Origin of the sequence: Pseudomonas sp., assembly GCF_033723075.1 — a bacterium.
Taxonomy (GTDB): Bacteria; Pseudomonadota; Gammaproteobacteria; order Pseudomonadales; family Pseudomonadaceae; genus Aquipseudomonas.
Genome location: NZ_JAWVXU010000010.1, coordinates 1 through 114,155, shown reverse-complemented (window position 1 = coordinate 114,155; position 114,155 = coordinate 1). Strand labels below are relative to the sequence as shown.

Below are 114,155 nucleotides of genomic sequence, written 5' to 3'. Positions count from 1 at the left end.
CAGACCAACCTTCTTACGCTCGACTTCACGTGCATCGCGAGTCACGAAGCCAGCCTTGCGCAGAGCAGGACGCAGCGATTCGTCGTAATCCATCAGCGCACGAGTGATGCCGTGGCGGATTGCGCCAGCCTGGCCACTCACGCCGCCACCGAGAACGGTGACGTAGATGTCGAACTTCTCGGTCATTTCAACCAGCTCCAGCGGCTGACGAACTACCATGCGGGCAGTTTCGCGACCGAAGAAACCGTCGAGAGTACGGTTATTGATGGAGATCTTGCCAGTACCGGCACGCATGAAAACGCGAGCGGTTGCAGTCTTGCGACGGCCAGTGCCGTAATTTTGAGTCGCCGACATAATGAACTATTCCGTTAAATCTTCAGTTCTTGGGGCTGCTGAGCAGTGTGAGGGTGAGCAGCGCCCGCGTACACTTTCAGCTTACGGTACATGTCGCGACCCAGCGGGTTCTTCGGCAGCATGCCTTTGACCGCGGTCTCGATCACACGTTCTGGCGCCTTGGCGATCAGCTTTTCGAAGCTGATCGACTTGATGCCGCCCGGAAAACCGGAGTGAGAGTAGTACATCTTGTCGGTGGTTTTGGCACCAGTCACACGCACCTGCTCGGCGTTGATCACGACGATGTAGTCACCGGTATCAACGTGCGGAGTGTACTCAGGCTTGTGCTTGCCACGCAGACGGCTGGCAATTTCGGTAGCCAGACGACCCAGTGTCTGACCCGCAGCGTCGACGACGAACCAGTCGCGCTTTACTGTTTCCGGTTTAGCAGTAAAAGTTTTCATTCTTTATAGCCTCAGGGGCCGCCCTGATAAATAAGACGGCGGATCTTACTGAATAGTGCTTACTTTGACAAGTCAAAGGCAGCCGAAAACAGGCGCTATCGGGGGCTCGGGTCAGCGCGTCCGTAATACGGCAAGATTCTTCGGCAGGCGGCGCATCACTTCCACTGCAGAAAGAGGTGCGCAATTATGCCGATTGCGAAAATAAATTCAACCTGCTTGTATGGTTGATTTGCGAATCAAGGAGCAGCACATGGATTATCGCCAACTAGGCCGCACGGATCTGCGCGTCAGCGCCCTCTGCCTGGGCAGCATGACCTGGGGCGAACAGAACAGTGCCAGCGAGGCATTCGCCCAGATCGAACGCAGCAAAGCATATGGCGTCAATTTCATCGACACCGCCGAAATGTACCCGGTGCCGCCGCGCGCCGAGACCTACAGCAAAACCGAGCAGTTCATTGGCGAGTATTTCAAGCAGCACGGCGATCGCGCCGACTGGGTGCTGGCGAGCAAGATCGCCGGCCCCGGCAACGGCATCGACTACATCCGCGGTGGCAACCTGAAATTCAACCGGGAGCACCTGGTCGCGGCACTGGATGCCAGCCTGAAACGCCTGCAGACCGACTGGATCGATCTTTATCAGCTGCACTGGCCGGAGCGCCCGACCAACTTCTTCGGCCAGCTCGGCTATCGCCATCAGGACAGTGAATTCACCGCCCTGGAAGAAACCCTGGCGGTGCTCGACGAGCAGATCAAGGCCGGCAAGATCCGCCACATCGGCCTGTCCAACGAAACGCCCTGGGGCACCATGAAATTCCTCCAGCTGGCCGAGAGCCGCGGCTGGCCGCGCGTGGCGTCGATCCAGAACCCCTACAACCTGCTCAACCGCAGTTTCGAAGTCGGCCTGGCGGAAGTCGCCATGCGCGAACAGTGCGGCCTGCTGGCATACTCGCCCCTGGCTTTCGGCATGCTCTCCGGGAAATACGAAGGCGGCGCCCGCCCGGCCAACGCACGGATCAGTCTGTTCAGCCGCTTTACCCGCTACACTAACCCGCAATCCGAGGCGGCCTGCTCGCGCTACGTCGCCCTGGCCCGCGAACATGGCCTGGATCCGGCGCAGATGGCCCTGGCCTTCGTCACCGCCCAACCCTTCGTGACCAGCAACATCATCGGCGCCACCAGCCTGGAGCAACTGGACAGCAACCTGGCCAGCAGCAAGCTGATACTCAGTGATGAGGTCCTGGCCGGGATTGAGGCCATCCACAAGACGCAGCCCAACCCGGCACCCTGAACGAAAGCCCCGGCATCAATAAATGCCGGGGCTTCGTAGGAGCGGGCCATGCCCGCGATGCTTTTTTGCAGGCATGGTCTATCGCGGCCATGGGCTAGGCGCCCCCGCCGCTCCTACGCCCTGCGCGGCTTGCGCATAAACACAGGATCTACCAGCTCACAGCGAACGCGCGATGATTTCCTTCATGATCTCGTTGGTGCCAGCGTAGATGCGCTGCACCCGGGCATCGGCCCAGGCGCGGGCCACCGGGTACTCCCACATGTAGCCGTAGCCGCCATGTAACTGCACGCACTCGTCGAGCACCTTGCACTGCAGGTCGGTGCCCCAGTACTTGAGCATCGCGGCGGTCGGCACATCCAGCTTGCCCTGCAGGTGCAACTCGAGACAGCGGTCGAGAAAGACCCGGCCGATCTGAATTTCCGTGGCCATTTCCGCCAGCTTGAAGCGGGTATTCTGGAAATCCGCAATGGCCTTGCCGAACGCCTTGCGCTCGCGGGTGTAGTCCAGGGTCCACTGCAACGCCGCCTCGGCTGAGGCCAGGGCGCCGATCCCGACGGTCAGGCGCTCCTGGGGCAGTTCCTGCATCAGGTAGGCGAAACCCATACCGGCCTGACCCAGCAGGTTCTCCTTGGGCACACGCACGTCCTGGAAGAACAACTCGGAGGTATCCTGGGCCTTCATGCCGACCTTTTCCAGGCGCTTGCCCCTGGCGAAGCCCGGGCTACTGGCCTCGACCAGAAACAGGCTGGTGCCCTTGGCCCCGGCTTGCGGATCGGTCTTGGCCACCACGATGACCAGATCGGCCAGGTAACCGTTGGTGATAAAGGTCTTGGAACCGTTTATCACATAGTCGTCACCATCCAGCACCGCAGTGGTTTTCACCCCCTGCAGGTCGGAGCCGGCGCCTGGCTCGGTCATGGCGATAGCCGTGACCATTTCGCCGGACACCAGCTTGGGCAGGTATTTGTGCTTCAGCGCCTCTGAGCCGTAATGCAGGATGTAAGGCGCCACGATGTCGGAATGCAGGGAGAAACCGATGCCGGTCAGCCCCAGACGGCCGACCTCCTCGATCACCACCGCACTGTAGAGAAAGTCGGCAGCCATGCCGCCGTACTCTTCCGGGATATGCGAGCAGAGCATGCCCGCCTCGCCCGCCTTGTTCCACAGCTGGCGATCGACATGCCCATCCTTTTCCCACTGCGCATGGAAGGGCACGGCCTGCTGCTCGAGAAACTTGCGCACGCTGTCGCGGAAGAGCTCATGGTCGGAGCTGAACAGGGTTCTGGGGATCATGATGGCACCTTGCGGCGAAGCAGATTAGAGAGACCTCGACTTTAACCAAGCAAACGCTTGGTCGCACTGGACACAACCGCCAAAAAATAAGACGATCCAGCCAGCCAATGACCACTTAGCCTTGATAAGAACACCAACTATGCTTACCCAGCAGTCATCGCCCTTGCGACGCGTCAGTATTCTCGCCACCGAAGGAGTATTTGCCTCGACCCTGATGCAGGCCAAGGACTTCTTCCACATGGCCAGCCTGCGTTACGGCAAACAGCAGGGACTCGGCCTGACCGAGACCTTCGAGATTCGCCTGGTCAGCCCGGACGGCCAACCGGTGCGCAGCTTCAGCAACGTCATGATCCCGGTCGACGGAGGCCTCGACGCCAGCGATGTAATTATCCTGCCCACCTTCTGGGATGACTTCGACGCCCTGCGCCAGCGTCACCCGCAGGTACTGCGCTGGCTACTGGAGCGTCATGCGGCCGGTAGCGCTATCTGCGGCGAAGCCAAAGGGGTTTTCTGGATGGCCGAGGCCGGTCTGCTCGACGGCAAGGAAGCTACCACCTACTGGCGCTTTTTCAGGGAGTTCGCCGAACGCTTTCCCAAGGTGCTGCTCAACCAGGACAAGCACCTGTCGGATGCCGACAACCTGTACTGCGCTGGCGGCGTCACCTCGGCCTGCGACCTCTACATCTACCTGATCGAGCGTTACTGCGGCGCCAGCGTGGCCCAGGGCGTGGCCCGCGACATCCTCTACGAAGTGCAACGCAGCTACACCCCGGGGCGCATCGGTTTTGGCGGGCAGAAGCTGCACCACGACCTGACCATCCTGCAAATTCAGCAATGGCTGGAAGAGCACTTCGCCGACAAATTCCGCTTCGAGGACGTGGCCCGCGAACACGGCATGAGCATCCGCAACTTCATGCGCCGCTTCCAGGCCGCCACCGGCGACAAGCCCCTGCACTACCTGCAACGGCTGCGCATCGAAACGGCCAAGAGCCTGCTCAGCGCCACGCGCAAGAGCATCAAGACCATCAGTTACGAGGTCGGCTACGACGACGCCAGCTTCTTCGCCCGCCTGTTCCGCCAGCACACGGAGCGGTCACCCAACCTGTATCGCCGCCAGTTCCAACATGAGGGAAAGGCCTAAGCTGCAAGCTGCTTCTTATGGCTTATGCGGCCGCGACAGGAACTCGTGGGACTGCATCTCGAGCAGCCGACTGAGGGTGCGCTGGAACTCGAAATTCAGGCGGCCGCCGCTGTAGAGGTCTTTCAGCTCGACTTCTGCCGAGATGATCAGTTTGACGTTGCGGTCGTAGAACTCGTCCACCAGATTGATGAAGCGCCTGGCCATGTCTTCCTTGGCCACGCCCATCTGCTCGACGTTGGCCAGCAGCACGGCATGGAAAATCTTGCCCAGCTCGATGTAATCGTTCTGGCTGCGCGGGCCATCGCACAGCTCGCGAAAATCGAACCAGGCCACATCGTCGCCGACCTTGCGCGCAGTCAGGCTGCGATTCTCGACCATCAGCGCTTCGTTTTCCTGCACCACGCAATGCTCGGGCAACAGGCTCCTGAAACTCTTCTCCAGGCTCTCTTCGGCCGCCGCATCCAATGGCCAGTGAAAGAGCTCGGCCTGCTCCAGCGCGCGCAGGCGGTAATCGATACCGCTGTCGACGTTGACGATCTCGGTGTGTTCTTTCAGCAAGGCGATGGCAGGCAGGAAGCGCGCGCGCTGCAAGCCGTCCTTGTACAGGCCGTCCGGGACTATGTTGGAGGTCGCCACCAGGCTTACACCGTTCTTGAACAGCTCCTCGAGCAGGGTGGCGAGGATCATCGCGTCGGTGATGTCGGAGACGAAGAACTCGTCGAAACAGATCACCCGCGCCTCGTCGGCAAAGCGCTTGCCGATGATCACCAGCGGGTTCTTCTCGCCCTTGAGGGTTTTCATTTCCTCGTGCACACGCTTCATGAAGCGGTGGAAGTGAGTCCGTACCTTGCGCTCGAACGGCAGCGAGTCGAAGAAAGTATCGACCAGGTAGGTCTTGCCGCGGCCAACCCCACCCCAGAAATACAGGCCCTTGACCGGCCCCTGGGGCTTCCTGGCGAACAGCTTGCCGAACACGCCAGGGCTGCTCTTGTCAGCGGCAACCAGATCGTCATACAGGCGCTGCAGATGACGCACCGCCGTTTCCTGGGCCGCATCATGGAAAAAATCGGGCCGTTCGAGATCGGCCTGGTAGCGCGCAAGGGGAGTCATATTCGTTAGCCGGGCAAGTAAAACGGGGGGCGTAACTTTAACGACGCCCCCGCGGCTTGGCAATCGACCAGCAGCGCTGACGGGCGGAAATCCGATTAGTGCGCGGCAACCAAGCTCGTAGATGGGTTGAGCCTGCGATACCCATTTCCAGACAGCATGGGTATCGCTGCGCTCAACCTATCCGCCGGCTATTCCGCCGCCAGTGCCTCGCGCAAACGCTGGATAGCCGCCTCACGCGCTGCGGCATCGGCAAACGCCGGGCTTTGCGCCACGCACTCGCCGTCCAGCCACACACCGAAGGCGTCGCCCTCCTCGCGCAGATCCAGCGGCTCGCCCGACTGCAGACGCTTGTTCACCTGCCCGGCCGACTTGCCGTCGGCAAAGGATATGGACAGCAGCAGTTGCTCGCCGGCCGCATCCAGCAGGCGAAAGCGGAAGCTGCCGTCATCGTCGCGAAAACTGACGAAGCGCGCGCGCTTGCTTGCCTTCTTCTTGCCGCTCTCGGCACCGACGGGCTGACTGCGGAACGAACGCAAGCCGACTGCCTCGCGCAGCTCGCCGAGGAACGGCGTGGCGATCTTGCGCGCCTTGGCCGCACCGGCCAGAAGGATGTCCTCGAGATCGGCCGGCTTTTCGATCAAGGCGTGATAACGCTCACGTGCCTCGCCCAATTCGGCCTCGAGCAGCTGGAACAATTGCTGCTTGGCTTCACCCCAGGCCAGCCCACCTTCCAACGCGGCACGGAAATCCGCCTGCTGCGTTGGTGCGGCAAAGGCCTGATACAGGGTGAACAGATGGGAGCTGTCTGGATCCTTCGCCTCACCCGGCAGCCTGGAGTCGGTGACGATGCGGGCGATGGCGTCCTTGAGCTGCCTGGCACTGCCGAACAGCGGAATGGTGTTGTCGTAGCTCTTGCTCATCTTGCGCCCGTCGAGGCCCGGCAGAGTCGCCACGTCTTCCTCGATCACCGCCTCGGGCAGGGTGAACAGATCCTTGCCCTGGCCGAACAGGTGGTTGAAGCGCTGGGCGATATCGCGGGCCATTTCCACGTGCTGGATCTGATCGCGACCGACCGGCACCTTGTGCGCGTTGAACATCAGGATGTCTGCGGCCATCAGCACCGGGTAGCTGAACAGGCCCATGGTGATGCCAGCATCCGGGTCCTCGCCCTGCTCGACATTCTTGTCGACCGACGCCTTGTAGGCGTGCGCACGGTTGAGCAGGCCCTTGCCCGCGACACAGCTGAGCAGCCAGCACAGCTCGGGAATCTCCGGGATATCGGACTGACGATAGAAGGTCGCCCGGCTCACATCCAGGCCACAGGCCAGCCAGGTCGCGGCGATTTCCAGGCGCGAACGCTGGATCCGCGCCGGGTCGTCACACTTGATCAGCGCATGGTAATCGGCGAGAAAGTAAAAGGAGTCCGCATCGGCGGCGCGACTGGCGACTATCGCCGGACGAATGGCGCCGGCGTAGTTGCCGAGATGCGGGGTGCCGGTGGTGGTTATGCCGGTAAGGATACGAGTGGTCATGGCTATCGCTTATAGGGCTGCAATCAGTTCGAAAGGCGCGGCAGCAGCAGATCCTTGAGATCAGTCAGCTTGCCGTGAAAAAAGTGGCCGCATTCTGCCACTTTCAACAGCTCATGGGCACGCCCCAAGCCGGCGGACCAGGCATAAACCGCCTGCGGATCGATCACTTCATCGGCCTCGGGCTGGATCAACGTCAGCGGACAGCGCTGCGCCGGCGGATTCTCGGCGGTCAGCCGGCTGACCGCTGGCGCCACCATGAATAAATGCGCCAGCTCTATGCCCTGACGTTCCAGGCGCCCACCGAGACTGGCAGCGACAAAGCCGCCAAAGGAAAAGCCCAGCAGGGTCAGGGGCAGCTGCGGATAGTGCTGGCGCAGCCAATGGGCCACCGCCTCCGCGTCATCCACCTCGCCACTGTGCATGTCATGACCACCGGCACTAGCGCCGACCCCCCGATAATTGAAGCGCAGGGTAGCCAGGCCGACGTCGCGGGCGGTGCGCTGCAGGGTCGAGACGACCTTGTTGAGCATGGTCCCGCCCTGCACCGGATTGGGGTGACAGATCAGCGCCACGCCACGGGCGTCGGGGGTATCCAGCCACAGGGCCTCCAACTGGCCACAGGGGCCATCGATTAAAACGGGGGTTTCGCGGGTGAGCAACGGTGAACTCCGTGACCTCTTAGAGGGTCGACTCGTCTAGCTGACAGCCTGCGTCGCACAGCTTTACATTGCGGTATACAGCGCAGGTTCCAGCCGTTAACGTAAAGCAAAGCCGTTTAGAGAGGAAGGACTCGTGGAACAGACGCTCACAGCCTGGTTGTTACCGGCCATCACCCTAGTAGCCGGCATCGCCATCGGCTTCCTGATTGCTCGCCTTGCGCCCAATGCAGCCCCCGGCCGCACACAACGCCAGTTGGACGAGATCCAGGAACGCTTCGACGCCTACCAGAGCGAAGTGGTAACCCATTTCAACACCACCGCCAATCTGGTGAAGAAGCTCACCCAGAGCCATCAGGACGTGCAACAGCACCTGTCCGAAGGGGCCAACCGCCTGGCACTGGACGAACTGACCCGCCAGCGCCTGCTCGCCAGCCTGCACGCAGAAGACGGCGGCGAACGACGCGAGCGCCTGAAGCCTCCGGCTTCCCAGGAGATGCCCAAGGACTATGCACCGAAAAGCGCCGATGTACCGGGTATGCTCGATGAAAGCTACGGCCTGAAGAACAAACGCTGAGCGCATTCGAAGCCGGGTGATAGTCAACCCGGCCCAACAAGAAGGCTCTGACTGGTTAACGGCTGCAACACGTTGGTGTTAGCTGCCGCATGGGCAACCGTGGCCCAGCGGAAGCGCCCGGATGGCGCTGCGCTTCAGTCGCGAAATCCGCGCCTAGGCAAAGAGCATGGCACCCATAAGTACTCACATCCGCTTATTGGCACATCGCCTAACAAAAAGCCCCGCTCAAGAGCGGGGCTTTTTGTTAGGCGTGCGACCCGTTAGATCGCGCCGCGCTCTCGCAGCAATGCCAACACCTGCCTGACGCCCTCTTCCAGCGACAGGTTTTGGGTGTCGATGACCAGGTCGGCATCCAGAGGCACGTCATAGGCGAATGACAGCCCCGGGATATTGTCGCCAGCCGCCGCGTACAAGCCCTGGGGATCACGTTCGGCACAGACCTGCGGCGAAGCCTGCACATAGACGGTGATCAAGCGCTCGGCACCGAGCAGCGCCTTGGCCTGCTCGCGGCCTTCGGCGTCCGGCGCGACGAAGGCTGCCAGGGTCAGCAGGCCGGCCTCGTTGAACTGCCGCGCGACATGGGCGGCACGCCGCCAGTTCTCGGTACGCCCGGCGCGGTCCTGCGGCAAGCCCTTGTTCAGGTCGTGGCGCAGGTTCTGGCCATCCAGCACGTAGACCGCACGGCCCTGATCGAACAGCTTGCGTTCGACGGCATAGGCCAGGGTGCTCTTACCGGCACCGGACAGGCCGCTGAACAGCACGGTGGCCGGCTGCTGACCCAAGCGCGCGGCGCGCTCTTCGGTCGATACGTGAGCCAGCTTGCCGTGGTGGCCATCGGCATGCTGCGCACCGACCGGGTCGGCGATGATCATGCCGGCACCCACGGTGCCATTGGTCAAGCGATCGATAATGATGAACGAACCAGTGGTGCGGTTGTGCGCATAGCCGTCCAGGGCGATGGGCGCATCCAGGGCCACTCGTACCTGACCGATCTCGTTCAGGTGCAGGCTGCTCGCCGGACCATGCTCCAACGTGTTCACATCGACCCGGTGGGTGATGCTGGCAATCGAGGCCGGCACATAACTGGTGGCGCGCTTGATGTCGTATTTCTTGCCCGGCAGCATCGGCTCTTCGGCCATCCACACCAGCATGGCGTCGAAGCTGTCGACCACCTGCGGGCGGTTATCGGCGTGCACCAGCATGTCGCCACGGGAGACGTCGATCTCGTCTTCCAGGGTCAGAGTAATCGCCTGGCCTGGACCGGCATGCTCAAGCTCGCCGTCATAGGTGACGATGGACTTGACCTTGCTGCCCTTGCCAGACGGCAACACCACCACCTCGTCGCCCTTGCGCACGATGCCGCTGGCCAGGGTGCCGGCGAAGCCGCGGAAGTTCAGGTTGGGACGGTTGACGTACTGCACCGGGAAGCGCATGTCGGTGAAATTGCGGTCACCGGCGACTTCCACGGTTTCGAGGATTTCCATCAGTGACTGGCCGTCATACCAGGGCGAGCGCTCGCTCTTGTTGACCACGTTGTCGCCCTTGAGCGCCGACATCGGCACGAAGTGCAGCGAGCTCGGCTTGAGCGCGATACCTTCGGCGAACTTCAGGTAATCGGCCTTGATCTGCTCGAATACGCCCTGATCGAAGCCCTTCAGGTCCATCTTGTTGATGGCCACGACGATGTGTTTGATACCCAGCAGCGAGGCAATGAAGCTGTGCCGTTTGGTCTGGGTCTGCACGCCATAACGGGCATCGATCAGGATGATCGCCAGATCGCAGGTCGAGGCACCGGTGGCCATGTTGCGGGTGTACTGCTCATGGCCGGGGGTGTCGGCAATGATGAACTTGCGCCTGGAGGTACTGAAATAGCGGTAAGCCACATCGATGGTGATGCCCTGCTCGCGCTCGGCCTGCAGGCCGTCGACCAGCAGCGCCAGATCCACTTCTTCACCAGTGGTGCCGGATTTCTTCGAGTCACGGGTAATGGCTTCCATATGATCTTCGTAGATCATCTTGGAATCGTGGAGCAGACGGCCGATCAGGGTGCTTTTGCCGTCGTCGACGTTGCCGCAGGTGAGAAAGCGCAGCAAATCCTTGCGTTCGTGCTGGGCCAGGTAGGCGAGGATATCCTCGCTGATCAGATCGGATTGGTGCGACATATCAAAAATACCCCTGACGTTTTTTCTCTTCCATGGAACCTGCGCCATCGTGATCGATGACCCGGCCCTGGCGTTCGGAAGTACGGGTCAGGAGCATTTCCTGGATGATTTCCGGCAAGGAGGCGGCGGTGGATTCCACGGCGCCGGTCAGTGGGTAGCAGCCGAGGGTACGGAAACGCACCATCTTCTTCTGGATGCGGGCTTTTTCGTCGTCCGACAGGTGCTCGAGGATGCGCTCGTCATCGATCATCACCAGGGTGCCGTTGCGCTCGATCACTTCGCGCTCTGCGGCGAAGTAAAGCGGTACGATCGGTATACTTTCCAGGTAGATATATTGCCAGATGTCCAACTCGGTCCAGTTGGACAACGGGAACACGCGGATCGACTCGCCCTTCTTGACCTTGCCGTTGTAGACGTTCCACAGCTCGGGACGCTGATTCTTCGGATCCCAGCGGTGCTTGTTGTCGCGGAACGAGTAGACCCGTTCCTTGGCCCGGGACTTCTCCTCGTCGCGGCGCGCGCCACCGAAAGCCGCATCGAAGCCGTGCTTGTCCAGAGCCTGCTTCAAGCCCTCGGTCTTCATGATGTCGGTGTGCTTGGCACTGCCATGGGTGAACGGGTTGATGTTCTGCGCCACGCCATCCGGATTGACGTGAGTGATCAGGTCCAGGCCCATCTCGGCGACCATCTTGTCGCGAAACGAATACATTTCCTGAAATTTCCAGCGGGTGTCGACGTGCATCACCGGGAACGGCAGCTTGCCGGGAAAGAACGCCTTGCGTGCCAGGTGCAGCATCACGGCGGAGTCTTTACCTATGGAATAGAGCATTACCGGGTTGTCGAATTCGGCGGCCACTTCACGAATGATGTGGATACTTTCCGCCTCCAGCTGTTTCAGGTGGGTCAATTTATCGAGCATGGTTACTCACGGTTTGCAGTGGAATTGGGCCGGCGGGCCGTGGACGATGGCGCACTCTAGCACAGCGCCAGCTTCTAATCAGGAGGCTAACTAGATCGAAACGATCTAGCTTTATACCCACTGAATCGGCCAGACACGCGGCATCAGATTGGATTGGGACAGTCGATAAACAGGTGCTCGATGGCGAACCGGCGCGCCAGGTAATCGCCCAGCGCCTGCACGCCATAACGCTCGGTGGCGTGGTGGCCAGCGGCGATAAAACTGATGCCGTTCTCCCGCGCACTGTGAAAGGTCTGCTCGGACGCCTCGCCGGTCAGATAGAGGTCCACGCCGGCAGCGATGGCCTGGTCGATATAACCCTGACCGCCCCCGGTGCACCAGCCGATCCGGCGGACCAGCTCCGGGCCTTCGACCAACAAGGGCTCACGGCCGAGTACGTCCTGCACCTGCCGGGCAAAATCGCGCGGACTCATTGGCTCGCGCAAAGAACCCAGCAAACCGACGGTACGCGGATCGTCCGGGTCGAGTGGCCCTTCGACGGTAATATCCAGCTGGGCAGCCAACTGCACGTTGTTGCCAACCTCCGGGTGCAGGTCGAGCGGCAGGTGGTAGGCCAGCAGGCTGATATCGTTGCTCAACAGGGTTTTCAAGCGACGCTGCTTCATCCCGGTGATGCTCGGATTTTCCCCCTTCCAGAAATAGCCGTGGTGCACCAGCAGCACATCGGCCTCAGCCGCGACCGCGGCATCCACCAACGCCTGGCTGGCGGTTACACCACTGACGATACGCCGCACCTGGGGCCGCCCTTCGACTTGCAAACCATTCGGACAGTAGTCGCTGATGCGAGCGGCATTCAGGTAGCGCTGCGCTTCTTCCACCAGGGTGGTCAAGGCAATAGCCATATGGATTCCTCACCTGCTGTTACAGGCCGCTGCCTTATTGGCAATCGCCCCTCTATAATGGCGCACCTTAAGGGGCGCACCAGCCCCCCCGCAACCCTCAGGATTTCATCGATGTTCAAGGCCCTGCGTTTTTTTGGCTGGCCACTGCTGGTTGGTGTGCTGCTGGCACTGCTGATCATTCAGTACTACCCACAATGGGTCGGCCTGCCGACCCAGGATGTGCAGCTGCGCCAGGCCCCCATCTATAGCCGTATGCAGGAAGGCCCGGTGTCCTATGCCGACGCGGTGAGCACTGCCTCGCCAGCGGTGGCCAATCTCTATACCACCAAGTTCATCAACAAACCGACTCACCCCATGTTCGAGGATGAGCAGTTCCGCAAGTTCTTCGGCGACAACCTGCCGCGCCAACGGCGCATGGAATCCAGCCTGGGTTCGGCGGTGATCATGAGCCCGGAAGGCTATCTGCTGACCAACAACCATGTGGTCGCTGGCGCCGACCAGATAGCGGTGGCCTTGAGGGACGGCCGCGAAACCCTGGCCCGGGTCATCGGCAGCGACCCGGAAACCGACCTGGCGGTGCTGAAAATCGACCTGACCGACCTGCCCTCAATCACCCTTGGGCGCTCGGACAATATCAAGATCGGCGACGTCACCCTGGCCATCGGCAACCCCTTCGGCGTCGGCCAGACCGTGACCATGGGCATTATCAGCGCCACCGGGCGCAACCAGTTGGGCCTCAACACCTACGAAGATTTCATCCAGACCGACGCGGCGATCAACCCCGGCAACTCCGGCGGAGCACTGGTCGATGCCCACGGCAACCTGGTCGGCATCAACACCGCGATCTTCTCCAAGTCCGGCGGCTCGCAAGGCATCGGTTTCGCCATCCCGGTGAAACTGGCCCTGGAGGTAATGCAGGCGATCATCGAGCAGGGCCAGGTGATTCGCGGCTGGCTGGGCATCGAAGTGCAACCGCTGACCCCGGAACTGGCGGAATCCTTCGGCCTGGAGGGACGCCCTGGCATCGTCGTCGCCGGCATCTACCGCGATGGCCCGGCGCAGAAGGCCGGCCTGCAACCCGGCGATCTGATCCTCAATATCGACGGCGAAGCGGCCGGCGACGGCCGCCGCTCGATGAACCAGGTGGCCCGCACCAAGCCCGGCGAAAAGATCCGCATCGAGATCATGCGTAACGGCAAACTACAGGAACTGAGCGCCGAAATAGGCGTCCGCCCACCCGCGAACGGAGGCTGATAGCCTCCGCTCACAGGTAAGCGCTAACTCTTCTCGCGATTAATGTTATGTTATTACATAAACCAATCAACAAAGAGAAGCTCGCTTGCGCCCGCCCTTCGCCCTACTCGTCAGTCTACCGCTCGGCCTGCTCGGTCCTGCTGTCTCCGCCGCACCGCCCTCCACCCCCGCCCAACTGAGCGACAGCATCATCAGCGCCAGCCCGGAACGGGCCGATGGCCCGGTACAGGGTTATCGCGCCACCCGCTCGGCCAGTGCCACCAAGACCGACACGCCGCTCAGCGACATCCCCCAGGCCATCAGCGTGATTCCCAGCGCCGTACTGGACGACCTCGGCAGCCACAACGTCGAGCGCGCCCTGGACTTTGCCGGCGGCGTGTCCAGGCAAAACAATTTCGGCGGCCTGACCCTCTACGAATACAGCGTGCGCGGCTTCACCACGTCCGAGTTCTACAAGGACGGCTTCAGCGCCAACCGCGGCTACCCGAGCACGCCGGACGCGGCCAATATCGAACGCATCGAGGTGCTCAAGGGTCCAGCCGCCAGCCTCTACGGCCGCGGCGATCCTGGTGGCACGGTGAATATCGTCACCAAGAAACCCCAGGCCGATACCTTCACCCGCCTGCAAGCCAGCGCCGGCAGCTGGGATCGCTACCGCACCAGCCTGGATATAAACAGCCCACTGGACGAACAAGGCGATCTGCTGGCGCGCCTCAACCTGGCCGTCGAAGACAACCACAGCTTCCGCGACCACGTCGACAGCGAGCGCCTGTTCGCCGCACCCTCGCTCAGCTGGCAGCTCAGCCCCGACACCCGCCTGCAGTTGGAGGCCGAGGTGGTGCGCCACCGCTCGGTGTTCGACCGCGGCGTGGTCGCGCCGAACGACCGGCTGGGCAGTGTGTCGCGCTCGACCTTTCTCGGCGAGCCGAGCGACGGCGCTATCGAGAACGACAACAACCTGATCCAGTCCAGCCTCGAGCACTATCTCAACGACCAGTGGCAGCTGCGCCTGGCCAGCCATTTCAAGGAAGGCGAGCTGGCCGGCAATGCCTCGGAAAACCAGGCGCTGGCCACCGATGACCGCACCCTGACGCGACGCTTTCGCGAGCGTGAAACCTCCTGGCACGACAACATCAGCCAGGTCGAACTGCGCGGCCAGGTGCAGTTCGCCGGCCTGCAACACCAGCTGCTGATTGGCGGCGAGTACGAGAACTACCGCAAGAACGAACGGGTCACCGAAATTCGCCCGCGCAGCAATATCGACATCTACGACCCTATCTATGGCCGGCCACGCCCCAATGGCACCCGTTCCGGCAGCGACAACCATGAGCAGGTGGAGAGCCAGGCGCTCAACCTGCAGGACCAGATCGTCTTCAGCGAACGCCTGCGCGGCCTGATCGGCGTACGGGTCGAGCACTTCGACCAGTCGATCGACAACCGGAGCAATGGTGCACGCAGCAAACAGAGCCACGATGCGATCACCCAGCGTGTCGGCCTGCTCTATCAACTAACGCCCGCGGTCGGCCTGTTCGCCAATGCCTCGACCTCGTTCAAACCGAACAACGGCCTGAACCGCAGCAGCCAAGCGTTCGACCCGGAACAAGGCATCGGTTACGAGACCGGCGTGAAACTGGACCTGTTGGACCACCGCCTCAGCGCCACCCTGGCCGCCTTCCACCTGACCAAGAAAAACGTGCTGAGCGCCGACCCGCTCGACCCAGGCTTTCAAACCACCGCCGGCGAGGCACGCAGCCAGGGCTTCGACCTGCAGGTCAGCGGCCAGCTGACGGATGCACTGCGGATGATTGGCGCCTTCGCCTTTATCGACGCCGAGGTGACCAAAGGCGACAAGTCGCTGCCGGCCGGCAGTCGTTTACTCGGCGTTGCCCGGCAAAGCGGCAGCCTGCTGGGCGTCTACGAGTTCCAGGACGGCTGGCTGCGCGGCGCGGATATTGGCGCAGCCTTCAACTATGTCGGTGACCGTTCCGGCCAGGCCGGCAGCGACTTCGAGCTGCCGGCCTACAGCACCCTCGACCTGCTCGCCCATTACCGGATCAGCGAGCGCATGAAACTCGGCGCCACCCTCAACAACCTGTTCGACGAGAAGTACTACGAACGCTCCTACAGCAGCCTCTGGGTCATGCCCGGAGAGCCACGCAACCTGAGTTTCAACCTGACTGTCGATCTCTGAACCAAGGAAACCACCATGAAAAAAGCGCTCCCCCTCCTCGCTGCTGCCCTGTTTATCGGCCAGGTCGATGCCCACGGTTTGTGGACCGAGCAACGCCGCGGCAATATCGAAACCATCTACGGCCACGGCGCCGAGGACAACGCCTTCAAGGCCGAGAAAATCAGCGGCGCCTGGGCCTACGACAGCCGCGGCAAGATGATCCCGGTAACGGTCAAACGCCTGGATGACCATGCCCGCCTGCAGCCGCTGAAGCCACCGGCCGTGGTTGCCGTGGCGCTGGATAACGGCCCCTGGTCGCTGACCCCGGACCAGCAGTGGATCAACCAGGGCCGCAGCAAGGTGCCCACCTCGACCAAATCCTTGCACACTTTCAAATACAGCCTGGCGATCTACCACCAAGGAGTCAGTCTGCCGGTGCTCGATCAGTTGAAGATGGTCATAGTGCCGGAGGCCGACCCGCTCGAAGTCGGCGTGGGCAAGCTGCTGCCGGTGCGCGTGCTGGTCGACGGCAAACCCGCTGCGGGCATCGAGCTGATCGGCGACTACCGTGGGGCGCCGCACCATATCAGCGGCAAGACCGACGCCCAGGGGCGTGCGCAAATCGAGGTGCGCAACCAAGGCCTGAATATCATTGCCGCCGAAGTCGACTTGCCGGTGGTCAACGATGCGGATATCGAAACCCGTGGCCTGTTCACTTCGCTGAGCTTTCTCGGCGAAGTCCACCACGAATAGCCTGCAGCGCACACATTAAAAAGCCGGAGCACACTGCCCCGGCTTTTTAATGTCCCGGCGCTTACAGGCTGCTCAAGGCATCCAGCAGCGCCTGATTCTGCTCCGGCGTACCGATGCTGATGCGCAGGAACTGGGCGATCCGCGCCTGTTTGAAGTGGCGCACTATCACCCCCTGCTCACGCAAGCCAGCCGCCAGGGTCGCCGCATCCTTGTGCGGGTGACGGGCGAAGACGAAGTTGGCAGCCGAGGGCAGCACCTCGAAGCCCAGCGCCTGCAGGCCAGCCACGGTGACTTCACGACTGTCGATGACCTGCCGACAGGTACGTTCGAAATAGGCGCGATCAGCGAAAGCGGCCGCGGCGCCGGCAATCGCCAGGCGGTCCAGCGGGTAGGAGTTGAAGCTGTTCTTGATCCGCTCCAGCGCCTCGATCAGGTCCGGGTGTCCCACTGCCAGACCGACGCGCAGGCCAGCAAGCGATCGCGATTTGGACAGGGTCTGGCTCACCAGCAGGTTCGGGTACTTGTCCACCAGTGCGATGGCGCTCTGGCCGCCGAAGTCGATATAGGCCTCATCCACCAGCACCACCGAATCCGGATTGGCCGTCAGCAGCTGCTCGATGGCGTCCAGCGCCAGCACGCAACCGGTCGGTGCATTGGGATTGGGGAAGACGATGCCGCCATTGGGCCGCGCGTAGTCCTCGACGCGGATCTTGAACTGCGGGTCCAGAGCGATCTGCTCCGAGGCGATGCCATAGAGACCGCAGTAGACCGGGTAGAAGCTGTAGCTGATATCCGGAAACAGCAGCGGCTTGTCGTGCTGGAACAGGCCGTGAAAGGCATGCGCCAGCACTTCGTCGGAGCCGTTGCCGACGAACACCTGATCGAGCCGCACGCCGTAGTAGTCGGCCACCGCCTGCTTCAGGCGCTCGCCATTCGGGTCCGGGTACAGGCGCAGGTCATCGTTCAGCTCGGCCTGCATCGCCGCAATCGCCTTGGGCGACGGGCCGTAAGGGTTTTCATTGGTGTTGAGCTTGACCAGCTTGGCCAGTTTCGGCTGCTCACCCGGCACGTAAGGCACCAGGTTCTTGACGAAGGGGCTCCAGAATTTGCTCATCTGCCCTTCTCTCCTCGAATTCGTTACGTTTGCGATGGGTTACGCCTACGGCTAACCTCGGCGGCACCACCCATCCTACGGTTTGATGCGGTACTCGGCGCTGCGCGCGTGGGCGGTCAGCGACTCACCGCGGGCCAATACACTGGCGCTCTTGCCCAGTTCGGAGGCGCCGGCAGCCGAGCAATGGATGATCGACGAGCGCTTCTGGAAGTCGTAGACCCCCAGCGGCGAGGAGTAGCGCGCGGTGCCGGAGGTCGGCAACACGTGGTTGGGGCCCGCGCAATAGTCGCCCAGGGCCTCGGCGGTGTAGCGCCCCATAAAGATCGCACCGGCGTGACGGATCAGCGGCAGGTACTGCTCGGGGTTTTCCACCGACAGCTCCAGATGTTCCGGGGCGATACGGTTGGCCACTTCGATGGCCTGGGCCATATCAGCGACCTGAATCAGCGCGCCGCGGGCTTCCAGGGAGGCGCGGATGATCTCGGCGCGCTCCATGGTCGGCAGCAACTTGGCGATGCTCTCGGCCACGCGGTCGAGGAAGGCGGCATCCGGGCTGAGCAGAATCGATTGCGCGTCCTCGTCGTGCTCGGCCTGGGAGAACAGATCCATGGCGATCCAGTCCGGGTCGGTCTGACCGTCACAGACCACCAGGATTTCCGAGGGCCCGGCGATCATGTCGATGCCGACCTTGCCGAACACGTGGCGCTTGGCGGTAGCCACATAGATGTTGCCGGGACCGACGATCTTGTCCACCGGCGGCACGCTCTCGGTGCCATAGGCCAGCGCCGCCACGGCCTGGGCACCGCCGATGGTGAACACCCGGTCGACCCCGGCGATGCAGGCGGCCGCCAGCACCAGTTCGTTGAGCTCGCCGCGCGGGGTCGGCACCACCATCACCACTTCCGGTACGCCGGCGACCTTGGCCGGAATCGCGTTCATCAGCACCGAGGACGGATAGGACGCCTTGCCGCCCGGCACATAGAGGCCGGCGCGGTCCAGCGGCGTGACCTTCTGCCCCAGCACCGTGCCGTCGGCCTCGGTGTAGGTCCAGGAATCCTGCACCTGCTTCTCGTGGTAGCTGCGCACCCGCTCGGCGGCAACTTCCAGCGCCTGGCGCTGTTCCGTGGTGATGCGGGTCAGGGCCAGCTCCAGACGCTCGCGCGGCAGGATCAGGTCGGCCATCGAGGCCACATCCAGGCCGTCGAACTGCTTGGTGAACTCGACCAACGCCGCATCGCCGCGCTCGCGCACGGCCTTGATGATCTCCAGCACACGATGGTTGACCGCATCGTCCGAGACACTTTCCCAGCTCAGCAGATGATCCAGATGCTGGGCAAAGTCCTGGTCAGCGGCGTCGAGTCGGCGGATGGCGATGGGAGCGGTCATAGCGGGCCTCATGATTGGCAAATGCTCGGGCGTCGCTAGGCTACCAAGCCCACCGCATGGACGCCCGAGATAATTGGCTATGACGCGGATAGGCGGCCGAAAATTGCTCCTGCATGTTCGGCATTTCCGCCGTCCTTGGCGGTCACGCGGCTAAATGCCGCATGGCAGGTATTAGCTGGGGTGTCGTGCCTCTACGGCTTCGCGCAGAGTCTCGATCAGCGCCTGGATGCGCGCATGCTGCATCTTCATCGACGCCTTGTTGACGATCAGCCGCGAACTGATGTGGGCGATCAGTTCCTGGGCTTCCAGGCCATTGGCGCGCAGGGTATTGCCGGTGTCGACCACGTCGATGATCTTGTCGGACAGGCCCACCAACGGACCCAGCTCCATCGAGCCATACAGCTTGATGATGTCGACCTGGCGACCCTGCTCGGCGTAGTAACGCTTGGCCACGTTGACGAACTTGGTGGCCACCCGCAGCCGGCCCTTGGGCTCGGGCGCGCCGACGGCACCGGCGGTCATCAGCTTGCACTTGGCGATACGCAGGTCCAGGGGCTCGTACAGGCCCTGGCCGCCATACTCCATCAGCACATCCTTGCCGGCCACGCCGAGATCGGCGGCGCCGTGCTCGACATAGGTCGGCACATCGGTGGCGCGCACGATCAGCAGGCGCACATCATCCAGGGTGGTGGGGATGATCAATTTGCGGCTCTTATCCGGATTCTCGGTCGGCACGATGCCTGCCGCAGCGAGCAGCGGCAGGGTGTCGTCGAGGATACGGCCCTTGGATAGCGCTATGGTCAGCATGAAGCAGGTTTCCTTTGGAACTGGACCAGACCAGCCCTTGCGAGCTGGTTGTTGGACATCGCTGCGTTCGGTACCACCCTAACCCGGTACGCGGCGGATCTTAGCGCCGAGCATCTGCAGTTTTTCCTCGATGCACTCGTAACCACGGTCGATGTGGTAGATGCGGTCGATCAGGGTATCGCCGTCGGCGACCAGGGCGGCGATGACCAGGCTGGCCGAGGCACGCAGGTCGGTGGCCATGACAGGCGCGCCCTTGAGCTTGTCGACACCGGTGACGATCGCGGTATTGCCCTCGACCAGGATCTGCGCGCCCATGCGGGTCATTTCATAGACGTGCATGAAACGGTTCTCGAACACGGTCTCGATCACCGTGCCGGTCCCTTCGGCAATCGCGTTGAGGGCGACGAACTGCGCCTGCATGTCGGTGGGGAACGCCGGGTAGGGCGCGGTACGCAGGTTCACGGCTTTCGGCCGCTTGCCTTTCATGTCCAGCTCGATCCAGTCGGCGCCGCTGGTGATTTCCGCACCGGCCTCCTGCAGCTTGGACAGCACCGCCTCCAGAGTCGTCGGATCGACATCCTTGAGCTTGACCCGCCCGCCCGTGGCAGCCGCGGCCACCAGGTAGGTGCCGGTTTCGATACGATCCGGCATCACGCTGAAGCGCGCGCCGCCGAGCCGCTCGACGCCATCGATAGTGATGGTATCGGTGCCGGCACCGGAAATCTTCGCGCCCATGGCGATCAGGCAGTTGGCCAGGTCGACCACTTCAGGCTCGCGCGCGGCGTTTTCCAGCACGCTGCGGCCTTTGGCCAGGGTCGCGGCCATCATGATGTTTTCGGTACCGGTCACGCTCACGGTATCGAAGAAGAAGTGCGCACCGCGCAGACCGCCCTCGGGCGCCTTGGCCTTGATATAGCCGGCTTCCACATCGATGATCGCGCCCATGGCTTCGAGGCCGCGGATGTGCAGGTCGACCGGCCGCGAGCCAATGGCGCAACCGCCGGGCAGGGCGACTTCGGCCTCACCGAAACGCGCGACCATCGGCCCGAGCACCAGGATCGAGGCGCGCATGGTCTTGACCAGCTCGTAGGGCGCGATCAGGGTCTTGATCGCCCGCGCGTCAACTTCGACGCTGAGCTTTTCGTCGATGATCGGCTCGATGCCCATGCGCCCGAACAGCTCGATCATGGTGGTGATGTCGTGCAGGTGCGGCAGGTTGCAGATGGTCACCGGCGCATCGCCCAGCAGGGTGGCGGCGAGAATCGGCAGAGCGGAGTTCTTCGCCCCGGAAATGCGGATCTCGCCATTCAGGCGCACACCGCCGGTAATAATCAGTTTGTCCATGACTCTCTCGATTTAGGAGCGCGCGGCCCAATCGGCACGGCTGAAGAATTTCATGCTCACCGCATGGATACTGCCATCGGCGATCCAGGGGTTCAGGTGAGCGTAGACCTGCTGTTGACGTTTGACCGGACTCAGGCCGGCCAACTCATCACTAATCAGATTCAGCTGAAAGTTACAGCCTTCGCCTTCAACTTCCACCTGGGTGTTCGGCAGTTCGGCCTCCAGGAGGCTCTTCACTTCTAAGGCCTGCATGCTCAACCTCGATCAACGCATTCATTAACGACAGCAGAGCCAAGGCTCGCGGCCGCGCATCATACAAAAAAAGCCACTCGCCTGCGAACCCCGCGCACCTCATACCGACCGGGAACCGGGCTCAGGCTTCCAGCGGCAGCACGTCCAGCAGCCCGGAGACGCTGGCGATCTCGCGCATATCCTCGGGCAGACTGCGCACCATCAGGCTCTTGCCTGCTGCCTGAGCATCGCGCATGAACGCCAGCAACAGCGACAGACCTACGCTACTTGACTTGTCCACGGCCGCACAGTCGATCACGCAGCTAGCCGCCTGACTGGCGGCAATCAACCGTCCGCCCTGCTCGCGCAAGAGCGGACCGCTGCGATAATCGAGCACGCCAGAGAGCCGCAACAGCCCCGACGACTGTTCGACGATAGCGGCCTCGCTCACGACTCACCCGTGGACTTACGGGCCTTGGCCACGGTATCGGCCCAGGTGTCGATGACCTTGTCCAGATCATTGCGGTTGTCCTGCATGGACTGGGCAAACTGATCGCGGAACAACTTGCCGACATTGATGCCGTTGATGATTAGGTTGCGCATCTTCCAGCTGTCGTCCTGGTTGACCATGGTGTAGGACAGCGGGTAGATGGTGCCATTGCCGTCCTTGATTTCCATGTTCACCGCAGCACGCTGCGGATTCTGCTTGCCGCTGGGGGGCAGCACGCGAATATCCTGATTGTTGTATTCGAGCAGGGCGTTGCCATAGAACTGCATCAGACTGCGCTTGAAGTTCTCCTGGAAACGCTGCATCTGCTCGGGCGTGGCCTGGCGCGAGTAACGCACGGTCATCACCCCACGGGAAATGCCGTCAACATCCACCACCGGACCGAGAATATCGTTCAGTGCGGCGTAAAAAGCCGACGGATCGTTACGGTATTGCTCTTTATTGACCTTCAGGTCTTCAAGCAGCGTGGTGGTGGTTTGCTGCACCACCTGATGGGCGCTCGGGGCAGCGACAGCCAGCAGCGGCAAGGCCGCCAGCAGTGCGAACAGGCTGTTACGCAGGGTCTTGAGCATGGAGGGGGCCCTCATTATCTGGTTTCGTCTTTATTGACCGAATTGAGCAGGAATTTACCGATCAGGTCTTCCAGCACCAGCGACGACTGAGTGTCATAGATGGTACCGCCATCGACGAGCACCTCTTCGTCACCGCCAACGCTGATGCCGATGTACTTCTCGCCGAGCAAACCGGCGGTCAGGATCGACGCAGTCGAATCGATGGGCAGGTTGTCCACACTGTCATCCAGCGAGAGGGTAACGCGACCGGTGTAGCTGTCGCGATCCAGATCGATTGCGGTCACTTTACCGATAGTCACTCCCGCCATGGTCACCCTGGCCCGTACGGTTAGACCAGCGATATTCTCAAAGTGCGCATAGACCTTGTACGTATCGCTGCTGCTGCCCACGGTCAGACCACTGACGCGCAACGCCAGCAGCAGCAGGGCCAATAACCCGGCCAACAGGAACAGGCCGACACCAATTTCCAGTGTGCGGTTTTGCATCAGAAGTCTCCAAACATCAAAGCGGTCAGAATAAAGTCCAGCCCCAACACGGCGAGCGAGGCATAAACCACTGTTTTAGTGGTGGCGCGACTGATGCCTTCCGAGGTCGGCTCACAGTCATAGCCCTGGAAAACGGCGATCCAGGTCACGACAAATCCGAAAACGATGCTCTTGATCACCCCGTTGAGCACGTCTTCACGAAACGAAACACTGTTCTGCATGTTGGCCCAGAACGACCCCTCGTAAACACCGAGCCAATCGATGGCGACCATCGCTCCACCCCAGATACCGACCACGCTGAAGATCAAGGCGAGCAACGGCATCGAGATGAAGCCTGCCCACAGGCGCGGCGCCACGATGTACTTGAGCGGATCGACGCCGATCATTTCCAGGCTGGACAATTGTTCGGTGGACTTCATGTTGCCGATTTCCGCGGTCAACGCGGAACCCGCGCGGCCGGCAAACAACAAGGCGGTGACCACAGGGCCGAGCTCGCGCAGCAAGGTCAGGGCGACCATCTGCCCGACCGCCTGCTCCGAACCGTAGTCAGACAGGATATTGAACCCCTGCAGCGACAAGACCATGCCGATAAAAACCCCCGAGACCACGATGATCGCCAGGGACATGACGCCTACCGAGTACAGCTGCTTGATCAGCAGCTGCAGCGGGTTGCCCGCAGAGTTCCGGCCGAACAGCGCACGCAGAAGAAACACCGTCGAGCGTCCAAGCGTGGCAACCGCATCGATGCCGGCACGACCGAGCAGACGGATCCGTTCGAGCGTAGATGTCTTGCGCATCAGCGCCCCCCCAATAAATCGTCGCGGTAGTCTGCCGCCGGAAAGTGAAACGGTACCGGCCCGTCGGGAATGCCCTTCATGAACTGGCGAACGCGCGGGTCATCCGAGTTCATCAGTTCGTCCGGCGTGCCCTGACCGAGCACCTTGGTATCCCCCACCAGGTAGATGTAGTCGGCGATGCTGGCAGTTTCCGCCAGGTCGTGGGACACCACGATGCTGGTAATACCCAAGGCATCGCTGAGCAAACGAATCAAACGCACCAGCACACCCATGGCAATCGGGTCCTGGCCAACGAAAGGCTCGTCGTACATCAATATCTGCGGATCGAGGGCAATCGCACGCGCCAGCGCCACGCGGCGCTTCATGCCACCGGACAGCTCATCCGGCATCAACTCGTACGCACCACGCAACCCCACTGCCTGCAACTTCATCAGGACAATGTCACGAATCATTTCGTCAGGCAGCCGGGTGTGCACCCGCAGCGGAAAGGCGACGTTCTCGAACACATCGAGATCGGTGAACAGGGCGCCGCTCTGGAAAAGCACGCCCATCTGCTTGCGCACATCGAACAGCTCGCTGCGCGAAAGGCCCGGCAGATTCTGCCCATTGACCCACACATCCCCCTTGCTCGGCCGGAGCTGCGCGCCGATCAGGCGCAACAGCGTGGTCTTGCCGCAGCCGGAAGGCCCCATGATGCCGGTAACCTTGCCGCGCGGGATGCGAATGTCTATGTCTTTGAAAATATCGCGGTCGCCGCGCTGAAAACTGAGATTTTTCAGCTCGACCGCATACTGTTGCTCGGCACTCATCTCGACTCCTTGGATGCAGCCTCCCTGACAGACGCCCGCCAGCGCAGCGAAGACACCGCAGCGGCCGGACCGGCCGAAAATCGCCGCGCACTATAACATTGCCGAATTAGCCTGCCCAAGCTCGATCATTTGCTTACAGAACGCCGACCACACGGCTGAACATTTACCGGCCCATGACCGCCCAAAGCACCCAAGCCCTGTCTGCGCACGATTCAAAGGTGAGCGGGCGAATCTTTCCCGCTATAATCGCCGCCTTTTACTCGACATGCCGATTAAAGACGCCATGAGCCAGTCCAACGAGCTGATCAAATCCGCACAACGCACCATCCGCCTGGAACTCGAGGCAATTGAAGAGCTGCTGCCGCGCATCGACAGCAACTTCGTTCGCGCCTGCGAACTCATCCTGGCCAGCAAGGGCCGTGTAGTGGTGGTTGGCATGGGCAAGTCCGGGCATGTCGGCAACAAGATTGCCGCCACCCTGGCCAGCACCGGCACCACCGCATTCTTCGTCCACCCGGCCGAAGCCAGCCATGGCGACATGGGCATGATCACCCGCGACGACGTGGTGCTGGCCCTGTCCAACTCGGGCTCGACGGCGGAAATCGTCACCCTGCTGCCGCTGATCAAGCGTCTTGGCATCACCCTGATCAGCATGACCGGCAACCCGGAGTCAACGCTGGCCAAGGCCGCCGAAGTCAACCTGGACGCCCGCGTCTCCCAGGAAGCCTGCCCTCTCAACCTGGCGCCGACCTCCTCCACCACCGCCTCCCTGGTCCTTGGCGATGCCCTGGCCATTGCCCTGCTGGAGGCCCGCGGCTTTACCGCCGAAGACTTTGCCTTCTCCCACCCGGGCGGCGCCCTGGGTCGACGCCTGCTGCTGAAAGTCGAGAACGTCATGCATGCCGGCGCCAGCCTGCCCTGCGTGCAGCGCGGTACCTCGCTGCGCGATGCCCTGCTGGAGATGACCCAGAAAGGCCTGGGCATGACCGTGGTCACCGAGACGGATGGCCGCCTGGCCGGGATCTTCACTGATGGCGACCTGCGCCGCACCCTGGATCGCGGTATCGATGTACGTCAGTCGAAGATCGATGACGTGATGACCGTGCATGGCAAGACTGCACGCGCGGAGATGCTCGCCGCCGAAGCCCTGAAGATCATGGAAGACCACAAGATCAGCGGCCTGGTGGTGGTCGACAGCGACGACCGCCCGGTCGGCGCCCTGAATATGCATGACCTGCTACGCGCCGGAGTAATGTGATGACCCCTGATGTAATGAGCCCTGGCCTGCAACAACGCGCCCAGGCAATCAAACTGGCGATTTTCGATGTCGACGGCGTGCTCACCGACGGCAAGCTGTATTTCCTGGTCGACGGCAGCGAGTTCAAGACCTTCAATACCCTCGACGGCCACGGCATCAAGATGCTGATCGCCTCGGGCGTGCGCACCGCCATCATCAGCGGGCGCACCACTCCGGTGGTCGAACGCCGCGCTAAAAACCTGGGCATCCAGCACCTGTACCAGGGCCGCGAAGACAAGCTTGTCGTACTCGATGAGCTGCTTGGCGAACTCGGGCTAAGCTATGAGCAGGTCGCCTATCTGGGTGATGATCTGCCGGACCTGCCGGTGATCCGTCGGGTCGGTCTGGGCATGGCGGTCGCCAGCGCAGATCCCTTTGTGCGCCAGCATGCCCATGGCGTGACCCAGGCCCGCGGCGGCGAAGGTGCAGCCCGCGAATTCTGCGAGCTGATCATGCGCGCCCAGGGCCGCCTCGACGCCGCCCAAACCGCCTACCTGTAGAGTCCACTATGCTGCGCAAACTGCTGACACCCGTCCTTTACACTTTCGCGGCCGCACTGCTCGCCGCCGTTGGCTACTGGAACATCAACCCCGACAGTTTCTCCGAGCGCCCGGCACAATCCGGCGCCGAAAACACCATCGACTTCTATGTGGTCAATGCCAACACCCTGCAGTACCAGGCCGACGGCAAGCTGCATTACGAGATGACCAGCGACAAACTGGAGCACATCAAGAGCAGCGACATCACCCTGCTGACCAATCCCTTCCTGCACCTGTATCGCGGCACCGAACTGCCCTGGAAGGTGAGCAGCGAACGCGCCGAAGTGGCACCGCAAGGCAAGGAAGTGGAATTGATCGACAAAGTCCGCGTCGAACGCACCGATGCCAAGGGTCGCCCAACCATACTGACCACCAGTCGCCTGACCGTAATCCCGGATAAAGAATATGCGCAGACCGAGCAAGCCGTTAGAATCGTCGCGGCCAATGGAGTGACCACGGCACAAGGAATGAAAGCGTATTTGAATGACGGCAGGATGCTCCTGCTGTCCAACGTAAGAGGCCAGCATGAGGTTCGTTAAAACCTTCCCCTTTCTGCTCAGTTTGAGTGCCTTGCTCGGAAGCGCTTGCGCCTGGGCGCTGCCCACTGACCGCGAGCAGCCGATCCGCGTACAGGCCGACAGCGCCGAACTCGATGACCGACAAGGCGTCGCGGTCTATCGCGGCGACGTGATCATCACCCAGGGCACACTGAAGATCACGGGCGACACCGTGACCATCACCCAGAACGCCCAGGGCGACATCGAGATTTTCACCTCGGTCGGTAAACCGGCCTATTACGAGCAGAAGCCCTCCGCAGACAAGCAGATCGTCAAGGCCTATGGCCTGACCATCCAGTATTTCGCCGCCAATGAGCGCATCGTGCTGATCGACCAGGCCAAGGTGATCCAGGAAGGCAATACCTTCGAGGGCGAAAAAATCGTCTACGACACCCAACGCCAGATCGTCAACGCCGGGCGCGCCACGGGCACCAATATCACCACGCCACGCCCGCGCATCGACATGGTGATCCAGCCGAAGAACCCACCAGCCGAACAGCAGGCGCAGTAGCAATGGCCACTTTGAAAGCCCAGCACCTGGCCAAGAGCTACAAGGGCCGCCAAGTCGTGCGCGACGTCAGCCTGAGCATCGACAGCGGGCAGATTGTCGGCCTGCTCGGCCCCAACGGCGCGGGCAAGACCACCTGTTTCTACATGATCGTCGGCCTGGTGCAGGCCGAACAGGGCCGCATCCTGATCGACGACCACGACGTCAGCCACCTGCCGATGCACGGCCGGGCCCGTGCCGGCATCGGTTACCTGCCGCAAGAAGCCTCGATTTTCCGCAAGCTCAGTGTGGCCGACAACATCATGGCCATCCTCGAAACCCGCAAGGAACTGGATCGAGCCAGCCGCCGCAAGGAGCTGGAAAGCCTGTTGCAGGAATTCCATATCAGCCACATCCGCGACAATCTCGGCATGAGCCTGTCCGGTGGCGAACGCCGGCGCGTGGAAATCGCTCGTGCCCTGGCCACCGCACCAAAATTCATCCTGCTCGACGAACCCTTCGCCGGGGTCGACCCGATCTCGGTCGGCGACATCAAGCAGATCATCCACCACCTCAAGGCCAAGGGCATCGGTGTACTGATCACCGACCACAATGTCCGCGAGACCCTGGATATCTGTGAAACAGCCTACATCGTCAGCGATGGCCAACTGATCGCCGAAGGCGATGCCGACGCTATCCTGGCCAACCAACTGGTCAAGGATGTCTACCTGGGGCACGAGTTCCGCCTGTAACAGCGGTTTTTCTCTACCGAACAGCAGCCAGAGCTAGGCAAACCACTGCAGATCAGGCATATAATTTGCTTCCTTGTGGCGCTGCGGCGCCCTGTAGTGGATTGCGCACAGACGCCGGCAAATAAGGTCTGCAATGAAACCATCGCTAGTCCTGAAAATGGGCCAGCAGCTGACGATGACCCCGCAGCTGCAACAGGCCATTCGCCTACTCCAACTGTCCACCCTGGATCTGCAACAAGAGATCCAGGAGGCCCTGGAGTCCAACCCGATGCTCGAGCGCGAAGAAGACGGTGACGACTTCGACAACTCGAACCCCCTGGCCGACGGTGTCGAAAATCCGGCGCCCGCCCCTCAGCAGGAAGAGTCCTACCAGGACAACAGCCACCAGGAAACCCCACAGACCGTGGACAACCTGGAAGAAGGCGAATGGAACGAACGCATTCCCAACGAGCTGCCGGTCGACACCGCCTGGGAAGACGTCTACCAGACCAGCGCCAGCAGCCTGCCGAGCAACGACGATGACGAGTGGGACTTCACCACTCGTACTTCGTCTGGCGAAAGCCTGCAGAGCCACCTGCTCTGGCAACTCAATTTGGTGCCGATGTCCGACAAGGACCGACTGATCGGGATCACCCTGATCGACTGCATCAACTACCAGGGTTATCTGGAAGAAAGCCTCGCGGAAGTCGTCGAAGCCTTCGACCCCGACCTGGACATCGAACTCGACGAAGTGGAAGCCGTACTGCACCGCATCCAGCAGTTCGAGCCGGCCGGTATTGCCGCCCGCGACCTGCGCGAATGCCTGCTCCTGCAACTGCGCCAGCTGCCAGCCAGGACCCCCTGGCTGGCAGAGGCTCAACGCCTGGCCAACGACTACCTCGACCTGCTCGGTAGTCGTGACTACAGCCAGCTGATGCGCCGCATGAAGCTCAAGGAAGACGAACTGCGCCAGGTCATCGAGCTGATCCAGAGCCTCAACCCGCGCCCCGGCTCGCAGATCGAGTCGAGCGAACCGGAATACGTGGTGCCCGACGTCATCGTGCGCAAGCACAATGAGCGCTGGCTGGTGGAACTGAACCAGGAAGCCATGCCGCGCCTGCGGGTCAACGCGCAATACGCCGGCTTCGTCAAACGCGCCGACTCCAGTGCCGACAACACCTTCATGCGCAACCAGTTGCAGGAAGCGCGCTGGTTCATCAAGAGCCTGCAGAGTCGCAACGAAACCCTGATGAAGGTCGCCACCCAGATCGTCGAGCACCAGCGCGGCTTTCTCGACTACGGCGATGAAGCGATGAAGCCGCTGGTGCTGCACGACATCGCCGAAGCTGTGGGCATGCATGAATCGACCATTTCACGGGTCACCACGCAAAAATTCATGCACACCCCGCGTGGTATTTACGAGCTGAAATATTTCTTCTCCAGCCACGTCAGCACCGCCGAAGGCGGCGAATGCTCCTCGACGGCGATCCGCGCCATCATCAAAAAACTGGTCGCTGCGGAAAATGCAAAAAAGCCGTTGAGTGACAGCAAGATCGCTGGTTTACTGGAGGCACAGGGCATACAAGTAGCCCGCCGCACAGTCGCAAAATACCGTGAATCGCTTGGTATAGCGCCCTCCAGCGAGCGCAAGCGATTGATGTAAGGTGGCACTCGACGAAAGACCAACACATAAGGCATGCAACGCACTCGGCCTCGCTCTCTCGCTAGCAGCCACACTGCCAAGACCCGAAGAGCGAACGGGTCAGGTGCGCCTTGCCAGCGTCTTTCACGCCAAAGTATCCCGGTGGCAGGCCCGATAGCCTGCCTCTCATACGCGGCAACAAGGAGAAACGGTATGCAAGTCAACATCAGTGGACACCAGCTGGATGTGACCGACGCCCTGCGCGACTATATCGACGAAAAACTCGGTCGATTGGAGCGCCATTTCGACAAGATCACCAACGTGCAAGTCACCATGGAGGTCGAGAAGCTCAAGCAGAAAATCGAAGCGACCCTGCATATCGCCGGCGGCGAAGTGGTCGCCAATGCCGAACACGACGACATGTACGCAGCCATCGACCTGCTGACCGACAAACTCGACCGTCAACTCATCAAGCACAAGGAAAAGCAGATCGACCGCCAGCAGGGCGCTACGGCCCGCTGAGATCGCCTCCCTCCTATGATCCGACTCGAAAATATCCTGACCCCCGGCCGTTCCCTGGTGAACGTGCCGGGAGGCAGTAAAAAACGCGTACTCGAACAGATAGCCAACCTGGTGGCACGCGAACTGCCAGACCTGGATGGCCAAGACATTTTCGAAAGCCTGATCGCCCGCGAAAAACTCGGCTCGACCGGTTTCGGCAATGGCATTGCCATTCCGCACTGTCGCCTGCCGGGCTGTAACGCACCGATCAGTGCACTGTTGCGCCTGGATGCGGCGGTGGACTTCGACGCCATCGACGGTGCTCCTGTCGACCTGCTGTTCGTCCTGCTGGTACCGGAAGCGGCCACTGACGAACACCTGGAATTGCTGCGCCAGATCGCCAGCATGCTCGACCGCAGCGATGTGCGTGAGCGTTTGCGCCAAGCCCAGAACAGCGATGCGCTGTATCAGGTCGTGGTGGACATACAAAGCCAGCTCAACCGGGCCTGACCATGCGCCTGATCATCGTCAGCGGTCGCTCCGGCTCCGGCAAAAGCACTGCCCTCGATGTCCTTGAGGACAACGGCTTCTACTGCATCGACAACCTGCCGGCGGGCCTGCTCCCCGAACTGGCGGAGCGCACCCTGCAGGATACCGAGCTGCTCCACCCGCAAGTCGCCGTGTCGATCGACGCGCGCAACCTGCCCAGCCAACTCAAGCGTTTCCCGGAAATCCTCGCGGAGGTGCGTGCACGGCATATCAAGTGCGACGTGATCTACCTGGATGCCGACGAGGAAACCCTGCTCAAGCGCTTTTCCGAGACTCGCCGGCGCCATCCGCTGACCAACGAGAACCGCTCGCTGGCCGAGGCGATCGCCGATGAAAGCCTGCTGCTCGGACCGATCACCGACCTCGCCGACCTGCAGATCGACACCACCCATCTCAACCTCTACCAGTTGCGCGACAGCCTGAAACTGCGTCTGCTCAATCAGCCGGAACCGGGCACGGCCTTCCTGGTCGAGTCTTTCGGTTTCAAGCGCGGTATGCCGGTGGATGCCGACCTGGTGTTCGATGTGCGTTGCCTGCCCAACCCCTACTGGAAGCCGGACCTGCGCGAGTTCTCCGGGCTCGACCAGCCGGTCGCCGACTATCTGGCGGCTCAGGCCGATGTCGAGGAAATGTTCCAGGACATCCTCGCCTACCTGAAAAAATGGCTGCCGCGCTTCGCTGCCAGCAACCGCGCCTATGTCACCGTGGCGATAGGCTGCACCGGCGGTCATCACCGCTCGGTATACCTGGCCAATCGCCTGGGCGAGACCCTGAAACCCATTCTGAAGAATGTTCAGGTTCGCCACCGCGACCTTAGCTAAGGATCCTGCCGCGATGCCCACCTGCCAGATCACCATCATCAACAAGCTGGGCCTGCATGCACGCGCAGCAGCCAAGTTCGTCGGTGTCGCCGGGCGTTTCCCCTGCCAGGTCAAGGTCGGCCGCGCACCGGAGTGCCTGGTGGACGGCAAAAGCATCATGGCCGTGATGATGCTCGCAGCCGGCAAAGGCACACCGATTCACCTGCACACCGAAGGCGAGCAGGACGATGACGCACTCAACGCCCTGGTCGAACTGATCAACAACTACTTCGACGAAGGCGAATAGGCGTAGGTTGGGTGAAGCGCATCCACTCAATCAGCGTGCATGCCAAAGAGTTTGGCGCGCCGTAACCCAACAGCTCCAAATAGCCGCGATATGCCCTACCGGGTTACGCGGCGCCTTAGTCCGGCAGCAGCCTTCGGTCAGCGGCATGCGCCGCTAACCCGGCCTACGACCCGAGGCTTACCGCTGCAGCCCCACCCGCCCTAGCTGCCCGCCACCGTCATCTTCTCGATCAGCACCGAGCCGGTGCGGATATTGCTGCGCAGCTCCAGGTCGTTGCCCACCGCGACTATCTGCTTGAACATGTCGCGCAGGTTGCCGGCTATGGTCACCTCCTGCACCGGGAACTGGATCTCGCCGTTCTCCACCCAAAAGCCGCCAGCCCCACGCGAATAGTCGCCGGTGACCATGTTCAGGCCCTGGCCCATCAACTCGGTGACCAACAGGCCGCGGCCCATGCGCTTGAGCAGCGCCTGCTGATCTTCCGCGCCGTGGCTGACGAACAGGTTGTGCACGCCACCGGAGTTGGCCGTACTCGGCATCCCCAGCTTGCGCCCCGAGTAGGTGCCCAGCACGTAAGAGACCAGCTCGCCGCCCTCGATAAAGGGCTTGGCATAGGTGGCCAGGCCATCGCCGTCGAAGGCCGCACTGCCCAGGGCACGTGGAATATGCGGACGCTCATCGAGGCTCAGCCAGTCGGGGAACAATTGCTGGCCCAGGGCGCCCTCGAGGAAGGATGACTTGCGGTACAAATTGCCACCGGAAATGGCGGCGAGGAAATGCCCGAACAGCCCCGTCGCCAGTTCGGCGGAAAATAACACCGGCACTTCGCAGGTCGGCACCGGGCGCGCGCCCAGCCGGCTGACTGCACGCTGCGCGGCCCGCTGGCCAATGCCCGCGGCATCGGCCAGCAGTTCGCCCTGACGATTGACGTCGTACCAGTAATCGCGCTGCATCTGCCCGCCATCCTCGGCGATCATCACGCAGCTCAGGCTGTGTCGGGTGCTGGCGTAGCCGGCGACAAAACCATGGCTGTTGCCATACACCCGGCAGCCCTGGTGGGTGTTGAGGGTAGTGCCGTCGGCGTTCTTGATCCGCTTGTCCGCGGCAAAGGCTGCCGCTTCACAACGCAGCGCCTGCTCGATGGCCTGTTCCGGGCTGATGGCCCAGGCGTGATAGAGATCCAGTTGCGGCAGCTCGCGCGCCATCAGCGCGGCATCGGCCAAGCCCGCCGATTCGTCTTCCGAGGCATGCTTGGCGATGGCCAAAGCCGCCGCCACGGTTTCCCGGATAGCGGCATCGCCACTCGCCGAGGTACTCGCCGAGCCCTTGCGCTGACCGACATACAGGGTGATACCGAAGCCCTGGTCACGATTGAACTCAACCGTCTCGACCTCGCCCTGGCGCACCGACGTGGACAACCCCTGCTCCACCGATACGGCCACCTCGCAGGCACTGGCGCCCTGCTTCTTCGCTTCGGCGATGATCTGTTCGACCTGCGCCTGCAACTGCGGCACGGCCTCGGGGCCGACAATATCTACTGCACTCATAACAACTCCTAAGAATCTGTCCGGGATCTACTGCGAGCGTCGCGCATGATGCTGCGGGCCGAACGCTTGCAGTTGGATACTTGCTATCATGGCGGCGTTTTCCATTGGATCACCCCCATGCCTGAATATCTTGATGACTTCTCCGGCGAGAAGAGTAAAACCCAGGTCAAACGCGAGCTGCACGCCCTGCAAGACCTGGGTCAACGCCTGACCACCCTGAAGCCCGACCTGCTCAACAAACTGCCGCTGACCGACGAATTGCGCCGCGCCCTCGAAGAGGCGCCCAAGCACACGGCCAACTCCGCGAAAAAACGCCATATGCAGTTTATCGGCCGGCTGATGCGCGATCAGGACATCGACGCGATTCTTACCCTGCTCGACCAGCTTGATGCCTCTACTCGCCAGTACAACGAACGCTTTCACGGCCTGGAGCGCTGGCGTGACCGTCTTATCAACGGCAGCGACGACACCCTGGAAGCCTTTGTTGGCGACTATCCCGAAGCAGACCGGCAACACCTGCGTCAGTTGATCCGCCAGGCCCAGCACGAATTGGCACAGGACAAAGCGCCCGCGGCCTCGCGTAAAATCTTCAAATACCTCCGCGAACTGGACGAAGCCCAACGCGGGTTGCGTTGATCCTGGCGTGATGGTGGGTTACGCCTTCGGCTAACCGACCATCACGCTCGCGTGTTTCAGGCTCCCGTGCCGCCGACGGTAATCGCATCGATCTTCAGGGTCGGCTGGCCGACGCCGACCGGCACCGACTGGCCGTCCTTGCCGCAGGTGCCGACGCCGCTGTCCAGGGCCAGGTCGTTGCCGACCATCGACACCCGGCTCATCGCCTCCGGGCCGTTGCCGATCAGGGTGGCGCCTTTGACCGGCGCGGTGATCTTGCCGTTCTCGATCAGGTAGGCCTCGCTGGTGGAGAAGACGAACTTGCCGCTGGTGATGTCGACCTGACCGCCGCCGAGGTTGGCGCAGTAGATGCCCTTCTTCACCGAACGAATAATTTCTTCCGGGTCGCTTTCACCGGCCAGCATGTAGGTGTTGGTCATGCGCGGCATCGGCAGGTGCGCATAGGATTCGCGGCGGCCGTTGCCGGTGCGCGCCGCGCCCATCAGGCGGGCATTCAACTTGTCCTGCATATAGCCCTTGAGCACGCCGTTCTCGATCAGCGTGGTGCACTGGGTCGGTGTGCCTTCGTCATCCACGCTGAGCGAACCACGGCGGCCGGCCAGGGTGCCGTCGTCGACGATGGTGCACAGACTCGAGGCGACCTTCTCGCCCATGCGCCCGCTGTAGGCGGAGCTGCCCTTGCGATTGAAGTCGCCTTCCAGGCCATGACCGACCGCCTCGTGCAGCAGCACACCGGACCAGCCGGCACCCATCACCACCGGCAGCGTGCCGGCCGGTGCGGGAATCGCCTCGAGATTAACCAAGGCCTGACGCAGCGCCTCGCGGGCGTAACCCATGGCGCGATCCTCGCTCATGAAGTAGCGGTAGTCGGTCCGCCCACCACCACCATGGCCGCCACGCTCGCGGCGGCCATTCTGCTCGACGATGACGCTGACATTGAAGCGCACCAGCGGGCGAATATCGACGCCCAGGCCGCCGTCCTGCGCCGCCACCAGGATGCGATCCCAGACCCCGGCGAGGCTGACCGTGACCTGCTTGATCCGCGAATCGAGTGCACGCGTGGCCACATCGACCTGCTTGAGCAACTCGACCTTCTGCGCCCGGCCGATCACGTCCAGCGGGTTGTCCGGCGCATACAGGGCAGTGACCTGCGGGCTGCTGAAGGCCTGAACCCGCGCGTTCTGCCCGGCCCGGGCAATCGAGCGGGCCGCGCGGGCGGCCTGGGTCAGCGCCTCGGCGGTGATCGCGTTGCTGTAAGCAAACCCGGTTTTCTCGCCGGACTGGGCGCGCACGCCGACGCCCTGATCGAGGTTGAAACTGCCTTCCTTGACGATGCCGTCCTCCAGCACCCAGGTTTCGGACACCTGGCTCTGGAAATACAGATCGGCCGCATCGATACCGGGCCCGGACAACTCGCCCAGCACCCCTGGCAGATGGTCGAGGGTCAAGCCGCCCGGGCCCAGTAGATGCTCACTCACCGTCAACAACATCTCGCTCATAACTGCTTTATCCCGTTCATGACTGCTGCAAACCTGGCAACCGTGGTTCGGTCGCTGCAAAAAATCGTTTATGCCGGCTCACCGGCATGCGCTGGCGAATCGCCGCCTGCTCGGCGGCATCGCGACTAGCCGGCAAGACCGCCTCGCCGTGCGCCTGCTCGGCCAGCACCCGGCCCCAGGGATCGACGATGGCCGAATGGCCGAAGGTCTCGCGCCCGCCAGGGTGAATGCCGCCCTGACCGGCGGCCAGCAGGTAGCACTGGGTCTCGATGGCGCGGGCGCGTACCAGTATCTGCCAGTGCGCCGCACCGGTCAGCGCGGTAAAGGCCGCCGGCACGCTGATCAACTCTGCTCCGGCGTCACGCAGAGCACCATACAGCTCAGGGAAACGCAGGTCATAGCACACCGTCAAACCCAGGCGCCCAACGGGCGTATCCGCCAGCACGATCCGGCTGCCATGGGCAAAGTCATCGGACTCGCAGTAACGGCCCTGGCTGTCGCCAACCTCCACATCGAACAGGTGCAGCTTGTCATAGCGCGCCACCTGCTCGCCATGCTCGTCGAGCAACAGGCAACAGGCCCGCGCCTTGGCCTCGGGCTGGCCAGCGGGTGGCAAGGGCAGGGTACCGGCCACTATCCATAACCTGAGGTCACGGGCGGCCTGTTTCAACCAGGGCAGGATCGGACCTTCACCGCGCGCCTCGCTGCGCCCCAGCGCCGCCAGGTCGCGGCGGCCCATGGCGGCGAAGTTTTCCGGCAACACCGCCAGGCGCGCCCCGCCCGCAGCGGCCTGCTCGAGCAGACGCCGGGCCTGGAGCAGATTGGCCGGCACATCGGCCTGGCTGACCATTTGAATCACCGCGAGGCTCATGCGTGCTCCTGGTCGGTGGATGGTTGGGCCTTCAGCTTACAAGCCATGGCCATCGACTGCATCGTCTGACGCAGTGGATTTTCAATGGCCTGTCAGCGCGGCTTCTCGAAGGGCTTGTCGAAGCTGATCTGTGGATCCTGCCAGCGACCCTTGACGCTGTATTGCACACTGGCAAAACGCGCCACGCGATCACCCAGCAGCTTGTCCACCACGAACAACGCCCCGCCAATCGCCGGCGCGCCGACGATCAACGCCGCCAGCGGCAGATTGTTGCTCACCGGCAAAGTCACCAGCAACTTGGCATCGATCAGGTCATCGACCAGGTTCAGGGTACCGTCCAGCTCCAGATTGCTCGATGGCCCGGTCACGGTAATGGGGATACGGGTAACGTACACACCATCGCGGGCGTCCAGCAGCCCCTTGACCCGGTCATAGCTCCAACCCTTGCCGAACAGGTCGGAAAAGTCCAGGCGCAGGCGGCGGCCAATCGAGTTGAAGTTGAGCAGGCCAAACACCCGCAACGCCGAAGCCGGACCCTGCACTTCAGTGAACTGCCCCTTGCGCAAGGTCGCATCCATGCTGCCGGAAAAACGCTTGAGACTGACCCAGGCCGGCGAACCTGGCCAGCGGCCATCGACATCCAGATGAAAACTTTCACTGCTGGCCGTCGGCGCAAAATTCCAGGCCAGCAGCACATCGCTCAGGTCCTCGCCCTGCATGCGCCCCTTGTACCAACTGCTGCTGGCCTCTGCCGTGCCCTGCCAACCGGCGCTACCGGTCAGCTGCAGACCTTTCAGCTCCAGGTTCAGGTTGTTGAACTGTACCCCCGTGGCGTTCGGCCGCGCTTTCAGCGACCACGCCCCCAGCGCCTCGGTACCCTGCCGCACCTCGGCAATGCGCAGATCGAGGGCCGGAATCTGCCGCGGATCGACGCCAAGCAGCGGATCCGGCTTGTCCTCGGCCACGCCATCCTTGGCCGCCGCCGTCGGCAAACGCAGGTACGCCAGATTGACCGCGATAGGCGCCGCGTCGGCATCCGGCAAGTCGACCCGACCTTTCAGCAGCTGGCTATCCAGATCGAGCGACCAGGCCGCAGGCGCACGTTTGAGCCCTATCGTCAGGTCGTCGACCGTGCTGCCAAAGCCGCTGAACCGACCGATCTTCAGTTGCGCGTCCTTGAACACCTGCTGCGCATCCTCGCGCGCCACACCGACATAAGGCTTGAGTGCCGCCTGCCAGGCCGACCAATCCAGTTCGCTGACCTGCCCGCGCACGCGCACGCCCTTCCCCGCCGGTATCAATGCCGGGCCATCACCCAGGCGCAGCTCGCCGCGGCCCTCGGCCAGTTGACCGGGCGGAGCCGCGAAGGCCAGGCTCGCCAGATCGGCGTAATCCAGCCAATAGCGCCGCTCGTCGCCATTCAAGGTCATGCGCCAATCGGCATAGCTTTGCTCGGTTGCGCGCTTGCCAAAGGGGGCAGGCAGCGCGATGGCCACGCCCTGAAGACTCGAATCCACCCGCAACTGACTGTCGCCACCCTCCAGACTCAGGCGCAGGCGATAGGGCAAGGTGCCGCTCACAGGTAATGCCGCGGTCACGCCCAGCCAGGCCGTCAGGGTGTTCAGCGGCACCTGACCGCTGGCCTCGATACGCGTACGAGCCCGGCCAAGCTCACCTTCCGCTATGGCCTTGCCCCGCACGGCATGGCCGAGGGCTTGAGCGCGAATAGCCGGGGCACTCAAACCGCGGGCCGTGTCATAGCGAAAGGCGCCCTGCAGCTGGCTGAGTTCCAGCTCGGGATTGCTCAACTTGAGCCGCGCACCTTCGGTGGCAAAGTCGACTATCACCGCCGGCGCCAGCCCTTTGCGCAGCGGCAGATCGAGCTTGAGCCTGCCCGACAGCGGCCCCTCGCCCTGCCAACCGGCGAAGATTTCGGCAGTGCCCATGGGCGCATCCTGGAGAATCTTCAGGGCATCGACGACACTGCTTTGCAGCTCGCTGTCGAGCAGCAGCCGTGGAGCCTGCCCCGGCGCCGCGTGGGCAATCTCCGCCGTGGCGTTGCGCACCCGGCTATCGAGTATGCGCCCCTCGGCCACCCGCACCCGCACCCCGCTGTCTTCGATCAACACCTCGCCACGCGCCTCGCGCAGTGCCGGCCAACCCGGCTGGAAGGCCAGTTCGGCGTCCTCCACGGCGAAGAACATACTGAGACTGCGTGCGGCATCGGCGGCGCCCTTGTTCAGCGAGCCCTGATACTGAAAATAACCTTCATTGACCTTGCCGCCGCGAATCGCGGTCTTCAGCCAATCGGCCAGTTCCGCGCTCAAGCCCGGCGCGCGGGTCGGCAGGTATTTCTCGGTATAACGCGCATCGCCATCACGCAGACCGACGCGCAGGTCCATGTAGTCCTCGGCCTCGGGATCGAACATCAGGCGAATCAGGAAGTCACCGGCAATCGGCCCTTCCTCACCGAGCACCTGCAGATAGGGGCTACGCAGGGTGAAGGCCTGTTCGTTCAATTGCCAGGTCAGCCGGGCATTGGCCTGACTGTACAGCCAGGGTTCGGGGAACAGGGTGTCCAGGTGCAGGGAAAAATCCTCGGCCGCCAGGCGCAGTTCGCCCTGCCCCAGGTCACCGGCCACGCTGCCGCTGATGTTTTCGACCGCAGGCGAGGCCAGGTGGGCGGAAAAACCGATGCGTTCGAGATTGGCGGCAAACTGCAAGCGCTGGTCGCCCTCGGCCCGGGGCCGGTAATCCACCTGAATATTGCGCAAGGCACCCTGTGGCTGCAGGCTGTCGAGCAGCACCATAGCCTTGTCCGGCAAGGGCAGCAGGGCTTTGACCAGCGGCAGCAACGGCGTCAGTTCGACGCGATCGGCGCCGAGCGACCACTGCTCTTCGGCGTCGCGACTGTCCTGGCGATGACTGATGGCCAGCTGCACCTCGCCCCAGCGGGTCTCGCCCTGACTCAGCGCCAGGTCGTCCAGCAGCAGCTCGAAACCCTGTTCGGTCCGCTCGAAATAGGCGTTGAGGGCGAGATTCTGCACCTGCGCCGCCTCACGCTCGGCATAGGCGCCGGCCAATTGCGGCGCATGCAGGCGACTGACGGCACGCTGCAAGGCGCCATCGGCCCAGTCCAGCCAGACTTCACCACCGGCCTGCAACTGCTCGAGACGCCACTCGCGCGTCACGCTCGGCGGCAGCCAGCGCGCCCAATCGCTTTGCGGCAGGCTCAGGTACAGTTCGGCCTGCACCTCGCGCCAGCGCTCGGCCTGCATACGGGTGCGCAACTGCAGCGCCACGGGCTGGCCGTCGGGCAGCAGCAGGCGCGCATCCAGACGCTGACGACTCGCGCCATTGCGCAGGCTCAGGTTGACGTATGTAAGGGTCACGGCCGGCAGTTGATGGGCTTCCAGCGTCACCTGGCTGTTCAACAGCGACAGGCGACTCACCGCCTGCAGCTGCTGCAATACCTGAGCGATATCCAGGGCCGCAGGTGTGCTGCGCTGCGGCAGCCCCTTCACCGTCCAGGCCCCCTGCTCGTCCTGGTGCAGGCTGAACTGCAAGCCATCCAGCTCCAGCTTGGCCAGCCGCGGCTCACGCGCCGACAGACTGGCGAGCACGTCCGGCACCAGGCGCACCTGATCCAGGCGCAGTGCGCTGGCACCTTCGCCCAGCTGCACGTCATGGGCGATCAACAGTGGCGCGAAGCCCTGCCAGCGCCCCTCCAGCCGACCGATGCGCAGCGGCATACCGAGTGCCGCGGCGGCCTGGTCTTCGGCCTCCAGACGATACTCGGCGACCCATGGCACCAGCTCGCGACCGAGACTGACATACAACGCCGCCAGCACCAGGCCCAACGCGAACAAGCCAAGGCCCCAGCGCAACGTCGCGATCAACCAACCAGCCAGACGCGCCATTCAGTTCATACCCTGAACACGGACGGCAGAGTCACAACAGCACCACATCGTATTGCTCCTGGGAGTAAATCGTCTCGACCTGAAACTTGATGGTCCGGCCGATAAAGGCTTCGAGGTCGGCGACATTACCCGACTCTTCGTCGAGCAGGCGGTCCACCACTTTCTGATTGGCCAGCACCCGGTAGCCCTCGGCCTGGTAGGCCCGCGCCTCGCGCAGGATCTCGCGGAAGATCTCGTAGCAGGTGGTCTCCGGGGTCTTCATCTTGCCGCGTCCCTGGCAGCAGCCGCACGGTTCGCAGAGAATCTGCTCGAGGCTCTCGCGGGTGCGCTTGCGGGTCATCTGCACCAGGCCCAGCTCGGTGATGCCGATGATGTTGGTCTTGGCGTGATCGCGCTCCAGCTGTTTCTCCAGGGTACGCAGCACCTGGCGCTGGTGCTCTTCGTCTTCCATGTCGATGAAGTCGATGATGATGATGCCGCCGAGGTTGCGCAGGCGCAGTTGCCGGGCAATGGCGGTGGCCGCTTCGAGGTTGGTCTTGAAGATGGTCTCCTCGAGGGTGCGGTGGCCGACGAAGGCGCCGGTATTGACGTCGATGGTGCTCATCGCCTCGGCCGGATCGATGATCAGGTAACCACCGGACTTCAGCGGCACCTTGCGCTCCAGCGCCCGCTGGATCTCGTCTTCGACACCGTACAAATCGAAAATCGGTCGCTCGCCCGGGTAGTGCTCCAGACGGTCGGCGATTTCCGGCATCAGCTCGTCGACGAACTGGGTGATCTTCTGAAAGGTTTCCCGCGAGTCGATGCGGATCTTCTCGGTGCGCAGGCCGACCAGGTCGCGCAGGGTGCGCAGGGCCAGACTGAGGTCTTCGTAGATCACCGACGGGGCCGGCGCGCTCTGCTTCTGCGCCGCGATCTGATCCCACAGGCGCCGCAGGTAGCGGATATCAACCAGAATTTCATCGGCACCCACGCCATCGGCAGCCGTGCGCAGGATAAAGCCGCCGGCCTCGGCGATGCCTTCGGCAGCGACGCAGTCGGCCACCACCTGCTTGAGGCGTTCGCGCTCTGCTTCGTCCTCGATCTTCAGGGAAATGCCGACATGGCTGGTGCGCGGCATGTACACCAGGTAACGCGAGGGAATCGACAGTTGGGTAGTCAGGCGCGCGCCTTTGCTGCCGATCGGGTCCTTGGTGACCTGCACCACCAGGGCCTGTCCTTCATGAACCAGGGCGCTGATGCTTTCCACCGCGCTGCCTTCACGACTGGAAATTTCCGAGGCATGAATAAAGGCTGCGCGATCCAGGCCGATGTCGACGAACGCCGCCTGCATGCCCGGTAACACCCGCACCACCTTGCCCTTGTAGATGTTGCCGACGATACCGCGCTTCTGCGTACGCTCGACATGCACCTCTTGCAGCACACCGTTTTCCACCACCGCCACGCGTGATTCCATCGGCGTGATATTGATCAGGATCTCTTCACTCATGGCTCTATCTCTGGTCCGACGAAGCGGCAAGCCGGGCAGCGCCAGCCTTCGGCGCTCACTCGCGACCTGCACCCTCTTGACTGTGGACTGGCAACTGCTGCCAGCACGGAATAGCAAATTCTGCGAGTAACTCGGCGGTTTCCCCCAGGGGCAAACCCACCACGGCCGAGTAACTGCCCTGCAACTGGCTGACGAACACTGCCGCCAACCCTTGAATAGCATAACTGCCAGCCTTGTCCCGGGGCTCGCCGGTGGCCCAATAGGCCTCGATCTCGGCGCGCGTCAACCGGCGAAAGCGCACCCGACTGCTGACCACCCGCGCGACCACCTTGCTGGCCGACGCCAGGGCTACCGCCGTCAGTACCTGATGCTCGCGACCGGACAGCGCGCTCAGGGTCGCCACGGCTTCGTCGCGGTCCTGCGGCTTGCCGAGAATCTGCCCATCGAGGACCACGGAGGTATCGGCACCGAGAACTACAGCATCGCGCGGATCAACCAAGGCGGCCAGTCCGGCCTGCGCTTTGGCGCGAGCCAGACGCTCTACATAGGCGCGGGGAAGCTCATCTGGCAATGGATTTTCATCGATGGGGACGATTAGCGGGCTGAAGGGCACGCCAATCTGGGTCAACAACTCGCGACGTCGCGGCGACCCGGAAGCCAGATAGAGTGTGGTCATGCGGACTTCTCCCTGTCGAACTCGTGCAGGGCCAGCCGCACTCAATTGACGTTGAGGCGCTTGTGCGCACCCCGCAGGATGACACAGACCCACGGCCACAACAGTGCGCTGACCAGTGCCGGCAAGACGAACGCCAGGGTCGGCGGACGGCTACCGGTCAAGGCATTGAGCCACAGCTGGACCAGTTGGGCCAGACCGAACACCACCAGCAGCACCATGCTCTGCTGCCACATGGGGAACATGCGCAAGCGCTGGTGCAGGCTCAGCACCAGGAAGGTCACCAGAGTCAGGATCAGGGCATTTTGCCCCAGCAATGCGCCATTCAGCACATCGGCCAGCAGCCCGACGCACCAGGCCGTGGTCATGCCCACCCGATGGGGCAAGGCCAGCACCCAGTAAGTCAGGATCAACGCCAGCCACAGCGGCCGGCCGACCTCCATGAACTTGGGCAAGGTGGCCACGCTGAGGAGCAGGGCCAGGGCCAGGCTGAGCCAGATCACCCAGACGTTGCGTGCACGCAAAGCGATCATTGGCGAGGTTCCGCTGCAGGGGTGGGGGACGTAACTGGCGCATCGCTCGCGGTGGCAGGAACTGCAGGCGCTAGTGGTGACCCACCCGCTTGCTCGCGGGCCTGACGATCCGCCACCTCCTGCGCCTCGGCCGAATCGCTGGCGCGCTGCTCGGGGCTGCGCGGATCGGTAAACACCAGGAGCATGTAGCGGCTGCGATTCAGGCTGGCGGTCGGCATGGCGCGGACAATCGCGAACGGCTGGCCGGAGTCGTGAATCACCTCGGTGACCACGGCCACCGGGTAGCCCGAGGGAAAACGCTGGCCCAGACCGGAGCTGAGCAGCAGGTCGCCTTCCTTGACATCCGCGGTATCGGCCACATGGCGCAACTCCAGGCGTTCCGGGTTACCGGTGCCACTGGCGATGGCGCGCAGGCCGTTGCGGTTGACCTGCACCGGAATACTGTGAGTGGTGTCGGTGAGCAACAGCACCCGCGAGCTGTAGGGCATCACCTCGACCACCTGGCCCATCAGGCCGCGGGCATCGAGCACCGGCTGACCGAGCAGCACGCCATCCTTGCTGCCCTTGTCGATCAGGATGCGATGGGTGAAGGGATTGGGGTCGATGCCGATCAGCTCGGTGGCCAACACATCGTCGTCGACCAGCGCCGCCGAGTTGAGCAGTTCGCGCAAGCGCACGTTCTGCTCGGTCAACGCCGCCAGCTTCTGCAGGCGCCGCTGCAGCATCAGGCTTTCGGCCTTGAGCTGCTCATTCTCGGCCGCCAGGTCGCTGCGCGAGCTGAGCTCCTGGGTGGCGCTGTCCCACAGGGTCACCGGCAAACGGCCGAGCCAGTAGACCGGCTCGACAATCAGCCCCAACTGGCTGCGCAACGGCTGCAACACGGTGAGTCGCGCATCCACCACCATCAGCGCAGCCGATAGCACGGTGAACACCAGCAGGCGCACACCGAGCGAAGGACCTTTGGCAAATAGCGGTTTTATGGCGAGTTCCTCTCAAGCGTCAAGCAGCAAACAAAAAGCTGCAAGCGAGTGAAAACCCGGCTTGCAGCTCGAGACTTGGCGCAGACGGCTCACTCCGTGGACAGCAGGTCCATGGTGTGGCGATCCATCATGTCCAGGGCCTTGCCGCCGCCGCGGGCGACGCAGGTCAACGGGTCTTCGGCGACGATCACCGGCAGACCGGTTTCCTGAGCCAGCAACTTGTCCAGGTCGCGCAACAAGGCGCCGCCACCGGTCAATACCAGACCGCGCTCGGCGATATCCGACGCCAGCTCCGGCGGCGACTGCTCCAGCGCACTCTTGACCGCCTGGACGATCGTGGCCAGGGATTCCTGCAGGGCTTCCAGAACTTCATTGGAGTTGAGGGTGAAAGCACGCGGAACGCCTTCGGCCAGGTTACGACCACGCACGTCGACTTCACGAACTTCGCCGCCCGGGTAGGCGGTGCCGATTTCCTGCTTGATCCGCTCGGCGGTGGATTCACCGATCAGCGAACCGTAGTTGCGCCGCACGTAGGTGATGATGGCTTCGTCGAAACGATCACCACCGACCCGTACGGATTCGGCGTAAACCACGCCATTCAGCGAAATCAGGGCGATTTCCGTGGTGCCGCCGCCGATATCGACGACCATCGAACCGCGGGCTTCTTCCACCGGCAGGCCGGCACCGATAGCAGCAGCCATAGGCTCTTCGATCAGGAACACTTCGCGGGCACCGGCACCCAGGGCCGATTCACGGATGGCGCGACGCTCCACCTGGGTGGACTTGCACGGCACGCAGATCAGCACGCGCGGCGAAGGCTGCAGGAAGCTGTTCTCGTGCACCTTGTTGATGAAGTACTGCAGCATCTTCTCGCACACGCTGAAGTCGGCGATCACGCCATCCTTCATCGGCCGGATAGCCGCGATATTGCCTGGGGTGCGACCGAGCATGCGCTTGGCTTCGGTACCGACCGCAACGACGCTCTTCTGGTTGCCGTGGGTACGGATGGCGACGACCGACGGTTCGTTGAGGACGATACCGCGCTCGCGCACATAGATCAGGGTATTGGCAGTGCCCAAGTCGATCGACAGATCGCTGGAAAACATGCCACGCAGTTTTTTGAACATGGGAGAGGGACCCTAGGCAACGCGTGGGTAAAAGCAACGCGCGGGTAACGCGCAGGTAATCAACCGCGCGGCGACGCGCAAATAATCAACCTCGCGACAACGCGCAGATAAAAAGTGCGGCAAACTCTAACAACGACAGGGATTTTGAGCAAGGCGGCAATATGTTAGATTGCCTGTTTTTCGGGGCCATACGGCCCATCATCGCGGCCTTTGACCACCCGCTCCCCGAATCCGTTCCCTGCACAGCTCAGACATGACGACCCGCGCACATTTCTATTGGCTGCCCTCTACTGGAGAACCTCAATGGCGCTTGAACGCTCCGAGGTGGAAAAAATCGCCCATCTGGCCCGATTGGGCCTGAATGAAAGCGAAATTCCACGTACCACCGAGACCCTCAACAATATTCTCGGACTGATCGATCAGATGCAGGCGGTCGACACCACGGGTATCGAGCCACTGGCCCACCCCCTGGAAGCGACCCAACGCCTGCGCGCCGACGTGGTGACCGAAGAAAACCACCGCGACGCCTACCAGGCGATCGCCCCGGCCGTCGAGAACGGCCTGTATCTGGTTCCCAAGGTGATTGAGTGATGCATCGACTGACCCTGGCTGAAATAGCCCGCGCCCTGGCCGCCAAACAATTTTCCGCCGAGGAACTGACCCGCGGCCTGTTGCAACGCATTGCGCAACTCGACCCGCAGCTCAACAGTTTCATCAGCGTGACCGAGGAACTGGCCCTGGAGCAGGCCAAGGCCGCCGACGCCCGCCGTGCCGCGGGTGAAAATGGCGCCCTGCTCGGTGCGCCGATCGGCCACAAAGACCTGTTCTGCACTAAAGATGTGCTGACCAGCTGCGGCTCGAAAATCCTCCAGGGCTTCAAGGCCCCCTATGACGCCACAGTCGTAGAGAAACTCGCTGCCGCCGGCAGCGTGACCCTGGGCAAGCTGAACATGGACGAATTCGCCATGGGCTCGGCCAACGAATCCAGCCACTATGGCCCGGTACACAACCCCTGGGATCTGACCCGCGTACCGGGCGGCTCCTCGGGCGGCTCGGCCGCGGCGATCGCCGCGCGCCTGTTGCCGGCCGCCACCGGCACCGACACCGGCGGTTCGATCCGCCAGCCGGCGGCGCTGACCAACCTCACCGGGATCAAGCCGACCTACGGCCGCGTCTCCCGCTGGGGCATGATCGCCTACGCCTCCAGCCTCGACCAGGGCGGCCCCCTGGCACGCACTGCCGAAGACTGCGCACTGATGCTGCAGGCCATGGCCGGCTTCGATGCCAAGGACTCCACCAGCGTCGACCAGCCGGTCGACGACTACCTGGCCACCCTGAACCAGCCGCTGCATGGGCTGCGCATCGGCCTGCCCAGGGAATACTTCGGTGCCGGCCTCGACGGCCGCATCGCCGACACGGTGCTGGCGGTGGTCGAGGAGCTGAAAAAGCTCGGCGCCACGGTCAAGGACATCAGCCTGCCGACCATGCAGCATGCTATTCCGGCCTATTACGTGATCGCCCCGGCCGAAGCCAGCTCCAACCTGTCGCGCTTCGACGGCGTGCGCTTCGGCTATCGCTGCGAAAACCCGGTCAACCTCGAAGACCTGTACAAGCGCTCGCGCGGCGAAGGCTTCGGTGCCGAGGTCAAACGGCGGATCATGATCGGCACCTACGCGCTGTCGGCCGGTTACTACGATGCCTACTACCTGAAAGCACAGAAGGTTCGCCGGCTGATCAAGAACGACTTCGTTGCCGCCTTCAACGAGGTCGACGTGATTCTCGGCCCGACCACGCCGAACCTGGCCTGGAAGCTCGGCGAGAAGAACAACGACCCGGTCGCCGCCTACCTGGAAGACATCTACACCATCACCGCCAACCTCGCCGGCATTCCCGGCCTGTCGATGCCAGCCGGCTTCGTCGACGGTTTGCCGGTGGGTGTGCAACTGCTCGCCCCTTACTTCCAGGAAGGCCGCTTGCTCAACGTCGCCCACCAGTACCAACAGGTCACTGACTGGCACACACAAGCTCCGGCTGGATTCTGAGGACGACCGACATGCAATGGGAAACCGTAATCGGGCTGGAAATTCACGCCCAGCTCAGCACCCAATCGAAGATTTTCTCCGCCAGCGCCATCGCCTTCGGCGCCGAGCCCAACACCCAGGCCAGCCTGGTTGACCTCGGCATGCCCGGCACCCTGCCGGTGCTCAATGCCGAAGCGGTGCGCATGGCCTGCAAATTCGGCCTGGCGATCGACGCCCATATCGCGCCGCAGAACGTCTTTGCCCGTAAGAACTACTTCTACCCGGACCTGCCCAAGGGCTACCAGACCAGCCAGATGGATCACCCCATCGTCGGCAAGGGCTTCCTCGACATCACCCTGGAAGACGGCACGCAAAAGCGCATCGGCATTACCCGCGCGCACCTGGAAGAAGACGCCGGCAAAAGCCTGCACGAAGACTTCCACGGCATGAGCGGCATCGACCTCAACCGCGCCGGCACCCCGCTGCTGGAGATCGTTTCCGAGCCGGATATCCGTTCGGCCAAGGAAGCGGTGGCCTACGTCAAGGCCATCCACGCCCTGGTGCGCTACCTCGGCATCTGCGACGGCAACATGGCCGAAGGCTCGCTGCGCTGCGACTGCAACGTCTCGGTGCGGCCGGTCGGCCAGGCCGAGTACGGCACCCGCGCCGAGATCAAGAACGTCAACTCCTTCCGCTTTATCGAGAAGGCGATCAACCATGAAGTGCAACGGCAGATCGAGCTGATCGAGGACGGCGGCAAGATCGTCCAGGAAACCCGCCTGTACGATCCGAACAAGGACGAAACCCGCTCCATGCGCAGCAAGGAGGAAGCCAACGACTACCGCTACTTCCCCTGCCCCGACCTGTTGCCGGTGGTGATCGAACAGCGCTTCCTCGATGAAATTCGCGCCAGCCTGCCGGAGTTGCCGGTCGAGAAGCGCGCGCGCTTCGAGCGCGAGTTCGCCCTGTCCACTTACGATGCCGACGTGCTGGCCGCCAACCGCGAGCTCGCCAACTACTTCGAGGCGGTCAATGCCGTCTGTGGCGACGCCAAACTGGCCGCCAACTGGGTGATGGGCGAGCTGTCCAGCCTGCTCAACAAGGACAATCTGGATATCGAGCAGTCGCCGGTCTCCGCCGAGCAACTGGGCGGCATGATCCTGCGCATCAAGGACAACACCATCAGCGGCAAGATCGCCAAGATGGTGTTCGAGGCCCTGGCCGCCGGTGAAGGTGCCTGCGCCGATGAAATCATCGAGGCCAAGGGCCTCAAGCAGGTCACCGACTCGGGCGCCATCGAAGCCATGCTCGACGAGGTGCTGGCGGCCAACGCCGAGCAGGTCGAGCAATACCGCGCCAGTGACGAAGCCAAGCGCGGCAAGATGTTCGGCTTCTTCGTCGGACAGGCGATGAAGGCATCGAAAGGCAAGGCCAACCCCGGCCAGGTGAACCAACTGCTGAAGAAGAAGCTCGAAGGTTAAGGTCTGAGACACAGATAGACGCCGGGCTTGCCCGGCGTCTTGCTCTCTGCAAGACCGTAGGGTGGATGACACTTCATCCATCCACCAATAACCATGGTGGAAGAAAAAAAGCGTCCCTACCCAACTCTCGCAGCCCGAGTGCACTACACAAACAGAGGACCTACAGGATGTATAAGCCGATCCGCAATGGCCTGATCCTCGCCACCCTGTTTGTCCTGCTCGCCGGCTGCGCCAGCCAGGACATCGACTCTCAGGGCTACCGTGCCGAAGGCCGGGCCTCGTATTACGGCGCCCGCCACCACGGCAAGAAAACCGCCAGTGGCGAGCGCTTCGACCAGCACGCCCTCACCGCCGCCCACCGCAGCCTGCCCTTCGGCAGCCGGGTGCTGGTGACCAACCTGCGCAACGACAAGAGTGTGGTGGTACGCATCAACGACCGCGGCCCCTTCGTCAGAGGCCGCATCATCGATGTGTCGCGCCAGGCCGCCGAGCGACTCGACATGCTCCGCGCCGGCGTGGTGCCGGTGCGTGTCCAGCAACTGACCGACTGAGCGTTTTTTCACAACCGCAGAGCCGGCCTTGGCAATCCCCGACAAATATAGGCGCTCCCCCTCTGGCGCAACGCCCGCGGACGATTAAACTAGCCGCACTTTTCTGGAGCCCCTTGCAATGACCCCGATGACCTTCGTCTACCTGATTGCTGGCCTGGTATTGCTGGTTGCCGGCGCCGAGGTGCTGGTGCGCGGCGCCGCCAAACTGGCGGCGCAATTCGGTATTCCTCCCCTGGTAATCGGCCTGACCGTGGTGGCCTTCGGCACCAGCGCGCCGGAAACCGCAGTCAGCGTACAGGCCGCAATGAACGGCAGCGGCGACCTGGCCATCGGCAACGTGATCGGCAGCAATATCGCCAACGTCCTGCTGATCCTCGGCATGACCGCCCTGGTCGCGCCTCTGATCGTCTCGCGCCAACTGATCCGCCTCGATGTGCCGATCATGATCGGCGCCAGCCTGGTGGTCTACGCCCTGGCCTGGGACGGCGGCCTGAGCAGACTCGATGGCGCCCTGCTGTTCGCCGGCGTGCTGGCCTACACCGGTTTTCTGATCATCAGCAGCCTGCGGGACAAGAGCAGCACCGAAGATGATGAATTCGCCAAGGAGTTCGGTCTGCACGAAGCGCCCAAGCCCTATGCCTGGCTGATCAACCTGGCGCTGATCGTCGCCGGCCTGATCCTGCTGGTGAGCGGCTCCAACTTCCTGGTCGAAGGCGCCGTCAGCCTGGCCCGCGCCCTCGGCTTGTCCGAACTGATCATCGGCCTGACCGTGGTGGCCATCGGCACTTCGCTGCCGGAGCTGGCGACCTCGATCCTTGCCGCGATCCGCGGCGAACGGGATATCGCCGTGGGCAATATCGTCGGCAGCAACATCTTCAACCTGCTCTGCGTACTCGGCGTGGCCTCGCTGGTATCGCCGCTACCAATCTCGGTATCGCCGAACGCCCTGGCCTTCGACTTCCCGGTGATGATCGCCGTGGCCGTGGCCTGCCTGCCGATCTTCTTTGCCGGCTACCGCATCAACCGCTGGGAAGGCCTGCTGTTCCTCGCCTACTACCTGGCCTACACCCTCTACCTGGTGCTGTTCGCCACCGGCCGCCCATTCGCCCAGACCTTCGGCGACGCCATGCTCGGTTATGTGCTGCCGCTGACGGCGGTGACCCTGGTGGTGATCGCTGCGCGTGCCTGGCATAAACAGCGCGAGAGCTTTTAGACCGCTGATCCGCGGCCGCCGTCGCAGCGATCCGGATCAACGCCTGCCCCTGCCCGGCAGCCCCTAGATCCAACCGGCCCACTGCAACAACAGCAGACCGATATTGATGGTCACCACCGCGGTCAGGGTGGTGATCACGATGATCGCCGCCGCCAGCCGATGATTGCCATTTACCGCCCGCGCCATGACGAAACTGGCGGCAGCCGTAGGGCTGGCGAAATAGAGGAAGAGGATCGCCAGGTCCGCGTCACGGAAGCCCCACAGCCAGGCGCCCAGGGTGGCCAGCAAGGGCAGCCAGACCATCTTCATCAGGCTGGAACTGATGGCGATGCCACTGCTCTCGCGCAAAGAGGCCAGGCTCAGGGTGCCACCGATGCAGATCAACGCCAGCGGCAGGGTCATCTGTGCGAAGTACTGGGTCGAAATCATCAGCCAGTCCGGCAGCGGCAGGCGCCAATAGGCGATCGGTATGGCCGCCAGCACGCCGATGATCAGCGGATTGCCGAGGATGCTCTTGCCGATGGCCCAGGGACCGGACTTGACGTGCGGACTGTAGATCGCCAGGACGATGGCCGACAGGGTGTTGTAGCAGAGGATCACCACCCCGCCCAACACCGCGCCGAGCGACAAGCCGTAATCGCCATACAGGCTGGTGGCCAGCGCCAGACCGACGATGCCGTTATTGCCGCGAAACGCGCCCTGGGTGTAGATCCCGCGATCCACCTGCGGACAGCGCCAGATGGCCCAACCCCAGGCGATCAGAAAACACGCCAGGGTTGCCAGCACGAAATAGCCGAGCAGCGCCGGCTGCAGGGCAGTGCTCAGGTCCGCCTTGACGATGCCGAGAAACAGCAGAGCCGGCATGGTGCCGCGAAACACCAGCGACGACGCGGTATTGATAAAGGCATCATCGATCCAGCCCAGGCGCTTGAGCCCCACGCCGAGAAACAGCATCGAGAAGACCGGCGCGGTGATGGCTAGGGTTTGCTGGACGACGGCGAACATGGCGGCCCCGGGCAGACGATTTACTTAGGGGGCTAATCATAACAACAGAAGAGATACGACAACCCAACAGTATTTACCTCGACGCGAATCCGGGCTCAGCGTGGGGCAGACCTGACCTCAGCGGTTGTGAAAATATCGAGCGCCGTTGCGAGGTCGCCGCCAGGCGTGCGCGGCAAGTCGGCCTGCCGTGCAGCGGTAACCGGTGGCGTGCGGGCGTAGGACGGCTCGGGCGGCGTTCCGTTCGGAGCACAGCGACAACCCTCCGGATGTTGTGCAGTGCCGAGTAACCAATGGTGCACTGCCTGCGGCGAGTGGCCCCCTACGAATTGCAGCTTGCGTGAGGTCTTTGGTCGACGCGCAGGGCGTTCGCAGACGACCGCAGTAGGCCGTGTTTCCCCACAGCCTTTCAGCGCCTGACCGGACGCTTCTGCAATTTGCGCTGCAGGGTGCGCCTATGCATGCCGAGGGCGCGGGCGGTGGCGGAGATGTTGCCTTCGTGCTCGGCCAGCACGCGCTGGATATGCTCCCACTGCAGGCGGTCCACCGACATCGGGTTTTCCGGCACCAGGGTGTCCAGGTCGGCGTGCTGGGTCAGCAGCGCGGCCAGCACATCGTCGGCATCGGCCGGCTTGCACAGGTAGTTGCAGGCGCCGCGTTTGATCGCCTCCACGGCGGTGGCGATGCTCGAATAGCCGGTGAGGATCACCACCCGCATCTCCGCATCCAGTTCCAGCAGCTTGGGCAGCAGCACCAGGCCGGAGTCGCCTTCCATCTTCAGATCGAGCACCGCGTAATCCGGCAGATCCTGCTCGGCCAGGGCCAGGCCTTCCTCGGCCGAGCCGGCGGTGGACACGCGCAGGCCGCGCCGGCTCATGGCCCGCGCCAGCACCCGGGTGAAGGTCGGGTCGTCATCGACCAGCAGCAGATGGGGCTGCTCTTCGCCTTCGAATAGGACTTCGTCACTCATACTCAATGCTTCCTCAGGCTCTGCCATAGGCGCGCGGCAACTTCAGCTCGGTGAGCGTGCCGCCTTCTTCGTGGTTATACAGCTTTACCGTGCCGCCGGCACGGGTGACGCTGGCCTGGCTGAGGAACAAACCCAGGCCGAAGCCCTTGCCCTTGGTGGTGAAGAACGGTCGACCGAGCTGTTCGGCGATGGCCAGCGGTACGCCGGCGCCGAAGTCGCGAATGCTCAGATTCAGCCATTGGTGATCCCAGTCGAGGCGAATGTCCAGCTTGTCCGGGCAGGCGTCGGCGGCATTGTTCAACAGGTTGAGCAGCGCCTGGGTCAGGTCCGCTGGCGGCATTATGCGCGGTGGTGTGCCCAGCCCCAGGCACTGATAACGGTAGCTGGCCTCGGGGCGCATCAGGTGCCAGCGATTGAGGGTGGTTTCCAGCCATTCGACACAGGACTGTTCGATCACCGCCTGGCGCCGATCCGCCTCGGCGGCGCGCACCAGGTGCTGCAGGGTCTCCTTGCACAGCTTGACCTGTTCCTGCAGCACCGCCAGGTCTTCTTGCAACAACGGATCCTGATGCTCGCGGCGCAGCTCCTTGATCAACACGCTCATGGTCGCCAACGGTGTACCCAGCTCATGGGCGGCACCTGCGGCCTGGGTGGCGACCGCCAGCAACTGCTGGTCGCGCAGACCTTCCTCGCGGCGCTCGGCGCGCAACTCGTCCTGATCGCGTAGCTCCTCGGCCATCTTGGCGACGAAGAAGGTGATCAGCCCCGCGGCCAGGGCGAAACTCAGCCACATGCCGTAGATCAACAGGCTCTCGCGCGGCCCTGGCGGCAAGTCCAGCGGGTGCGACCACACCAGCAGCAGCGTGTAGCCGGCCAGCGCCAGCCCCGACAAGGTAATGGTGAACAACCAGGGCAGGGTCGCCGCAGCGACGGTCAGCGGCACCAGATAATAGGAAACGAAGGGGTTGGTCGAACCACCCGAGTAATACAGCAACACGCTGTGGATGATCAGGTCGCAGCCGAGCTGGACCGCGTACTCCACCTCGGTGACCGGCCAGGGCCCGCGCAGGCGCAAGGCGGTCAGCAGGCACAGCAGCAGCGAGATGCCGAGAGTGATGCTCAGTTCCTGCCAGGGCAAGGGCAGCAACCCGGAATTGTAGGCCAGCCCCACCGAGCCGGCCTGGGCGGCCAACACCAGGATACGGATCAGGGTCAGGCGCCAGAGGTTTTGCCGGCTGGCCGACAGCAACTGCACGGGTGCTAGCATGGGCTCTCCAAAAAGGGCTCGGGGGCCGAGCCCGGCGAGTATAACCAAGGCTCCGCCCGGCCCGCTGCGACAACTGGCCGCAGTGCACGGCTGGCGAACGTAGGGGCCGCCGCGCGCACCGAATAACACACGCCACAGCGCCGGATGGCAACCGATCACGACCCGACCCACCCTGCGCCGGTTGCACGAAACCCGCGGACACGGCAATGAACCGGATTTAACCCGAATAGTCGAAGCGCTACGTCTACCCTTGGCAACACGCCTAACTCTCTGTATCCCCATCGCTCACAAGGAATCGTCATGCAGCCATTGTCCCGTCTTGCCAGTGCCCTGGTCTTCAGCGCCGCCGGTCTGTTCAGCCTCGCGGTACATGCCGAAGAGGCCCGCTACAACCAGATCTCCCTGCGCGCCGAGGTCAATCAGGAAATCGCCCACGACCTGATGCACGTCACCCTCTACAGCGAGGCGCAAGACAGTGACCCGGCCGCCCTCGCCGCGCAGATCAGCAAGACCCTCAACGCCAGCCTTGCCCAGGCGCGCAAGGTCAAGGGCGTCAGCGTGGCCATGGGCAGCCGCCACAGCTACCCGGTCTACGATGACAAAGGCCAGCAGATTACCGCCTGGCGCGAGCGCGCCGAACTGCGCCTGCAAAGCGCCGACTTCAGCACTCTGTCCAGGCTTACCGGCGAGATGCTGCAGACCATGAAGATGGGCGGGATGAACTTCAGCATTGCCGACGCCACGCGCAAGAGCCACGAGGACACCCTGCTCAAGGAGGCCGTGGCGGCGTTCAAGGCCCGCGCACAACTGGCTACCGACGCCCTGGGTGGCAGCGGCTACAAACTGGTCAACCTGAGCCTGAACAGCGGCGGCTTTCAGCCCCCTATGCCGATGCGCATGAGTGCGATGAAAGGTGCGGAGAGGATGGATGCCGCGGTGACGCCGGACATCGAAGCCGGCACCAGCCAGGTGACGATCAATGCCGATGGCGTGATCGAAGTGCAGATGCCCTGAGCTGTGCCCTAAAAACAGGCAGCGCCGTTGTCGCCAGATAGCAGGCCGTTGAAAAATGTAGGCGAGGCAGGCAAGACAAGGCAAAAACGGCCGAGGAAGCGGAGTTTACTGGCTGTAAATGAGCATTCCGAGGCCGTTTTTAACGCCGTATTGCCAACGCAGGTAGTTTTTCAACGGCCTGATAGCGGCGTATTGCCAGCTTTATCCACGAAAATTGCTTGAATGCGACAGTCACGTACAACTCGCCCGCAGTTGCTACGCTGAAGGCCTCATGCCCCTTGCCGGCGGCACATGCCGTGCATAGTGTCACCCGAGGTCTCCACAAGAGGCCCCTCACGCGAACAACCACAATAATCAATGAGGTCACTATGCGTAAAAACGCCTTCATCCAGGCTTTTGTCGTTGCTGGGCTGATCGCCAGCACCCCGCTGGCCCAGGCCGCGAGCAACCTGGTGTTCTGTTCCGAAGGCAGCCCGGCCGGGTTCGACCCGGGGCTGTACACCACCGGTACCGACTTCGATGCCTCCGCGGAAACCATGTTCAATCGCCTGACCCAGTTCGAACGCGGCGGCACCGCGGTCATCCCCGGACTCGCGGAAAAATGGGACATCGCCGCAGACGGCCTGAGCTACACCTTCCACCTGCGCCCCGGAGTCAAGTTCCATTCGACCTCCTACTTCACGCCGAGCCGCACCTTCAACGCCGACGACGTGCTGTTTACCTTCGGCCGCATGCTCGACAAGGAGCATCCGTTCCGCAAGGCCTACCCCAGCGAATTTCCCTACTTCACCGACATGGGCATGGACGCCAATATCGCCAAGCTGGAGAAGCTTGACGAGTTGACCGTCAAGTTCACCCTCAACCAGGTGGACGCCGCTTTTATCCAGAACCTGGCGATGAGCTTCGCCTCGATCCACTCGGCCGAATACGCCGGGCAGTTGCTCGCGGCCGGCAAGCCCGCCGAGATCAACCAGAAGCCGATCGGTACCGGCCCCTTCGTCTTCAGCCGCTACCAGAAAGACTCGCAGATCCGCTTCAAGGGCAACCCGGATTACTGGAAGCCGGACGAGGTCAAGATCGACAACCTGATCTTCGCCATCAACACCGACCCCTCGGTGCGCATGCAGAAGCTCAGGGCCGGTGAATGCCACGTCACCCTCAACCCGCGCCCGGCCGACCTCGAGGCACTGGCCAAGGACCCGAATATCCAGATGCCGTCGCAGCCCGGCTTCAACGATGGCTATATCGCCTACAACGTCAGGCACAAACCGTTCGACCAGCTCGCCGTGCGCCAGGCCCTGGACATGGCGGTGAACAAGCAGGCGATCATCGACGCGGTCTACCAGAGCGCCGGCCAACTGGCGGTCAACGGCATGCCACCGACCCAATGGTCGTATAACGACAGCATCAAGGACGTCGCCTACGACCCGGAGAAAGCCAGGCAGCTGCTCAAGGCTGCCGGCGTCGCCGAAGGCACCGAGATCACCCTGTGGGCCATGCCGGTGCAGCGCCCGTACAACCCCAACGCCAAGCTGATGGCCGAGATGCTGCAATCCGACTGGGGCAAGATCGGCCTCAAGGTGAAGATCGTCAGCTACGAATGGGGCGAGTACCTCAAGCGCACCAAGGCCGGCGAACACGATGCCATGCTGATCGGCTGGAGCGGCGACAACGGCGACCCGGACAACTGGCTGGGCACCCTGTACGGTTGCGATGCGGTGGACGGCAACAACTTCTCCAAGTGGTGCGATGCCGAGTACGACAAGCTGATCAAGGCGGCCAAGCGCACCACCGACGTGGCCGAGCGCACCGAGCTGTACAAACAGGCCCAGGTGGTTCTCAAGCGCGAAGTGCCGATCACCCCGATCGCCCACTCCACGGTGTATCAACCGATGCGCAAGAGCGTAAAGGACTTCAGGATCAGTCCCTTCGCGCTCAACGCCTTCTACGGGGTAAGCGTCGAGTAACCCGCCCCGAGTGAACACCCGGGCCGGTTATCCGCCGGCCCGGGTTTCGTGCCAGTCGTAGCCTATCCGGTCACGCCTGATTTGCACCGCCGTTGTTTGGGAACAGCAAAGATGTCCAATGCCCTGCGTCCGTTTTTCCGTCTGCTGCTCTGCGGCGCCCTTGCCGCGGCCGGCCAGGCTTATGCCGCCGGCGCCAGCCTGGTGGTGTGCACCGAGGCCAGCCCGGAAGGCTTCGACATCGTCCAGTACACCGCGGCGACCACCGCCGATGCCAGCGCGGAAACCGTCTTCGAGCGCCTGATCGGCTTCGCCCCCGGCAGCACCGAGCTGATCCCCGCGCTGGCCGAGCGCTGGCAGGTCAGCGCCGATGGTCTGAGCTACACCCTGCATCTGCGCCAGGGGGTCAAATTCCACCGCACCGCCTGGTTCACCCCGAGCCGCGAGTTGAATGCCGACGACGTGCTCTGGAGCTTTCAGCGCCAACTCGACCCGCAGCACCCCTGGCACAAGCTGTCCGTGCGCGGCTTTCCCTATGCCGAAGCCATGGCCATGGCGCAACTGATCGAGCGCATCGACAAGCTCGACGAGCACCGTGTGCGCTTCGTCCTCAGGCACCCCGAGGCGCCCTTCCTGGCCAATCTGGCGATGGGCTTCGCCTCGATCTATTCCGCCGAATACGCCGGGCAACTGCTCGCCCAGGGCAAGAGCGAACAGCTCAACCGCCTGCCCGTCGGCAGCGGGCCCTTCGTCTTCGAACGCTATGCCAAGGACGCCCAGGTGCGCTTTCTCGGCAATCCGGACCACTGGGCCGGCGCACCGGCGCTCGAGCGGCTGATCCTGGCCATTACCCCCGAGCCCAATGTGCGCCAGCAGCGGCTCAAGGCCGACGATTGTCAGATCGCCCTGTACCCGCGCCCGGTGGATATTCCCGCGCTCAAGGCCGACCCGGCGTTGCGGGTGCTGGAACTGGATTCGCTACTGGTCGCCTATATCGGCATCAACACCCGCCACCCGCCGCTGGACGATGTACGTGTGCGCCAGGCGCTCAACCTGGCCTTCGATAAAGGCGCCTACATTCGCGCGCAATATGGCCAAGGTGGCGCCAACCCGGCCGTGGCGCCCTATCCACCGACACTCTGGGGCCACGATCCCGAGCTGTCCGGCTGGCCCCATGATGTCGCGCGCGCCCGGCAGCTGCTGGCCGAGGCCGGGCATGCCGACGGCTTCAAGCTGTCGATCTGGACCCGCCCCGGCGGCGGCCCGACCAATCCCAACCCGGGCATAGGCGCGCAGATGCTCCAGGCCGACCTGGCCGCCATCGGCATCCAGGCCGAGATCCGCGTATTCGAGTGGGGCGAACTGATCAAGCGGGCGAAGAACGGCGAGCACGACCTGGTGTTCATGGGCTGGGCCGGCGACAACGGCGACCCGGACAATTTCCTCAGTCCCAATCTGTCCTGCGCCGCCGCCCAATCCGGCGAGAACCAGGCCGGCTGGTGTCATGCCGAGTTCGACGCCCTGATCACCCAGGCCCGCCAGGTGCCAGACCAGGCGCAACGGGCCGCGCTGTATCGTCAGGCCCTGGCGATATTCCATGAGCAGGCACCCTGGATCCCCCTGGCCCACCCCAAACAATTCAGCGCCCTGCGCCGGGACGTGCAGGGTTTCGTGCTGAGTCCCATGGGCTCGAACAATTTCTCCAGAGTGAAATTCGATCCGTAGGAGCGGGGGGACGCCTAGTTCCATGCCCGCGATAGCTTTTCGCGGGCATGGCCCGCTCCTACAAAAAACGCCGGACCACGCATAACCCTCTACAACAACAGCGCCGGGCCACGCAGCCTGGTGCACCGAGCCAACCGTTGGAGTGCCGATAAGCCATGTTGTCTTTTATCGCCAGACGTCTGGGACTGCTGATCCCGACCTTTTTCGGGGTCACCCTGCTGACCTTCGCCCTGATCCGCATGATCCCCGGCGACCCGGTGGAGGTGATGATGGGCGAACGCCGGGTTGACCCGGTCATGCACGCCGAGGCCATGGAGCGCCTGGGCCTGAACAAGCCGCTGTACGCCCAGTACCTCGACTACATCGGCCAACTGGCCCAGGGCGACCTCGGCGAGTCGCTGCGCACCCGCACCAGCGTCTGGGACGAGTTCCTCACCCTGTTCCCGGCCACCGTCGAGCTGGCCCTCGCCGCCCTGCTGTTCGCCGGCAGCCTCGGCCTGATCGCCGGGGTGGTGGCCGCGCTCAAGCGCGGCTCGCTGTTCGACCACGGGGTGATGGGCATTTCCCTGGCCGGCTATTCCATGCCGATCTTCTGGTGGGGCCTGCTGCTGATCATGTTCTTCTCGGTGTGGCTGGGCTGGACGCCGGTGTCCGGGCGCATCGACCTGCTCTACGACATCCCGCCGGTGACCGGCTTCATGCTGATCGACAGCCTGCTCAGCGGGGAGGAAGGCGCCTTCCTCGATGCCCTGCACCACCTGATCCTGCCGGCCATTGTGCTCGGCACCATCCCGCTGGCGGTGATCGCGCGCATGACCCGCTCGGCGATGCTCGAAGTGCTGCGCGAGGACTATGTGCGCACCGCCCGCGCCAAGGGCCTGTCGCCAGCGCGGGTGGTGTTCGTGCACGGCCTGCGCAACGCGCTGATCCCGGTGCTCACGGTGTTCGGCCTGCAGGTCGGCGCCCTGCTCGCCGGCGCGGTGCTGACCGAAACCATCTTCTCCTGGCCGGGCATCGGCAAATGGCTGATCGAGTCGATCGGCGCCCGCGACTATCCGGTGGTGCAGAACGGCATCCTGCTGATCGCCTGCCTGGTGATCCTGGTCAACTTCGTCGTGGACATCCTCTACGGCCTGGCCAATCCACGCATCCGCCACCAGCGCTGAGGAAATCTCCATGCATAGCCCCGCACAACACCCCGTAGGGTGGATGACGCCTCACCCATCCACCATCGCATCACACCATCGGTGGATGAAAAGAACGTCATCCACCGGGTGGCCGTCCACCACCACGCGGCACTCATGGTGGATGAAAAAGGCGTCATCCACCCTACGGGGCGCAAGCCACGAGATATGTGCACGACCTAACCGGGAGGCGCGCCCATGACCGCGACCACCACTCCGCTCGACCAGGCGCTGCTCTACCCCTCGCCACTGAAGGAATTCTGGCAGGCCTTCGCCCACAACAAGGGCGCGGTCGCCGGCATGCTGTTCATGGTCTTGCTGGTGTTCTGCGCGCTGTTCGCCCCCTGGGTGGCACCGTTCGATCCCAGCGAACAATTCCGCGAGTTCATGCTGACCCCGCCGGCCTGGCTGGAGGGCGGCCAATGGCAGTTCCTCCTCGGCACCGACGAGCTCGGCCGCGACCTGCTCTCGCGACTGATTCACGGCGCGCGCCTGTCGCTGCTGATCGGTCTGGCCTCGGTCGTGCTGGCCCTGCTCCCCGGCATTCTGCTGGGGCTTATCGCCGGGTTCTTTCCACGCCTGCTCGGCCCTTCGATCATGCGCCTGATGGACATCATGCTGGCGCTGCCGTCCCTGCTCCTGGCGGTGGCCATCGTCGCCATCCTCGGCCCTGGCCTGATCAACACCATCTTCGCCATCGCCATCGTCTCGCTGCCGTCCTACGTGCGCCTGACCCGCGCCGCGGTGATGGGCGAACTGAACCGCGACTACGTCACCGCCGCGCGCCTGGCCGGCGCCAGCCTGCCACGCCTGATGCTGGTCACGGTGCTGCCCAACTGCATGGCGCCGCTGATCGTGCAGGCCACCCTGAGTTTTTCCTCGGCGATCCTCGACGCCGCCGCCCTGGGCTTCCTCGGCCTCGGCGTGCAACCGCCGACCCCGGAGTGGGGCACCATGCTGGCCTCGGCGCGCGACTACATCGAGCGCGCCTGGTGGGTGGTCACCCTGCCCGGCCTGACCATCCTGCTCAGCGTGCTGGCAATCAACCTGATGGGCGACGGGCTGCGCGATGCGCTCGACCCAAAACTGAAGAATGCCGTGTGAGGAGGCCCGCGATGATTATTCGAGTAACCCCGGTGCGCACGGCGCACCCTACCTCGGCCATAGCATCCCCGATAACCCGTAGCTGGGTAGGGTGGATGACGCCTTTTTCATCCACCACCGCGATTGGTGGATGGGTAAAGCGTCATCCCCCCTACGAGGTCGTAGGCCCTGCAGATAAACCGAGAATCTGTAGTGCGGAGGGCCGCCCATGAACCTGCTCGACATCAAGAACCTCAGCGTGCGCTTCGGCGACGCCAGCGCCGTGCCGGTGGTCGACGGCCTCGACCTCCGCGTCGACAAGGGCGAGGTGTTGGCCATTGTCGGCGAGTCCGGTTCGGGCAAATCGGTGACCATGCTGGCGCTGATGGGCCTGATCGACCCACCCGGCGTGGTCAGCGCCGACAGCCTGCAGTTCGACGGCACCGACATGCTGCGCCTCAAGGGCCGCCAGCGCCGACGCATCGTCGGCAAGGACCTGGCGATGATCTTCCAGGACCCGATGACCGCCCTCAACCCCAGCTACACCGTGGGTTTCCAGATCGAGGAAGTCCTCCGCCAGCACCTCCAGCTGTCGACCAAGGACGCCCGCCGCCGCGCCCTGCAACTGCTCGAACGGGTCGAGATCCCCGCCGCCGAGAGTCGCCTCGACGCCTACCCGCACCAACTCTCCGGCGGCATGAGCCAGCGCGTGGCGATCGCCATGGCGATCGCCGCCGAACCCAAGCTGCTGATCGCCGACGAACCGACCACCGCGCTGGATGTGACCATCCAGGCGCAGATCATGGAGCTGCTGCTCGACCTGCAACGCGAGCAGGACATGGGCCTGGTGCTGATCACCCACGACCTCGCCGTGGTCGCCGAGACCGCCCAGCGGGTCTGCGTGATGTACGCCGGCCAGGCGGTGGAAGTCGGCGTGGTGCCCGGCCTGTTCGATGCCCCGGCGCACCCTTACACCGAGGCCCTGCTCAAGGCGATTCCCGAACACAGCCTGGGCGCCCGGCGCCTGGCCACCCTGCCCGGCATCGTCCCCGGACGTTTCGACCGCCCGCAGGGTTGCCTGCTCGCGCCGCGCTGTCCCTACGCGCAAAGCAACTGCCAGACCCAGCGGCCGACGCTGGACCCGCAGGCCCGCGGCGCGGTGCGCTGCTTCTATCCATTGAATCAGGAGGTCGCATGATGGCTGACAGCACGAGCGACAGCAGCGTGCTCAGCGCCCGCGAGCTGACCCGCCACTACGCCGTGTCCCGCGGCCTGTTCCAGCCCGCCGCCCAGGTGCAGGCCCTCAACGGCGTGTCCTTCGAACTGCAGGCCGGCAAGACCCTGGCCGTGGTCGGCGAATCCGGATGCGGCAAGTCGACCCTGGCGCGCGCCCTGACCCTGATCGAAGAGCCCTCCTCCGGCTCGCTGCAGATCGCCGGCCAGGAAGTCACAGGGGCCAACAAGGCGCAGCGCAAGCAACTGCGCCGCGACGTGCAGATGGTCTTCCAGAACCCCTACGCCTCGCTCAACCCGCGGCAGAAGATCGGCGACCAACTGGCCGAACCGCTGCTGATCAACACGCCGCTTTCCAGTGTCGAGCGGCGCGAGCGGGTGCAGGCGATGATGCAACAGGTCGGCCTGCGTCCCGAGCACTACCAGCGCTACCCGCACATGTTCTCCGGCGGTCAGCGCCAGCGCGTGGCCCTGGCCCGGGCGATGATGCTCAACCCCAAGGTGCTGGTGGCAGACGAACCGACCTCGGCCCTCGACGTGTCGATCCAGGCCCAGGTGCTCAACCTGTTCATGGACCTGCAGGAGCAGTTCAACACCGCCTACGTGTTCATCTCGCACAACCTCTCGGTGGTGCGCCATGTCGCCGACGATGTGCTGGTGATGTACCTCGGCCGCCCGGTCGAGATGGGCGCCAAACAGCTGATCTACAGCCGCCCGCTACACCCCTATACCCAGGCGCTGTTGTCGGCGACGCCGACCATCCACCCGGACCCGAGCAAGCCGAAAATCAGGATCGTCGGCGAACTGCCAAACCCGCTGGCGCCGCCCAGCGGCTGCGCCTTCCACCAGCGCTGCCCCTATGCGACCGAGCGCTGCGGCGTGGAACAACCGCACCTGCGCCTGCTCGATGCGCGCCAGGTGGCTTGCCACCATGCGGAACGGATCAACGGCTGAAAGGAGCCTGTCCGAGAAGATGAAATCTCGTAGGTTGGGCCGGCCCGGGCCGGGCCGCGCAGGCCGAGCTCGGCGAAGCCCAACACAGGTCGCTTGTCCGCTGCACATTGTGGATTGGGGCCGCAAGCGGCTCCTTGTTGGGTATCGCTGCGCTCAACGCCAACCTACGCAATCCAACATCTTGCCGTTAGTCGAGATACAAGGTTGGGTCAGCTGCGGCTGCACTCCCGAGCAAGTCACAGATTCGGGGCGCCGCGTAACCCAACAGGGCGTCAGCAGGTACGCCGCAATGATGGGTTACGCCGCGCCGAAAATGCGGTCTTGCCGGGCATCGCCTGGGCGGCTAAGCCATCCTGCGGTTACTGGCACCACCCCTGCAGGAGCGGGGGCGACGCCCAGTCCCATGCCCGCGAAAAACGCTCGCGGCGGAACCAGGATCAGCGCCCGAAGAACCGATAAAACTCGCGCAGTTCGCCCTGGGCCTCACCTATATCCACCGGACTGAAGCGCAGCTCGTGGTGCGCCGGGCACTGGGCCAGGCGAGCCTGGTCGAGCGGGTGCAACCAGCCGAGGATGGGGTAGCCGCCCATGGTCTGGTGGTCGGCCTGGAGGATGATCGGCTGGCCGTCGGGCGGCACCTGGATCGCCCCGCGGCAGACGCCTTGCGACCACTGCCGCGACGGTGCAGCCAACGGCTCGCCGAGCAGGCGTGCGCCCATGCGGTCGGACTGCGGGCTGAGCTGCCAGCTGCGCTCGAAGAACGCCTGCACCTGATCGGCCGCGAAGCCCGCCTTATCGCCGCCGCCGATCACCCGCAAGCGGGCCGGGGCCCGGTAGTCCGGCTGATAGGGCCAGGGCACGCTCAGCGCCCGGGAGAAATCCGCCGCCAGGCAGGGCAGCAGATCGCCCGTACGCAACGGCTCGCCCGTGCCCTGCAAGCCGCCCAAGCCTTCACGCTGCTGGGTGCTGACGCTGCCGAGCTGCGACGGCGCATGAAAGCCGCCGGCCACAGCCAGGTAGGCGCGCTGGCCGCTGCGGGCAAAGCCCAGCTTGAGACGCTGGCCGGCGCGCAGGGGAAAACGCGACCAGGGTGGCAGCGGCGTGCCGTCGAGCGTCGCCGCTACCTCAGCTCCGGTCAGCGCCAGCCAGGTATCCAGCTCGCTCTCCAGCTCGAGATAACCCAGGGCGATCTCCAGCAGCGGCGTGCCCCAGGGGTTGTCCAGCAGACGATTGGCCCAGGCGGCGGCGTGCAGGTCCAGCGGCCCGGCCGGCGACACGCCGAAGTGCTGCCAGCCATGCCGACCGCCATCCTGCAGCAGGCTCTGCGGGCCCGGCCTGATTACCCGCAGCCCGCTCATAACGGCCCGCCCTCGGCGCGGAAGGTCTGCTCGTCGACTGCCACGAAACGCACCCGGTCGCCCACTACCAACGGACATGGCGACTCACGCTGGACATCGAACAGGCGCCAGGAACACAGGCCGAGCAGGTGCCAGCCACCGGGCGAGGCCTGCGGATAGACCGCGGTCAGCCGCTCGGCGATGGCCAGGCTGCCGGCCGGCACCCGCGTGCGCGGCGTACTGCGGCGCGGCAGGGCCAGGCGCTCATGCAACTCGCCCAGGTAGGCGAAGCCCGGGGCGAAACCGATGGCGCCGACCCGGTACTCGGTAGAACTGTGCAGCTCGATCACCTGCTCGACGCTCAGCCGGCACAGGCGCGCCACCTCGGCCAGGTCGGCGCCGGCATACCAGATCGGAATCTGATGCAGGCGTCCGGCCTCGGCCGGCAAGGGCTCGGCGAGCCATCGCGGCAGCAATGGGCGCAGACGCTCGGCCAGTTGCCGGTGATCGGTGCGGGTCAGGTCGTAGTGCAGCAGCAGGCTGGTCCAGCTCGGCACCAGATCACGCAGCAGCGGCCCCAGTTCGGCACGGATGCGCTCGGCCAGCAAGGCGATACGTAACGGCAACTGCGCGTCGGACTGCTCGGCCAGCACCAGCATGAGCGCTTCGGCGCCGGCCGGCTCGAAGCGCATCATGCGGCGTCCAGCAGCGCCCGCAAGCGTCGCAACACGGCCAGCGACTCGGGGTTATCGCCATGCACGCAGAGGCTGTCGGCACAGAGTTGCAGCGGCTTGCCGTCGATATCGGCGAAGGCTTCACCCTGGGCGATGGCCAGGGCCTGGTCGAGGATCCGCTGCGGATCGCGGTGCACCGCATCGGCCAGGCGCCGTGGAGCCAGTTGGCCGTCAGCCAGGTAGGCACGGTCGGCGAAGGCCTCGAAGATCAGCGGCACGTCGGCCGCATCGGCAAACTCCAGCTCGCGGCGGTTGTCCAGCAGGGCCAGGACCATCAGTGGCAAGCCCTTGCGGTAACCGGCGCAGGCATCCAGCACTGCCGCGAGCAGGGCATCGTCGCGCACCAGGTCGTTGTACAAGGCGCCGTGCGGCTTGACGTAGGCCACCTGGGTGCCGGCGGCACGGCAGAAGGCATCCAGCGCGCCGAGCTGATAGAGCACCAGGGCGGTGACCTCCTCCGGCGAGCAGGCCAGATGGCGGCGGCCGAAACCGACCAGATCGGGATAGGCGGGATGCGCGCCGATGCTCACCCCATACTGCACCGCCAGGGCGACGGTGCGTTGCATGGTCAGCGGATCGGCGGCGTGAAAGCCACAGGCCAGGTTGGCCTGATCGACCAGGGGCATGGCCAGGGCGTCGTCACCCATGTTCCAGGCCCCGAAACTCTCGCCCATGTCGCAATTCAGCAGGATTCGTCTGTTCATGGGCACAAGCTTAGAGCCACAGCCAGAGCGGCACCAGTAGTCTGGATGCAATCCGGGCCACCTAACTTGACCCGACCTGCATCGGCGGCGCAAAACCGCTTGCACTTGAGGCTCAGCATCCATGTAGGGTGGATGACGCCTTTTTCATCCACCTTTGTCGCTGGTGGATGGGTAAAGCGTCATCCACCCTACGTTGCTGGGCTCAATAGACATCACGGCGATAGCGCCCTTGCTCGATCAGTTGCTCCACGGCCGCCGCGCCCAGCACGTCATGCAGCACTCGGTCGACGCCGCCGGCCATGCCCTCGAGGCTGCCGCAAACGTAAATCGCCGCGCCCTCGGCCAGCCAGGCGCGCAGCAGCTCGGCGGATTCGCCCAGGCGATCCTGCACATAGGCCTTCTGCGCCTGGTCGCGGGAGAAGGCCAGATCCAGGCGCGCCAGTTCGCCGCTGGCCAGCCAGCCCTGCAATTCGCCCTGGCAATAGAAGTCATGGGCCGCGTTGCGCTCGCCGAACAGCAGCCAGTTGCGGGTATGCCCGGCGGCGATACGCGCCTTGAGCAGGCTGCGCAACCCGGCCAGGCCGCTGCCATTGCCGATCAGGATCAGCGGGCGCTCGTCCTCCGGCGCATGGAAGGCGCTGTTGCGCCGCACCCGCGCCAGCAAGTGGCCGTGCAGCGGCGCGTGCTCGGTCAGCCAGCCGGAGCCGAGGCCGAGGCTGCCGTCGGCATGCCGCTGCTGGCGCACGATCAGTTCCAGCATGCCGTCGCTGGGCAGGGAGGCGATCGAGTATTCGCGCGCCGCCAGTGGCACCAGCGCATCCAGCACGGCCTGGGCGTGCAGTCCGAGCAGGTGGGCGAAGCGATCCGGCAGTTGCCGGGTCGCCAGCGCCTGGCGCAACGATTGCGGCATGCCGTCGAGCTGCACCGGCTGGTTGCCGTCGACGCCATGTGCGTGCAACCAGCTAACGACCGTGGCCTCGGCCTGGCGCGGCAGCACTTCGAGGATGTCGCCGGCGCACCAGTCGGCTGGCTGGCTGGCGTTGAGCACCAGCAGGAAGGTCGGTGCGCCCTGGCTACCCGGATTGAGCAGCTCGCGCCGGTTCAGCGCCCACAGGCCATAAGGCTGCGCAGGGCTGCCGAGCGGCTGCGCACCGGTCAGTTCGCCAAGCTGGCGCTGCCAACTGGCCAATGCCAGCGCATCGCCGGCATCCACCTGCACCGGCGCGAACAGGCTGCGCGCACCCTGGCGGGCCAGCCAGTCCTGCACGCGCAGGGCGAAACCGCAGAACTGCGCGTACTGCCGATCGCCGAGGGCGAGCATGGCGTAGCGCAGGTTCGGCAGAGCCAGCGCCTGGCCGAGCAGCTGGCGCTCGAAGCCGCGGGCACTGTCCGGCGCCTCGCCATCACCGAAGGTGCTGAGCACGAACAGGGCATGCTGCGCCTCGCTCAGAATCTGCCGATCGAGGCGCGCCAGCGGCTCGACCCGCACGCCATGGCCCGCCGCCTGCAGTTGCCCGGCAGTCTGCCAGGCCAGCTGTTCGGCAAACCCACTCTGGCTGGCGAAGCCGATCAGCCAGTCGCGCGCACCCGCCCCCACCGGCAACAGCGCCTTGCGGGCAGCCAGGGCTGCGCGCTTGTTGCGCCGACGATCCAGGTACAACAACCAACCGGTAATGGCGAACAGCGGCATGCTCAGGCTGGCCAGGAACATCAGGATGCGCCCGGTCAGGCCGAAGTAGCTGCCGACATGCAGGGCATAGACGCTGGCCAGCAGTTGATCGCCGAACGCCTGTTGGCGATAGCGCCGGTTGCGGCTAGGCGCGCCGCTTTGCGGGTCAAGCGCCACCTGGTTGAGCGCGCGCTCATGGGGCGCGTCGGCGAGCAGGTAGAACACCGTGGCCGGCTGACCGGCTGCAGCCGGCAGACGCAGACTATAGGCGCTAAGCTGCGGCCCGGCGGCCTGCTGCAAGCCGGCCCAGAGTGCCGGGTAATTTACCGAGGGCACGGCTCCGGCAGTTGGCCGACCGCCGCGCTTGCGCTGCTGCCCAACCGGCTCGCTGCTGAGCAGGCCGGTCAGCCCTTCGCGGTACCAGTCGTAGGACCAATACAGCCCGGTCAGCGCCGCACACAGGTAGAACGCCAGGCACCAGGTACCCGCCACCGCATGCAGATCCCAGTTGAACGCGCGGCCGCGCTTGGCCCAGTCCAGAGTCAGCCAGGCGCGCCAGCTTAAGGCCTGGCGTGGCCAACGCAGATACAGGCCCGAGAAGCAGAAAAAGATCAGCGCCAGGGTGCTGGCAGCGGTGATCTGCTTGCCGTACTCGCCCATGGCGAGGAAGCGGTGCAGCTCCAGCATCAGATCGAAAAAGCCTTGCCCGCGCGGTTCGCCGAGCAGCTCGCCGCTATAGGGGTCGAAATAGCGCGATTGTCCGCGCCGTTCGCCCGGCGGCGGGGCGAACATCACCCGTCCAGCCTGATCTGCTTCGGCATCCACATTCAAGCGCACCACCTGCTGCTGGCTGGCCGCCTCGATCTGCGGCAGTAGCACATCCGCGGCCAACACGCCGCCGTCACGCACCTCGACCCCCAGCACCTCGGGGTTGAGCGCGCGCAGCAGTTCGTCCTGGAACGAATAGGCCGCGCCGGTCAGGCCCATCAGGGCCAGGACCAGTCCGGCACTGATGCCGAACAACCAATGCAGCTGGAACAGGATTTTCTTCAACACAGGGATACACCTGACACGGGCAACGGCCGCGGTGGCTGTCACTGCGGCGCAATTCTATTTGAGAACAAATTTCATTCGAGCCAGAGACGCCGGCTTTTACCTTTTATTTACACCGTCGGTGTATTCACCGATCACAGGCATGGCCCGCTCCTACAACGGCAATTCGCTAGCAGGCCGTTTTTAACGCAGGCTCGGCAACGCAGGTGGTTTTTCAACGGCCTGCTAGACATCGGCCCAGCGCCGCAACAGGTTGTGATACACCCCGGTCAGCTGCACGCTGCTGGCGTGGCCGGCGCCCAGCTCACGGTTGAGCTGCTGGATGCTGCTGTCCAGATCGAACAGCAGCGTGCGCTGGCCGTCGTCGCGGACCATGCTCTGCAGCCAAAAGAACGAGCAGACCCGCGCCCCGCGGGTAACCGGATTGACCCGGTGCAGGCTGGTCGACGGATAGAGGATCAGATCGCCGGCCGGTAGCTTGACGCTGTGCGCGCCATAGGTGTCCTCGACCATCAGTTCGCCGCCGTCGTATTCGTCGGGGTTGGTGAAAAACAGCGTGGCCGACAGGTCGGTGCGGATCTTCTCGCCAGTCGCGCGCACCTCGCGCACCGCGTTGTCCACGTGCAGGCCGAACGACTGGCCGCCCTGGTAGCAGTTGAACAGCGGCGGAAACACCTTGTTCGGCAGCGCCGCGGAGATGAACAGCGGGTTGCGTGCGAGTGCGGCGAGAATCAGTTCGCCCATGGCCTGGGCCGCTGGCGAATCCTGGGGTAGCTGCAGGTTGTCCTTGGCCATGGCCGACTGGAAACCGGCGGTCGCCTTGCCGTCGACCCACTGCGCTTGCTGGAGTAACTGGCGGCACTCGGCGACCTGCTCGGGATCGAGGACCTGGGGAATATGTAGCATCATCTTGGCAAATCTCCGGATACGCCAAGGCCCCGCACGACAGCGGGGCCCTGGTCGTTGCGCGTGTTGACCTTAGAAAGCGAAGTTGGCCGCCAGGATCGCCGTGCGCCCCTCGCCCGGCACCAGCGCGGAGGAACGCGCCGCCGTGCCGGTGTTGGAACGAACGCGGTCGTAGTATTCCTCGTTGAACAGGTTGCGTACGTTCAACTGCAGATCCACGTCCTCGTTGACCTGATAGCCGAGCATGGCGCTGTGCACCCAGTAGTCCGGCACCTTGGTGGTGCTGGCAATGGTCACGTTGCGCTGGCTGACGTACTGCGCGCCGTAGCCGACCTGGAAGCCAGCCGGCAGGTCGTAGCTGGTCCACAGGCTGAACGAGCGCGGCGGCGTGTTGGCCAGGGCCTGGCCTTCCTCGGCCGGGGTGTCGGACGTGATGATCTCGCTGTCGAGGTAGGTGTAGTTGGCGAACACCTGCCACTGCTCGGTGAGCTTGCCGGAGGCACCCAGCTCGATACCGTCGACCCGCTGCTTGCCGTCGAGCACGATCGGATCGCCCAGCGGGTCGTTGTTGTCGATCCGCCCGTTGGTCTTGGTCACGCGGAATACCGCGGCGTTCAGCGACAGGCGTTCGTCGAGCAGGTCCCACTTGGTGCCCAGCTCCCAGGTCTCGTTCTCTTCCGGATCGAGGTCCTGGGTGCCGGCGGACAGACCCGAGCCCGTAGACACGAGGTTCTCCGCCGAGGGGTTGAAGGAGTTGCCCCAGGCCAGGTAGATGCTGCCGTTGCGCGCTGGCTTGTAAACCAGACCGAGGCGACCGCTGAGCATGTCGTCGCTGGAGTCGAACCGGGTGGTCACCCCGGTGGCCGTGGCCAGGGTCTTGCCGGTGCCCTCGAAGCGCTCGTAGCGCAGGCCGGCGTTGACCTGCCACTGCTCGCTCAGCTCGACAGTGTCGAAGACGTAAAGGGCCTGGGTATCCAGTTCGCTGTCGACCTCCTGGGTGACCGTCTTGAGGGTCGGCCCGCCCCAGTAGCCTGGCGGGTTGTACAGGTCGAACAGCGGCCAGGCGTTGCCAATGGGCAAACCATTGTTGAAGGTGTCGCGGTTGTACTCCTCGTGGGAGAACTCCGCACCGGTGACCAGGCTGTGGGCCAGGGCGCCGGTGTTGAAGCGCCAGCTCAGGTTGGTCTGGTTGATCAGGATCTCTGTGCTGTAGTCGCGGCCATGGCCCTGGGGGCCGGCCGGGCGGTAGCTGCCGGCCGGCAAGCCGTCGGTGTTGACGTGGGCCGCGGAAACGATGGTCAGGCGCTCGGTCTTGGCGTAGCGGGCGCTATTGCTCAGGCTGAGTTGGTCATTGAATTCATGGTCGAGCTTGACGGTGAAGCTCTCGGCATCGGTTTCCTCGGTGTCGATATCCTTGAAGCCGTAGTAATTGTCGCGGTCGACGCCGGCCAGCACCTTGCCGTTGTGGGCCGGCAGGCCGTAATCCGGCAGGTCCTTGTCGGACTGGCGGAAGTAGCTGAGGTTGAGCTGGGTCGGTGAGCCCATGCCCAGGGTCAGCGAGGGCGCGATGCCCCAGCGCTCCTGATCGATCTGGTCGCGCTCGGCGACATCGTTCTGATGGCCCATCAGGTTCAGGCGGAACACTGCGCCGGCTCCTTCCAAAGCATCCAGAGGCTGGTTGATATCGGCGGTCAGGCGTTTGTAGTTGTCGGTACCGATACCGACACTGGCGCGCTTGAAGGCCTGGGCCTGCGGCGCCTTGCTGACGATATTGATCGAGCCGCCGGTGGTGCCCGCCCCGGAGTAAACCGAGCTCGGCCCCTTCACCACCTCCACCGCCTCCAGGTTGAAGGCATCGGAACGGCTGCTCTGCGCGGTGTCGCGCAGACCGTCGATCAGGATATTGGAGTTGGCGCTGAAGCCGCGGATGTTGATGCTGTCGCCCAGGCCACCACCGCCCTCGCCGGCCGCGAAGGTGATGCCGGAGACGTTGGACAGCACCTGGCGCAGGCTCAGGGCGTTCTGCTCCTTGATCACTTCGGCCGGCACCACGGTGATGGTCTGCGGGGTGTCGAGCAGCGGCGCGGTGTACTTCGGCGAGGAGGCGCTATCGACCTTGTAGCCCTCATCCTGCTGGCCCTTGACCGTCACGCTGCCGAGTTCCACGGCGTCGCCCTGGGGCTGGCCACTTTCCGCGGCCAGGCCGCTGCCGGCCCAGGAAGCTACGGCAAAACCGATGGCCGACGCCAGCAGGCGGCGTTGCGGCAGGCAGATGGTTTTTTTACTATCGCACTTGCTCATGAGAATCATCCCCAGTTAGATGGGCGGAATTCTATTCGATAACTGATCTTAATCAAGAATAAATTGCATTCTCGATTGAGCTTTTTTACAGGCTTCCCCTGTTGCCCCGGGAAAGCAAAAACCCGCCAGAAGGCGGGTCTTGGTCATTGCTGCAACCCCAGGAGTAGAAGGCCTTCCGCGGCAGGAAGCCATTGAGTTCCAGCCGCCAGCCACCTGCGCCAAGCGTCGGCCCCTGAACTAGAAGCTGACCTGATAACCCAGGCTGACGGTGCGCCCGCGGCCCTTGAACAGCTGGTCGTCACGCTTGCTGGCGGCCTGGGCGTAGTAGGTCAGGTAGTCCTTGTTCAGCAGGTTCTCGACGCCCAGGCTGACCTCGCCCACCGGCAGGCGGTAGCCGAGCGAGGCGTCGACCAGGCTGTAGCCGTCGAAGTCCAGGTCCGGGTCCGGGTCGTCGAAGCTGCGACTGGCGTAATGGTTGGCCTGCAGGCGGCTGTTGAGCTTGTCGCTCCAGTTGGCCTGCCAGCTCAGACCGTAGCGGTCCGGGGAGATGTTGGCGCCGTCCAGGTCGGTGTCGACCTTGCCGTCGCCATCGGTATCCGAGCGGCCGTTGACCTGGGCATAGGTCGCCTGCAGACGATGGACAGAGTTGATCTGCCAACCGGCCGTGGCCTCGATGCCGTCGATCTCGGTGCGCTCGCGGCGTACCTGATAGAAGCCGCCGACGTTCTGCAGGCGCGAGCCCAGCTCGGCGTCCGACTCGAAATAGCTGACTTCGGCATCGAAGGGGCCATGGTTGAAGCGCAGGCCGATCTCGCGGTTGTCGGTGACGATCGGCTGCAGGTCGAGGAAGCTGTCGACGCTCTGGCCCGGCTGGCCGATGCCGCGCAGCACCCGGCCGACGTCCGGCATGCCGAAGCCTTCGGAATAGTTGGCGAACACCTGCGCCCAGTCGCTGGCCTGGAACACCAGGCCGGCGTTGAACAGGGTTTCCTCGAACGTGGGGCTGCCGCCCTCAACGCTGACGCCGCCAGCGGGGGTGGTGGTCGAGGCGATGGTGTGGAAGTCGTCGATGTCCAGTCGGGCGAATTCGTGACGCACCCCGGTGTGCAGGGTCAGGCGCTCGCTGGCCTGGATTTCCGCCTGGAGAAAGGGTGCGAAGTTGCGAAAGCGCGTTTCCGGCACCCATTCGCGATCGGTTTCGATCAGCATCTGGCTGGTGGTGTCCTGCAGTATGTCGAAGCCACCGGTGAGCCCCAGCAAGCCGTCGAACATACCCTCACGGCCGAGGCTGAACTTGCCGCCGTACTTGTCCGACTCGTTCTGCGACTGGTCGAACAGGGTGCCGAGCGGGGCAATGGACGCGTCCTGGAAGGAGGCATGGCTACCGCCGCCGAAGCGGGCGCGAAAGCGCTGGCTGTAGAGCTGCGCGGACAGGCGATTGCCGGACAGGTCGTCGTGCTTGTAGCTCAGGCTGGTGGCCAGCACCTCGTTCTGCGGCGCCTCGCCCAGGGGCTGGCCCTTGCGCGAGGTGGCGGGTATTCCGGCGTCGCGGTCGCCCGGCACGTTGACGTATTCGTGCTCGCCTTCGAGCTGGAAGCGATTGACCATCAGCTCGAGGTTCTGCTCGCTGTCGAACCAGTAACCCAGCTTGAGCAGCAGGTCGTTGCTGGTCGAATCCATGATGTCGCCCTGGGTGTCGTCGACGCCGATCAGCTCGCCGTCGGCGTCGTAGAACATGCCACGGGTCTGCCAACTGAGCGCAGCCAGGTAATCCCAGCTGCCCTGGTTACCTTCGACTCGGTAATCCAGCTTGTAACCCAGGCCCTCGGAGTCATAGTCGGTCGGCGCATTCAGGCTGACCCCGGCGTGCTGCTTGAAGGTGCCGCCTGCAGGGCGGCGGGTGACGTAGTTGATGATCCCGCCGGTGGCGCCCAGGCCATGCTCGGCGCTGGCGCCATGGATCACCTCGATGCGCTCGACCATCGCCAGATCGATGGTGTAGCCATCGCGGGAGCCGTCGCGCAGCGGGTTGGACTGCGGCACGCCATCGATCAGTATCAGGGCCGAGCGACCGCGAAAGGTCTCGCCGGCGCTGCTCATCTTCTGCCGGCTCGGCGAGTAGGACGGAATCAGGTTGCTGAGCACCTGGCCATGGTCGGAGGTGATCGCCAGCTGCTGTTCGATCTGCTCGCGGCTGATCACCGTGATCTTCTGCGGCGTCTTGCCCACCTCGCTCCTGGCGCGGGTGGCGCTGATGGTGACGGCATCCAGCTCAACGGCCTCCTGGGCGAAAGCGGGCAAACCCGGCAGGGCCAGGCAGGCCAATGAGACAGAGAGACGGAGGCGGGAGTGACAGAACACGGGACAGACTCCTTTACGGGCGACGCGAGAACAAGGGGCCGGCAAGATACATCATCTGATAATCGTTTGCATTACGCTTATGGCAAAGTGCGCCGCTGTCACCGGCGATACGCAAGCGCTCCTTTGCGTCACTCGCGGCAGGGGTCAGCAAGCTTGGCCTGGCTAGAAATGCTCCAGGCACAGGGACCGCACAAAACTGCCGCGCAAAAAAATGCCGCTCACTTGCGCCAAGTAAGCGGCATCTTCGTCGCAGCGGGAGTTACCGGCAGGAGGGGTCGCCCCGTCTTCGACGCCGTGCGCGTCGTGCAGCAAACTGGAGGCAATTGCGTCTATCGGCTTGTGGGTACCTGTAGGAGCGGCCCATGGCCGCGATGGGTTTCGCGGGCATGGAACTAGGCGTCCCCCCGCTCCTACAGAAAACGTTATAACCCGTAAAATCAACGACCTACGGGTTGTTTGATAAGAGCTGTTTTACAGGTAGTAGGCCTTCAGTGGCGGGAAGCCGTTGAATTCCACCGCGCTGTAGCTGGTGGTGTAGGCGCCGGTGGACAGCCAGTAGAGGCGGTCGCCACTCGCCAGATTAAGCGGCAGGCCGTACTTGTAGTTCTCGTACATGATGTCGGCGCTGTCGCAGGTCGGCCCGGCGATCACCACTTCTTCCATCTCGCCTTTTTTCTCGGTGTAGATAGGAAACTTGATCGCCTCGCCCATGGTTTCGATCAGGCCGCTGAACAAGCCGACGTCGGTGTACACCCAGCGCTCGACTGCGGTACGCGACTTGCGCGCGACCAGCACCACTTCGCTGACCAGAATACCGGCGTTGGCGATCAACGAGCGGCCCGGTTCGAGGATGATTTCCGGCAGGTCATCGCCGAAATCGTCCTTGAGGAAGCGGATGATTTCCTCGGCGTAGGTTTCCAGGCTGTTGGTGCGGGTGATGTAGTTGGCCGGGAAGCCGCCGCCCATGTTGATCATCTTCAGCTCGATGCCGTCTTCTTCCTTGAGACGCTCGAAGATCACCTTGACCTTGGCAATGGCCGCGTCCCATACGGAAATATCGCGCTGCTGCGAGCCGACATGGAAGGACACGCCGTAGGGCACCAGGCCCAGTTGGCGGGCGAGGATCAGCAGGTCCATGGCCATGTCGGTCTGGCAGCCGAATTTGCGCGACAGGGGCCAGTCAGCCGTGGTCGAGCCTTCGGTGAGGATGCGCACATAGATTTTCGAGCCCGGCGCGGCCTTGGCGATGTTGCGCAGGTCGGCTTCCGAGTCGGTGGCGAACATGCGCACACCCTTCTCGAAGAACAGGCGGATGTCCTTGGCTTTCTTGATGGTGTTGCCGTAGCTGATGCGCTCCGGGCCGACACCACAGCTCATGACCCGATCCAGCTCGTAGATCGAGGCGATATCGAAGCTTGAGCCTTTGTCCTTGAGCAGGTTGATGATCTCGACCGCCGGGTTGGCCTTCACCGCGTAGTAGACCTTGGCGAATTCGAAACCAGCGCGCAGGTCGTCGTAGGCCTGATCAATGATTTTGGTATCGATCACCACGAACGGGGTTTCGTGTTGATCGGCGAAGGCCTTCATTTTCTGGAAGGTTTCTCGGGGATAATAATCTTCGACCTGAATCGGCATGCGCGGGACTCCAAATGGCAAAACACACAAAGGTAATTAGGGGGGCCTTGCCAACTAATAGCAAGGCCGCGAACGCCTGATCAGTTTCCCCACTTTGGTTCGCCTACTTCCCAAGGCATGTCGCCGAGTATCGAAATCGATCTCTCGTCGTCAGTACTTGAGCCGGATGGATCGTTGCCAGCATGGACGTTCGGGCGCGAACTTTAGGACCATGGACAGCTTAGATCAATCAAAAATTGTCGTATTCCCACCCGGTATTTTCGGCTTACTCATGGGTCGTAGCGGATTCAAAACAAGGCGTCACGAAATGCTGCACAACGCCCGGCAAATTGCACGATTCCCGCACTGACTACAGGTCTCCGCGCTGAGGGCCGTTTGCCGTTATAATCGACGCCTTTTTTGACAGACAGACTATCAGTCGACGGGTTCCCCCAGCATGAGCAACCAGGCCGCCGAAGTCGCCAAAAGGCGCACATTCGCCATCATCTCCCACCCGGACGCCGGTAAAACCACGATTACCGAGAAACTCCTGCTGATGGGCAAGGCGATTGCCGTCGCCGGCACGGTGAAGTCGCGCAAGTCCGACCGCCACGCGACCAGCGACTGGATGGAGATGGAAAAGCAGCGCGGCATCTCCATCACCACCTCGGTGATGCAGTTCCCCTACCGCGAGCACATGATCAACCTGCTCGACACCCCCGGCCACGAAGACTTCTCGGAAGACACCTACCGCACCCTGACCGCAGTGGATTCGGCGCTGATGGTGCTCGACGGTGGTAAGGGTGTGGAACCGCGCACCATCGCCCTGATGGACGTGTGCCGCCTGCGCGACACCCCGATCGTCAGCTTCGTCAACAAACTCGACCGCGATATTCGCGACCCGATCGAGCTGCTCGACGAAATCGAAGCGGTGCTGAAAATCAAGGCCGCGCCTATCACCTGGCCGATCGGCTGCTACCGCGACTTCAAGGGTGTCTACCACCTGGCCGACGACTACATTATCGTCTACACCGCCGGCCACGGTCATGAACGCACCGATGTGAAGATCATCGAGAAGCTCGACTCCGACGAAGCCCGCGCCCACCTCGGCGACGAGTACCAGCGCTTTGTCGAGCAACTGGAACTGGTCCAGGGCGCCTGCCACGAGTTCGACCAGGACGAGTTCCTCAATGGCCAGCTGACCCCGGTATTCTTCGGCACCGCGCTGGGCAACTTCGGCGTTGACCACGTCCTCGACGCCGTCGTGAACTGGGCGCCCAAGCCGCTGCCGCGGGTCGCCAACGAGCGCACCGTGGAACCCGCCGAAGAGAAATTCAGCGGCTTCGTGTTCAAGATCCAGGCGAACATGGACCCCAAGCACCGCGACCGCATCGCCTTCATGCGCATCTGCTCGGGCAAGTACAGCCAGGGCATGAAGATGCGCCATGTGCGTACCGGCAAGGACGTGCGCATCGGCGATGCCCTGACGTTTTTCTCCAGCGAGCGCGAAATGCTCGTCGAGGCCTACGCCGGCGATATCATCGGCCTGCACAACCACGGCACCATCCAGATCGGCGACACCTTCACCGAGGGCGAGACGCTGGGCTTCACCGGCATCCCGCACTTCGCCCCGGAGCTGTTCCGCCGCGTACGCCTGAAGGACCCGCTGAAATCCAAGCAACTACGCCAGGGCCTGCAGCAGCTGGCCGAGGAAGGCGCGACCCAGGTGTTCTTCCCCGAGCGCAGCAACGACATCATCCTCGGTGCGGTCGGCGTGCTGCAGTTCGACGTGGTCGCCAGCCGCCTGAAGGGTGAATACAAGGTCGAGTGTGGCTACGAGCCAATCACCGTCTGGTCGGCGCGCTGGATCGAGTGCAGCGACAAGAAGAAGCTCGAGGAGTTTTCCAACAAAGCGGTGGAAAACCTCGCCATCGACGGCGGCGGCCACCTCACCTACCTGGCCCCGACCCGGGTCAACCTGGCGCTGATGGAAGAGCGCTGGCCGGACGTGAAATTCCGGGCGACGCGCGAGCATCATTGATTCGTGGTGAGCCCATGACCCTCACCCCAGCCCTCTCCCTAGAAGGGAGAGGGGGCTGATCAGCGGTGACGGAAAGATCACGATTAGCAGGCACACACCGGTCAGCCCCCTCGCCCCTCCGGGGAGAGGGCTGGGGTGAGGGGCAGCTATCTCAGCCTGGCGCAAAATCCCCGCCAGCAACTCAACCATCTACACCAAAACCTCCTGCCGACTAAAGCCAAACACCCCTAACAATCAGCCAACACTCAAAGCCGCCCCCCCTCGCCCCCATTACCGCGCAGCGTCTTCATCGAGGGTCCAGGCCACCAGCGAGTCGCCCATGCGCGTGCCGAACGAGCCGTGTCCGCCGGCCATCACCACCACATACTGCTTGCCGGTCTTCTCTGACACATAGCTGATCGGCGTAGCCTGCCCGCCCGCCGGCAGACGGTCTTTCCACAGCTCCTCGCCGGTGCGCAGGTCATAGGCACGCAGGTAGTAATCCAGGGTGCCGCTGAGGAAGCCCAGGCCACCGGCGGTGATCAGCGGCCCACCCAGGGCCGGCACGCCAACGGCGAAGGGAATGCCCAGCGGCGCACTGTCGCGGCTGGTGCCGTTCTTGTGCTGCCAGACCTTCTCCATGCTGCGCAGGTCCACGGCGGTCACATAGCCCCAGGGCGGCGACTGGCACGGCAGGCCCAGCGGCGACAGAAAGGGTTCCAGGCTGACCATGTAGGGTGCGCCCAGGTTGGGTTGCAGGCCCTGTTCGCCACCGCCCATGCGGGCGTCTTCGGGGACATCTTCACGCTTGACCAGGCGCGAGACGAACGCCAGGTAGTTCGGCGCGCCGAACAGTATCTGCCGCACCGGGTCGACCGCCACCGACGGCCAGTTGAACACCCCGACATTGCCCGGATAGATCAGCGAACCCTGCTCCGACGGCGGGGTGAAATCCCCTTCGTAGCGCAGCTGGTGGAACTGGATGCGGCATATCAGCTGGTCGAACGGCGTACCGCCCCACATGTCGCGCTCGCGCAACGGCTGCTCGGGGGCGTAGCTGAGCGCCGAGGCCGGCTGGGTCGGCGCGGTGAAATCGCCCTCCACCGTGCCTTGGGGTACCGGGTGTTCGCTGACCGGCACTATGGGTTCGCCGGTACGCCGATCAAGCACGTAGAGATCGCCGCGCTTGGTCGGCTGGATGATCGCCGGCAGCGGTCCCTGGGGGCTGCCGATATCGACCAGGGTGGGCTGGGACGGCAAGTCGCGGTCCCAGAGATCGTGGTGCACGGTGCGGAACTCCCAGCGCACCTGGCCGGTGGCCAGATCCAGGGCAACCAGTGCAGCGGTAAAGCGCTCGGCCTCCGGGGTGCGCGGCACTGCCCACTGGTCGGGCGTCTGGTTGCCGGTGGGGATGAACACCAGTCCAAGGGTTTCGTCCGCCGTGGCGATGGTCCAGGAGTTCGGCGTGCTGCGCACGTAAGTCTCACCGGCGGGCAACGGCTCGGTGGCATCCGGCCGGCCTGGATCGAAGTTCCACACCAGCTCACCGCTGCGCACGTCATAGGCGCGGATCACCCCGCCAGGGGAATCCACCGAGCCATTGTCCGTCACCGAGCCACCGACGATCACCAGCTTCTCGGTCACCACCGGCGGTGAGGTCGGCAGGTAGACACCCAGGGCGTCAGCGCCCAGGCCGACCTTGAGGTCGACCCTGCCGCCCTCGCCGAACGCCTCGCAGGGCTGGCCATCGTGCAGATCGAGGGCGTACAGGGTCGCGTCGTTGGTCGGCAGGAACAGCCGCTGCGTGCAGCGCTCGGCCGGTTGAGCAGACGCCACCGGGCTGCGCTGACGGGTGTCGCTCGGCACGATGCTCGGCTCGCGCGCCCGAGTCGTCATGACCGTTACCGCGGGCTCGGCGTAGGCCGCCGCATCGTGATAGGCCAGGCCACGGCAGGTCATGTGCTGGTAGTACTCGGCCTGCCGGTTGATGGCCGGATCGAAGCGCCAGCGCTCTTCACCGGTATCGGCATCCACGGCGATGGCGATGCTGTGGGGCGTGCAGATAAACAGGTTGTCGCCGACCTTCAGCGGCGTGACCTGGTTGGTCAGCTCGCCTGGATCCCCTTCGCCCGACAGATCGCCGGTGTGGAACTCCCAGGCCTTTTTCAGCTGGCCGACGTTATCCGGGCTGATCAGGTCGGCCGTGGCGTAGCGGTCGCCACGGTCCGAGCCGCCATAGGCGGTCCACTCACTGGCCGAGCGACCGGCCTGCGCCGCCGGATTGCCACCGGCCAGGCGGGCGCTGTCGAAGGTGCCGTCCAGGCGATGGTAGTCCTGGGTCAGGGCATAGCCGGCCATCGCCGCACCGAGCAGTAAGCCAAGCCCCAGCAGGCCCGTGGCACCGTCGCGCCAGTATGGTTGCGGACCGATATGCCGGTTGATGAACGGCAGAAACAGCCACAGACCGAGCAGGCACCAAAGGTCGATGCGCGGCGCCAGTTGCCACCAGTCGAAACGCACCTCGAACACCGTCCAGGCCAGGCTCGCCAGCAGCAGCACGGCGTACAGCCAGAGGCCCGCACGCTGACGTCGACCGATAAGCACACCCACCAGCAGCAGACCAGTGCCAGCCAACAGGTAGTACCAAGAGCCGCCCAGCCACGCCAGGTAGCCCCCGCCCAGGGCCAGCAGCCCACCCATCACCCCTGCCGCCCAGGCGGTCAGCACCAAGCGCATCGGCTGTGCTACGTATCCGTCCGTCATCGTTCACTCCTTCTTTTGCCGGCCCGCCGACGACGGACACCTGTTTAATGGATCCAGAGCCGCCGGCAGAGTTCAGGGACTCTGCAGACAGAGCATCACGGCTCTCGGACGTATCCCGAAACGCCAGCGACGTACCCGTCTTTGCATAACCCCGCTCAACATGATTTGGCGCGCCCCGTCACGGGTCAACCCGGGCCTGATGGAAGAGCCCTGAGCGGATGTGAAATTCCGCGCGACGCGGGAGCATCATTGAACCTTGGCCAGCACTGCGCGTGGACCCATACGCGGTTGTTGCCTGATCGCACAAGGCGTCACACTTCCCACGGACAAGGCACTAGCTTAGGCTGGGTTCTTAACCTACAGGGAGTAACTCCGTGCGCACGATGCTCTTCACCGCCTTAAGCCTGCTCGCCAGCCACAGCCTGGCCGGGGTGGAAATCCGTCAATCCTACTGGTACGTGCAACTGGCCTGCGAAGGCTACAGCCAATGCTTCGCCTCCAGTAACGGCAGCTATACCTCCAGTCAAAACGCAGCACGCCGCTTTGACGATCAGGGCAAAGCGCAACGTTTTGTCGACAGCTTCACCAGCAGCATCCGCGACAAGTCTCCGCTTATCGTTCAGGGCTTCGACAGCAAGTGTGTGAGCGATGCTGAAGCACGTCGCCTGCAGCTGTCCGGCAACCCTTGCCTGCCTTGATGCCATAGGCCTGAGCGCCCCCTGGCGCTGATGGAAGAGCGCTGGCCGGACGTGTAGTTCCGGGCGACGGGCGAGCATCATTGATCATTGATCGCTGGTAAAAGCCGACCCTGACCCCAACCCTCGGCTTTAGCGTCCTGCGTCGCCCTACCTCCTGCATCCATGCAGTCGTCTCCCTAAAAGGGAGAAGGGGCCGATCGGTGGTGATGGAAAGATTACGACTAGCAGGCGCGCCTCGATCGACTCCCTCTACCCTCCGGGGAGAGGGCTGGGGTGAGGGGTAGCTATATCAGCCTGCCGCAAAATCTCCGCCAACAGCTCAGGCATCTGCGCCAACACCTCCCTGTTGCTGAAGCGAATCACCCGAATCCCGCAGCCACCCAGATAGCGACTGCGCTCGGCATCCCGGTGCAAAGCCTGATCGCTAAAATGCTGCCCACCATCCAGCTCGACCGCCAGCCCCAGCTCTGCACAGTAGAAATCCAGCACATAGGGCGGCAAGGGATATTGCCGGCGGAACTTGAAACCGCCGAGCTGGCGATTGCGCAAATGCCGCCAGAGCAACCGTTCGCAGTCGGTCAACTCATGACGCAGTTGCTTGGCAAATTCGCGCTGCTCGGCTGTTGGCCGTTGAATGCCCTTGGGCATGCTTCACCTCCGTGTGAAATTCACCCCTCACCCTAGCCCTCTCCCCGGAGGGGAGAGGGGACTGATTTGTGCGCTCTACGAAGATCATAGCCAGTCACCAATATAGGCGAGCAATCACCCCTTCGGTGATAGGGCCTGGCTAAGAGCCAGCAGGCAGACTGCAATCATCGGCTTCACGCGGTGAGCTCGCTCTACCCTCCGGGGAGACGACTGCATGGATGCAGGAGGTAGGGCGACGCAGGATGCCAAAGCCGAGGGCTGGGGTGAGGGGCAGCGATTTCAGCCTGCCGCAAAATCTCCGCCAACAATCAATCGCTGACACACCCCCGCTACGCCTTCTCCCCCGCCACCACCAGCTCCACCGCCTCACCTCTTTTGATCAGCGCATACACCACCCCGGTCAGCACACTGCCGGCGACGATGGCCAGCAGATAGAGCGCGGCATGGTTGATCGCATTGGGGATTAGCAGGACGAACAGGCCGCCGTGGGGCGCCATCAGCTTGCAGCCGAAGTACATCGACAGCGCGCCGGTCAGGGCGCCGCCGGCGATGCTGGCCGGGATCACCCGGAACGGGTCCTTGGCGGCGAAGGGAATCGCCCCCTCGGAGATGAAGCACAGCCCCAGCACTCCGGCGGCCTTGCCGGCTTCGCGTTCGCTCTGGGCGAACTTGTTCCGGGCGATGAAGGTGGCGATGGCCATGCCGATCGGCGGCACCATGCCGGCGGCCATCACCGCGGCCATCGGTGCGTAGCTCTGCGACGCCAGCAGGCCGACCGAGAAGGCGTAGGCGGCCTTGTTGATCGGCCCACCGAGATCGACGCACATCATGCCGCCGAGCAGCAGGCCGAGCAGGATCGCATTGGTGCTGCCCATGCTGTCGAGAAAGCTGGTCAAGCCGACCAGCATGCCGGCCACCGGCTTGCCGACCACGTAGATCATCACCATGCCGGTGAACAGGCTGGCCAGCAGCGGGATGATCAGGATCGGTTTCAGCGCCTCGACGCTGGCCGGCAACTGCACCCAGCGGGCGATGGCCTTGGCCGCATAACCGGCGAGGAAGCCGGCGATGATGCCGCCGATAAAGCCTGCGCCCAGGGAGCTGGCGAGCAGGCCACCGATCATCCCCGGCGCCAGGCCGGGACGGTCGGCGATCGAATAGGCGATATAGCCGGCCAGCACCGGCACCATCAATTTGAACGCGGCATCGCCGCCGATCTGCATCAGCGCGGCGGCCAGGCTGCCCTCCTCCTTGAACGCCTCGATGCCGAAGATGAACGACAGGGCGATCATCAGACCGCCGGCCACCACCATCGGCAACATGAAGGACACACCGGTGAGCAGATGCTTGTAGGGCCCGCCCTGTGCGGCGGGGCCGGACTGGCTGGCCTCGCTGTTACTGCCGCCGGCCAGGGGCTGCGCCTCGGCCAGGGCGCGTTCGAGGGTCTGCCGGGGCTGCTTGAGGGCCACCCCGGTGCCGCAGCGAAACACCTTCTTGCCGGCGAAGCGGGCGGTGTCCACCTCGATATCGGCGGCCAGCAGCACCACGTCGGCGGCGGCGATGGCGGCGTCATCCAGCACGTTGCGCGCGCCCACCGAGCCGCGGGTCTCCACCTGCAGCTCGTAGCCGAGCTGCTCGGCCGCCTGCTGCAGGGCTTCGGCGGCCATGAAGGTGTGTGCCACCCCGGTCGGGCAGGCGGTCACCGCGACCAGGCGTGGCCGGGCAGTCGCCGCGGCGAGCGCGGGCGCATCCTGCTGCAGGACCTCGGCGTGGTCGGCGGCGGCGAGCAGGAACTGCTGCGGATCGGCCAGCGCTTCGGCCGGAGTGGATTGCACCAGGCGCTTGCCGACGAAACGTTGCAGCGACAGGTCGCCGGTCTTGACCACCACCACCAGTTCGGCGGCGGCGATATCGGCGTCACTCAGCGGCGAGCCTATCGCCTTGGGGTCATGCACCTCGACCCGGCTCGTCCAGCCCAGACGCTGGGCGGCGGCTTCCAGTAAACGCGAGCAGAGCACGCTGGTGACCATGCCATTGGGGCAGGCGGTGACGATCAGCAGATTCATGGGAATGACCTCATTATTGTTTTAATCCAGGGACGCGATAGTCACGCCCGCTTCCAGGCGCGCCAGTTGTTCCCTGTCGTGAATACCGAAACCGAGCTGGGTGACCGCCTGCGCCGCGATCGCGGTGGCCAGGCGCAAGGTGCGCTCGGCCGGCCAGCCAGTCAGCAGGCCGTGCAGGCTGGCGGCCAGCAGCGAGTCGCCGGCGCCCACCGTACTGACCACCGCCACCTGCGGCGGCCGCGCCTGCAGCGCAATGTCCGGGCCGAACCAGTAGACGCCCTCGGCGCCGCGCGACAGCAGCACATGCTCGACGCCCGCGGTGCGCAGGCGCAGCGCCGCGGCCTGCAGGTCGGCCGCGGTGGACGACCACAAACCGCAGGCATCGGCCAGTTCCTCCTCGTTGGGCTTGATCAGCCACGGCGCCACGGCCAGCCCGGCGCGCAACGCGGCGCCACTGCTGTCCAGCGCCAGCGGCAGGCCGAATGCCTGCAGCCGGCGCAGCAGCGCGGCGAACCACTCTGGGCTGACGCCCTGCGGCAGGCTGCCGGCGACCACGATGGCGTCGTGGCCGGCGACGATCTGCTCCAGCTCCTCGAGCAACTCGGCCTGATGCGCCGCCTCGACCTGCGGCCCCGGACCATTGAGATCGGTGATCCGCCCGCCGCGCTCGGCCAATTTGATATTGCTGCGGGTTTCCCCGGGCACGCGGACGAAGGCGTCGACGAAACCGCGCCGTGCGAACAGGGCCTCGAAAGGTGCGGCGTTGGCCTGCCCGAGAAAGCCGCTGACCGTGACCTTGTGGCCAAGGTCGGCCAGCACCTGGGCCACGTTCAGGCCCTTGCCGGCGGCGTGACTGTGCAGCCCCAGGCTGCGATTGACCGTGCCGGGCTGCAGGGCCTCGAGCGACACGGTCAGGTCCAGTGCCGGGTTCAGGGTCAGGGTCAGAATACGCGCCATCAGCCGATCTCCTCCACCAGGGCGCGCACTGCCGCGGCGCTGTCCAGACCGAGTGCCTGCCGGGCCAGCAGCTGACTCTGGCTGAAATCCAGCTCACGCACCCGTGCCTTGACCAGCGCAATGCTGCGCGCCGAGACGCTCAACTCGTCCACCCCCAGGCCGACCAGCAGGGGCACCGCGAGCATGTCGCCGGCCAGTTCGCCGCACACCCCGACCCACTTGCCATGGGCGTGGGCGGCCTCGACGGTCATGCCGATCAGGCGCAGCACCGACGGATGCAGGCCATCGGCCTGGGCCGACAGGGTCGGGTGGTCGCGGTCGATGGCCAGGGTGTACTGGGTCAGGTCGTTGGTGCCGATGCTGAAGAAGTCCACCTCGCGCGCCAGCACCGGTGCCAGCAGCGCCGCCGAGGGCACCTCGACCATGATCCCCAGCTGCAGGTCGGCCAGCGGAATCTCTTCGCGCAAGCGCAGCGCCATGTCGCGCGCGGTGCGCCACTCCTCGACGCAGCAGACCATCGGGAACATGATCCGCAGCGGCCGGCCCTCGGCCGCGGCGAGCAAGGCGCGCAACTGGGTTTCCAGGATGTCCGGGCGCTGCAGGCTGAGGCGGATGCCGCGCACGCCGAGGAAGGGGTTCACCTCCGCCGGCATCGGCCAGTACGGCAGCGGCTTGTCGCCACCGACATCCAGGGTGCGCACCACCAGCGGTCGCCCGTCAAGGGCATCGAGCACACGGCGGTACTCGACCTCCTGGGTGGCCTGGTTCGGCGCCTGGGCATGATCCATGAACACCAGCTCGGTGCGCAGCAGACCGATCGCTTCGCCGCCCATCTCGACCGCCGCGGCGGCTTGAGCGCTGGCGCCGATATTGGCCGCCACTTCCAGACGATGACCGTCGCGGGTCACCGCCGGCTGCATGCGTTCGGCATGGGCGCGCTCGCGGCGGGCTTCGCTGGCCTCGCGCTGGCGCACCGCCTGCTCCAGGGTCTGCTGATCGGGCGCCACGCGGAGCAGGCCGTGATCGCCATCGAGCAACAGCACAGTGCCCTGGGCCAACGCCAGTACCGCCTCGCCGGCACCCACCACCGCAGGGATCCCCAGCGCGCGGGCGATGATCGCACTGTGCGCGGTAGCGCCACCACGAGCGGTGAGGATGCCGGCGACGCGCTGGCGATTGAGGCTGGCAACGTCGGAAGGCGCCACTTCGTCCATCACCAGGATGTAGGGCTCGTCCGGCTCGCGCAGCGCCTCGACGCCACACAGCCGGGCCAGCACGCGGCGACCGATGTCGCGCAGGTCGGCGGCGCGCTCGGCCAGCAGCGCATCATGCAAGGCCTCCTGCTGGGCGGCGGCCGTCTCGATCTCGCCAGCCCAGGCCGCCTCGGCGCTGAGCCCCTCGCTCAGGCGCGCGGCCACGTCCTCGCCCAGGGCCGGGTCGCGCAGCATCGCCTGGTGGGTGATGAAGATCTCGCGGATATTGGCTTCGGCCGTGGCCTCGACCACGCGCTGGATGTCGGCGCCGACCTGCTCCAGCGCCGCGCTCAGGCGCTGTTGCTCCAGGGCCGCGCCCTGGCCTTGCTGCGGGTAATCGAGCACCGGCGGCACCCGCACCAGCGCCGGGCCGATGGCGATACCGGGCGCCGCGGCAACCGCCTGCAGACGCGCGCCTGCAGCAGGCGCCGGCAGCTTTGCTACAGCGCTGAGCAGCGGCGCAACACTGACCGGTACCTCCGTCTCGGCCAGCGGCAAGGGCTCGATGCTTTCCCCCAGGCCCGCCAGCACGGCGGCCTCCAGGGCCGGCAGAACTTCGCCGGCGATCGCCGGTTCGGCGCTGAACTGCAGTTCCTGACCACGTCGCGCGCCCAGCGCCAGCAGCTTGCTCAGGCTCTTGACCGACACCCCGGCGCCCGCCTCGCCGGCCAGACGCACGCGTACCTCGCCGGCAAAAGCCAGGGCAATTTCGCTCAAGGCCTTGGCCGGGCGGGCATGCAGGCCATGGGTGTTGGCCAGGACCACGGAGCACATCGGCCAGTCGGCGGGCACTTCACCGCCCAGGGCCTCGAGCACGCTGCGGCTGCTGGTAGCCTGGCTGAAGGCCGCGGCGCGGCCCTCGATCAGCAGGTCACAGAGGCGCTCGAGCAATTGCCGATGGGCCTCGCCGAGGCTGGCCAGGCAGAACAGCCCGGTCAATGGCTGGCCCCGGTAGTCGAGCGGTTGTGCCGGGGTGACGAACGCCAGGCCGGGGCTGAGCACGGCCTGATCGCTGTGCAACCACCACAGGCCGTTGCCCAGCGGCAACGGTTGGCCCTGGGCCAGGCTGTTGGCGAAGCCGGACTCGGCGCAACCGGCCTTCTTCAGCAGCCGCGCGCCCTGCCAGAGCAGCTCGTCGAAATCCTCGACCGCCACGCCCAGGCCAATCAGTTGACTGTCCAGCGCCAGCTCCTGCGGGGCTCCCTGCAGCAGCGCGACTATCGCCTCGGGCTCCTGCGCCTCGCGCAACGCCGGGCCGAGATCGCCTTCGCCGAGGGCTCGGGTGAGCAATTGCAGCAGGCGCAGGTGCTCATCCGAGCGGGCGGCAATGGCAATCGCCAGGTAGACCATCTGCCCATTGCCCCAGTCCACCCCTTCGGGGAACTGGATCAGGCGCACCCCGGTGCTATGCACCTGATCGCGGGTTTCCGGCGTGCCATGGGGAATCGCGATGCCCTGGCCCAGATAGGTCGAGCCCTGCACTTCGCGCGCCTGCATACCGGCCAGGTAGCCGGGCGCGACCAAATCATCGCGCACCAGGCGATCGGCAAGCAGCGCCAGCGCCGCCGGTTTATCCGGGGCGCTATGGCCCATCTGGATCTGCGTGACATTCAACTCGAGCATTGAAGATATCCTCTGGCAACTGGTGGCGCCCTAGCGTGAAGTCCGGGCTATTCGCAATAGAATAGCCCCTTGAACCACTTGCTGAATCGTTTCACCTAACGACTGGCACGTTACCTGATAATCGGCGATCCTTGAAGCCCTGCATTCTCCCGCCCAGGAATCCACCCGTGAAGCTCAGCGACATCGCCCGCCTGGCCCAGGTTTCCGTCACCACCGCCAGTTACGTGATCAACGGCCAGGCCGACAAACGGCGGATCAGCGCCGCCACAGTGGCGCGGGTACTGGAAGTGGTCGAACGCCACGGCTACCGCCCCGACCAGCAGGCAGCCGGCCTGCGCCGCGGGCAGAGCCGCTGCCTGGGATTCATCCTGCCGGACCTGGAGAACCCCAGCTACGCGCGCCTGGCCAAGCTGCTCGAACAGCGCGCCCGCGCCGCCGGCTACCAGTTGCTGATCGCCAGCTCCGATGACGACCCGGACAGCGAACGCCAGGTGCTCGAACTGTTCCGCTCGCGCCGCTGCGACGCGCTGATCGTCGCCAGTTGCCTGCCGCAGGACGATCCGGCCTACCTGCGCCTGCTCGCGGCCGGCGTGCCGGTGATCGCCGTCGACCGCGCCCTCGATCCCGCGCGCATCTGCTCGGTGGTCAGCGACGACCAGCAGGCCGGCGCCCTGCTCACCGCCAGCCTGCTCAGCCCGCCGCCGCGGCATATCGCCCTGATCGGCGCGCGCCCGGAACTGCCGATCAGTCAGGCCCGCGAACGCGGCTTTCGCCAGGCCCTGAGCGACTTCGGCGGCAGCATCAGCGTCAGCCACGCCGAACAATTCAACCGCGCCAGCGGCTACCGGCAGATGCGCGCCCTGCTGGACAACCACGCCGACCTGCCAGATGCGCTGATCACCACCGCCTATGTCCTGCTCGAAGGGGTGTTCGATGCCTTGCAGGAACAGCCGGGCCCGGACATCGACGGCCTGCGCCTGGCCACCTTCGGCGACACCCAGCTGCTGGATTTCCTACCGCTGCGGGTCAACGCGATCTCCCAGCAACACGCCCAGATCGCCGAGCGCGTCCTCGACCTGGCCCTGCGCGCCATCGAACAGGACGACTACCAACCCGGCATCGAAGCCATCCCGCGCATCCTCAAGATCCGCCAAGCGCCACCCATGTAGGAGCCAGGGTGATGCCTGGCTTCTACCAAACAAGAAATAACTCATTGTTTTATTTGTAGAAATTTAATCTTCACAAAGACTCGTAGGAGCGGGGGGGACGCCTAGTTCCAAGCCCGCGAAACGCATCGCGGCCATGGAACTAGCCGTCCCCCCGCTCCTACAGGTACCCACAAGCCGATAGACGCAATTGCCCCCAGTTTGCAGCGCGACAGAGCGGCGTCTGGCCGACGGGGGATCTCCTACAAAAAAGCCGGGCGGCGTATGATTCTGCCCATGCGCCTGATCGACACCCACACCCACCTCGATTTCCCCGACTTCGACGCCGACCGCGCCGAGTTGCTCGCGCGTTGCCGCGCCCTGGGCGTGGAGCGCCTGGTGGTGCTCGGCGTGCACCAGGGCAACTGGCAACGGCTGTGGCATCTGGTGCAGGGCGATGCCGGCCTGTATGCCGCCTTCGGCCTGCATCCGGTCTATCTGGACCAGCACCGCCCCGAGCACCTGGCCGAGCTGCGCGCCTGGCTGCAGCGCCTGGCCGGCCACCGGCAACTCTGCGCGCTGGGCGAGTTCGGCCTGGACTACTTCCTCGAACAGCTCGACCGCCAGCGCCAGCAGGCGCTGTTCGAGGCACAACTGCAGCTGGCCCTGGAGTTCGAGCTGCCGGTCCTGCTGCACGTGCGCCGCGCCCATGCCGTGACCATCGCCACCCTGAAACGCCTCAAACCGCCGCGTGGCGGCATCATCCACGCCTTTGCCGGCAGCTACGAGGAAGCCCGCGAATACCTCAAGCTGGGTTTCAAACTGGGCCTCGGCGGCGCGCCGACCTGGCCCCAGGCCAAACGCCTGCAGCAGACCCTGGCGCGCCTGCCACTGGAAGCCGTGGTGCTGGAAACCGACGCCCCGGACATGGCCCCCGCCATGCACCCGCACCAGCGCAACAGCCCGGAATACCTGCCGGAAATCTGCGCAGAACTGGCGCGGGTGATGGGAGTGACTGCGGATCAGCTGGCCGAAGCCAGCAGCCGCAACGCCGAGGAGTTGTTTGGTTGGGAACTCTGAGCCCCACGCACTAATCGCACCGTAGCCTGGAATAGCCTAGGCGCAATCCGAGCAGCGCTGGCGCTAATCCAGGCTACGAAACAGTGTAGGAGCAGCGCGGGCGCCTGGCCCATGCCCGCGAAAACCAGCGATAAAAAGCATCGCGGGCATGGCCCGCTCCTACGGGGTGATGGATAGGCCCAACCTCAGACGCGAAACGCGCCGATCAACTGCTTCAAGCGAGCCACCAGCCCGGACAACTCGCGGCTGGCCAACTCGGTCTGGCTGGCGCCTGCCGCGGTGCGTTCGCCGGCGCGGTTGATCTCGACGATATTCTGATCGATATCGTGGGCCACCGCGGTCTGCTGCTCGGCAGCCGCCGCGATCTGCTGGCTCTGGTCGACGATCATGCCCACCGCAGCGAGGATGTTCTCCAGCGCCAGCTGCACCTTGCCCGACTCACTGACCGTGCCGCTGGCCATCTGATGGCTGGCGCCCATGGCCTTGACTGCCGCACCGACGCCGCCCTGCAACTTGTCGATCATGTTCTCGATCTGTTCGGTGGACTGCTGGGTGCGCTTGGCCAGGTTGCGTACCTCGTCGGCGACCACGGCGAAACCGCGGCCCTGCTCGCCGGCCCGCGCCGCCTCGATGGCCGCGTTGAGGGCCAACAGATTGGTCTGTTCGGCGATGCCCTTGATCACGTCCAGCACCTGGCTGATCGAGGCGCTGTCGCTGGCCAACTGGTTGATCACCGCCACCGACTGGTCGATCTCGCTGGCCAGGCGCTGAATGCTGCCGACCTGGGACTCGACCAGGGCGCGGCCACTGACGGTTTCCTGGTTCACGCTCTGCGCACTGTCGACCGCTGCGGCGGCGCTGCGGGCGACCTCCTGGGCGGTGGCGGACATCTCATTCATCGCCGTCGCCACCTGTTCAATCTGACTGCGCTGGCCGGCTACCGCCTGGTTGCTCTCGCCTGAGACCAGTTCCACACTGTCGGCCTGACGCTCGACCTCGACCACGGTCTGACCGACCCGCTCGATCAGGTCATGGATCTTCCGCACGGTTTCGTTGAACACCTGCCCCAGCTCGCCCAGCTCATCCTTGCTCTGCGCGGTGAAGCTGACGGTCATATCGCCGGCGGCGACCTTATTCATGACCTCGCCGAGGCTCTTCAAGGTGCTCCGGGTCGACACATAGAAGGCGCCATAGAGGTAGCCGATCAGCAGGAACACCAAAACCAGCGCCGCGACCAACAGAATCATCTGCCCACGGTTTTCCAGCAGCCGTTCCTGAAGTTGCTGATCGAGGAAAGCCAGCACCGCATCGTTCAGCTCATAGGTCTTGCCCATGGCCGCACTGACGTCTTCATAAAACTGCGCCCAGGGCATATCCAGGGTATCAGCGATCACTATCTTGTCTTCGAACAGCGTAACGCTGGTCTTCAGGGTCGCCTGGCTGGCCGTGGCCAAGGCTTCCAGTGCCGCGCGCGCAGCCGGGCTGCTGCTCAAGGCTTCCTGCAGATTCAAGCCATATTCGGCGTGGAGTTTTTCCAGTTCCAGCAGCAAATCGTCGAACTTGGTACTGGTGCCCGAATTGAGGAAACCCTGCCCCAGGGAATAAGCGCCCATCGTCCGGCCTTCACCCAAAGCGGAAATAACCCGCGGCGTGGTACCGACGATCAGCTCGGTCATCTGCCGCACTTCGCGCTGACGATCCTGGCTGAGCCCGGCCTGGGCGGCGATCAGCTTGATAAAGACCTGCGAACGGCCCAATAGCTTTTCGGCCATGGCCGCTTTGCCTTGCAGCGACGTCTCGCTCTGTACCGCGGCCAGGTCGGCAATCATTTCATCGCGTTTGACGGTGAATTCGTCGATCTGCTCGGCCTCGTGCACCACCGGCGCCAAATCGCGCAGGCGCTCCGCGATGGAGCCTTGCAGGCGCGTGATACGACTCTCGAGATCGCCGGCCTGACCGGACTGACCGATGATCACGTTGATTTCCGCCAGGTCGGAGAAGTCTTCCAGGTCGAGCCTTAAATCCAGCCCCTGACCGAGCAGGTCAATGCTCTCCAGAGCCGCCTGGGTACTGACGAACTGGCGATAGGAATCGCGCACCAGATAGAAGTTGGTGACCAGCATGGGCAGAAAGAACAGAACACTGATCAAACTGAACTTCATGCCGAAGCTGAGGCGGTTCATTAGCGCGATGGCCGGATACAGCACGGTCTTCACAAGACGTCTCCTGTTCTCATTATTGTTATGCCGCGTTACAAGGTCGACCGCGGAAAGGCTCCCACGCTCGTCGTTGCGTCCCTTGCAGCCCGACCTGAGGCGTCCCGATCAATGGGTAAGAGTCAGTACGGCAGATCCGCCTGAGCAACCACCTGGCTGATCGATCGAGCACAGAATGCTTGTATACCCGTTATCGACAACAAACTCTGTAACTTAAGGTTAAGCGCGCATACCCCCAGGCCTTGACCGTCAGCAGATCGGATGAGCGCAACGATCCGCGGCGAATCAATAGACTCGCCGGCGGAGCTGGTTGATGGGTATCGCTAGCTAAACCGGGCGATCAGTAGAACAGCTCCCACAGGGCGAACACGGCGTACCAGAGCACGGCGGCGCGCACCAGCAGCTGCCACAAGCTGTCCAGGCTGCCCACCCCGGCCTCACCGAGCTCCGGCGCCGGCGTCTCGCAGGCCGCGCGCCCGACATCGATCACCAACTGGGCCGCGGCGATGTCCCAGCTCAAGAGTTCGTGCAGCAACGCCCGGTTGACCGCCACGAAATTGCCGACCAGGGCGAAACTTGCCGCCAGCACCCGCACCGGCATCCAGTCGAAGGCATGCCGCAACTGCACGGCGCGCTCGCGCAAGCTCTCCTGCCCGGCATGCTCGGCCAGCAGGGCCAGCAACCGATAAGCCAAGGCCGCCAACGGGCCAAGCAGCGCGTACCAGAAGATCACAGCGAAGAAACTCTGGTAGGCCTGCCACACCAGATGGCCCTGCACCTGCCGCAGCAGCGCGCCCTCTTCGTCGGCCTCCAGGGCCAGATCACGGCGGGCCACCAGATAGGCCGCCTCACTGTCGCCACGCCGCCAGCTGTCGCGAAACGGCCCGAGCGCCGCCTGCAAATCGCCACGCCCGAGGCTATAGATCAGCACCAGCAGGTGCACCGGCAACGCCAGCCAGCCGTAGGCCAGCGGCTCGAGCAGCACCAGCAGCAACCCCAGCACTACCAGCGGCAGAACCACCAGCAGCACGATCGCCAACCAGGGACTCTCGATAAAGTCCGCTTGCCGCTCCACCCTGGCCAGCAGCCGCAACCAGGGGCCGTCCTGCTGGATCTTGTTGCGCCAGGCCGAAAATTTCTCTACCCACAGCACCAGCAACAACACCAGAAAACTCATGACTTCTCCTTACTATCCATCAGTGCAGTACGCAGGCGCGACCAGTCGAACGCCGGGCCGGGGTCAGTCTTGCGGGTCGGGGCGATATCGCTGTGCCCGCAGATCCGCTCCAGGGTGAGCGCCGGATACGCCCTTTGCAACTCGGCCGTCAGGCCAACCAAGGCGGCATATTGCGCATCGCTGAAGGGCAACTCATCGGTACCTTCCAGCTCGACCCCCAGAGAAAAGTCGTTGCAGTTCTCGCGCCCGGCGAAACACGACTGCCCGGCATGCCAGGCGCGCTCGTTGCACGAGACGAACTGGGTGATGGCACCGTCGCGCTCGATCAGAAAATGCGCCGACACGCGCAAGCTCGCAATCTCGGCAAAGTATGGATGCTCATCGACGATCAGGCGATTCTGGAAGAACTCCTGCACCTTGCCGGTGCCGAACTGCCCCGGCGGCAGACTGATGTTATGAATCACCAACAGGGAAATCTCCCCCTGTGGGCGCTCATTGAAATTGGCCGACGGGCAGTGGCGCACACCTTGGCACCAACCACTGCGAGGATCCAGCTGCATAAAGGCTCCTTGAACGAGCCTCCACTCTAGAGCAGGCCGCCAACGGGGCCAAGCGCTGGTCGTGGCGAATGCATGTTGCCGGGCACCTGGCATAACCGTTCCGGAATGAAATCGGCGAACGAATGCCGCTCGCCCGCCCCTGATTACGCTCGCGCTTATCAGCGCCTACGGCAACGATCATGGCCGGCTTGGCCGGTGCGCGCGGTGCACCCCACGGGTAGTGCAGCGGGTCATACGCTGGCACCCATACTCAGCGTGGCAACCCCCGACCAGGACGCACTGCGTCCCGGGCGGCAGTGCACGCACGGCGCCTGGGATCGATCATGGTCGCCTTGGCTGGTGCGCGCGGCGCACCCTGCGGGTTGTGCTGCGGCGTCATACGATGCTTGAGCCCCGGTGTAGACTGGCTGCGTTCATCATTCAGAGGTTGTGTAAATATCGAACGCCGTCGCCAGAGCGTCTCCAGGCGCTCGCAGCGCAACGCCGTAGTGGGCCTCTGGAGATGATCGCAGTAGGCGAGAGTTTTTTTTACAACATCTTTGGACTTGGGTGCCACCTATGATCGCTGCCGAATTACTCTCACCCACCAGCCAGATCATCGGCTGGGCCATTTATCTGCCGCTGCTACTCTGGGCCATATGGCGGGCGCCGTGGCTGGAGCTGTTCAGCGACCTGCGCCGCCAGCACCTGGTCTTCGGGACGGTGCTCACGCTGTTTGTGCTGTGGCTGGTGCGCCGCGATTTCGACTCGGGACTGTCTTACCATGTCATCGGTATGACGGCGGTGACGCTGCTGCTCGACTGGCCGCTGGCGATCCTCGCCGGTTTTGTCGCCCAGCTCGGCATGCTCCTGCTGGGCCGGCAGGACTTGGCTGCGCTGGGGGTGAATGGCGTACTGCTGGTGCTGATTCCGGTCGTGGTCACCGAACTCTGTGCGCTGCGGGTCGAGCGCGCGCAGCCACGCAACCTCTTCGTCTACATCTTTTTCAGCGGCTTCTTCCCGGCGGCCCTGGCCGCATTGTTGTGCATCCTGGCCGGGCTTGGCGTGCTGTGGGTCGACGGCCTGTTCCCGATGCCGCCCTGGCTCGGAGACTTCGTCGGCTACCTGTGGATGGTGATCTTCCCCGAGGCGTTCATCAATGGAATGCTCGTCACCGCACTGGTGGTGTTCTACCCCGACTGGCTGGAAACCTTCAACCGCTCGCGCTACCTGGCGGCGCCCTGGAAGGACGACAACAAGCCGCTGTGATGGCGCAGGCTTCAGCAAACTGATCGGGGTTGGCGCGTTGACCCAGATCAACAGGCCCGGGCGCGAGTCTGCCAGGCTCAGCTTGGCCAGGGTGGGCCGGGCGGCGGCCCGCCTCAGCCCAGCACTGCAATTACCCACCCTCGACGATTACAACAGCGGAGACAACATCATGGGTGTACACCAATGGGCCAGGCAGCAAATCGAACACAGCCTGCAGCAGGCGCAAGAGCAAGGTTTCGATCCCGCGCTCGGCTTGCGCGCCTTGCTCGGTGCGGTGGTGGAGCGCAGCCGCGCCGAGCGCGAAGCCAAGGACCTGGCCGCCGAACTGCAGTTCCTCGCCGACAACCTGGACGATGACCGCGACTACGGCTTCATGCGTCCCTGATCCGGCGTACTGCCATCGGCCGTAGGGTGCGCCGTGCGCACCAGCCGCCGCGCTCATTGCAGGATTATTGCTGAACACGCGGCGCACCCTACTACGGCTTCAGGCGTTCCTGATCCGGCGTCCTGCCATCGGCCGTAGGGTGCGCCGTACGCACCAGCCGCCGCGCTCATTGCAGGATTATTGGTGCGCGCGGCGCACCCTGCCTTGTCAGTGCTGGCGTGGCGGCTGATCCAGATCGCTGGAGAACAGGTCGTCTTCCAGATTGCCGCCGGGGATGGCGTGTTCCTCCGAGGCCCAGGCGCCGAGGTCGATAAGCTTGCAGCGTTCCGAACAGAAAGGCCGTTGCGGGCTTTGTGGGCCCCATTCGACCGGGGCGTTGCAGGTGGGGCATTTCACGATAGTGGGTTGGCTCATGGCTGGCCTCCGCGCAGGGTCAGGTAAAAGTTGTGCAGGCGTTCGACTTCGCTTTTCAGCCAGGCGAGGTCGCGATCGTTGAGCAGCACATCATCGGCATGCTGCAGACGTTGTTCGCGGCTGGCCTGGGCCTTGAGGATCGCCTGCACCTGTTCGGCCGAGCTTTGGTCGCGCTGCATGGCGCGTTGCACTTGCAAGTGCTCGGGGGCATCGATCACCAGCACGCGCTGGGTCAAGCGCTGCTGGCCAGACTCGACCAGCAGCGGCGACACCAGAATCGCGTAAGGCGACTCGGCACGCGCCAGGTACTGGCTGATCTCCTGGCCGATCAGCGGGTGCAGCAGGGTTTCCAGCCAGCGCCGCTGCTCAGGGTTCTGGAAAACCAGACCGCGTAGCGCCACGCGGTCGAGCTGGCCGTCGGGCCGCAACACCCCATCACCGAAGTGCTCGACGATCTTGGCCAGCGCCGGCGTGCCCGGCTCAACCACCCAGCGCGCCGCATGATCCGCATCGACCAGGTGCACGCCTTGATCGATAAAGTGCTGGGCGACCGCGCTTTTACCGCTGCCGATACCGCCCGTGAGGCCAAGAATCCAGGGTTTCATCTTCGGGTGCGGCTCTCGTTGGCCATAAACAGGGCAACAATTGTAGAGCAGGAGCCGGCAAGTACGCGAATCGGGTGGCGGCTCTGAAGCAACCCACAACCCGTAGGGTGCCACTCGCCGCAGGCAGTGCACCATTGGTTCACTGGCGCGGAACAAGATCCGGCGGGTTGTCGCTACGCTCCGAGCGGACGGCGCCCCGGCCGCCCTTCGGTGGGTTGCCGCCTGGGCGTACCTCCGATCCTGATCGGCACTACACTCATGCCTGCAAACGAACCCTCAACGTCATGGATGACTGTAATGCCCAATTACCGCCGTGTCTGGTGTCCTGGCGGCACCTATTTCTTTACCCATACCCTCGCGCACCGGCATGACAATGATTTGCTGGTGCGGCATGTTGATCTGTTGCGTCAGGCTGTGCGTAAGGTTCGCGGCGTGCATCCCTTTCACATTCACGCCTGGGTGGTATTGCCTGATCATCTGCATTGCGTGATCGAGTTGCCGCGCGGCGATGCTCGTTACGCCCTGCGTTGGCGGCTGATCAAGATGATTTTTTCCCGTAGCCTAACGCGTGAAGGCCGGCCTACAAGGGTGCAGGAACGCCGCGGTGAAAAAGGTATCTGGCAGCGCCGCTATTGGGAACACCTGATTCGTGATGAACGAGACTTTCGCCAACACGTCGATTACGTGCACATCAATCCGTTCAAGCATGGGCTGGTTCAACGCGTTGGCGAATGGCCTTATTCAACTTTTCATCGTTTGGTAGAGCAGGGTATATACCCCGCGGACTGGGCGGGTGAGCCTGATGCAGAGGCCTTGCCGTACGACGATTGAACTGGTGACGGAACCGTGGGGTGGTTGCTGCAGGCGGTACGGCCTTGGGTTGCTCGGCGCGGCACAAAAGCTGGCGGGTTGTCGCTGCGCTCCGAAGCCGCCCTACGGTCTTGAACAATCCGCCGGATCCGGAACAATCCACAACCCGTAGGGTGTCACTTGCCGCAGGCAGTGCACCATTGGTTCACCGGCGCGGCACAAAGCTGGCGGGTTGTCGCTGCGCTCCGAACGGACGGCGCCCCGGCCGCCCTACGGTCTTGAACAATCCGCCGGATCCGGAACAATCCACAACCCGTAGGGTGTCACTCGCCGCAGGCAGTGCACCATTGGTTCACCGGCGCGGCACAAAGCTGGCAGGCTGTCGCTGCGCTCCGAGGCCGCCCTACGAACGGAATGCCACCCTATCCCCCAAACCCGGCAAACTGCAGGTAGGTTCCGGTGATCTGCTCGCCCCACATCAGGGCGATCCAGCCGGCGATGGCCAGGTAGGGGCCAAACGGGATCGGCGTGCTGGTTTCGGCGTTGCGCAGGCGCAGCATGATCAGGCCGAGCACGGCGCCGACCAGCGACGACAGCAGGATGGTCAGTGGCAGCACTTGCCAGCCGCCCCAGGCACCGAGCATGGCCAGCAGCTTGAAGTCGCCGTAGCCCATGCCTTCCTTGCCGGTCACCAGTTTGAACAGCCAGTACACCGACCACAGGCTCAGGTAGCCGCCAATCGCGCCCCAGAGCGCGGCTTCCAGACTGGTGAACAGGCCGAAGTAGTTGGCGATCAGCCCCAGCCACAGCAACGGCAGCACCAAGGCGTCCGGCAGCAGCTGATGGTCGGCATCGATCAGGCTCATTGCCAGCAGGCCCCAGGTCAGCAGCAGCATGCCGGCGGTTTGCCAGCCGAAGCCGAAGTGCCAGGCCACATACGCCGACAGCAGGCCGCAGGCCAATTCCACCAGCGGGTAGCGCAGGCTGATCGGCGCCTTGCAGCTGGAGCATTTGCCGCGCAGGAACAGGTAGCTGATTAGCGGGATATTCTCCCAGGGGCGAATCTCGTGGCCGCAGTGCGGGCATCTCGAGTGCGGCAGGATCAGGTTGAAGATTGGCCCGCTGGGCAGTGCCGGCAGTTCGAGGATTTCCCGGGCCTGGGCCTGCCAGTCGCGCTGCATCATCACCGGCAGGCGGTACACCAGCACATTGAGAAAGCTGCCGATCAACAGCCCCAGCACCAGGCAGATAAACGTAAAGGCCGGCAAATTGCCGGCCAGAAACTCTAGGGTCATGAGTTAGCCAACCACCGCACCCAACTGGAAGATCGGCAGGTACATGGCCACGATCAAGCCGCCTACCAGCACGCCGATAACCGACATGATCAGCGGCTCCATCAGGGTGGTCAGGTTGTCGACGGCGTTGTCCACCTCGTCCTCGTAATAACCGGCGACCTTGTCCAGCATCTCGTCCAGCGAGCCGGATTCTTCGCCGATGGCGGTCATCTGGATGGCCATGCTCGGGAAGATCCCGGTGCTGCGCATCGAGAAGTTCAACTGGCTGCCGGATGACACATCATTGCGGATCTTGTGCACGGCATTGCGGAACACCACGTTGCCGGTCGCCCCGGCCACCGAATCGAGCGCCTCGACCAGCGGCACGCCGGCGGCGAAGGTGGTGGCCAGGGTACGCGCATAACGCGCGACCACCGCCTTGTACATGATGTCGCCAACGATAGGCGCCTTGAGCAGGGTGCGGTCGAGGAAGTCGCGGAATTTCTCCGAGCGCTTGAACACCCACTTGAACGTGAAGGCGATGGCGAATATGCCAATTACAAACATGAACCACCATTCCTGCAGCCCGCGCGACATATTCACCACCACCTGGGTGAACGCCGGCAGTTCGGCGCCGAAGCCGGCGAACACGCTCTCGAATTGCGGCACCACCTTGATCAGCAGAATCGCCGTGACTATCACCGCCACCACGATCACCGCGATCGGGTAGGTCATGGCCTTCTTGATCTTGGCCTTGAGCGCCTCGGTCTTTTCCTTGTAGGTGGCGATGCGGTCTAGCAGGGATTCCAGCGCACCGGCTTGCTCGCCCGAGTCCACCAGGTTGCAATACAGGTCATCGAAGAACAGTGGCTTTTTGCGCAGCGAGGCGGCGAAGCTGTTGCCCGCGGCAACCTCCTGCTTGACCTCGTCGATAAGCTTGCGCATGTTCGGGTTGTCGAAGCCCTCGCCGATGATGTCGAACGACTGCAGCAGCGGCACCCCGGCCTTCATCATGGTGGCCATCTGCCGGGTGAACAGGGCGATGTCCAGGGGTTTGATCTTCTTCCCCGAGCCGAACAGCGAGACCGGCTTCTTGCGCACCTTGAGCGGGTTGATGCCCTGCTTGCGCAACTGGGCCTTGATCAGGGCAGGTGACTGCCCGATCAGTTCGCCCTTCATCTTGCCGCCTTTCTTGTCGGTGCCTTCCCAGATAAAAACGCTGGTTGCTAGTGCTTTGGCCGCCATCGGTTAGTCCTTTGTCACGCGGTTCACTTCTTCGAGGCTGGTGATGCCCTGCATGGCCTTGAGCAAGGCCGAGGTACGCAGGTCATTGAAGCCGTCTTTGCGCATTTGCGCGGAGATATCAATGGAATTGCCTTCTTCCATGATAATCCGTTGCAATGCAGGCGTGTTTTTAACCACTTCATAAATTCCGATACGGCCCTTGTAACCGCCGTTGCAATTTTCGCAGCCCACCGGACCGTAAATCTTGAAGCTGCCGAGCTTGTTTTCAGGGAAGCCTTCCTCGAGCAGCGCCTCGCGCGGGATCTGCACTTCCTTCTTGCAGTGGCCACACAGCTTGCGCGCCAGGCGCTGGGCGATGATCAAACTGACCGAGGTGGCGATATTGAACGAGGGAACCCCCATATTGCGCAGGCGGGTGAGGGTTTCCGCGGCGCTGTTGGTGTGCAGGGTCGACATCACCATGTGTCCGGTCTGCGCCGCCTTGATCGCGATCGAGGCGGTATCCAGGTCGCGGATCTCGCCGACCATGATGATGTCCGGGTCCTGGCGCAGGAAGGCGCGCAGCGCGGCGGTAAAATCCATGCCCTGCTTGGGGTTAACGTTGACCTGGTTGATGCCTTCCAGGTTGATTTCCACCGGGTCTTCGGCGGTGGAGATATTCACGTCCACGGTATTGAGGATGTTCAGGCCGGTGTACAGCGACACCGTCTTGCCCGAGCCGGTCGGCCCGGTCACCAGGATCATGCCCTGGGGTTGCTTGAGCGCCGCCATGTACAGGTCTTTCTGCCCGGGCTCGTACCCCAGCGCATCGATGCCCATCTGCGCGCTGGAGGGGTCGAGAATCCGCATCACGATCTTCTCGCCCCACAGGGTCGGGCAGGTGCTGACGCGAAAGTCGATCGACTTGCTTTTCGAGATGCGCATCTTGATCCGCCCGTCCTGGGGCTTGCGCCGCTCGGAGATATCCAGCGCAGCCATCACCTTGAGGCGCGCGCAGATGCGTGGCGCCAACTGGATCGGTGGCCGGGCGATCTCCTGCAGGATGCCGTCGGTACGAAAGCGCACCCGGTAGACCTTCTCGTACGGTTCGAAGTGCAAATCCGAGGAGCCGCCCCTGATAGCATCGAGCAGCATCTTGTTGACGAAGCGCACCACCGGCGCGTCGTCGGCACTTTCGCCGGCGACCCCGTCTTCCTTGCCGTCATCCACCGCCTGCACGTCCACACCGTCGAGGTCGACGTCGCCCAGGTCTTCCATGCCGCTGTTGGCCGCCTCGAAGAATCTGTCGATGGCATCCCCAAGCCTGTCGTCCTCCACCAGCAGCGCTTCGGTGCTCAGGCCGGTGCTGAACTGGATATCGGTGACCGCCTGGTGGTTGGTCGGGTCGGACAGGGCGACGAACAGCTTGTTGCCGCGCCGGTACAGCGGCAGCACGCGGTGCTGGCGACACAGCTTCTCGCTGACCAGCTCGTGCGGCTGGCTGTCCTTGTCGATGGCCTTGAGGTCGCACAAGGGCACGCCGAACTGCTCGGAGGCGATCTCGGCCACCGCGCGACTGCTGGCCAGTTTGTTCTGCACCAGGTAGGACACCAGTGGGATCTTGTTGCGCAGCGCCTGGGCCTGGGCCTGGGCCGCAGCGCGTTCGTCCAGCAATTGGGCGTTGACCAGTTGTCGGGCCAGGCCGGTCAGATGGGGAGCTTCGTTCATTGCAGCCTGCTAATTGAAGGGAGGCGGATGCTGCTGACTTATAGCCTAATCGCGCGCCAAGCCCAAGTGCAGCAGTCGCGCCTGACAAAAAACGTCAGTAGTTGCCGTGCTGGGAGCGGGCGGTTAGTGGTGAGTAGCGGGAAAACCCATGTGCAGCGAGTTCTGCCGAGTTGGCACGCCATCTGCTTTGTCATGCTCAGGTCAACGACCTTAACCATAATAGGAGCTTGTCCATGAAGTCTCTCAAGAAACAAAAAGGTTTTACCCTGATCGAACTGATGATTGTAATCGCGATCATCGGTATTTTGGCCGCTATCGCCATTCCGCAGTTCAACGAGTATCGGGCAAAGGCAAATGACTCTACTGCCAGTGCTGATACCAAAAACAGCATTACTGTCATGTCGGCCGCGCAGCGTTGATTCGCTTTAATTGCTTCCAGGAGAAAATTATGAAAAGCATCAAGTTTGGTGTATTGCTGAGTTTAGCGATTTCTGGGGTTGCTTTTGCGACTGATGATGCCGGTACTGCAATAGTGTCAGGCGAATCCATTACTAATACGGCCGCTGACTGTTCGCTGTTGTCTGAGCCGGTTACTATTAATTTGTCTAGTGGTGTTGTTGGTGCTTATGCCTGTGATACCACGGACAATGTGATAGCAGTGGCAGCATGTCACCCTAGTGGCCGTAAAACAGTTACTTTTGATTGCGATCCTAGCCTTGCCACAGACGCAACAGGCTATGTCGCAGGTTGCGAAGCGGTAGGCACTTCCACTACTGTCGGCACTTATACTGCTGATGCGGGTGTTGCATATGTTGCGAGCACCAGCGGTGGGCGTGTTGCTGGTGTCGCTGCCGAAGGCTGCACAGGTACCGGTGCAGTGACCACTGCTGAGGCGGAAACTGCAGCTGGCATATAAGGCAAATGATTGCCTTAAAAAGGGTATTTTCTCCCCTTTTTAAGGCAGTCTAGAGTTGGACTGGGAACGGTATCAGCTATGGGTGGCTACGCCAAAGGTTTCACTCTGATAGAACTAATGATTGCTGTAGTTATTATTGGGGTTCTTGCTTCCTTAGCTGCGCCATTATTTATTGAGGCAAGGGCTAAGTCGAATGATCTTAATGCGGTGGCTGATGTTAAGAATTCTATTAGCGTGTTAGCTGCAGCAAAGCGATAATGTCGAGCGATTTTTGTAACGGCTTGTTGGTTGTGAAATTTAATTAGAGAGTGGGGCTTGGAGTCGATTTTCTTTTAATTTTCTTGGCTAATAAAATGCTCTGTAAGTCAAATTTTTCTGTTGTGTATGTTTTCGCTAAAGGAGCTTTCGTGATGTGCCGCAATTATAGTTTTTATTGAAATAGTGGCAGCTCAGTAGGCTTGAGTGGCGCCGACTATCTATTTACCGTTTGCGATAGTGCTTTTACCTCCTTATGAATTTCTGATGACCGCTTATGTTGTATTCCCCTGATTTTTTGGCCGGAATTCGCCTGGCCTTGCGCGCCCACTATCTCTGGCTGGCGGGCTGTTCATTGCTGGTACTGGCCCTGGCTGTGCTGCTGGCCGCCCAGTTCAGTGGCCGCCAGCCTGCCACAGTAGCGCTGGATATCGGCCTGTCGGTAATGCGCCTGCTCTTGCCGCTGGTGCTGGTGCTGATGACCCAGGAGCTGCTCTCCCGCGAGTTCGACCAGCGCTATTTCCTCAATTCCCTGACCTATCCGCGTCCACGGCATAAGCTGTTGCTCGGTCGTTTTCTTGCCGTTGCTGCCTTGACCCTTGGCCTGTTGCTGGCGATGGCGTTGTTGCTGGCGCTGCTGGTCGGGTTGGTCGGCCAGGGTTACGCGCAGGGCACCCCGGTGGCGCTGGACATGCACTACCTGGTCAGCATTGCCTTTGTCGGGTTGGATCTGCTGCTGCTGACGGCGCTGGCCTGCTTGCTCGCCGTGGTCGCCTCGACCCCCAGCTTCGTTTTGATCGGCACCTTCGGCTTTATGCTGGTGGCGCGTTCCTTCGCCGCCATCGTCGAGCTGCTCAGTCGTGACACTTGGGTGGTCGGCGATGCCGAGAGCTACCGTGCGGGCGTTGGCCTACTCGGTTATCTGCTGCCGGACTTGGGGGCGCTGGATGTACGCATGGTCGCCCTATACGGCAGCATGGACTTCCTCCCCGCCGACTGGTCCTGGCTGCTGCTCTCCAGCCTGGCTTATGTGGTCGCTCTGTTGGCGCTGGCAGTTTGGGCGCTGCAACGCAAGCGGTTTGCCTGATATGCGCAGTCGCTATGCGCCCCTGTTGCTGGCTATGCTGGGCTTTGCTGTCTTCGCCGGTATCGCCTTTTGGCGCGCCCAGCAGCCGTTGCCGGTCGTACAGCCGCAGGTGCAGGATCGGGTAGTGATCGCCGCACCGATCCTGCTGGCGCTGTATGGCGGCGATCGCTTTCTCGCCGCCGATCTGGAAGCCATGCGCCTGGCCGCCACTGGCATGGACGACGGGCAGAGCGATACCAACTATCTGATCCGTGCACAGCAGGTCGTCGCGCAGCTGAATGGCTGTCACGAAGACAACTATTACCTGGCCAACGGCCTGCTCACCTGGGGCGGGGCGGTCAGCGAGGGCAATCAGGTGCTGCGTGCGGCGGTGCAGTGCCGTACCTGGGACTTTGTTCCGGCGTTTTTCTATGGCATCAACCTGGCGTTCTTCCAGCGCGATTTCGCCGAGGCGCAGCGCGTACTCGAATTAGGCGCGCAGCGCTCGCCGGAGAATGCCGCAAACCTGCGCAAGCTGGCGGTGATGCTGCAAACGGAAACCTTCGCCGATGAAAAGCTAGCCCTGGATTACCTGATTCAACAACGCGACGCCGCCAGCGATCCCAAGCTGTACGACATGCTCGACAAACGTGTCGTTCGCCTGCAAGGTCTGGTTACCCTGCGCGAGGCGCAACGGCGTTTCGAGGCGAAAAACGGTGCGCTGGAAAGGCTCGAGCAACTGGTCGAAGCCGGGCTATTGCCGGCCTTGCCGGAGGACCCGCTCAGGCTCGGCTACGAGTTGCGCGAGGGGCAAATTATCTTGAAGAAAATGAAGATCGCCGGCATGGAGGATCAGTCGTGAGTGCTGCACTGGAATTTCAGGGCGTCAGCCAGACCTTTCGCGTCAAGGGCAAAGCGGTGCAGGCGCTACGCGATGTCAGCTTCAGCCTGGCCGAGGGCGAGGTATTCGGCTTCGTCGGGCCCAACGGCGCCGGCAAGTCGACCACCATCAAGGTCATGCTCGACATCATCAACGACTACCAGGGCCGGGTTAGCCTGTACGGCACCTGCGCGCGCCAGGCCGAGGCGCGCCAGGGCGTGGCCTACGTGCCGGAAGCCCCGGCGCTGTACGAGCAGTTCACCCCACTGGAAATTCTGCGCATGGCCTTGTCCATGTACGGCATCCGCCGGGCGGACGAGAAGGCCTGGTGCCTGAACTGGCTGGAGCGCTTCTCCATCGGCGCCTCAGCCAACCGGCGTATCCGCGAGCTGTCCAAGGGCACGGTGCAGCGCGTGGCGCTGGCCCATGCCATGGTGGTGCAGCCCAGGTTGCTGGTGCTCGACGAGCCGCTGTCCGGCCTCGACCCGGTCGGACGCAAGGATGTGGTGGATATCCTCAACGAATACAAGCACCAGGGCGGCGCGATCTTCTTCACCTCCCATGTGCTGCACGACGTCGAACGCATCGCCGACCGCTTCGGCTTTATCAACAAGGGCGAACTGCTGACCGTGCGCTCGCCGCGCGAACTGGCCGCCGAACGCGCCGATTACCTGCTGGTGCGCTTCAACGCCGCACACGCCATCGCCCCCGGCGCCCGCCCATTGCGCGACGGCGAGTTCGAATGCGAACTGACCCAGGTCGCGCTGCCAGCCTTCATCGCCCAGCTCAACCAGGCCGGCGGCCACCTGCTGGGGGTAAAGCCGGCGGTGTCGCTGGAAAGCGTGTTCTTCAAAATCCTCGACGACGCCGCCCGCAAACCCCAACCCGCCCCAACCCTCGAGCCATCCCCACCAAACAAAATCCCGGCCTGAGACTGCGGCCGCAGGGCTTTTGTAGGATGTGGCGGGCCGCGCAGGCTTGAGCGCAGCGATACCCATCAACCGATTGTGGATTCGGGTGGGTTGCTGCACTGCTTACCAGCGTTGCGACAGGCTCCGTGAGGTATGAAATACCCGCAGTATCTCTATGATTTGGCGATTCACGCGGTAGGGGATCAGGTAGCGAGAATCGAGCACTACTAACTCCCGAGTGCCGGGGACTCGGCCGGGGCGGCCAAGGTCGGGTTGGGTTTCAAGCAGGGCGATTGCTGCAAGGATACGTGATGCGGTGCGTCGAGCTGCTTGCGGGTCTTCAGCTGCAATGAAAGCGATTTCTTCGTCCAGGTTACGCAGGGCCGTCCGTAGCCATTTAATCTGCATTCACGCCCCACTTGTTGCGCAGCGCTTCTACTTCGGCAGGGCTTGCGAAGTCGCCATTATCGGCTTCGGTGAATGCGCTTTGGATTTCCCCGATCTGCCATTCGTTTAGCGCGATGTACTCGCGAATAGCTTCTGCAGCCAGAAAAGACCTGCTCCTGTTGGTCGCTCCGGCCAGGGCGTCCAGGCGAGCCTTGGTGTCTTCCTCCAGGCGGATGGTCATTGTGGTGGACATGGCAATTATCCCTAGTGCGTGTTTGTGTACAAGGTAGCACATGGTCGGGGCGGGACAAATTCTGACCTGAGGCCCGCGCCGTTTGCCGCGACCTGACTGCTTACAAGCTCAGGCGCATCGACAAATCCACCGCTTTCACATCCTTGGTCAGGGTGCCGATCGAGATGTAGTCGACGCCGGTTTCGGCAATGCTGCGCAGGGTGCTTTCATTGACGCCGCCCGAGGCTTCCAGCTTGGAGCGACCCTGGGTGATGGCCACCGCCTGGCGCATGTCGTCCAGCGACAGTTCGTCGAGCATGATGATGTCGGCGCCGGCGTCGAGGGCTTGTTGCAGTTCTTCCAGGCTTTCCACTTCGACTTCCACCGACTTGCCGGGGGCGATCCTGTGTGCGGCTTGCACGGCTTCGACGATGCCGCCGCAGGCGGCGATGTGGTTTTCCTTGATCAGGAAGGCGTCGAACAAGCCGATGCGGTGGTTGTGGCAGCCGCCGCAGGTGACCGCGTATTTCTGCGCCAGGCGCAGGCCGGGCAGGGTCTTGCGGGTGTCAAGCAGTTTGACCGCGGTGCCTTGCACCAGGTCGGCGTAATGCTGGCAGCGGGTGGCGACGGCAGACAGGGTCTGGAGGAAATTCAGGGCGCTGCGCTCGCCGCTGAGCAGGGCGCGGGCCGGGCCTTCGAGGTGGAACAGGGCCTGGTTGGGGTTGACGCGCTCGCCGTCGCGCACCTGCCAGTGCACGGCGACGCGCGGGTCGAGCCGGCGAAACACCGCGTCGACCCAAGAGGTGCCGCAGATCACCGCGGCTTCGCGGGTGATGATGGTGGCGTGGGCCAGGCGCTCGGCGGGGATCAGTTGTGCGGTGATATCTCCGCTACCAATATCCTCGGTCAGCGCGCGACGAACATTGGCCTCGATTTCGGCAGTCAGGTCGGCGAGGGTTAGGTTCGGCATGGTGGGCTCCACTGTCAGGGTCGGGCGATTATAGGGATTGCCAAGGGCGGGTGCAGCGAGATTGCTGGCAGGCCGTTGAAAAACCACCTGCGTTGGCAACACTGCGTTAAAAACGGCCTCGCGTGCGAGCCCAGTCAAAATGCTCATTTACAGCACGTAAACTGCGCTTTTGATTCGCTACGCTCACCCCTTCGGGGCCAGCCTGCGGCTGTTACTGCGCTGCGCTACGTTGCGGCCGTTTTTGCCTTGTCTCGCCTGCCTCGTCTACGTTTTTCAACGGCCTGCTAGGGGCCGGTCGGAGGCGCAGCCCGCACCAGCCTACGGATCGCGTAGTTGAAATAAACCCTGTGTAATCATTCGGGCAGATTGCCGGGGTATTTGCCCGAATGATTGCGTTTGTCGGGTTCTGCTCGTCGGCGCGAGGCTGGTGCTTTATATCTGTGACCTGTGTCATATCCGCAGGAAAAGTCTGTTTGGGCTGGACGCGACAACCCTATAATGACTTTACCTTCTATAAATATTGACGCCATAAGTTTGACGTTAGGGATGACGCTCGGTTGGTTGCCATGCAGATCGATTGGCCCAGGCAGGGGCAGTCTGCAGGAGAGTCGCAATGAAGACTGACGCGAACGTGGTGCACCTGAACAAGGTGGCTGCAGAGCAATCGCCCACTTCACCGGTAGGAAGACTGCCCGTGGCGCTCATTCACCTACGCGACAAGGCTGCGCAGCGGCTCAAACAGTCCCTGCAAATCCTCTTCGACAATGCCGACGATACGCTGTTCGAGATGGCGGATCGGGCGACCAGCAATGCCGAGCAGAACGCGTTCTTCGAAGCCATGCGCGATCTGCGCCTGAAGCGCAAGAATATCGAGCGCGCCTTCCTGCAAGCAGTTTTCGAGCCTTTTGCCACCCTCAATCAATACGAGATCGGCAAGCCGTCACTGGACGCTCTCTCGTTCGACAGCCTGGCGCTGGTGCAGCACGATGAACTGGAAGAGTCCGTGGCGCTGGATGCCATGGTGGCCAAGGTGATGAGCCGGGACAGCATGGGGGTCGGCCACCTGACCACGCGCCTGAATGCCATGGTCAGCAAGAAACTCGACGACAAAACCAACCCGCTCGGCCCCACTGCGCTCTGTGAGGCCTTCCTCGAGGCGTGCAGCAGCCTGGGGGTGGAGATCAAGGTCAAGCTGATCATCCTCAAGCTGTTCGAAAAATATGTATTGGCCGATCTCGATCAGCTTTATGCCGAGGCCAACCAGCTTCTGGTCGCTGCAGGCGTGCTGCCTGAGCTGAAGTCGGCGCCGGCGCGGCGCAACCCGGAACGCCCCGGGACGGCTGCGCGCGCCGCTACCGAACAGACGGACGGCAGTGCTGGCGAGCATGCCGGCGACGGCGTACAGGAAGTTTTCGTGGCACTGCAGGAACTGCTTGCGCAGGTGCGCGGCAGCGCCATGCCACGGCGCGAGATGCCGGACGATGCGCTGCCGATCACCAGCCGGGATCTGCTGCGCCTGCTCTCCCATATGCAACAGCATTCACCGGCGCAGGCCAGCGATGATTTCGATCTACGCGAGCAACTCGAACAGCTGCTCAGCCGCGCCAGCGCCAGGAGCGGCAAGGCCCGCGTGGTCGGCGAGGTGGATGAGGACGTGATCAATCTGGTGTCGATGCTGTTCGAATTCATCCTCGATGACCGCACCCTGCCGGATTCGCTGAAAGCCCTGATCGCGCGCCTGCAGATTCCGATGCTCAAGGTTGCGGTGCTGGACAAGACCTTTTTCAGCCGCGGCAGCCACCCGGCCCGGCGCCTGCTCAATGAAATCGCCTCCGCCGCCCTGGGCTGGGGCGAGCAGGACGACACCCAGCGCGACAGCCTGTACCAGAAGATCGAACAGGTGGTGCAGCGCCTGCTCAACGACTTTGTCGATGACCCGCTGATCTTTTCCGAACTGCTGGCGGACTTTCTCGCCTTTACCGGCAATGAGCGGCGGCGCAGCGAACTGCTGGAGCAACGTACTCGCGATGCGGAGGAAGGCAGCGCCAGGGCTGAGCTGGCTCGGCGCCAGGTCGAGCTGGCGCTGAATGAGCGTTTGCTGGGCAAGCGCCTGCCCGAAGTGGTGGTGCGCCTGCTGCAGGAGGCGTGGAGCAAGGTGTTGATGCTCACCTGCCTCAAGCATGGCGTCGACTCGCCCGAGTGGCAGAGCGCACTGGCGACCATGGATGACCTGGTCTGGAGTGCACAAGCCCACGAGGATCCGGAGGCGCGTCTGCGCTTGCTCGAGCTGGTGCCGGGTCTGCTCAAGGCGCTGCGCGAAGGCATGGCCAGCGCGGCGTTCGATCCGTTCTCCACCGGCGAGTTTTTCAGTCAGCTGGAGGCCCTGCATGTGCAGGCTTTCCAGCGTTTCAAACGGGCCATGCCCGCCGCCGAGAAGGCTCGGCCCGAGGAGCCGGCCGGACTCGAGATCGACGCCGAGGCGCGTGTCGCCCTGGCTGAGGCCGGCGCCGAACCGCTCCCGCAGGAACTGCCGCCAGCGGCAGAACTGGACGGGCCGGCGATGATCGAGGTGATCGAAGAGATCGTGCTGCTGGCCCCGGGTCAAACCAGCGCGAGCGAACCCGAAATCAGCCTGGCGGATGACGATGAAGCCCTGCTGCAGGTGGCTAACCTGCGGGTAGGCAGCTGGGTGGAGTTTCAGGAAGACGAGGAACACAAGCTGCGCTGCAAGCTGGCGGCGGTGATCAAGCCGACGGGCAAGTACATCTTCGTCAACCGCACCGGCATGAAAGTGCTGGAAAAAACCCGCACGGGCCTGGCCGTGGAATTTCGCCGCAAGGCCATCCGCCTGCTCGACGACGCACTACTGTTCGACCGGGCGCTGGAATCGGTGATCGGCAACCTGCGCAGACTCAAGGGCGCCTGACCCCCGCCCCGCCCGGGCCCTCCCACAAGGGCAGCAGACAGCACACTCCCCTGCAGGAGGGCCGCGCCCGTACTCGAAAATGCTCCCGACATTTTTCCTACCTCCCTCAAATGAGGTCGCCGACGGGCTCGCGGCATTTCCCACATCCATCTGGGTCACGCGCCCCGCGGCGATGGTGGACATGGAACTGGACGTCCGCCGCCCTCATCAAAGAACCCGTATATCATTGATTTTATTGGCTATGACGATTTATGTAGGAGCGGGGGGGGACGCCTAGTTCCATGCCCGCGAAACCCATCGCGGGCATGGCCCGCTCCTACAGGTACCCGCAAGCCGACAGACGCGATTGCCTCCAGTTTGCTGCGCGACAGCGCGGCGTCGAAGACGACGGATGAACTCCTACAGTGCCGACTTCATGCAACAGCTAACAGGTACATAGCCAACAAAAAAGCATCGCGCCGAGGTCACGGAACGCCGCCCGGGCCCTCCCACAAGAGCAGCAGATACCGCACTGATCGTTTTCCTGCGGAGCAGAACAAGGCCGTCATGCAAGGGGGTACCAAGCCGCCATGACGGCGAGCTAAGCTGTATGCATGGATGATTCAGACTATCTGCGCCTGCTCACGCACCAGGCCGAGCAGGCCAATGCGTTCCTTTCCAATGCCCGCAAATGGGAGCGTGAGCGTTGGGTGTGCCAGCGCCTACTGCAAGCCTTGAACGTCAGCCATCGGCTCGAGGAGTTCAGTGCGGCCGGGCAGGAGCCGCCGGACGTGCTGTTTCGTGATGCCAGTTTCGAGGTGTTTTTCGTGCTGGACGAAGGCCGCCGCCTCAACGATGAGTGGCGCGTCGAGCTGGAACGGCGGCGTAGCGCCTTCTCGCTCAGCCAACTGGTGCGCCGCGAGGCCAAACCCCGGCGCATCGGGGCCACCGAACTGCAGGCACGCCTGGCCCCGACCCTGCGCAAGAAAGCCCACAACTACAGCGAGCGCGGCCTCGAGCCCAGCGAACTGGATCTGCTCGCGTTCGTCAGCCTGAAACGCGTCGTACCCGACTTCAACAGCCACTTCCCGCCACCCACCGAGTTCCTGCGCCAGGGCTGGCGCTCGCTGTCGCTGGTCGGCCCGACCTTCGCCCGGGTCCTGTTCGCGCACCCCGACGCACCGGATTTTCTGCGCAGCAACCTCGGCCGCAGCGTATTGTTCGATGTCGGGATCAGCCTGTGACGGCCCAAGACACTGCGACGCCCGGCAATCCGGCTCACCTTGCGCAGCATACGAGAGGCCAATGAGCCCACTACAAGAACTGCTCGCCACCGTGCCGCAACGGGGCCAGGTACGCTGGATCGGCGTACGCCCCACCTCGCGCGGCGCCATGCTCGAACTGGATGCGGTGGAGGCGCGCCGCGAAGCCGGCCTGACCGGCGACCACAGCCGCCCCGGACCACGCAATGCGCGGCAGGTCACCCTGATCCAGTGGGAACACCTGGCAGTGATCGGCGCCCTGCTCGGCCGCCCCACCACGCAGCCTACCCAGCCACAAGACCTGCGCCGTAATATCGCCATCAGCGGCATCAACCTGTTCAGCCTCAAGGGCCGGCGCTTTCGCATCGGCCAGGCCGTGCTGGAAACCACCGGCTGGTGCCAACCCTGCGCGCGGCTCGAAGAGCGCCTGGGATCGGGTACTTTCCAGGCGGTGCGCGGGCACGGCGGCATCACCGCCCGGGTACTGCAAGGTGGCATTATTCGCCTGAATGACGACCTGTACGTTGAGCCTTTGTGAACGCCGCGGCGTAGGGTCTGTTGCCGTTTCGATGCGGCCGCGACGGAGCCTGTTTTTGCGCGGAGCAAGGCTCGAGGAGCGTAGTTTGGTTGTTCCAAATCAGCGACGAGAAACGCAGCACCGCGCAAAAACAGGCCCGTCCCTTCGGGTTGCGCGGCAAATGGCGCCAGGCGGCGTTGCAGGGCTTGGCAAGGGAGCGACCATTACCGGCGCCCTGTGCCTTCCCTGGCACCATTTGGCGCAGCAACGCGGCTAGCATCGAAATGGCAACAGACCCTAAAATAGCCACCACCCACAGACCGGCCGAGAACCGCAGTGTTTTCCCACGGTCTGATCCCTCGAGGTTCCTATGTCCAGCCGCCTGAGTCCCGACGATCAAAAACGCGTCGACCAGTACCTGAGTGCCCCGCAGCATCAAGTCGAGCGCCAACCCTTCAAGGTGTGGCGCTTGCTGCTGATCATTGTCGGCGTAGTGATCGCCATGGGCCTGCTGAGCCGCCTCCTGAGTCGCCTGGTGCTATGAGCTGCTTCGCGCTCGCCCAGCAAGACTCGACGAATTTTTTTCCAAGCCTTGTGAGAGTGATCCATGTCCCATCGAATCCTGATCGTCGGCGGCGGCGCCGGCGGCCTGGAGCTTGCTACCCGTCTGGGTAGAACTCTGGGTAAACGCGGCAAAGCCAAAGTCACCCTGGTCGACGCCAACCTGACGCATATCTGGAAACCGCTGCTGCATGAGGTGGCCGCCGGTTCGCTGAACTCTTCGGAGGACGAGCTGAACTACGTGGCCCAGGCCAAGTGGAATCACTTCGAGTTCCAGCTCGGGCGCATGACCGGGCTCGAGCGCGCCGAACAGCGCATCACCCTCAGCGCGACGCTCGACGAGCATGGCGAGGTGCTGGTGCCCGAGCGGCAACTGGGCTACGACAGCCTGGTGATCGCGGTCGGTAGCACCACCAATGATTTCGGCACCCTCGGCGCCGCCGAACACTGCCTGTTCCTCGACACCCGCGAACAGGCCGAGCGCTTCCACAGCCAGTTGCTCAGTCACTATCTGCGCGCCCACGCCAGCCAGAGCGATACCACCGAGCTGATCAACGTGGCCATCGTCGGCGCCGGCGCCACGGGCGTGGAACTGGCCGCCGAGCTGCACCATGCGGCGCATCAACTGGCGGCCTACGGCCTGGACAGCATCCACCCGGAAAACATGCGCATCACCCTGATCGAAGCCGGACCACGGGTGCTGCCGGCGCTGCCGGAGCGGATCGGCAAGCCCGTGCACAAGACCCTGGAAAGCCTCGGCGTCACGGTCATGACCAACGCCTCGGTCAGCCAGGTGACCCGCGATGCCCTGCTCACCGCCCAGGGCGACACCATCACCGCCAGCCTCAAGGTCTGGGCCGCGGGAATTCGCGCGCCCGGCTTCCTCAAGGACCTCGACGGCCTGGAAAGCAACCGGATCAACCAGCTGCAGGTGCGCCCTACCCTGCAAACCACCCGCGACGACAATATCTTCGCCTTCGGCGACTGCGCCGCCTGCCCGCAACCCGGCAGCGAAGGCCGCAACGTGCCGCCACGCGCCCAAGCCGCTCACCAGCAAGCCTCGCTGCTGGCCAAGTCGCTGAAACTGCGCGTCGACGGCCAGGGCCAGGCCCTGCCGGAGTACCGTTACCGCGACTACGGCTCGCTGATTTCGCTGTCGACTTTTTCTGCGATCGGCAACCTGATGGGCAACCTCACCGGTAGCGTGATGCTTGAGGGCTGGCTGGCGCGGGTGTTCTATGTGTCGCTCTACCGCATGCACCAGATGGCGCTGTACGGCCCGCTGCGCACGATGCTGCTGATGCTCAGCGACCGCATCGGCCGCAGCACCGAGCCACGCCTGAAGCTGCACTGAGAGGCAGGACATCGGACTACGGAAGTGATGGGTATCGCTTCGCTCAATGCCATCCTACGGGTTGGTGACTGCAGAGCCTTTGTAGGATGCGGTTGAGCGCAGCGATACCCATCGGCGGCACGCAGAGCAACTCGCAGCAGGCAGTGCACCATTGGTTTACCGGCGCGGCACAAAAACTGGCGGGCTGTCGCTGCGCTCCGAGGCCGCCCTACGGAACGTCGCCGAACGCACGATCTGACATAACCCGCAATCAGTAGGGTGTCACTCGCCGCAGGCAGTGCACCATTGGTTCACCGGCGCGGCACAAAGCTGGCGGGCTGTCGCTGCGCTCCGAGGCCGCCCTACCACCTAACGGAACGCCGCCCGGACCGCCCTGCCTTCGAACAGATCGCCACTTCAAGCCGGCTATCGT

General features: G+C 63.6%; 102 protein-coding genes and 1 pseudogene (1 of these 103 running past the window's edge). 47 read left to right on the top strand and 56 right to left on the bottom strand.

The features are described 5' to 3' along the window. On the bottom strand, positions 1 to 354 hold the 5' portion of the coding sequence (gene rpsI, locus R3355_RS13625) for a 30S ribosomal protein S9 (protein ID WP_079203112.1). 39 nt of this gene lie to the left of the window's left edge; the window shows 354 of its 393 coding nt (coding positions 1–354); its start codon is at positions 352 to 354; its stop codon lies beyond the left edge, outside the window. 14 nt (positions 355 to 368) lie between these two features. Then, the gene (rplM, locus tag R3355_RS13620) at positions 369 to 797 is read right to left on the bottom strand and encodes a 50S ribosomal protein L13 (protein ID WP_172144120.1); all 429 of its coding nucleotides are present in this window, start codon (positions 795 to 797) and stop codon (positions 369 to 371) included. A gap of 250 nt (positions 798 to 1,047) precedes the next feature. On the opposite strand from rplM, the gene R3355_RS13615 reads away from it, so the two are divergent. Next, the gene (locus tag R3355_RS13615; protein ID WP_318961649.1) at positions 1,048 to 2,085 is read left to right on the top strand and encodes an NADP(H)-dependent aldo-keto reductase; all 1,038 of its coding nucleotides are present in this window, start codon (positions 1,048 to 1,050) and stop codon (positions 2,083 to 2,085) included. A 156-nt stretch (positions 2,086 to 2,241) separates the two neighbouring features. On the opposite strand, the gene R3355_RS13610 is transcribed toward R3355_RS13615, so the two are convergent. Then, positions 2,242 to 3,378 carry an acyl-CoA dehydrogenase family protein gene (locus R3355_RS13610; RefSeq protein ID WP_318961648.1) on the bottom strand — a complete coding sequence of 379 codons (1,137 nt, stop codon included), beginning with the start codon at positions 3,376 to 3,378 and terminating at the stop codon, positions 2,242 to 2,244. Between the two features lie 238 nt (positions 3,379 to 3,616). Between R3355_RS13610 and R3355_RS13605 the strand changes: the two genes are divergently transcribed. Then, a complete protein-coding gene (locus R3355_RS13605; RefSeq protein ID WP_318949403.1) occupies positions 3,617 to 4,519 on the top strand; it encodes a GlxA family transcriptional regulator in 903 nt (300 codons plus the stop codon). 15 nt (positions 4,520 to 4,534) lie between these two features. Here the strand turns inward: R3355_RS13605 and zapE are convergent, their stop codons facing one another. From zapE to R3355_RS13590, 3 genes are all read right to left on the bottom strand, one after another. Next, on the bottom strand, positions 4,535 to 5,629 hold the full coding sequence (gene zapE / locus R3355_RS13600) for a cell division protein ZapE (protein WP_318949394.1): 1,095 nt from the start codon (positions 5,627 to 5,629) through the stop codon (positions 4,535 to 4,537). 188 nt (positions 5,630 to 5,817) lie between these two features. After that, positions 5,818 to 7,161, bottom strand: coding sequence for a tryptophan--tRNA ligase (locus tag R3355_RS13595; RefSeq protein WP_318961647.1), 1,344 nt, complete (start codon positions 7,159 to 7,161; stop codon positions 5,818 to 5,820). 23 nt (positions 7,162 to 7,184) lie between these two features. Continuing rightward, a complete protein-coding gene (locus R3355_RS13590; RefSeq protein ID WP_318961646.1) occupies positions 7,185 to 7,820 on the bottom strand; it encodes an alpha/beta hydrolase in 636 nt (211 codons plus the stop codon). Positions 7,821 to 7,953: 133 nt separating this feature from the next. On the opposite strand from R3355_RS13590, the gene R3355_RS13585 reads away from it, so the two are divergent. After that, positions 7,954 to 8,394 (top strand): YhcB family protein, encoded by a 441-nt coding sequence (locus R3355_RS13585; RefSeq protein WP_172144108.1) that lies wholly within the window; start codon positions 7,954 to 7,956, stop codon positions 8,392 to 8,394. Positions 8,395 to 8,654: 260 nt separating this feature from the next. Here the strand turns inward: R3355_RS13585 and cysN are convergent, their stop codons facing one another. The 3 genes from cysN to R3355_RS13570 form a co-directional block, all read right to left on the bottom strand. Then, entirely contained in the window at positions 8,655 to 10,556 is a 1,902-nt protein-coding gene (gene cysN / locus R3355_RS13580; RefSeq protein ID WP_318961645.1) for a sulfate adenylyltransferase subunit CysN, read from the bottom strand. 1 nt (position 10,557) lies between these two features. Further along, a complete protein-coding gene (gene cysD / locus R3355_RS13575; protein WP_318961644.1) occupies positions 10,558 to 11,475 on the bottom strand; it encodes a sulfate adenylyltransferase subunit CysD in 918 nt (305 codons plus the stop codon). A gap of 143 nt (positions 11,476 to 11,618) precedes the next feature. Further along, a complete protein-coding gene (locus R3355_RS13570; RefSeq protein ID WP_318949399.1) occupies positions 11,619 to 12,377 on the bottom strand; it encodes a Nif3-like dinuclear metal center hexameric protein in 759 nt (252 codons plus the stop codon). A 111-nt stretch (positions 12,378 to 12,488) separates the two neighbouring features. Here R3355_RS13570 and algW point away from each other — a divergent pair, with 111 nt between their 5' ends. From algW to R3355_RS13555, 3 genes are all read left to right on the top strand, one after another. Further along, on the top strand, positions 12,489 to 13,631 hold the full coding sequence (gene algW, locus R3355_RS13565; protein ID WP_318961643.1) for a Do family serine endopeptidase AlgW: 1,143 nt from the start codon (positions 12,489 to 12,491) through the stop codon (positions 13,629 to 13,631). 85 nt (positions 13,632 to 13,716) lie between these two features. Then, on the top strand, positions 13,717 to 15,822 hold the full coding sequence (locus R3355_RS13560) for a TonB-dependent siderophore receptor (RefSeq protein WP_318961642.1): 2,106 nt from the start codon (positions 13,717 to 13,719) through the stop codon (positions 15,820 to 15,822). A gap of 15 nt (positions 15,823 to 15,837) precedes the next feature. Continuing rightward, positions 15,838 to 16,554, top strand: a complete 717-nt coding sequence (locus tag R3355_RS13555; RefSeq protein ID WP_318961641.1) for a DUF4198 domain-containing protein — start codon at positions 15,838 to 15,840, stop codon at positions 16,552 to 16,554. 61 nt (positions 16,555 to 16,615) lie between these two features. On the opposite strand, the gene hisC is transcribed toward R3355_RS13555, so the two are convergent. The 10 genes from hisC to R3355_RS13505 form a co-directional block, all read right to left on the bottom strand. Continuing rightward, complete coding sequence (gene hisC, locus R3355_RS13550) at positions 16,616 to 17,668, bottom strand: histidinol-phosphate transaminase (RefSeq protein WP_318961640.1); 1,053 nt, start codon at positions 17,666 to 17,668, stop codon at positions 16,616 to 16,618. A gap of 75 nt (positions 17,669 to 17,743) precedes the next feature. Then, on the bottom strand, positions 17,744 to 19,054 hold the full coding sequence (gene hisD, locus R3355_RS13545) for a histidinol dehydrogenase (RefSeq protein ID WP_318961639.1): 1,311 nt from the start codon (positions 19,052 to 19,054) through the stop codon (positions 17,744 to 17,746). Positions 19,055 to 19,225: 171 nt separating this feature from the next. Next, positions 19,226 to 19,861 (bottom strand): ATP phosphoribosyltransferase, encoded by a 636-nt coding sequence (gene hisG, locus R3355_RS13540; protein WP_318949150.1) that lies wholly within the window; start codon positions 19,859 to 19,861, stop codon positions 19,226 to 19,228. Between the two features lie 78 nt (positions 19,862 to 19,939). After that, positions 19,940 to 21,205: a UDP-N-acetylglucosamine 1-carboxyvinyltransferase gene (gene murA, locus R3355_RS13535; RefSeq protein ID WP_318949151.1), complete on the bottom strand. Its 1,266-nt coding sequence runs from the start codon at positions 21,203 to 21,205 to the stop codon at positions 19,940 to 19,942. Positions 21,206 to 21,217: 12 nt separating this feature from the next. Further along, entirely contained in the window at positions 21,218 to 21,457 is a 240-nt protein-coding gene (locus R3355_RS13530) for a BolA family protein (protein WP_318949152.1), read from the bottom strand. A 121-nt stretch (positions 21,458 to 21,578) separates the two neighbouring features. Then, positions 21,579 to 21,887 (bottom strand): STAS domain-containing protein, encoded by a 309-nt coding sequence (locus R3355_RS13525; protein WP_318961638.1) that lies wholly within the window; start codon positions 21,885 to 21,887, stop codon positions 21,579 to 21,581. Beyond that, the gene (locus R3355_RS13520; protein WP_318949171.1) at positions 21,884 to 22,516 is read right to left on the bottom strand and encodes an ABC transporter substrate-binding protein; all 633 of its coding nucleotides are present in this window, start codon (positions 22,514 to 22,516) and stop codon (positions 21,884 to 21,886) included. The genes R3355_RS13525 and R3355_RS13520 overlap by 4 nt, the downstream gene beginning before the upstream one ends. 14 nt (positions 22,517 to 22,530) lie before the next feature. Further along, positions 22,531 to 23,001 (bottom strand): outer membrane lipid asymmetry maintenance protein MlaD, encoded by a 471-nt coding sequence (gene mlaD / locus R3355_RS13515; RefSeq protein ID WP_318949154.1) that lies wholly within the window; start codon positions 22,999 to 23,001, stop codon positions 22,531 to 22,533. Beyond that, positions 23,001 to 23,798, bottom strand: a complete 798-nt coding sequence (gene mlaE / locus R3355_RS13510) for a lipid asymmetry maintenance ABC transporter permease subunit MlaE (RefSeq protein ID WP_318961637.1) — start codon at positions 23,796 to 23,798, stop codon at positions 23,001 to 23,003. The genes mlaD and mlaE overlap by 1 nt, the downstream gene beginning before the upstream one ends. Beyond that, positions 23,798 to 24,607, bottom strand: coding sequence for an ATP-binding cassette domain-containing protein (locus R3355_RS13505; protein WP_318961636.1), 810 nt, complete (start codon positions 24,605 to 24,607; stop codon positions 23,798 to 23,800). The genes mlaE and R3355_RS13505 overlap by 1 nt, the downstream gene beginning before the upstream one ends. A 283-nt stretch (positions 24,608 to 24,890) precedes the next feature. Between R3355_RS13505 and R3355_RS13500 the strand changes: the two genes are divergently transcribed. From R3355_RS13500 to R3355_RS13455, 10 genes are all read left to right on the top strand, one after another. Continuing rightward, positions 24,891 to 25,865 carry a KpsF/GutQ family sugar-phosphate isomerase gene (locus R3355_RS13500; protein ID WP_318961635.1) on the top strand — a complete coding sequence of 325 codons (975 nt, stop codon included), beginning with the start codon at positions 24,891 to 24,893 and terminating at the stop codon, positions 25,863 to 25,865. A 14-nt stretch (positions 25,866 to 25,879) separates the two neighbouring features. Beyond that, a complete protein-coding gene (locus tag R3355_RS13495; protein ID WP_413243515.1) occupies positions 25,880 to 26,404 on the top strand; it encodes a KdsC family phosphatase in 525 nt (174 codons plus the stop codon). 8 nt (positions 26,405 to 26,412) lie between these two features. Then, positions 26,413 to 26,982, top strand: coding sequence for an LPS export ABC transporter periplasmic protein LptC (lptC, locus tag R3355_RS13490; protein ID WP_318961633.1), 570 nt, complete (start codon positions 26,413 to 26,415; stop codon positions 26,980 to 26,982). Next, positions 26,969 to 27,511, top strand: a complete 543-nt coding sequence (gene lptA / locus R3355_RS13485; RefSeq protein ID WP_318961632.1) for a lipopolysaccharide transport periplasmic protein LptA — start codon at positions 26,969 to 26,971, stop codon at positions 27,509 to 27,511. Before lptC ends, lptA begins: the two co-directional genes overlap by 14 nt. Positions 27,512 to 27,513: 2 nt before the next feature. Next, the gene (lptB, locus tag R3355_RS13480; RefSeq protein WP_318949161.1) at positions 27,514 to 28,239 is read left to right on the top strand and encodes an LPS export ABC transporter ATP-binding protein; all 726 of its coding nucleotides are present in this window, start codon (positions 27,514 to 27,516) and stop codon (positions 28,237 to 28,239) included. A gap of 133 nt (positions 28,240 to 28,372) precedes the next feature. Further along, positions 28,373 to 29,881, top strand: coding sequence for an RNA polymerase factor sigma-54 (locus R3355_RS13475; protein WP_318961631.1), 1,509 nt, complete (start codon positions 28,373 to 28,375; stop codon positions 29,879 to 29,881). A 192-nt stretch (positions 29,882 to 30,073) separates the two neighbouring features. Next, positions 30,074 to 30,382, top strand: coding sequence for a ribosome hibernation-promoting factor, HPF/YfiA family (gene hpf / locus R3355_RS13470; protein ID WP_305255008.1), 309 nt, complete (start codon positions 30,074 to 30,076; stop codon positions 30,380 to 30,382). 15 nt (positions 30,383 to 30,397) lie between these two features. Continuing rightward, positions 30,398 to 30,871, top strand: a complete 474-nt coding sequence (ptsN, locus tag R3355_RS13465) for a PTS IIA-like nitrogen regulatory protein PtsN (RefSeq protein ID WP_079203140.1) — start codon at positions 30,398 to 30,400, stop codon at positions 30,869 to 30,871. A gap of 2 nt (positions 30,872 to 30,873) precedes the next feature. Continuing rightward, entirely contained in the window at positions 30,874 to 31,731 is an 858-nt protein-coding gene (rapZ, locus tag R3355_RS13460; RefSeq protein WP_318949163.1) for an RNase adapter RapZ, read from the top strand. Positions 31,732 to 31,744: 13 nt separating this feature from the next. After that, on the top strand, positions 31,745 to 32,017 hold the full coding sequence (locus tag R3355_RS13455; protein ID WP_318949164.1) for an HPr family phosphocarrier protein: 273 nt from the start codon (positions 31,745 to 31,747) through the stop codon (positions 32,015 to 32,017). A 200-nt stretch (positions 32,018 to 32,217) separates the two neighbouring features. Here R3355_RS13455 and pmbA read toward each other — a convergent pair whose 3' ends face one another. Next, complete coding sequence (gene pmbA, locus R3355_RS13450) at positions 32,218 to 33,564, bottom strand: metalloprotease PmbA (protein ID WP_318961630.1); 1,347 nt, start codon at positions 33,562 to 33,564, stop codon at positions 32,218 to 32,220. A 117-nt stretch (positions 33,565 to 33,681) separates the two neighbouring features. Here pmbA and yjgA point away from each other — a divergent pair, with 117 nt between their 5' ends. Further along, a complete protein-coding gene (gene yjgA, locus R3355_RS13445) occupies positions 33,682 to 34,200 on the top strand; it encodes a ribosome biogenesis factor YjgA (RefSeq protein WP_318949166.1) in 519 nt (172 codons plus the stop codon). A gap of 56 nt (positions 34,201 to 34,256) precedes the next feature. Here yjgA and tldD read toward each other — a convergent pair whose 3' ends face one another. From tldD to mreB, 8 genes are all read right to left on the bottom strand, one after another. Further along, positions 34,257 to 35,699, bottom strand: a complete 1,443-nt coding sequence (gene tldD / locus R3355_RS13440) for a metalloprotease TldD (protein WP_318961629.1) — start codon at positions 35,697 to 35,699, stop codon at positions 34,257 to 34,259. 16 nt (positions 35,700 to 35,715) lie between these two features. Further along, positions 35,716 to 36,570 carry a carbon-nitrogen hydrolase family protein gene (locus R3355_RS13435; RefSeq protein WP_318949168.1) on the bottom strand — a complete coding sequence of 285 codons (855 nt, stop codon included), beginning with the start codon at positions 36,568 to 36,570 and terminating at the stop codon, positions 35,716 to 35,718. Positions 36,571 to 36,662: 92 nt separating this feature from the next. Further along, the gene (locus tag R3355_RS13430; RefSeq protein WP_318961628.1) at positions 36,663 to 40,490 is read right to left on the bottom strand and encodes a YhdP family protein; all 3,828 of its coding nucleotides are present in this window, start codon (positions 40,488 to 40,490) and stop codon (positions 36,663 to 36,665) included. 31 nt (positions 40,491 to 40,521) lie between these two features. After that, the gene (gene rng, locus R3355_RS13425) at positions 40,522 to 41,979 is read right to left on the bottom strand and encodes a ribonuclease G (RefSeq protein WP_318949193.1); all 1,458 of its coding nucleotides are present in this window, start codon (positions 41,977 to 41,979) and stop codon (positions 40,522 to 40,524) included. A gap of 55 nt (positions 41,980 to 42,034) precedes the next feature. Further along, a complete protein-coding gene (locus tag R3355_RS13420; protein WP_318961627.1) occupies positions 42,035 to 42,655 on the bottom strand; it encodes a Maf family protein in 621 nt (206 codons plus the stop codon). A 41-nt stretch (positions 42,656 to 42,696) separates the two neighbouring features. After that, positions 42,697 to 43,185, bottom strand: coding sequence for a rod shape-determining protein MreD (gene mreD, locus R3355_RS13415; RefSeq protein WP_318949195.1), 489 nt, complete (start codon positions 43,183 to 43,185; stop codon positions 42,697 to 42,699). Further along, positions 43,182 to 44,129 (bottom strand): rod shape-determining protein MreC, encoded by a 948-nt coding sequence (gene mreC, locus R3355_RS13410; protein WP_413243510.1) that lies wholly within the window; start codon positions 44,127 to 44,129, stop codon positions 43,182 to 43,184. Before mreC ends, mreD begins: the two co-directional genes overlap by 4 nt. Before the next feature lie 125 nt (positions 44,130 to 44,254). Beyond that, positions 44,255 to 45,292 carry a rod shape-determining protein MreB gene (gene mreB, locus R3355_RS13405; RefSeq protein WP_079203152.1) on the bottom strand — a complete coding sequence of 346 codons (1,038 nt, stop codon included), beginning with the start codon at positions 45,290 to 45,292 and terminating at the stop codon, positions 44,255 to 44,257. 303 nt (positions 45,293 to 45,595) lie between these two features. Here mreB and gatC point away from each other — a divergent pair, with 303 nt between their 5' ends. The 5 genes from gatC to R3355_RS13380 all read left to right on the top strand — a co-directional run bounded on the left by gatC (position 45,596) and on the right by R3355_RS13380 (position 50,558). After that, on the top strand, positions 45,596 to 45,883 hold the full coding sequence (gene gatC, locus R3355_RS13400; RefSeq protein ID WP_172144020.1) for an Asp-tRNA(Asn)/Glu-tRNA(Gln) amidotransferase subunit GatC: 288 nt from the start codon (positions 45,596 to 45,598) through the stop codon (positions 45,881 to 45,883). Beyond that, entirely contained in the window at positions 45,880 to 47,334 is a 1,455-nt protein-coding gene (gatA, locus tag R3355_RS13395) for an Asp-tRNA(Asn)/Glu-tRNA(Gln) amidotransferase subunit GatA (protein ID WP_318961626.1), read from the top strand. The genes gatC and gatA overlap by 4 nt, the downstream gene beginning before the upstream one ends. A gap of 11 nt (positions 47,335 to 47,345) precedes the next feature. After that, positions 47,346 to 48,794 (top strand): Asp-tRNA(Asn)/Glu-tRNA(Gln) amidotransferase subunit GatB, encoded by a 1,449-nt coding sequence (gatB, locus tag R3355_RS13390; protein WP_318961625.1) that lies wholly within the window; start codon positions 47,346 to 47,348, stop codon positions 48,792 to 48,794. A 167-nt stretch (positions 48,795 to 48,961) separates the two neighbouring features. Beyond that, complete coding sequence (locus tag R3355_RS13385) at positions 48,962 to 49,345, top strand: septal ring lytic transglycosylase RlpA family protein (RefSeq protein ID WP_318961624.1); 384 nt, start codon at positions 48,962 to 48,964, stop codon at positions 49,343 to 49,345. 118 nt (positions 49,346 to 49,463) lie between these two features. Then, positions 49,464 to 50,558: a calcium/sodium antiporter gene (locus R3355_RS13380; protein ID WP_318961623.1), complete on the top strand. Its 1,095-nt coding sequence runs from the start codon at positions 49,464 to 49,466 to the stop codon at positions 50,556 to 50,558. A gap of 63 nt (positions 50,559 to 50,621) precedes the next feature. Here the strand turns inward: R3355_RS13380 and R3355_RS13375 are convergent, their stop codons facing one another. From R3355_RS13375 to R3355_RS13365, 3 genes are all read right to left on the bottom strand, one after another. Then, positions 50,622 to 51,563, bottom strand: a complete 942-nt coding sequence (locus tag R3355_RS13375) for an AEC family transporter (protein WP_318961622.1) — start codon at positions 51,561 to 51,563, stop codon at positions 50,622 to 50,624. A gap of 406 nt (positions 51,564 to 51,969) precedes the next feature. After that, positions 51,970 to 52,530 carry a response regulator transcription factor gene (locus R3355_RS13370; RefSeq protein WP_318949201.1) on the bottom strand — a complete coding sequence of 187 codons (561 nt, stop codon included), beginning with the start codon at positions 52,528 to 52,530 and terminating at the stop codon, positions 51,970 to 51,972. 13 nt (positions 52,531 to 52,543) lie between these two features. Beyond that, a complete protein-coding gene (locus R3355_RS13365; protein WP_318949202.1) occupies positions 52,544 to 53,797 on the bottom strand; it encodes an ATP-binding protein in 1,254 nt (417 codons plus the stop codon). Between the two features lie 300 nt (positions 53,798 to 54,097). Here R3355_RS13365 and R3355_RS13360 point away from each other — a divergent pair, with 300 nt between their 5' ends. From R3355_RS13360 to R3355_RS13330, 7 genes are all read left to right on the top strand, one after another. Beyond that, positions 54,098 to 54,811, top strand: a complete 714-nt coding sequence (locus tag R3355_RS13360) for an SIMPL domain-containing protein (RefSeq protein ID WP_318961621.1) — start codon at positions 54,098 to 54,100, stop codon at positions 54,809 to 54,811. Positions 54,812 to 55,179: 368 nt separating this feature from the next. Then, a complete protein-coding gene (locus R3355_RS13355) occupies positions 55,180 to 56,778 on the top strand; it encodes an ABC transporter substrate-binding protein (RefSeq protein ID WP_318961620.1) in 1,599 nt (532 codons plus the stop codon). A 111-nt stretch (positions 56,779 to 56,889) separates the two neighbouring features. Next, complete coding sequence (locus R3355_RS13350; RefSeq protein ID WP_318961619.1) at positions 56,890 to 58,500, top strand: ABC transporter substrate-binding protein; 1,611 nt, start codon at positions 56,890 to 56,892, stop codon at positions 58,498 to 58,500. A 155-nt stretch (positions 58,501 to 58,655) separates the two neighbouring features. Next, positions 58,656 to 59,666 (top strand): ABC transporter permease subunit, encoded by a 1,011-nt coding sequence (locus R3355_RS13345; protein WP_318961618.1) that lies wholly within the window; start codon positions 58,656 to 58,658, stop codon positions 59,664 to 59,666. A 216-nt stretch (positions 59,667 to 59,882) separates the two neighbouring features. Then, positions 59,883 to 60,788: an ABC transporter permease subunit gene (locus R3355_RS13340; protein WP_318961617.1), complete on the top strand. Its 906-nt coding sequence runs from the start codon at positions 59,883 to 59,885 to the stop codon at positions 60,786 to 60,788. Between the two features lie 208 nt (positions 60,789 to 60,996). Continuing rightward, positions 60,997 to 61,965: an ABC transporter ATP-binding protein gene (locus R3355_RS13335; protein ID WP_318961616.1), complete on the top strand. Its 969-nt coding sequence runs from the start codon at positions 60,997 to 60,999 to the stop codon at positions 61,963 to 61,965. After that, positions 61,965 to 62,954: a peptide ABC transporter ATP-binding protein gene (locus R3355_RS13330; RefSeq protein WP_318961615.1), complete on the top strand. Its 990-nt coding sequence runs from the start codon at positions 61,965 to 61,967 to the stop codon at positions 62,952 to 62,954. Before R3355_RS13335 ends, R3355_RS13330 begins: the two co-directional genes overlap by 1 nt. A 437-nt stretch (positions 62,955 to 63,391) precedes the next feature. Here the strand turns inward: R3355_RS13330 and R3355_RS13325 are convergent, their stop codons facing one another. The 8 genes from R3355_RS13325 to R3355_RS13290 form a co-directional block, all read right to left on the bottom strand. Then, complete coding sequence (locus R3355_RS13325) at positions 63,392 to 64,312, bottom strand: biotin-dependent carboxyltransferase family protein (RefSeq protein ID WP_318961614.1); 921 nt, start codon at positions 64,310 to 64,312, stop codon at positions 63,392 to 63,394. After that, a complete protein-coding gene (pxpB, locus tag R3355_RS13320) occupies positions 64,309 to 64,986 on the bottom strand; it encodes a 5-oxoprolinase subunit PxpB (RefSeq protein WP_318961613.1) in 678 nt (225 codons plus the stop codon). The genes R3355_RS13325 and pxpB overlap by 4 nt, the downstream gene beginning before the upstream one ends. Beyond that, positions 64,983 to 65,729 carry a 5-oxoprolinase subunit PxpA gene (locus R3355_RS13315; RefSeq protein ID WP_318961612.1) on the bottom strand — a complete coding sequence of 249 codons (747 nt, stop codon included), beginning with the start codon at positions 65,727 to 65,729 and terminating at the stop codon, positions 64,983 to 64,985. Before R3355_RS13315 ends, pxpB begins: the two co-directional genes overlap by 4 nt. A 202-nt stretch (positions 65,730 to 65,931) precedes the next feature. Then, entirely contained in the window at positions 65,932 to 68,451 is a 2,520-nt protein-coding gene (locus tag R3355_RS13310; protein WP_318961740.1) for a sulfite reductase flavoprotein subunit alpha, read from the bottom strand. A gap of 225 nt (positions 68,452 to 68,676) precedes the next feature. Beyond that, positions 68,677 to 69,360, bottom strand: coding sequence for a Fe2+-dependent dioxygenase (locus R3355_RS13305; protein WP_318961611.1), 684 nt, complete (start codon positions 69,358 to 69,360; stop codon positions 68,677 to 68,679). Between the two features lie 69 nt (positions 69,361 to 69,429). Then, positions 69,430 to 71,658, bottom strand: coding sequence for a TonB-dependent siderophore receptor (locus tag R3355_RS13300; RefSeq protein ID WP_318961610.1), 2,229 nt, complete (start codon positions 71,656 to 71,658; stop codon positions 69,430 to 69,432). Between the two features lie 237 nt (positions 71,659 to 71,895). Continuing rightward, positions 71,896 to 74,019: a TonB-dependent receptor gene (locus R3355_RS13295; protein WP_318961609.1), complete on the bottom strand. Its 2,124-nt coding sequence runs from the start codon at positions 74,017 to 74,019 to the stop codon at positions 71,896 to 71,898. 471 nt (positions 74,020 to 74,490) lie between these two features. Further along, on the bottom strand, positions 74,491 to 75,654 hold the full coding sequence (locus tag R3355_RS13290) for a type III PLP-dependent enzyme (protein ID WP_238039997.1): 1,164 nt from the start codon (positions 75,652 to 75,654) through the stop codon (positions 74,491 to 74,493). Positions 75,655 to 76,090: 436 nt separating this feature from the next. Between R3355_RS13290 and R3355_RS13285 the strand changes: the two genes are divergently transcribed. Then, positions 76,091 to 77,674 carry a peptide chain release factor 3 gene (locus tag R3355_RS13285; protein ID WP_318961608.1) on the top strand — a complete coding sequence of 528 codons (1,584 nt, stop codon included), beginning with the start codon at positions 76,091 to 76,093 and terminating at the stop codon, positions 77,672 to 77,674. A gap of 270 nt (positions 77,675 to 77,944) precedes the next feature. Here R3355_RS13285 and R3355_RS13280 read toward each other — a convergent pair whose 3' ends face one another. Continuing rightward, positions 77,945 to 80,416, bottom strand: coding sequence for a membrane-bound PQQ-dependent dehydrogenase, glucose/quinate/shikimate family (locus R3355_RS13280; RefSeq protein WP_318961607.1), 2,472 nt, complete (start codon positions 80,414 to 80,416; stop codon positions 77,945 to 77,947). 383 nt (positions 80,417 to 80,799) lie between these two features. On the opposite strand from R3355_RS13280, the gene R3355_RS13275 reads away from it, so the two are divergent. After that, positions 80,800 to 81,114, top strand: a complete 315-nt coding sequence (locus R3355_RS13275) for a hypothetical protein (RefSeq protein WP_318951120.1) — start codon at positions 80,800 to 80,802, stop codon at positions 81,112 to 81,114. Between the two features lie 249 nt (positions 81,115 to 81,363). On the opposite strand, the gene R3355_RS13270 is transcribed toward R3355_RS13275, so the two are convergent. The 4 genes from R3355_RS13270 to ptsP form a co-directional block, all read right to left on the bottom strand. Then, the gene (locus R3355_RS13270) at positions 81,364 to 81,762 is read right to left on the bottom strand and encodes an endonuclease domain-containing protein (protein ID WP_318961606.1); all 399 of its coding nucleotides are present in this window, start codon (positions 81,760 to 81,762) and stop codon (positions 81,364 to 81,366) included. A gap of 329 nt (positions 81,763 to 82,091) precedes the next feature. Next, entirely contained in the window at positions 82,092 to 83,828 is a 1,737-nt protein-coding gene (locus tag R3355_RS13265; RefSeq protein WP_318961605.1) for a fructose-specific PTS transporter subunit EIIC, read from the bottom strand. A gap of 21 nt (positions 83,829 to 83,849) precedes the next feature. Continuing rightward, the gene (gene pfkB / locus R3355_RS13260; protein WP_318961604.1) at positions 83,850 to 84,785 is read right to left on the bottom strand and encodes a 1-phosphofructokinase; all 936 of its coding nucleotides are present in this window, start codon (positions 84,783 to 84,785) and stop codon (positions 83,850 to 83,852) included. Further along, entirely contained in the window at positions 84,785 to 87,661 is a 2,877-nt protein-coding gene (gene ptsP / locus R3355_RS13255) for a phosphoenolpyruvate--protein phosphotransferase (protein ID WP_318961603.1), read from the bottom strand. The genes pfkB and ptsP overlap by 1 nt, the downstream gene beginning before the upstream one ends. Positions 87,662 to 87,828: 167 nt before the next feature. On the opposite strand from ptsP, the gene cra reads away from it, so the two are divergent. Together cra and R3355_RS13245 are read left to right on the top strand one after the other, a co-directional pair. Then, positions 87,829 to 88,830, top strand: a complete 1,002-nt coding sequence (cra, locus tag R3355_RS13250; protein WP_318961602.1) for a catabolite repressor/activator — start codon at positions 87,829 to 87,831, stop codon at positions 88,828 to 88,830. A gap of 273 nt (positions 88,831 to 89,103) precedes the next feature. Further along, complete coding sequence (locus R3355_RS13245) at positions 89,104 to 89,886, top strand: TatD family hydrolase (RefSeq protein WP_318961601.1); 783 nt, start codon at positions 89,104 to 89,106, stop codon at positions 89,884 to 89,886. Positions 89,887 to 90,071: 185 nt separating this feature from the next. Here the strand turns inward: R3355_RS13245 and R3355_RS24360 are convergent, their stop codons facing one another. From R3355_RS24360 to ampD, 4 genes and pseudogenes are all read right to left on the bottom strand, one after another. Continuing rightward, a complete protein-coding gene (locus tag R3355_RS24360) occupies positions 90,072 to 90,776 on the bottom strand; it encodes a methyl-accepting chemotaxis protein (RefSeq protein ID WP_413243514.1) in 705 nt (234 codons plus the stop codon). Positions 90,777 to 90,929: 153 nt separating this feature from the next. Next, positions 90,930 to 91,133 (bottom strand): annotated as a pseudogene (locus tag R3355_RS24355) (HAMP domain-containing protein); the annotation flags it as partial. Positions 91,134 to 92,442: 1,309 nt separating this feature from the next. Beyond that, on the bottom strand, positions 92,443 to 93,279 hold the full coding sequence (gene ampE, locus R3355_RS13235) for a regulatory signaling modulator protein AmpE (protein WP_318961599.1): 837 nt from the start codon (positions 93,277 to 93,279) through the stop codon (positions 92,443 to 92,445). Then, positions 93,276 to 93,839 carry a 1,6-anhydro-N-acetylmuramyl-L-alanine amidase AmpD gene (gene ampD, locus R3355_RS13230; protein ID WP_318961598.1) on the bottom strand — a complete coding sequence of 188 codons (564 nt, stop codon included), beginning with the start codon at positions 93,837 to 93,839 and terminating at the stop codon, positions 93,276 to 93,278. The genes ampE and ampD overlap by 4 nt, the downstream gene beginning before the upstream one ends. Before the next feature lie 558 nt (positions 93,840 to 94,397). Between ampD and R3355_RS13225 the strand changes: the two genes are divergently transcribed. After that, complete coding sequence (locus tag R3355_RS13225) at positions 94,398 to 95,087, top strand: energy-coupling factor ABC transporter permease (protein WP_318961597.1); 690 nt, start codon at positions 94,398 to 94,400, stop codon at positions 95,085 to 95,087. A 169-nt stretch (positions 95,088 to 95,256) separates the two neighbouring features. After that, positions 95,257 to 95,472 (top strand): hypothetical protein, encoded by a 216-nt coding sequence (locus R3355_RS13220; RefSeq protein ID WP_318961596.1) that lies wholly within the window; start codon positions 95,257 to 95,259, stop codon positions 95,470 to 95,472. Positions 95,473 to 95,679: 207 nt separating this feature from the next. On the opposite strand, the gene yacG is transcribed toward R3355_RS13220, so the two are convergent. Beyond that, entirely contained in the window at positions 95,680 to 95,886 is a 207-nt protein-coding gene (yacG, locus tag R3355_RS13215; RefSeq protein ID WP_318961595.1) for a DNA gyrase inhibitor YacG, read from the bottom strand. Beyond that, positions 95,883 to 96,491 carry a dephospho-CoA kinase gene (gene coaE, locus R3355_RS13210; protein ID WP_318961594.1) on the bottom strand — a complete coding sequence of 203 codons (609 nt, stop codon included), beginning with the start codon at positions 96,489 to 96,491 and terminating at the stop codon, positions 95,883 to 95,885. The genes yacG and coaE overlap by 4 nt, the downstream gene beginning before the upstream one ends. Positions 96,492 to 96,788: 297 nt before the next feature. Between coaE and R3355_RS13205 the strand changes: the two genes are divergently transcribed. Further along, a complete protein-coding gene (locus R3355_RS13205; protein WP_318961593.1) occupies positions 96,789 to 97,322 on the top strand; it encodes an REP-associated tyrosine transposase in 534 nt (177 codons plus the stop codon). A 401-nt stretch (positions 97,323 to 97,723) separates the two neighbouring features. Here R3355_RS13205 and R3355_RS13200 read toward each other — a convergent pair whose 3' ends face one another. From R3355_RS13200 to pilB, 3 genes are read right to left on the bottom strand one after another with little or no spacing between them, the layout of a single operon-like run. Next, positions 97,724 to 98,596 (bottom strand): A24 family peptidase, encoded by an 873-nt coding sequence (locus tag R3355_RS13200; protein WP_318961592.1) that lies wholly within the window; start codon positions 98,594 to 98,596, stop codon positions 97,724 to 97,726. 3 nt (positions 98,597 to 98,599) lie between these two features. After that, on the bottom strand, positions 98,600 to 99,820 hold the full coding sequence (locus tag R3355_RS13195; RefSeq protein ID WP_318961591.1) for a type II secretion system F family protein: 1,221 nt from the start codon (positions 99,818 to 99,820) through the stop codon (positions 98,600 to 98,602). A 3-nt stretch (positions 99,821 to 99,823) separates the two neighbouring features. Beyond that, positions 99,824 to 101,527 (bottom strand): type IV-A pilus assembly ATPase PilB, encoded by a 1,704-nt coding sequence (gene pilB, locus R3355_RS13190; protein WP_318961590.1) that lies wholly within the window; start codon positions 101,525 to 101,527, stop codon positions 99,824 to 99,826. A 233-nt stretch (positions 101,528 to 101,760) separates the two neighbouring features. Between pilB and R3355_RS13185 the strand changes: the two genes are divergently transcribed. From R3355_RS13185 to R3355_RS13160, 6 genes are all read left to right on the top strand, one after another. Next, complete coding sequence (locus R3355_RS13185) at positions 101,761 to 101,946, top strand: prepilin-type N-terminal cleavage/methylation domain-containing protein (RefSeq protein ID WP_318961589.1); 186 nt, start codon at positions 101,761 to 101,763, stop codon at positions 101,944 to 101,946. A gap of 29 nt (positions 101,947 to 101,975) precedes the next feature. Then, positions 101,976 to 102,443, top strand: a complete 468-nt coding sequence (locus tag R3355_RS13180; RefSeq protein ID WP_318961588.1) for a hypothetical protein — start codon at positions 101,976 to 101,978, stop codon at positions 102,441 to 102,443. 78 nt (positions 102,444 to 102,521) lie between these two features. Beyond that, on the top strand, positions 102,522 to 102,701 hold the full coding sequence (locus tag R3355_RS13175) for a prepilin-type N-terminal cleavage/methylation domain-containing protein (protein ID WP_318961587.1): 180 nt from the start codon (positions 102,522 to 102,524) through the stop codon (positions 102,699 to 102,701). 274 nt (positions 102,702 to 102,975) lie between these two features. Next, positions 102,976 to 103,785, top strand: coding sequence for an ABC transporter permease (locus R3355_RS13170; RefSeq protein ID WP_318961586.1), 810 nt, complete (start codon positions 102,976 to 102,978; stop codon positions 103,783 to 103,785). Position 103,786: 1 nt separating this feature from the next. Next, positions 103,787 to 104,626: a hypothetical protein gene (locus R3355_RS13165; RefSeq protein WP_318961585.1), complete on the top strand. Its 840-nt coding sequence runs from the start codon at positions 103,787 to 103,789 to the stop codon at positions 104,624 to 104,626. Next, complete coding sequence (locus R3355_RS13160; protein ID WP_318961584.1) at positions 104,623 to 105,576, top strand: ABC transporter ATP-binding protein; 954 nt, start codon at positions 104,623 to 104,625, stop codon at positions 105,574 to 105,576. The genes R3355_RS13165 and R3355_RS13160 overlap by 4 nt, the downstream gene beginning before the upstream one ends. A 102-nt stretch (positions 105,577 to 105,678) precedes the next feature. On the opposite strand, the gene R3355_RS13155 is transcribed toward R3355_RS13160, so the two are convergent. The 3 genes from R3355_RS13155 to nadC all read right to left on the bottom strand — a co-directional run bounded on the left by R3355_RS13155 (position 105,679) and on the right by nadC (position 107,144). Then, positions 105,679 to 105,963, bottom strand: a complete 285-nt coding sequence (locus R3355_RS13155) for a type II toxin-antitoxin system RelE/ParE family toxin (protein ID WP_318961583.1) — start codon at positions 105,961 to 105,963, stop codon at positions 105,679 to 105,681. Next, positions 105,953 to 106,195 (bottom strand): CopG family ribbon-helix-helix protein, encoded by a 243-nt coding sequence (locus tag R3355_RS13150; protein WP_318961582.1) that lies wholly within the window; start codon positions 106,193 to 106,195, stop codon positions 105,953 to 105,955. Before R3355_RS13150 ends, R3355_RS13155 begins: the two co-directional genes overlap by 11 nt. 100 nt (positions 106,196 to 106,295) lie before the next feature. Next, positions 106,296 to 107,144, bottom strand: coding sequence for a carboxylating nicotinate-nucleotide diphosphorylase (nadC, locus tag R3355_RS13145; protein WP_318961581.1), 849 nt, complete (start codon positions 107,142 to 107,144; stop codon positions 106,296 to 106,298). A gap of 613 nt (positions 107,145 to 107,757) precedes the next feature. Here nadC and R3355_RS13140 point away from each other — a divergent pair. The 5 genes from R3355_RS13140 (at position 107,758) to R3355_RS13120 (ending at position 113,743) form a co-directional block, all read left to right on the top strand. Then, positions 107,758 to 110,070 (top strand): DUF1631 domain-containing protein, encoded by a 2,313-nt coding sequence (locus R3355_RS13140; RefSeq protein WP_318961580.1) that lies wholly within the window; start codon positions 107,758 to 107,760, stop codon positions 110,068 to 110,070. A gap of 593 nt (positions 110,071 to 110,663) precedes the next feature. Further along, positions 110,664 to 111,293, top strand: a complete 630-nt coding sequence (locus R3355_RS13135; RefSeq protein WP_318961579.1) for a DUF1780 domain-containing protein — start codon at positions 110,664 to 110,666, stop codon at positions 111,291 to 111,293. A 61-nt stretch (positions 111,294 to 111,354) separates the two neighbouring features. Beyond that, positions 111,355 to 111,849, top strand: coding sequence for an MOSC domain-containing protein (locus R3355_RS13130; RefSeq protein ID WP_318961578.1), 495 nt, complete (start codon positions 111,355 to 111,357; stop codon positions 111,847 to 111,849). A gap of 349 nt (positions 111,850 to 112,198) precedes the next feature. Then, a complete protein-coding gene (locus R3355_RS13125; RefSeq protein WP_172143889.1) occupies positions 112,199 to 112,372 on the top strand; it encodes a DUF3094 family protein in 174 nt (57 codons plus the stop codon). A 63-nt stretch (positions 112,373 to 112,435) separates the two neighbouring features. Further along, a complete protein-coding gene (locus R3355_RS13120) occupies positions 112,436 to 113,743 on the top strand; it encodes an NAD(P)/FAD-dependent oxidoreductase (protein ID WP_318961577.1) in 1,308 nt (435 codons plus the stop codon). The last annotated feature ends 412 nt before the right edge of the window (positions 113,744 to 114,155 follow it).

Coding starts and splice junctions, on each gene's coding strand:
- rplM (WP_172144120.1), bottom strand. CDS start 797: ATGAAAACTTTTACTGCTAAACCGGAAACAGTAAAGCGCGACTGGTTC.
- R3355_RS13615 (WP_318961649.1), top strand. CDS start 1,048: ATGGATTATCGCCAACTAGGCCGCACGGATCTGCGCGTCAGCGCCCTC.
- R3355_RS13610 (WP_318961648.1), bottom strand. CDS start 3,378: ATGATCCCCAGAACCCTGTTCAGCTCCGACCATGAGCTCTTCCGCGAC.
- R3355_RS13605 (WP_318949403.1), top strand. CDS start 3,617: ATGGCCAGCCTGCGTTACGGCAAACAGCAGGGACTCGGCCTGACCGAG.
- zapE (WP_318949394.1), bottom strand. CDS start 5,629: ATGACTCCCCTTGCGCGCTACCAGGCCGATCTCGAACGGCCCGATTTT.
- R3355_RS13595 (WP_318961647.1), bottom strand. CDS start 7,161: ATGACCACTCGTATCCTTACCGGCATAACCACCACCGGCACCCCGCAT.
- cysN (WP_318961645.1), bottom strand. CDS start 10,556: ATGTCGCACCAATCCGATCTGATCAGCGAGGATATCCTCGCCTACCTG.
- cysD (WP_318961644.1), bottom strand. CDS start 11,475: ATGCTCGATAAATTGACCCACCTGAAACAGCTGGAGGCGGAAAGTATC.
- R3355_RS13570 (WP_318949399.1), bottom strand. CDS start 12,377: ATGGCTATTGCCTTGACCACCCTGGTGGAAGAAGCGCAGCGCTACCTG.
- algW (WP_318961643.1), top strand. CDS start 12,489: ATGTTCAAGGCCCTGCGTTTTTTTGGCTGGCCACTGCTGGTTGGTGTG.
- R3355_RS13555 (WP_318961641.1), top strand. CDS start 15,838: ATGAAAAAAGCGCTCCCCCTCCTCGCTGCTGCCCTGTTTATCGGCCAG.
- hisC (WP_318961640.1), bottom strand. CDS start 17,668: ATGAGCAAATTCTGGAGCCCCTTCGTCAAGAACCTGGTGCCTTACGTG.
- hisD (WP_318961639.1), bottom strand. CDS start 19,054: ATGACCGCTCCCATCGCCATCCGCCGACTCGACGCCGCTGACCAGGAC.
- hisG (WP_318949150.1), bottom strand. CDS start 19,861: ATGCTGACCATAGCGCTATCCAAGGGCCGTATCCTCGACGACACCCTG.
- murA (WP_318949151.1), bottom strand. CDS start 21,205: ATGGACAAACTGATTATTACCGGCGGTGTGCGCCTGAATGGCGAGATC.
- R3355_RS13530 (WP_318949152.1), bottom strand. CDS start 21,457: ATGCAGGCCTTAGAAGTGAAGAGCCTCCTGGAGGCCGAACTGCCGAAC.
- R3355_RS13520 (WP_318949171.1), bottom strand. CDS start 22,516: ATGCTCAAGACCCTGCGTAACAGCCTGTTCGCACTGCTGGCGGCCTTG.
- mlaD (WP_318949154.1), bottom strand. CDS start 23,001: ATGCAAAACCGCACACTGGAAATTGGTGTCGGCCTGTTCCTGTTGGCC.
- mlaE (WP_318961637.1), bottom strand. CDS start 23,798: ATGCGCAAGACATCTACGCTCGAACGGATCCGTCTGCTCGGTCGTGCC.
- R3355_RS13505 (WP_318961636.1), bottom strand. CDS start 24,607: ATGAGTGCCGAGCAACAGTATGCGGTCGAGCTGAAAAATCTCAGTTTT.
- R3355_RS13500 (WP_318961635.1), top strand. CDS start 24,891: ATGAGCCAGTCCAACGAGCTGATCAAATCCGCACAACGCACCATCCGC.
- R3355_RS13495 (WP_413243515.1), top strand. CDS start 25,880: ATGAGCCCTGGCCTGCAACAACGCGCCCAGGCAATCAAACTGGCGATT.
- lptC (WP_318961633.1), top strand. CDS start 26,413: ATGCTGCGCAAACTGCTGACACCCGTCCTTTACACTTTCGCGGCCGCA.
- lptA (WP_318961632.1), top strand. CDS start 26,969: ATGAGGTTCGTTAAAACCTTCCCCTTTCTGCTCAGTTTGAGTGCCTTG.
- lptB (WP_318949161.1), top strand. CDS start 27,514: ATGGCCACTTTGAAAGCCCAGCACCTGGCCAAGAGCTACAAGGGCCGC.
- R3355_RS13475 (WP_318961631.1), top strand. CDS start 28,373: ATGAAACCATCGCTAGTCCTGAAAATGGGCCAGCAGCTGACGATGACC.
- hpf (WP_305255008.1), top strand. CDS start 30,074: ATGCAAGTCAACATCAGTGGACACCAGCTGGATGTGACCGACGCCCTG.
- ptsN (WP_079203140.1), top strand. CDS start 30,398: ATGATCCGACTCGAAAATATCCTGACCCCCGGCCGTTCCCTGGTGAAC.
- rapZ (WP_318949163.1), top strand. CDS start 30,874: ATGCGCCTGATCATCGTCAGCGGTCGCTCCGGCTCCGGCAAAAGCACT.
- R3355_RS13455 (WP_318949164.1), top strand. CDS start 31,745: ATGCCCACCTGCCAGATCACCATCATCAACAAGCTGGGCCTGCATGCA.
- pmbA (WP_318961630.1), bottom strand. CDS start 33,564: ATGAGTGCAGTAGATATTGTCGGCCCCGAGGCCGTGCCGCAGTTGCAG.
- yjgA (WP_318949166.1), top strand. CDS start 33,682: ATGCCTGAATATCTTGATGACTTCTCCGGCGAGAAGAGTAAAACCCAG.
- tldD (WP_318961629.1), bottom strand. CDS start 35,699: ATGAGCGAGATGTTGTTGACGGTGAGTGAGCATCTACTGGGCCCGGGC.
- R3355_RS13435 (WP_318949168.1), bottom strand. CDS start 36,570: ATGAGCCTCGCGGTGATTCAAATGGTCAGCCAGGCCGATGTGCCGGCC.
- R3355_RS13430 (WP_318961628.1), bottom strand. CDS start 40,490: ATGGCGCGTCTGGCTGGTTGGTTGATCGCGACGTTGCGCTGGGGCCTT.
- rng (WP_318949193.1), bottom strand. CDS start 41,979: ATGAGTGAAGAGATCCTGATCAATATCACGCCGATGGAATCACGCGTG.
- R3355_RS13420 (WP_318961627.1), bottom strand. CDS start 42,655: ATGACCACACTCTATCTGGCTTCCGGGTCGCCGCGACGTCGCGAGTTG.
- mreD (WP_318949195.1), bottom strand. CDS start 43,185: ATGATCGCTTTGCGTGCACGCAACGTCTGGGTGATCTGGCTCAGCCTG.
- mreB (WP_079203152.1), bottom strand. CDS start 45,292: ATGTTCAAAAAACTGCGTGGCATGTTTTCCAGCGATCTGTCGATCGAC.
- gatC (WP_172144020.1), top strand. CDS start 45,596: ATGGCGCTTGAACGCTCCGAGGTGGAAAAAATCGCCCATCTGGCCCGA.
- gatB (WP_318961625.1), top strand. CDS start 47,346: ATGCAATGGGAAACCGTAATCGGGCTGGAAATTCACGCCCAGCTCAGC.
- R3355_RS13385 (WP_318961624.1), top strand. CDS start 48,962: ATGTATAAGCCGATCCGCAATGGCCTGATCCTCGCCACCCTGTTTGTC.
- R3355_RS13380 (WP_318961623.1), top strand. CDS start 49,464: ATGACCCCGATGACCTTCGTCTACCTGATTGCTGGCCTGGTATTGCTG.
- R3355_RS13375 (WP_318961622.1), bottom strand. CDS start 51,563: ATGTTCGCCGTCGTCCAGCAAACCCTAGCCATCACCGCGCCGGTCTTC.
- R3355_RS13370 (WP_318949201.1), bottom strand. CDS start 52,530: ATGAGTGACGAAGTCCTATTCGAAGGCGAAGAGCAGCCCCATCTGCTG.
- R3355_RS13365 (WP_318949202.1), bottom strand. CDS start 53,797: ATGCTAGCACCCGTGCAGTTGCTGTCGGCCAGCCGGCAAAACCTCTGG.
- R3355_RS13360 (WP_318961621.1), top strand. CDS start 54,098: ATGCAGCCATTGTCCCGTCTTGCCAGTGCCCTGGTCTTCAGCGCCGCC.
- R3355_RS13355 (WP_318961620.1), top strand. CDS start 55,180: ATGCGTAAAAACGCCTTCATCCAGGCTTTTGTCGTTGCTGGGCTGATC.
- R3355_RS13350 (WP_318961619.1), top strand. CDS start 56,890: ATGTCCAATGCCCTGCGTCCGTTTTTCCGTCTGCTGCTCTGCGGCGCC.
- R3355_RS13345 (WP_318961618.1), top strand. CDS start 58,656: ATGTTGTCTTTTATCGCCAGACGTCTGGGACTGCTGATCCCGACCTTT.
- R3355_RS13340 (WP_318961617.1), top strand. CDS start 59,883: ATGACCGCGACCACCACTCCGCTCGACCAGGCGCTGCTCTACCCCTCG.
- R3355_RS13335 (WP_318961616.1), top strand. CDS start 60,997: ATGAACCTGCTCGACATCAAGAACCTCAGCGTGCGCTTCGGCGACGCC.
- R3355_RS13330 (WP_318961615.1), top strand. CDS start 61,965: ATGGCTGACAGCACGAGCGACAGCAGCGTGCTCAGCGCCCGCGAGCTG.
- R3355_RS13325 (WP_318961614.1), bottom strand. CDS start 64,312: ATGAGCGGGCTGCGGGTAATCAGGCCGGGCCCGCAGAGCCTGCTGCAG.
- pxpB (WP_318961613.1), bottom strand. CDS start 64,986: ATGATGCGCTTCGAGCCGGCCGGCGCCGAAGCGCTCATGCTGGTGCTG.
- R3355_RS13315 (WP_318961612.1), bottom strand. CDS start 65,729: ATGAACAGACGAATCCTGCTGAATTGCGACATGGGCGAGAGTTTCGGG.
- R3355_RS13305 (WP_318961611.1), bottom strand. CDS start 69,360: ATGATGCTACATATTCCCCAGGTCCTCGATCCCGAGCAGGTCGCCGAG.
- R3355_RS13300 (WP_318961610.1), bottom strand. CDS start 71,658: ATGAGCAAGTGCGATAGTAAAAAAACCATCTGCCTGCCGCAACGCCGC.
- R3355_RS13290 (WP_238039997.1), bottom strand. CDS start 75,654: ATGCCGATTCAGGTCGAAGATTATTATCCCCGAGAAACCTTCCAGAAA.
- R3355_RS13285 (WP_318961608.1), top strand. CDS start 76,091: ATGAGCAACCAGGCCGCCGAAGTCGCCAAAAGGCGCACATTCGCCATC.
- R3355_RS13280 (WP_318961607.1), bottom strand. CDS start 80,416: ATGACGGACGGATACGTAGCACAGCCGATGCGCTTGGTGCTGACCGCC.
- R3355_RS13275 (WP_318951120.1), top strand. CDS start 80,800: ATGCTCTTCACCGCCTTAAGCCTGCTCGCCAGCCACAGCCTGGCCGGG.
- R3355_RS13270 (WP_318961606.1), bottom strand. CDS start 81,762: ATGCCCAAGGGCATTCAACGGCCAACAGCCGAGCAGCGCGAATTTGCC.
- R3355_RS13265 (WP_318961605.1), bottom strand. CDS start 83,828: ATGAATCTGCTGATCGTCACCGCCTGCCCCAATGGCATGGTCACCAGC.
- pfkB (WP_318961604.1), bottom strand. CDS start 84,785: ATGGCGCGTATTCTGACCCTGACCCTGAACCCGGCACTGGACCTGACC.
- ptsP (WP_318961603.1), bottom strand. CDS start 87,661: ATGCTCGAGTTGAATGTCACGCAGATCCAGATGGGCCATAGCGCCCCG.
- R3355_RS13245 (WP_318961601.1), top strand. CDS start 89,104: ATGCGCCTGATCGACACCCACACCCACCTCGATTTCCCCGACTTCGAC.
- R3355_RS24360 (WP_413243514.1), bottom strand. CDS start 90,776: ATGTCCGCCACCGCCCAGGAGGTCGCCCGCAGCGCCGCCGCAGCGGTC.
- ampE (WP_318961599.1), bottom strand. CDS start 93,279: ATGAGTTTTCTGGTGTTGTTGCTGGTGCTGTGGGTAGAGAAATTTTCG.
- ampD (WP_318961598.1), bottom strand. CDS start 93,839: ATGCAGCTGGATCCTCGCAGTGGTTGGTGCCAAGGTGTGCGCCACTGC.
- R3355_RS13225 (WP_318961597.1), top strand. CDS start 94,398: ATGATCGCTGCCGAATTACTCTCACCCACCAGCCAGATCATCGGCTGG.
- R3355_RS13220 (WP_318961596.1), top strand. CDS start 95,257: ATGGGTGTACACCAATGGGCCAGGCAGCAAATCGAACACAGCCTGCAG.
- yacG (WP_318961595.1), bottom strand. CDS start 95,886: ATGAGCCAACCCACTATCGTGAAATGCCCCACCTGCAACGCCCCGGTC.
- coaE (WP_318961594.1), bottom strand. CDS start 96,491: ATGAAACCCTGGATTCTTGGCCTCACGGGCGGTATCGGCAGCGGTAAA.
- R3355_RS13205 (WP_318961593.1), top strand. CDS start 96,789: ATGCCCAATTACCGCCGTGTCTGGTGTCCTGGCGGCACCTATTTCTTT.
- R3355_RS13200 (WP_318961592.1), bottom strand. CDS start 98,596: ATGACCCTAGAGTTTCTGGCCGGCAATTTGCCGGCCTTTACGTTTATC.
- R3355_RS13195 (WP_318961591.1), bottom strand. CDS start 99,820: ATGGCGGCCAAAGCACTAGCAACCAGCGTTTTTATCTGGGAAGGCACC.
- pilB (WP_318961590.1), bottom strand. CDS start 101,527: ATGAACGAAGCTCCCCATCTGACCGGCCTGGCCCGACAACTGGTCAAC.
- R3355_RS13185 (WP_318961589.1), top strand. CDS start 101,761: ATGAAGTCTCTCAAGAAACAAAAAGGTTTTACCCTGATCGAACTGATG.
- R3355_RS13180 (WP_318961588.1), top strand. CDS start 101,976: ATGAAAAGCATCAAGTTTGGTGTATTGCTGAGTTTAGCGATTTCTGGG.
- R3355_RS13175 (WP_318961587.1), top strand. CDS start 102,522: ATGGGTGGCTACGCCAAAGGTTTCACTCTGATAGAACTAATGATTGCT.
- R3355_RS13170 (WP_318961586.1), top strand. CDS start 102,976: ATGTTGTATTCCCCTGATTTTTTGGCCGGAATTCGCCTGGCCTTGCGC.
- R3355_RS13165 (WP_318961585.1), top strand. CDS start 103,787: ATGCGCAGTCGCTATGCGCCCCTGTTGCTGGCTATGCTGGGCTTTGCT.
- R3355_RS13155 (WP_318961583.1), bottom strand. CDS start 105,963: ATGCAGATTAAATGGCTACGGACGGCCCTGCGTAACCTGGACGAAGAA.
- R3355_RS13150 (WP_318961582.1), bottom strand. CDS start 106,195: ATGTCCACCACAATGACCATCCGCCTGGAGGAAGACACCAAGGCTCGC.
- nadC (WP_318961581.1), bottom strand. CDS start 107,144: ATGCCGAACCTAACCCTCGCCGACCTGACTGCCGAAATCGAGGCCAAT.
- R3355_RS13140 (WP_318961580.1), top strand. CDS start 107,758: ATGAAGACTGACGCGAACGTGGTGCACCTGAACAAGGTGGCTGCAGAG.
- R3355_RS13135 (WP_318961579.1), top strand. CDS start 110,664: ATGGATGATTCAGACTATCTGCGCCTGCTCACGCACCAGGCCGAGCAG.
- R3355_RS13130 (WP_318961578.1), top strand. CDS start 111,355: ATGAGCCCACTACAAGAACTGCTCGCCACCGTGCCGCAACGGGGCCAG.
- R3355_RS13125 (WP_172143889.1), top strand. CDS start 112,199: ATGTCCAGCCGCCTGAGTCCCGACGATCAAAAACGCGTCGACCAGTAC.
- R3355_RS13120 (WP_318961577.1), top strand. CDS start 112,436: ATGTCCCATCGAATCCTGATCGTCGGCGGCGGCGCCGGCGGCCTGGAG.